A 115,343-nucleotide genomic window follows, 5' to 3' on the forward strand; every position below is an offset into this window, starting at 1 on the left:
AGGGCCTCCTGGCGGTCGGCGGTAGATGTCGCAATCCACACCGAACCCAGAAGGCCCTCACCTGTTCAAGCACCCAGCACGCGTGTCACCAACGTTCCGGGACAACACACCTAGAGCCCGTCCGACGGGCCGAGGGCGTCAAGGGCTGCCGCCGCGCCCGACGGTGTCGGATACCACGTTCGATCATGTCGATGACGTGTTGGCCTGCCTCGTGGGCCTGGGACGGGTGCAGGCCGCGGAGGGGGCTGTCGATCAGCCGGGCGGCGAGTCCGTGGACGTCCGACCAGGCGAGGAACTCGGCTCCTGGGCGCCGGTCCTCCGCGAGGAGCCCGGTGGCCACGAGACCGTCGCTTCCGGCCATGGGTACCCCCGGGACGGAGCAACGTCGCGTCCGCAGGGCTCCGCACTCGGGTTGGCTCAACAGTCACACGACGCGTCGGGCGGCCCCTGGGGACCACCGGTTCCGACCGGACCCAGCCCTTCGTCCGGGAGCCGGGGCGCTCGGACCCGCTCACCGTGGTCGGCTGCCGGGGGCCGGCGCGGTGTACCGTCCGGCCGGAGGAAGTTCGCGGATTTGCGGGCCAGTACGGCGGTGAGGTGTTCACGTGCGTCAGGCCGCAGCCGCGCCAGGGTGACCATGCCGGTGATGACGGCGTCGGCGACCTCGTCCTCGACGTCCGCCCAGGAATGGCTGTGTCCCTTACGGGGATTGGTGCCCCGGGCACCGATGACGGCCTGCGCGGCCTCTCCCACCTCCTCGGCGAGCTTGAGCACTTGCAGGGTCCACTGCTCCTCCGGCTGGAGCCCGTTCTCGGTGTCGAGCCGGCTGAACGCGTCGGCCAGCTGCCGGACCGTGTCCCAGCCACCGTCGGACGCGGCACGCGTGGGGCGCTCACCGGAGGAGGACGGCACCGCGGTCCTGCGCATGAGCGCGCGATCGCTGGAGAAACCGAGGCTCTCGTACAGGGGCCTGGACTCGTCACTGGCGTGCAACTCGAAGAGTGTGACGCCTTCTTGCTCCAGATCGCCCAGGAGTGCCGTCAGGGCGGCCTTGGCGTACCCGAGGCGCCGGTACCCGGGCCGGGTGGCCACCGCCTGGACGCGTGCGGCCAGCCCCTTCGGGTAACGGGGAGCGGGCAGCACGGGGCCGACCAGGGCCAGGGCACAGGCCACGAGCCCCGCGCCGGGCACGTCGACAACGTAGGCGCGGGCGTCGCCGCCGGGCTGAAGGCGTTCGGCCAACTGGTCCCGGCAGAGGCCGAGCCAGGCCGAGTCGAGCGGTTCGGAGAGGATCAGCTCCGATCGCAGGCGGGTGATGCCGTCGGCGTCGTCGGACGTGGCACGTCGGGCAGCGGTCATGGACCGGTCCTTCCTGTTCGGCCGAGGGGTGAGGCGACGAGGTGAGGGGGCAGTCGTGCGGTCGCCCGTGCGGTTTCGCACGGTCATGGGGGAGTGGCGTCCGCCGCGGGGCCCGGACGACCCGGTACGAGGGCACCGCTCGTGCTCACGCGCACCTTCTCGCCACCCCGCCCGTACGCTGCTGCGATTCCCACACCACTCACAATGCCCCTCGAAGAGCCTCGCCACCGGACCGCAGGAGCGGACCAGGTCGCCCGCGAGGGCGGGTGCCGGCTCCCGGCGGGCGAGGTGTCGGTTCAGCGGCCGGGCTCGTAAGCGAGCTGCTTGACCTCTCGCAGAGTGAGGGCCGTCTCCACGGAGCGGACTCCCTCCAGCGCGCCGATCCTGTCGCTGAGGTAGGTGTACAGGTCGGCGGTGCCGGGATGCAGCGTGGCGGCGACGACGTTCGCCTGGCCCGTGGTGGCCGCCGCGAAGCGCACCTCGGGGTGCGAGGCGAGGGCACGGCCCACGTCGGCGAGTGCGGCCGGGGCGACGGTGAGCCAGAGCATGGCGACGACCTCGTTGCCGAGGAGCTCGTGGTCGAACTGCACGTCCAGGTAGAGGACCCCGGTCGAGAGCAGGCTGTCCAGGCGCCGTCTGACCGCGGACTCCGACAGGCCGGTGCTTGCCTGCAGTTCGGTCAGGGAGGCCCGCCCGTCGCGGCTCAGGGCGGCGAGCAGTGCCTCGTCGGCCTCTTCCAGGAGTACGGGGGAGGCGGCCGGATCCACGGGCGGCGGGCTGAGGGCGGCCTGTTCGTCGGGGCTGAGAGCGTTGATCTTGTTGAGCCAGCCGTGCGGCCCGCCGTAGAAGTGGTGCAGCAGGCAGTGGGCGCTGACCGAGGTGACACGAGGTGTGCGCTGGAGGCGGCCCAGCAGGAGCTCGTCCCGTGCCTGCCGGGTGCGCGGCTTCATCGCGCACATCACTTCGGTACCACCCGAGATCACGCTGACGTAGGAGGTGTCCGGGCGCCGGGCGAGGGCGTTCGCCAGTTGTTCGGCGGCGTCCGGAGTGCACCGCAGGCGCAGGAGCCAGGTGCTGCGTCCGAGCCGGCTTTCGTCGGTGATGCCCAGCACCCGCAGGTGGACGGTGCTGCACAGCCGCCGGAAACGACGGGCGACGGTCTGGTCGGAGACACCCAGCACGTCCGCGATCCGGTTGAACGGCGCACGACCGTCGAGCTGCAGCGCCTGCAGCAGCTTGAGATCGAGTGGATCGAGAGCCTGGGACTGCACCGGACTCCTCCTGCTCTTCTTGCTCTTCTCGTCACTCGTCCTGCTGCTCTTCCTGGCTCGGGAGCCAGGCACAATGATCCGGCTCCGCAAGGCAGTGCACACCCGCGGCCGCTGCGGCGGCGGCGCTGTCGGACGGGAACCGTCGGGCACCGGATGGGTCCGGGTCCGGGAGAGCCCCGGACCCGGACCCCAGGGGGGCGCGCTCCCGTCCCCACGGACGGCGCCCCGCACCGGATCCGGCTGCTGTATGCCCCAGTGTCACCGGAACCGGTACGTGTGCGAGCGGTCGGCGGTCGTGCCGCCGCTTCAGCTTCGCCGACCTCGACGCGGCGAACTACCAGGTGGTCGCTGCCGGGTATCCGCCCGTCGCGGTGACGGTCACCGTGGACGGCCGGGGGCTGGACGGCGTCCACCTGGAACTGGCTCACCCGGAGAATGCGTAGGCGCCGTCGGAGCCGGTGGTCGTGACACCGACGACGTTGCCGGCCGCGTCCACCAGCGTGACCCGGGCATCGGCCAGGCTCTCGCGGTCCGCACCGGCCCGTACGACGCCCCGCAGCCGCGCACCCGACCACAGCGGCACCTTCAGCGCGGTGGCCCCCGGACCGGAGACCCGCACGGGGAGGGCGCCGGGCCGGAACCCCGGGGCGTTCGCCGTGAGGGTGACATCGCCCACCCGCAGCCCACCCAGGTCGAACCGACCGGCGGCGTCGGTCACACCGCCGGCCAGCACCTCGCCGCGTACGTCGGTGACCGTGACCAGGGCACCCTCCACTGCCACCTCGTCACCCGCCGACACCACGGTTCCGGCGACGTTGTCGCCGCCCGCCAGAACCAGGTCGTGCACCAGCGGCCGCTGGTCCAGCTCGACAGTGGTCACCCGCGGTCGAGGGCCGTCCGCCGCCGCGATCAGGACGTACGGCCCTGAGGCCGGGGCGGTCAGCTCGTAGCGGCCCTCGCTGTGGGCCAGGGTCCGGCCGACCTGGCGCCCGGCCGGTGAGACGAGGGCGAGGGTGGCACCGGCCATGCCGTTCCCGACGGCGTCACGGACTCGGCCGGTGACAACCACCCCGGAACCGCGCTGCCCGGGAACAGGTGAGGCCGGCTCCGGACGCGCACCTGCTGCGCCGTCACCGGCTACACCGGCACCGGCGGCCTCAGCCGCACCGGCTGCGTGGGCCGGAACCGGTTCAGGCGTGGGTACAGGCGCTGATCCCGCATCTTGGGCCGAGACCGAGGCCCGAGGGGCGCGCAGCAGCACCACCCCGACGACCGCGGCGAGCAGCGCGAGAGCGGAGGCCACGATCAGGCACAGCCGGAGGCCGTCGAGGAACGCAGACGAGAGGGCGCCCAGAGCGCGGCCCGTCTCCGCTCCCAGGTCCATCCGGGCGACCGCCCCCAGCCCGCCGGCGTCCACGGCCGCGGTGATCCGGTGGGCCGTCGCGCCGTCCACGCCCGCGTCGGCGAGATGGCCGGGCAGGGCGTCGGTGGTCCTGCTGGTCAGGAGCACACCCAGGACGGCCGGGCCGAGCGCGCCGCCGACCTGCCGGAAGGCGTTGTTGCCCGCCGCCGCCATACCGGCCAGGTGATGGGGGACGGCGGCGACGGCGGTGGCGGTCATCGGAGTGACGACCAGTCCCAGGCCGAGACCGAGCAGGACGAGGCGCCAGGTCAGCGCGCCGGCCGGGGTGTGTGCGTCGAGCGCGGTCAGGGAGATCAATGCGCCGGCGGTGAGCAGCAGACCGGTCGTGATCAGGAGGCGAGCCGACACCCGGCGCATCAACGGCCCCGCCACGACCCCGGTGATCAGACACACCGCCGTCACCGCCAGCAACCGGTACCCCGCGTGGAGGGTGTCGAGCCGCTGCACCATGCCGAAGTACAGGCTGAGGACGAAGAAGAAGCCGATCAGCCCCAGGAAGGTGATCATCGCGATCAGTGTGGTGGCGGTGAACGCCGGGCTGCGGAAGAGCGCCAGCTCCAGCATCGGGCCGGCACTGCGTCGCTCGGCCAGCAGGAAGGCGAGGGCACTGACGGCGGCCAGCGCCAGGGCGACGATCACGCGGGGCTCGGAGAAGCTGTCGGCGCCGCCCTCGATCACGCCGTAGACGAGCGCGGTGATCGCCGACGCGGCGGTGAGCTGGCCGGGCCAGTCGAGCCGGCGCGACCCGGGGGCCCGGGAGTCGGCCACCAGCGGCGCCGCGACCGCCAGGGTGAGGACGGCCACCGGTATGGTCGGCAGGTATATCCAGCGCCAGGCCGCATGATCGAGGATCACGCCGGCGATCAGGGGGCCGGCGGCCAGTGCCGTCATCAGGGCGGCGGCCCACAGGCCGACGAACTTGGCGCGCTGGTGCGGGTCGGGCACCGCGTGGCTGATCAGCGCAAGCGTCGTGGGCAGCAGCGCGGCAGCGCCCAGCCCGGCGAGCGCCTGCCCGGCCCACAGCACTTGGACCGAGTGCGCGCTCAGCGCGACGGCGGCTCCCGCGGCGGCGAACACCAGGCCCGCCTGGAAGACCTTCTTGCGGCCGTGTACGTCGCCGAAGACACCGGCGGTCAGGATGAGGGCGGCCATGGGCAGGACGAACGCGTCGGAGATCCACGAGAGCTGCGATGTCGACGCATGCAGGGCCTGCTGGATCGCGGGAAGACTCACCGAGACGCTGGTGACCGGCAGATAGGCGACGAACACCCCGACGCAGGCCATGACGAGCGTGGCTTCAGGACTCTGCCGTGGTCCGCTCGCCGTTGTTCCGACGTTCACACATCCTCCGTTCAGGTGGCGGCGGTCGCCGACACGTCGGCCACTTTCCGGCCGTTTCCGCCCGGAGGGCCAGCCAGAGCACGCCGAGCCGGGAAAACCGACATCCAGGCGGCAGAACCGAAGGATTTTCGACAGTGCCGGTGGGCCCAGGGGCAGTGAATTCGCCGACGCCGCTTGTCGACCGGGCAGGCCCGCCTTCGGCGGACGCCGCATGCCCCCTGCGCGTACGCTGAACACGCGGGGCGGCGTACGGCATATGGTGCGCATCCGCGGGTCGGCGCGGCACAGTGACCCGTCCGGGTCGGCTACGTCACCGCGGTCAGCGTCGCGAAGACCACGACGTTGCCCAGGTAGCCGGTGCCCTGGGTGTAACCACCACCGCACGTGATCAACCGGAGTTCCGGCCGGCCGGAACTGCCGTAGACCTTCTCGCTGGGGAACTCCTCACGGTCGTACAGCTCGACGGCGCGGACGGTGAACACCGCTGTCCTCCGGTCCACGCGGCTGACCTCGATGTTGTCGCCCTTGGAGAGGGCGCCGAGGTCGAAGAAGACACCGGGGTCGCCGATGGGTGTGTCCACGTGTCCGGTGGCGATGGCGGTTCCCGCCGCGCCGGGAACGGTGCCGTCGCCGTACCAGCCGACGACGCCGGGGTCGCCGGCTGGTGGGGCCCGTAGGGTTCCTGCCGCATCGAGACCCACCCGCGTCATCGGGGCGTCCACACCGATGGCCGCGATCCGGAGGCGCACCGGATCCGCGGGGGGCACGGGACGGACCGGGGAGCGGGTGGCGTCCGCGGAAGTCGACAGGGCTGCGGCCGCCGATGGCCGCGGCGGCTCCTCGGGACCCCCACCGATGAGCAGCGCCGCAGCCGCCGTCATGGCGCAGGCCAGAAGGAGCCCTGCGGGGATGAACCGCTCGCGAGAGACGCTGGCGCGGTGTCTGGGTGCCATCGCGGTGGAGCCTTGGCTTTCGGCAGCTGGTGTTGGGCGGCAGGTGGCCGGTGGCGGACGGTCAGGCCCGGTCGGCGTTCGGGCGGCGGAACATCCAGACCGCACCCCCGGCGGCGGCCGTGAGGAGCAGCCCGGCGCCCAGGGCGAGCCCCGTCCCCGTGTCCTCCGCCGGTCCGAAGCCGGCGTTGACCGAGCCGTTCGGAGGGCGGCCGGTGACCCGGTACGTCTCCGTCACCTTGGTCAGCGGCGGACACTTCAGGGTGACCGTGTCGCTGCCCGGCCTGGTGCCCTCCGGGACCTGGAACTGGCCGGTGAGTACGCCCTCCTCATCGCCTTCGAAGAGGTGGAACTCTCCCGCCACCTCGGACCAGCCCTTGCCGTAGTCCGCGTCGGGGTCGCAGGCGCTCGTACTAACCGTGACCGTGGAGCCCGGGGAGGCGTTCCACGGTTCGATGCTGACGTCCGAGTCGTCAGCGGCGGCAGCGGCCGGGATCTGGAGTCCGAGGGCGCCTAGAGCCAGGCCGATACCTGCACCCATGAGTGTGTAACGCATGCGAGTCCTCCAACGGGACAGCGTCCGGCCTGTGCGCGGCGCCTCTCCTGTGTTCCGCTCACGAGGCAACCGACAGTCCGTCAGCTCCGCAACCTGACGCCTCGCCAGATGTGTCGGCCAGTCAGGTGGTGTGGGTGTCCCCGTCGGCTCCCGTCCGCAGGTCACCGACGCGAAGATCGTCCATATCCGTCACCCGCCGTCTCGTCCCCATACCGGTGACGCCACCGCCGACCGCCCCCTCGGGGGTTGCCGCCGAAGTGGAAGACGTCGTGGAACCCGCGACGATGAGACGTGCTCCAGGAGGGTCAGCGCTCTTCGGGTGTCTCGTCGTCGTCATCGAGGATGTCGGGTGTTCCGTCGTCATCATCGAGGGCGTCGGGTGTCCCGCCGTCGTCATCGAGGGTGGACGGACCGAGGCGTACGCAGCACTCTCCGGGCTCGGGGGCCAGGACGGCCTGGACCCCGTTGACCTGCAAGCCCTGCAAGTAGCCCGAGAGGAACGCCTGGTTCATGCCGCACACCAGGTCGGGGGCCTTGGCGGCCTGCGGGTGGAAGGGGCAGTTGCGCAGCCGCAGCCGGGTGGGGGTTTCCCGGACCGGTTCGTAGCCGTACCGGTCCAGCAGCTGCTCACAGGTGGTCAGCCCGCGCTCGGGACCGAGGCGGCCGGGGCGGGTCTCCTCACGTGCGGCCTCGCCCAGTTGCCTGCCGCGTTGGCCGGCGGTCCGCATCGCCGCTTGGGCGACGCTTTCGTCGGCGCCCTCGGTCAGGACGGCGTCCAGGAGGAGGTCGGCCAGGAGTTCGTGGCGCCTGTCGGGGATGCTCACGGTGATCTGGGCGTCGGTGGGTTCGTACACCTTGGGCTGTCTGCCGACCGTGCGGACCCCGCCGGGCCTCCCGTACCGCGCGCGCAGCAGGCCGGCGTCGACGAGTTTGTCGAGGTGGAAGGCGGCCAGTTTGCGCGATATGCCGACGCTGGCGGCAGCTTCGTCCCGGGTGACGGCACGGCCGGCCCGCCGGATGAAGGCGAACATCTGCCGCCGCGAGCCCTCGCTCAGGACGCTGACGGAGTCGATGGCGTGGTCGGAGGCAGGGGTGCGGTCGGCCCGGTCGGTCTGGGCGGTCGGATCAGAAGCCACAGGACCACGGTAACCCCCACCCGCGTGGGCACAAGTGTTCTTCCGGCCCCGCTGTCCTGCACCACTTGACGGCCCCTGGCAATAAGACCAGGATTTGTTGGTGAAACCAGTGGAGGTTCGCGATGGCCGGTGAGTCACAGCTTCAGGCCAAGCGTCCGGTCAGCGCCGCGCTCGCCGGTCCGTACGGCCACCCGTTCCACCCGATCCTGGTGACCGTGCCGATCGGTGCCTGGGTGACGAGCCTGGTGTTCGACATCGCCTCGCACGTCGCCCACCGCCCCGGCTTTCTGACCCAGTCCTCGGAGTGGCTGATCGCCGTCGGCGTGATCGGCGCCCTGCTGGCGGCCACGGTCGGGTTCCTCGACCTGTTCGCGATCCCGTCCGGGACCCCGGCCTTCCGTACCGGCCTAATCCACATGACGCTGAACCTGCTGGCGACAGCCGCCTACGTGGTCAACTTCCTCTGGCGCTACGGCGATCACGCCGACGGCGGAAGCGTCGGCACGGGCCGGCTGGTCCTGTCCGCGGTCAGCGTGGCCGCCCTGGGCGTCTCGGGCTACCTGGGCGGCAAGCTGGCCTACCGCTACGGCGTGCGCGTCGCCGACGAGTCCACCCAGGCCGAGGGATACACGCACAGCCACAACCGGAACGGCACCCGCTCGACCGGGTGAACCGTCCGTACCGCGCACGTCCACCACGGCGGCCGGTGCCCTCCGGCTGCCTCACCCGTCCCCCTCGGAGGTCCCCATGGACATCGCCGCACTGATCACCTGGGTGGTCACCGCACTCGGTGGCTTCTACATGCTCGGCACCCGGATCCAACGCGGCGGTATCCGCCAGCAGCAAACCGGTACCAGCCGCCTTCCCGCCCCCGTCCTCTTCGGCCACTTCGCCCTGGCCGCGATCGGCCTGGTGGTGTGGATCATCTACCTCGTCGCCGACAAGGACGCCCTGGCCTGGACCTCGTTCGGTCTGCTGCTGCCGGTCGCCCTGCTGGGCTTCGTCATGCTCGCCCGCTGGATCCCCGTCTACCGCGACCGCACCACGCCCGGGGCCGCCGCGCCCGCCGCCGCGGGCCAGGGGGCCGAGGCGACCGTCCCCGCCGAACGGCACTTCCCGGTGCCGGTCGTGGTGGCCCACGGCCTGTTCGCCGTGGCCACCCTCCTCCTGGTGCTGTTGACCGCACTGGGCATCGGGGGCAGCTGACGTCACCGGGCGCCCGCCCGTGCGGCGCAGCGGCTTCGGCGCCGATGCCGCCAAGCGGCGAACCGACCGACCTCACCGGCCCGCGCGGAATCGGCCTCACCCGTCGTCTCCACGGCGGCTCAAGCTGAGTCAGAGCGGCCGATATGACCGGCGCCGGAGGTCGCTGCTGTGGCCGGGGTCAGGGCCGTGCGGGCGTACGGGCTGGGGCACGGACCGCTGCGGCGACCGCGGCGTCGTCGGCCTGACCGCGGGCTTCGAGGCCCGCGATGATCATTGTCCCGGGCAGGTGGTCGGCGGCGCCGTCGTCCTCGGGGGGCGGGCAGGTTCGCGGGCAGGATCAGGTGGTCCGTGTCCGTTGGTCGGGTCAGCGCGGCGGCTGGCGCGGAGGGGCAGTCGTCGGCGTGCAGGCTGCCGGCGGCCAGGCAGTGCACCACGCTCGATCCGGGCACGCAGTGTCGGAACCGCCTCGGCCGGCCACTCGAAAGGCCTCCGGCACACCGAGTTCCCGCTGCCGGGCACACACCCGGACGATGTCGAGCGCAGTTCCTGGTCCCCTTCGCACGAACAGCCGCAGGGGGCCGTGGTCTTCGGCGTCGGTGAACACCAGGCGGTGTAGTACTGCTCGCTACGGTCCCGCAGCGCGTCGCTCATGGCGAGCGACTCACCACGTGGCATGGCCATGCCGCAGTCGCATGGGGCCACCGGGTACGAGGGTGATCATCTACGGCCGCCGCAGCTTCGGGCAGTCGAGCCGGTTGGCGACCGGCTGCGGCACCTACGCGGCCAACCTGAACGACGAGCATGATTGATGTCTTGACAACAGTTGTCGCGACACTCACTCTGGAGGGGTGACATCTTCCACCAGCGGCCTGCGCGACCACCTCGGCTACTGGCTTCGCCGGCTCTCCGACGAAGTCCACGGCCGCTTCGAACGGGAACTCGCCGAACACGACGTGACCGTCTCCCAGTGGGCGGTCCTGATCACCCTGTACCGGGGCGACGCCACCACCACCCGTGAGGTGGCCCGGTACATGGGCATCGATGCCGGCGCGGTCTCCCGCCTGGTCGACCGCCTGGCCGCCAAGGGGCTGGCGGCCCGGGAACCGGACCCTGCCTCCCGTCGCACCGTGCGACTGACACTCACCGAGGCCGGCCGCGACCTGGCCCCCAAGCTGGCGGAGATCGCCGACCGCAACGACGCCTACTTCTTCGCCGCCATGGAACCGGATCGGCGCCGCCAGTTGGAGTCCTGGATACGCCACCTCGTCGGGGAAGCCCACCCGGAGCCCCCCGCACCACCCACCCCCTGAAAGGCACCACCGTGAGCACCACCCCCGCCACCGCGCGCTCGGTCACCAAGACCGTCACCATCGAGCGCCCCGCGGCCGACGTCTTCGCCTTCCTCGCCGACGCGTCCAACTGGCCCGCCTGGGCGATCGTCAACGTCAAGGCCATCGAGCCCACCGACGAGCCGGACTGGTGGCTGATGACCACCCCGCACGGCCCCGCCCGGCTCCGCATCCGCGGCGACGCCGAACTGGGCATCCTCGACCACGACTACGTAGAGGAGCAGGCGTCCTGGCAGGTCCCCGCCCGCGTCGTGGCCAACGGCACCGGATCCGAGTTCATGATGACCTTCTTCCAGCCGCCGGCCTTCACCGATGCCTTCTTCGACGAGCAGGTCGCCCTGGTCGACACCGAACTCGCCACCCTCAAGCGCATCCTGGAAACCGCCGCGTGAGCCTCCCCGACCCACGGCTCGCCGAGGCGGCCGAGCGGCTCACCGGGCAGCTCGCCCGCATCGGCACCGCCCAGCGCGCCGCCTGGGACCGTGACTACCTCCACAGCGACCTCGTTCACCTCGGTGTCCCCATCCCCGACCTGCGCCGCGCCGTCAACACCACGAGCCGAAGCCTGCCTTCGCTCACCCGGTCGGACCTCCTGACCCTGACCGATCTGCTCTGGACCGGCAACGTCTACGAACACCGGCAGGCAGCCGTTCTCCTCCTCACCCGCCACACAGCCCTCCTCGACCCCGCCGACCTCGTGACGGTGGAAGCGATGCTGCGGGGCGCCCGCACCTGGGCCCTGGTGGACACCCTCGCCATCCACGGCGCCGGTGCCCTCACCCTCCGGCACGGGGAAGCGGCCGGAACCGTCCTCGACCGCTGGGCCGGCGACCGAGACTTCTGGCTCCGCCGCTCAGCCCTCCTGGCCCTGCTCCCCGGCATCCGCGCCGACGCCGCCGACCTGGAGCGGTTGAGCCGATACGCCGACGCCATGCTGGACGAGAGCGAATTCTTCCTTCGCAAAGCCATCGGCTGGGTACTGCGTGAGACCGCCCGCCGCGACCATCGCTTCGTGACGGCATGGGTGGAGAGCCGCGTCGACCGCATCTCCGGCGTCACCCTGCGCGAAGCGGTCCGCCACCTCCACGCCGCCGACCGGACCCGTCTGCTCAACGCCCACCGCCGTACCCCCGGCGACTGACCTCTCTCCGAAGGTGATGTTCCGCCCTCCCGGGAGTGCGCTGCGCAGCATTGACTGGGAGGAACCGGCCCAGGACCACGAGCTGAAGGACTACGAGCCGAAGCGACGGCTTACTGACCTGTTGCCAAGAGCATGGCCGAGCGGCCATGGCCCGGCTCCGTGACGCTGGAGCGGTGAGGCACAGTTCGGGCGGCGTGTGAGTAGCGGTGGCGGTCGGTTCGCCGGTCGCCGATGAGCGTGCCCTGAATGCTCCGGCGCCGGGGCCGGTGGGGGCCGGGCGGTGACGCCGAGCCGCTCCACCTTGACGGAGGTCCACGGTCGTGGGCGGTGTTGCCGGTGCTGCGGCCCGCGCGCCCCCGGCGGCCGAGAGCGGGACGCGCGGTCCGCGTCGCTGTGTCACCTTGGCCCGGAGAGCAGGCGGCGCACGACCCGCGAGCACGGGAGGTGTCATGGGGATGGGTCCTCCCCGGCAGGGACGGCCGGAAAACGGGACGGCACCCGTACGGCAGCCGGGCCGCAGGCGGTTCCTCGGGGCCTGCGCCGGCCTTGGGCTCGCCTCGGTGACCGCCGCGGCATGCGACGCGGTCACCCCTCCACGCGAGCAGCACCGGGCGGCCGTCTCCCACCCACCCGACGCGGAACGGGACCGGCCGGGGACACCCGAATGGCGTATCACGTCCCGCGGGCCCGCCGCGGCCATCGTCGGTTACGCGGACCGGGTGAGCGTGAAACCCGGCGAGGAGTGCGGCCTGCACGTCTCGACGACCGCGTCCTCCTTCCGGGTCTCGGCCTTCCGCGTCGGCTGGTACGGCGGGGCCCAGGCCCGGCTCGTGTGGTCGTCGGAGCGCATACGCGGCCGCGTCCAACCGGAAGCCCGCTTCCTGCCGGGGACCCGCACCGTGCGCGCGGACTGGCCGCGCACGCTCACCCTCGGCACGGCCGGCTGGCCCGAAGGCGTGTATCTGCTGCGGCTGGAGGCGGACAGCGGCCACCAGCGCTACGTCCCACTGATCGTGCGCTCCACGCAGGGTGCGGGCCGAACGGTCCTCATGCACGCGCCGTCCACCTGGCAGGCCTACAACCGGTGGGGTGGCTACAGCCTCTACGCCGGTTCCTCCGGCGCGTACGCCGCCCGCTCCCTGGCCGTCAGCTTCGACCGGCCCTACGACGCCGACGGCGCGGAGAAGTTCATGGTGTACGAACGGGCGGCGGTGGTCCTGGCGGAACGGCTCGGCATACCCCTCGCCTACACCACCGGGACGGATGTGCACCGCGACCCCGAGATCCTGCACGGCGCGGCCGCGGTCGTCTGCCTGGGGCACGACGAGTACTGGACCCCGGAGCAGCGCCGGCACGTCACACAGGCCCGGGACGCCGGCACCAACGTACTCTTCCTCGGCGCCAACACCTGCTTCCGCCGGGTCCGCCTCGAGCCGGGTGGGACGCGACCGGACCGTACGGTGGTCTGCTACAAGTCCTCCGTCCGGGCGGACCCCTTCTACACCGCCCAACCCGCCCTGGTGACCACCGACTTCCGCCAGGCCCCGGCGCCGGACCCCGAGTCGTCACTCACCGGAGTGCTCTACGAGGGTTACCCGACGGACGCGCCGTACGTCGTCCACGCGGCGCACCACTGGCTGTACGAAGGAACGGGCGTACGCCCCGGCGACGGCTTCGACCACCTGGTCGGCGTCGAATACGACCGGGTCACCCCCACGTCACCCGTCCCCGAGCCGCTGGAGATCACCGCCCACTCTCCTCTCGTGTGCGACGGGTGTCACAGCCACAGCGACTCGGCCTACTACACGACTCCCAGCGGTGCAGGTGTGTTCGCCACCGGCACCATGCGCTGGGTGGAGGCCCTCATGGTCGGCACCCCCGACGGCGGCCGCCACCACGGGATGGATGCCCGCACCCGCGACTTCGTCACCCGCACGACGGAGAACGCCCTGCGCGCCTTCGCAGAGGGCCCCGCCGCCCGTCACCGCCCGGCCGTACGCCCGAACGCCGGCGAGGTGTACGGGGACCGGGCACGAGGCGGCCGACGGAGGGCCGCCTCCTGACCCCGTCCGCCGAACCTGCGCGGTCACCCGGACACTAGTGAGCCCAGGGCGGGGTGAGGGTGCTGCCGTCAGCCAGTTCGGCGGTGAGTCCGACACGGGTGGTGACCCACATGTGGGCGGGCTGGTCGGTGGTGTTGGCTACCGCCAGTCCGGAGCCTGCGGGCGCCACTGCCGCGTCACCTGCGCGGAGTTCGGCGCTCTCGCCGTCGATGGTGAGCCGAAGGCGACCGGAGAGGACGTAGAAGGTCTCCTCGTCGCTGATCGTGTGGGTCGGTCCCACCATCGCGGCCGGGATCTCGACACGCCAGGCGGCGAGGTCCCGGCTACCGGTGGCCGGACGGACGTAGGAAACGAAACGGCCACCGTGAATCTCGTGTACGACGGCCTCGTCACTGCGGATGAACGACATGCTTCAGCCCCTATCTAGACAAGTTACTTGTCTAGATAGACAAGCTGCTTGACGAGTTATAGTCAACCCCATGGACGACGCCCTGGCTTTCTCCGCACTCGTGCTGGCACTCTCCGGACAGCTGGTGCAGGAGATCCACACCAGCGTGTCCCGGCAGGGGTTCGAGGACCTGCGACCCGCGCACGGCTTCGCCTTCGTCCGCATCTCGGCCGGCGGCGCCACTACGGCCGACCTGGCCGAGCACCTGGGGGTGACCAAGCAGGCCGCCGCCCAGCTGGTCGAGGAGCTGGTCCGAAAGGGGTACGTGGAGCGGCATCCCCACCCGCACGACGCCCGTGCCCGCCTCCTGCAGCTGACCGAGGCCGGCTGGGCCGCCACGCGCGCCGCCGACCAGGCGGCACGGGCCGCCGTCGCACCGTGGCGAGACGTACTGGGCGAGGCACGCTTCAGCGAACTCGTGGCCGACCTGACACTCCTCGCACCGCCGGGACCGATCCGCCCGGCCTGGTGAACCGGCCCGCCGCGCCGGCAAGCGCGCGGTAACCACCGTCACTGCATCAGGTCAACTCCGCGTCACTGCCTCCACGCGTGCCGCAATCACTCGTAGAGTCGGGCCAGTTGGCAGGAAGGAAACGAGATGCCCCTTGACCTGACCGAGCTGGCGCGGGTCGGCCGTGTGCTGGAAGAGGCACACGGCCTGCTGAAGGGCGAACAGGAACGACTGGCGCAGCAGTACGGGCCGACACCGTACGGAGACAGCACCGCCGGCAGCCCCATGCAGACGCTGTCCGGAATCAGGGACCTGTCCACGGCCATGGCGAGGGCGCTCAAGCAGGTTGCCCTGGCTGCCGGCTTCTCCGTCCTCGGCATGGACCAGCGGGCCGACCACGCGCTCCGCCTGGCACGGATGCGGCCGGTGGCCTTCCCGTCCGGTGCGGACCGCATGTCCCGTCCGCTCGGTGAGGCCACCGTACGAGCGATGGAGCTGATTCGAGACCTCGGCTTCTTCCACGAGGACATCGCGATCGAGATCGACGTGGCCCTCGCCGCTCCGCAGGCGACGTACCCACCGGCCGACTGGGACGCATACGCACGGGAGCAACGCGCCCGGTCGGATGGACACTGAGCAACGGCGGGCCGGGGTGAGGGAGGAGACGGTTGCGCCGGGCGCGTCCGGCGGCGTCAGCCGTACATGGGGCGGCGTCTGATCCGCGCGACCCATCCCTGCCCGTCAGGCCCTGTCTCCCTGATCGGTCGACGCCTGGCCGCGGACCAGCAGGTCGATCACGCCCGTCAGATCCTCCTCGCCGCTGCCTTCGGCCAGTCGTCGGCTCATCAACTCGAAGTAGGGTTCGAGCAGTTCCGGGCTGACGCCCTGCTGTTCGGCGGTGGCGAGAAAGGTCGGGACACCGGCCACCTGCATGGCGAGGTTGGAGACGACGCCCTTGGTGTAGTCGCCGCTCCGCAGTTGGCCGGCGGTCTGGTGTACCGCCGGGGCCATCGCGACGAGCCAGTCGGCGAGCAGCGGGGCGAGCGACGCGGGGTCGACGTCCTCCCTGCGGATCAGGGCGAAGGCGTGGGCGGCCCCGGCGAACATGCCGTACATGGCGCTGAGCAGGGCCACGTCATGCAGGGCCGCGAAGCCCGCGTCCTCGCCGACGTAGGTGGTGCCGGCCGGGACGCCCAGCGTCGCCCGGTGCCGTTCGAACAGCTGCCGCGAGCCGCTGTAGAAAACGTAGCCGCCGGCCTCCGGCACACCGATCATCGGGGGTACGGCCATGATCCCGCCGTCCAGGTAGCGGGCGCCGCGCTCGCGGGCCCACTCGGCGCGGGCGCGGGCCTGGGCCGGGGTGCTGGTCGTCACGTTGACCAGGTCCCTGCCGGTCAGGTCGGTGCCGGCCAGCACCTCACCGACCGAGGCGTCGTCCAACAGGCACGTGACGATCAGACTGTTCGCCGCGACCGCCTCGGCGGCGCTGTCCGCGACCCTGACGCCGTCGGCGGCGAGCAACGCGGCTCGGGCCGGGCTGCGGTTCCAGACGGTGACCGGATGGCCGCCGGTGAGCCAGGCGCGGGCCAGCGCGGTGCCCATCGCACCGAGGCCGAGCAGCGTGACGGGAGTCTTCTCAACGGGGTTCTGTGTCATGCCGATTAGGCTGGTCGCAGGCCCGGAGTTGATCAAGTACGCACTTGGTGGTGGGTGGTTACCCCGGGGTGAGCGAGCACGTCGGAAGGGTGGGGGACATGACGACGCTGAACCGACCGGGCGCACCGGACGGACACGTCTGCGGGATCGACACCGCGATGGAGGTGATCGGCGGCAAGTGGAAGGTCCTGGTTCTCTGGGCGCTCCACCAACAGCCTTGCCGCCGCTTCGGCGAACTGCGCCGGCTGCTGCCGGGAATCACCGAGAAGGTGTTGGCTTCCCACCTTCGCGAGATGGAGGCGGACGGCGTCGTGCACCGCGTCTCCTACGACGAGGTGCCGCCCCGCGTCGAGTACTCGCTGACCGAGGACGGCAAGCGTCTCAACGACGCCCTCCAGCCGCTGGCCGCCTGGGGCCGTGAGCGGGCGGACGCCGGGGGAATGGAGGAATGGGCGGGTTAGGGTTTCGTGCGGGTGCTGGTCACGACCGCCGCGATGACGACGGCCTGCGAGACGAGGCGTTGGTCGCAACGGGCCCTGGCGGGAGACTGTGTGGTCCGGCGGCCGCTGCCTGAACGCGATCAGCTACCAGGCCGGTTCCGAGCGCGGAGGGGGCGGGCGATGCCACATGGAACGGAGTTCGGCCGCGCAGGAACCGCGCGCGACGGCAGCGCGGCACCTTGTGGTCGGTCACATCGACGCGCTCCACGCCGTCGGCGTGGCCGTGACAGCGCGATCACCCCGCTCGAAGGGCCAGGAGACGTCCTCAGCCAAGGCGCCGACACCTTCCCTCAGTCGATGCAGAACTCGTTGCCCTCGATGTCCAGCATCGGGATGCACGCGTCATTGCCGTCGTACAGCGTCTGCACATGTACCGCCCCGAGCGGGACCAGCCGTGCGCACTCGGCCTCGAGTGCGGCGAGGCGCTCCTCACCCACGAGTCCGGTGCCGACCCGCACGTCGAGGTGCACCCGGTTCTTGGCGGCCTTCCCTTCGGGGACGCGCTGGAAGTACAGCCGGGGGCCCACACCCGAGGGGTCGACGCAGGCGCACCACGCGTCCCGCTGCTCAGGCGGCTGCGAGCGCTTGAAGTCGTCCCACGTGGCAAACCCCTCGGGCGGTGGCGCTATGACGTACCCCAACACCTCGCACCAGAAGCGGGCGAGACGCTCGGGCTCCGCGCAGTCGAAGGTGACCTGGAACTTCCTGATCGACATCACCGGACCACCGTAGTGATCCGTGCTCCACAGGGAAAGCCTGTTCGGGGGTGAGGTGATCTTCCCGATGAGTCGACCTCCGGCTGCCGGCCGACAGGGCTGGTCACTCCGCGGGCGGCCGAAAGAAATCGCCCCGCGGCCCGGAGATATTCATTGACACGAATATTCTCTGTGGCGAATACTGCCTGCATGGACGCACTCCTCGCCGCACTGGCCGATCCGGCTCGCTGGCGGCTGGTGAGCCTGCTGGCCGAACGACCCCGCCCGGTCGGTGTTCTCGCTCAACTGGCCCAGGCCCGCCAGCCGCAGACGACCAAGCATCTGCAGACCCTTGAGCGCGCCGGCCTCGTGTCCTCCCAGCGCATCGGCCAGCGTCGTGTCTACGCCCTTCAGCCCGCAGCCCTGCGCGAGTTGGCGGCCGTACTCGGCCGGCTCGCCGACACCGCGGACCTGGGCAACGGCACGCGCGCGACGTACGACCGTCAGGGGCTCGCCCTGGACGCGGAGCGGCTCGCTGCCCAGGAAGCGGGGTGGGCGGACGGCCGTTCCTTCACCTTCCACCGCTCGCTGCCGGGGAGTCCCGGGCGGGTCTGGCGCCATCTGACCGAGCCCGCCCTGCTCGCCCGCTGGTGGACCCCCGACGACCTGCGCGTCTGCGAACTCGTCTTCGAGGCACGACCCGGCGGACGCATCGTCCAGGCGTACCGCGATGCCGAGGACGCCGAGGACTCGGACGTGGTCGTCGGACGCGCGCAGGGCGTCGTCGACGACCTGCGCCCCGGCGAGCACCTCGCCTACCGCCTGCTCCCACTGCTTCCCGACGGCCGTCCCGCGTTCACCGCGCACGTCCGCATGGATCTGCGGAGCGCGGGGACGGGCACGGGCCTCGACGTCCACTGGTCCATCACCGACAGCACCGTCGGCTCCGCGGACTTCGTCGCCGGTATCGAGACCGGATTCGGCCAGAGCCTGGACACACTCGCGGCCGTTCTCCGCGAGCACGCGCACGACACCGGCAGCATCGACACAAGGAGCACGGGATGACCCGGCAGAGCGGCGGTCGCCGCATCGTCACCAACATGGCCCTCTCCCTCGACGGCCACTACGCCGCCCCCGACAACCCGTTGGACATGAGCTGGGTGATGCCCTACGCCGTGACCGACGTCGCCCGCGACCACCTGACGAGCCTTCACCGGACGGCGACGACGGCCCTTCTCGGCCGCGTCAACGCCGAGGGCTTCCTCGGTTTCTGGCCCACCGTCATCGGCATGGAAGGTGCCGACCCGCGTGACGAGGCCTTCGCGAAGTGGCTCGTCGACACCGACAAGGTCGTCCTGTCCTCCACTCTGGACCAGGCACCCTGGGAGCGGACGACGATCGTCGACAAGCCCACCGCCGAAGTCGTCGCCGACCTCAAGGCCACCGAGGGCGGTGACGTCCTCGTCCTGTCCAGTGCGAGCGTCGTCAAAGCACTGCTGGCAGCCGACCAGATCGACCGGTTGGCCCTCACCGTCTTCCCGGTCTTCCTCGGCGGCGGACCGCGCCTCTTCGAGGACGGCCTGCCCGCCGGCACGTGGACGCTCGTCAGTCAGGCCGCGGGCGAGCACGGGACGTTGGCTCTCGTCTACGACCGGCTCCGCTGAGCCGGGGATCCGACAGACCGGTCCCCGGGGCCTTCCCGCAGCGGTGAAGCCCAGCAGGTGGAAAGGGAACGCACCGCGCACCGCCGGACGCCCACGGACGGGACTGCCACCAAGCGTGCGGGCGAACGCGGACGCGGCCAGGGGCCGGGCCCGGCGTACCCGGGACCCGGCCCCTCTACGGTGTCCGCGACGATCAGGGTCGGCCGGTGTCGACAGCGGACGTCTTGGCCTCGCGCGTGTCGCCGACGGCCTCCGCCGCGAGCCCCTTGGCGATCAGCTTCTCGTTGCCGGTGGCCCGGCCGGCTGCCCGGGCTGCCTTGCCGACTGCCTGCTCGACCTTGGCCCGAAGCTTCTCACTGGCGGACATGCTGTTCCCCTTCCTCGCTTGCCGGTGTCCCGTGCCGGCTGTCCGCATGACCGCTGACGGCGCCGGTAAACCAGGGCGAGAGCACTCCTGACCAGGCACGGCGCACATGCCCCTCATCCTGTGAAAGCAACTCAGGCTTTGTGTGCTTGCAGGGCCGAGTCAAGGGCATCCGGTGGCCAGGAGGTTGATAACGATGGTTCCCCTGCTTCTGGTTCTTCTGCTGGCTCTGATCCTCTTCGGCGCGGGTTTCGCACTGAAGGCGTTGTGGTGGGTCGCGGTCATCGTGCTGGTCGTGTGGCTGCTCGGCTTCGTCGTCCGCCCCGCGGGCAGCGGTGGCCGCAGGGGGCGTTGGTACCGCTGGTAGGTGAGGCTTGCCCTGAGCGTGAGGCCCGTGCCTCGCGTCCAGAGAGCAGTGGGGCCCGGCCGGGTACGGTCGGGCCCCACACGCATGAGACGCCCCCACACACATGAGAGGCCCCCCGCCCCTTGTGGCAGCAGAGTGCATGGGGTCGGTGCCGTGGCAGCCGGCCCACCGACAGGTCAGGCCGGTGTTCAGGCTTCGTCGCTGTCTGTGAGGTGGCCGTCGGTGAGCCGCCGGTAGTGCTGGTGCGGGGCCAACCGCCAGGTCTCGTCGGCAGTGGCCGCCTGCGTGATCCAATCGCGGAGGTGCGGGAGGGCATGCGCTCGGAGGACGGCGCGGGTGGCGTCACGGGCAGCGGCGTCCACCGGGTGGACGTCTACGCGGAAGCCGATCATGTCCGGGTGGATGCCGCGACCGTGGTTGCGGGGATCGGGCGCGATCCATGCTGCTCCCAGGACGATGGCCCCGCTGTCATGGCCCGTGAGGAACCGCAGGTCCGTGACGCGACACATGTGAGGGCCGAGGCACTCTTCCTTGTCGGTTGTGGTCAGGGGCCAGGCACGGTGCCGGGGCAGTCCTCGATTTCGGGCGGACACGGCAGACGGAATCGCAGGAGGCCGGCGGTCGGTTTGCGCTCCCGTGCTCTCGGCGGCCCTCGTCAGTCCAGGATCGTGGCCTTGCCACGGCGGCGAAGATCGGCCAGCCCGTTCACCATGGCCTCGATCTGCTCGGGGGAGTGTCCGACCCATGACGTGAGCTCCGACACGATGCGTATCGGCTCGCGGGTGCGATAGGAACGGGTGGGATTGCCGGGGAACTTCTTGTCGGTGACGTTGGGGTCGTCCTCCAGATCACCGGTTGGCTCCACTACGTAGATCCGCCCCGGTCCTTCGCCGACCGCGAGCTCGGCCCCCCAGGCGGCGGCATCCAGGGTCTCCGAAACGTAGACGTGGCGGGAGGTGCGTCCCGCCTCGTAGTTGGACGCGTAGCCGGGGGTCAACAGATCTCCCGGTACCAGGTCCGCCTTCGTACCGTGCAGGTAGGTACCCGCCTCGTACACCTGGAAGGGGACGGGGACGCTGGTCATGGGCTATTCCTTCGGCCTGGCTCTCGGGGCGACAGGGAACATGATGCGCACACGAACAGACCCGCGGCACCAGCACTGCGCGACACGACCGAGGCTGCCGTGGTCACGCGGGGGTGGGGGCACATGCCGCGAGCAGGGCCGGGCGTCCGGGATCACCTCGAAGCCTCACCCGACGGGGCATCGAAAGGGCTGGTGGCCGGCGGAAATCGTTCGACGGAGCCGGACGGGACGGCGATGATGCGCACTTGTGACGACGACGAAGCAGGACCGGATCCGGGCCGCCGCCCGCAACAACGCCGAGTGGTGCGCGTTGATGAGCCGGTCGCACGGCGTGACGGGGGAGTTCGGAGCGGAGGCCTGGGCTGTCCCGGCCCGGCCGCCGCTGTACTGTCCCGACGCGGTGACGCTGGTCCCGGGGGCCGATGCCGGCGCGTTGGCGGACCGGATCGACACCGCTGCCGCCGGTGCCTGTGTCAAGGACAGCTTCGCCGACCTCGATCTGACGGCGGCCGGGTTCAAGGTGCTCTTCGACGCGGAGTGGATCCACCGCCCCGCGGGCCCGCCGCCCGCCTCACCGGATCTCGCCTGGGACGTGGTCAGAGACGGGGACGCGTTGCGGGCCTGGGCCCTTGCCTGGGACGACGGGGACGGCAACGCCGACCTCTTCCGGCCCGAACTGCTCGATGACGCGGCCACGTCCGTGCTCGTCGGACGGTCCGCCGACGGACTGGTGGCCGTCGGGGCGGTGGCGAGCCGCAGCGACGACGTGGTGGGAATCTCCAACGTCTTCGCGGTGGAAGGAGGCGCTGACCGGGCCTGGCCGGTGGTGCTGGACGCGGTGCACCGGCTGTTCCCGACCCTGCCCGTGGTGGGTTACGAGCACGGCGCGGACCTGGCCGCCGCCGTCCGCCACGGCTTCGAGGCGGTCGGTCCGCTGCGGGTCTGGCTGCATGGGTAGGTGAGCCCTGGGCCGGCTCCTGGCCGTGGGTTCGTCGCCCACTGCCAGGGACGCGCCCCTGGCTCTCGCGGAGGTCGCGGACGGACGTCCACGGGGTGCTCTCCCTGCGCGAGGTGAGGGACGTACGCACACACGACACGGGGCCCGCAGGGAGGTGTCTCGGGCCAGGAGCACGGACCCGTGTACTACGCCGTCGGCTGCCGCGCGGCGACCGTGCCGGCGGACGAGGCCGACGCCTCCCGTGGCAGCGTCAGGAACGCCGTCAGCACCGCGCTCGCCGCGTACAGCAGGGCGAAGATCCACATGACGCCCTCCACCCCGAGGGGACCGAGGAAGAGCCCGACGACGGCCGGCCCCAGGAACGTGCTGACACCGGCGCCCAGGTTGAGGGCCGACATGGCCTGCCCCTTGTGCCGGGGCGCCATCGACGGCATGAGTGCCGACAGCGGCACATAGCCGGCGAGCGTCGCGCCGAAGAGGCTCACCAGCAGCAGCGCGAGCGGGTAGTCGTGGCCGGCGGCCACGGTCCCGTAGTACAGCAGCAGGGTCGTCACCGCGCAGCCCACGCCGCCGCACCAGGCGACGGTGCGCCGCCAGCCGATGCGGTCACCGACGACACCGAAGAGCAGGTTGAAGAAGATGTTGGTGGCGAACATCGCCGACAGCAGCCGCAGCCACTGGGCGAGCGAGAAGCCCAGCGTGTCGGTGAAGAACACCGGCAGGAAGACCAGGAAGCCGAACTGCGCAGCCGTGTTGATCGCCCGCACCACGGCACCGGCACCGATCCGCGGGTTGCGCCAGACGATGGCGAGGGAGCCGACCAGGGTCGCCACGGGACGTTCACCGGCCGGGGCGAGCCGGGAGCGGCCCACCGGTTCGCGTACCAGCAGCAGGGCGATGAGTCCGCCGGCGACCACCAGCGCCAGCGAGAGCCACAGGGTGCGGTAGGCGCCCATCCACGGCACCGTGAAGCTCGCGAGGAGCGAGCCCAGCGTGGGCAGTCCGCCGGTGAACGCGAACCAGAACCAGCCCACGGCCGAGCCCAGCCGGCGCGGCGGTGTCACGGCCGTCACCCAGACGAGGAAGCCGTACGCGAAGAGCGGATAGCCGAAGCCGCGCAACCCGTACGCCGTCAGGAGCAGGCCCATGCTGTGGGCGGGGATTGCGACCGCGAGGAAGAAGACCTGCAGCGCCGTCCAGACGCAGAGTCCGAGCAGCATGACGCGGCGCGGGCCCCAGAGGTCGGAGAGAGCGCCGGAGAACCACGCGGCGATGCTCGCCGTCACCCCGTACACGGTGAACAGCAGGGCCACCTGGCCGCGGGGGAATCCCTCGTCGCGGAGGTACGGCGACAGATATCCGGATTCGACGCCGTCACCGATCATGAATACGAGGACGCCGAGAAATCCCCAGGCAACTGTCCTGGGAATTCCGATGCGATCGAGGTTCAGCACGTCTCGTCACCTTTTCGGGGTTTCAGTGGAGCGGAATGCCACGAGTGGTGACGATGAAAAGAGCCGTGCCGGAGTCCGTCAATCCGCCGGCGGGAACACCTCGCGGGGCGCGGGAGCCGTCGCGTGAAGTCGTCCGTCGGACGGGGGGTGGGCGGGTGCGTCGGCGCTGCTCAGGGACGGGAATGGGGGGCGAGGCCGTGCCGTGTGCCGGGTGAAGTCCGCGTGATGTTCACGTGACGAGGGGGGCGGTCAGCCGGCCACCACCCGCACCGCCACGCCCTGCTCGCGCAGTCGGCGCACCTCCGTCGCCGGGGCCGCGTCGTCCACGAGGATCAGGTCGAAGTCGGTGAGCGGGGCCAGCGCGTACAGCCCCTGGTTGGCGAACTTGGTGTGGTCGATCAGCAGCACCCGGCGGGCCGCGGCCGCCATCATCGCGCGCTTGACCTGCACGGTTTCCGGCGACATGTGGTAGCAGCGGCCGGCGGTGACGGCCGTGGTGGACATGAACAGCACGTCCGCGCGGAACGCCTCCACGCCGGCCGCCGTGTGCGGGCCCATGAAGGCGTCGTACGCCGGGAAGTACGTGCCGCCGAGGGCGACCAGCGCCACTCCGGGTTCGCGGGCGAGGGCGGAGATGGCGGGCAGGGAGTTGGTGATGACGGTGACCGGGGTGTGCGCGGGCAGGTGCTGGGTGAGGGCGAGACAGGTGGTGGAGTCGTCGATCATGACGACCCGGCCCGGCGCCAGCTCCTCCGCGGCCGCCCCCGCCAGGCGCCGCTTGACCTGGGCCATCGCCCGCATGCGTTCGCCGACGCTGCCGTGGAACTGGGTGGAGGGCAGACAGCTCGCGCCGCTGCGCACCTTGCGCAGCCAGCCCTGCGCCTGCAGCGCGTCCAGGTCGCGGTGGATGGTCATGACACTGACGTCGAACTCCGCGGCCAGGTCGGCGGTCCGCACGAACCCCTTGCTGGTGACGAGCTCGCGCACCCGGCGTCGCCGGTCGTTCTGGGCGTCCACGCGGTCCATGACGTCGGCCTCCATGCGAACTCGCCGTGCGAAACGCACACGAACATAACATGGTGTTCGGCCACTCCACGGGCCCGGCAGCCGGTGGCACACGGTTCTCCGAGGGCGCTTCGACGACATCTCGCCGGTACTTCACACCGGTCACCGCCTCCGTCGCGGGAGATGCGCGAGGAGTAATTGACGGGGCTTCTCCCGCGGGTTTCCCTGAGAGCGTCGCCGGAGCAACAAAGGGACAACGAAGGGACAGGGAGTGCAGCCATGTCGGTACTGACCGTCGACGTCGGCACGTCCGTCATCAAATCCGTGGTGTTCGACGATCGGGGTCGGGAATTGGCGGTGTCCCGCATGGGCACCGAGGTGCTGCGGCCGTATCCCGGATGGGCCGAACAGGACATGGAGGCCGTGTGGAGCGCGGTCGTGTCCACGGTGCGCGGCGCGCTCGCCCAGCTGGCGGAGGCGTGTGATCCGGTGTGGCTGGTCGCGTTCACCGCGCAGGGCGACGGCTGTTGGCTGGTCGACGGCGAGGGCCGCCCGACCGGGCCCGCGGTCCTCTGGTCCGACGGGCGGGCCGGCGATCTGCTGGCACGCTGGCAGCAGGACGGCGTGCTGGAGGGGGCGTTCCGCCGCAACGGCTCGCTGACCTGCGCAGGCATGCCGAACGCGGTCCTCGCCTGGCTCACGCGGCACGACCCGGGGCGGCTGGAGCGCTCACGGACCGCCCTCACCGCTGCGGGCTGGCTGTTCCTCAAGTTCACCGGCGTCACCGCGATCGACCCCTCGGACGCCTCCGCCCCCTTCTTCGACCACGCCACCGGCGACTACGACCCGGCCGTGATCGACCAGTTCGGCATGGACTGGGCGCGGCCGCTGCTGCCCCGGGTCCTCGGCGAGAGGGAGCGGATCGCCGAGATCACACACCACGCGGCGGACGAGCTGGGGCTGCCGGCCGGTCTGCCGGTCGTCATGGCGCCGTACGACATCGCGGCCACCGCGCGCGGCGCGGGCGTCGTGGAGACCGGGCAGGCGTGCGCGATCCTCGGCACCACGCTGTGCACGGAGATCGTGCGCGACTCGGTGGACACCTCGGGTGAGCCGTGCGGCATCACCATCGCCTACGACGGTCCCGAGCGGCTGCTGCGCGCCTTCCCGACGCTGTCCGGTACGGAGGTGCTGGACTGGGCGTGCCGGACACTGGGCGTGGAGGGTCCGGCGGCGCTCGGCGACCTCGCGTTCTCGGCCGAGCCGGGTGCGCGGGGGCTGGCGTTCCTGCCGTACCTGTCGCCGGCCGGGGAGCGGGCGCCGTTCCTCGATCCACGGGCGCGCGGGGCTTTCTGGGGGCTGTCGCTCACGCACACGCCGGCCGATCTGGCCCGGGCGGTGTTCGAGGGGCTGTCGCTGGTGGTCCGGGACTGTCTGCACGCGTCGGGGACGCGGGTGCGCGAGCTGCGGCTGTGCGGGGGCGGCGCGGCCAGCGACCGCTGGTGCCGGCTGATCGCCGACGCCACCGGGGTGCCCACCGCCCGCAGCACCGACACCGAGCTGGGCGCCAAGGGCGCCTTCCTGACGGGCCTGGTGCTCACCGGCGCCGTACGCGACATGCGCGAGGCCGTCGACGGATGCGTGCGGATGGGGACGGCCTGGGAACCGGACCCCGGGCGCGCCGCCCTGTACGACGAGCTCTACCCGGCGCATCTGACCTGGCGGGAAGCGGCCCGCGGTCTCGGCTGGACACCCGCCGCCACGCACCGCGCCCCGGAGGCCACCCATGTCTGACGCCCTCTCCTCCGACGCCGTCCACATCGGCCTCGACCTGGGCACCCAGAGCGCCCGCGCGGTCGCCGTCGACGGCACCGGACGGGTCGTGGGCGCCGCGTCCCGCCCGCTCACCGGCCGCCGTGACGGGCCCCGCCACGAGCAGGACCCCGCGCAGTGGTGGTCCGCGCTGAGCACCGCCTGCCGCGCGGCCCTCGCCGGTGTGGAGGCGGGCCGGGTGCGAGGCGTGGCCGTGGACGCCACCTCCGGGACGGTCCTCCTCGCCGCCCCCGACGGCACCCCGCTGACCGCGGGTCTGATGTACGACGACGGGCGCGCCGCCGACTGCGCGGACCGTGTCAACGCGGTCGGCGCGCCGGTGTGGGAGCGGCTCGGCTACCGGAGCATGCAGCCGTCCTGGGCACTGCCGAAACTGCTGTGGCTGCTGGATCACGCCCGCCCGCCCGCCGGGGCCCGGCTGCTGCACCAGGCCGACCTGGTGACCTGGCGGCTGGCCGGCCGACAGGTGCCGAGCGACGCGAGCCACGCCCTGAAGACGGGGTACGACCTGCTCGCCGCGCGCTGGCCCGAGGAGGAGCTGTCCGCGCTGGGCGTCCCGGCGGGGCTGCTGCCCGATGTCGTACGCCCCGGCACGGTCCTCGGCGAGGTCTGCGCCGAGGCGGCCGCCGCCACCGGTATCCCGGCCGGCACGCCGATCGTCGCCGGGATGACCGACGGCTGCGCCGCGCAGATCGGCGCGGGCGCACTGGAGCCCGGCGCCTGGAACGCGGTACTGGGGACGACGCTCGTGCTCAAGGGCGTCAGCCCGCACCCGGTGCGCGATCCGGCCGGGGTGGTGTACTGCCACCGGGGACCGGAGGACACCTGGCTGCCCGGCGGTGCCTCCAGCAGCGGGGCCGGAGTGCTCACCCGCCGCTTCCCCGGCGCCGACCTGCCCGCGCTGACCGAGGAGGCCGCCGGCATGGTCTCGGTGGGGTCGAAGGTGTCGATGGGGTCGCCGGGGTCGGCAAGTTCGCCGGTCTCGACGGGTTCGACGGCCGTGACCTATCCGCTCGCCGGCGACGGCGGCGAACGCTTCCCGTTCCGTGCCCCCCAGGCCACCGCCTTCACGCTGGGCCAACCGGCGGGCAGGGCCGAGGAGTTCCACGCCTGTCTGCTCGGTGTGGCCTGCCTGGAGCGGCTGTGCTTCGACTACCTCGACCAGCTCGGCGCCCCCGTCTCCGGCCCGCTGCACCTGACCGGTGGCGGCGCCCGGAACCGGTACTGGTCCCAGCTGCGCGCCGACGTCCTCGGCCGCCCGGTGCTGCTGCCGGAACAGGCCGAGAGCGCCGTCGGCATGGCCGTCCTCGCGGCCACCGCGTCCGGGATCGCCCTGCGGGACGCGGCGGCGGCGATGGTGCGCGTCCGTGAGGAACTCGAACCCGACCCGGACCGGACGCGGCTGCTGCTGCCCGCCTACCTCGCCTTCGTCGACGAACTGGCCCGCCGGGGATGGCTGGAGAAGCAGGTGGCCGCCCACGCCCACGGAAAGGCCCGGACATGACCGACTTCGTCCTCGTACGGCACGGGGAGACCACATGGCACGCGGACAACCGCTACGCCGGCCGCACCGACGTACCGCTGACCGAACGCGGCCACAAGCAGGCGGCGGCGCTGGGCCGTTGGGCGGCCGGGCAGCGTCTGGACGCCGTACTGTGCTCACCGCTGTCGCGGGCCCGGCTCACCGCCGAGCCCGCGGCCGCCGCCCGCGGCCTGCCGCTGCGCGTGGACGACCGGCTGTACGAGGTGGACTTCGGCCGCGGCGACGGGCTGACCCGCGCCGAGATGGCCGAGCTCTTCCCCGACGAACTGGCCGCGTTCCTCACCGACCCGGTCGCCCACCACCTGCCCGGCGGCGAGGACCCGGCGGCGGCCGCCCGGCGGGGCATCGCCTGCCTGCGGGAGGTCGCCGGCGAACTTCCCGACGGACGCGTCCTGGTCGTCGCCCACTCCACCCTCGTACGCCTGATGCTGTGCGCGCTGCTCGGCATCCCGCTCGCCCGCTACCGGAGCGTGTTCCCCGCCCTGGAGAACGGCGCGCTGACCGAACTGCGGCTGCGCCAGGGACAGGCCGCGCTGCTGCGGCTCAACGTCCCCGCCCTGCCCACCGACCACCCCTGACCGACCGGAGTACCGCGTGACCACCACCGTCCTCGCCGCCGGCGACCACTTCGTCCTGCCCGAGCTCCTCGTACGCGAACTGCGCGCCGTCGTGCCCGACCCCGCCGTCCTCGACGTGCGCGAGCTGAAACTGCCCTGGCCGCACACGCCGTTCGGGAAGGTCGCCGAGGTCGACGAGGCGTCCGGAACCGAGGAGCAGATGATCGAGGCGCTGCGCGGCGCACGGATCTGTGTGACGCAGATGGCGCCGCTCACCGAGCGGATCCTGCGGGCCTGTCCGGACCTGGAGCTGTTCTGCGTCAGCCGTGGCGGTCCGGTCAACGCCGACCTGGAGGCGGCCACCCGGCACGGAGTACGGGTCTGCTACGCGCCGGGCCGCAACGCCGTCGCCACCGCCGAGCACACCCTGGCCCTGATCCTCGCGGCCGCCCGCCGGGTCGCCGACGTGCACACCGACCTCAAGCGGGCGGTCTGGCGCGGCGACTACTACGACTACGCGAACTGCGGCATCGAGATCGACGGTGCCACGGTGGGCCTGGTCGGCTTCGGCGCGATCGGCTCACGGGTGGCGCGGGTACTGGCGGCGATGGGCGCGACGGTGCTGGTGCACGACCCGTACGTCGATCCGCGGGCGGTGGACGGCGTCGCGGAACTGGTGCCGCTGGACGAACTCCTGCACCGCTCCCGCATCGTGTCCCTGCACGCGCGCGTGACGGACGAGACGCGCGGCATGATCGGCCACGAGCAGATCGCCGCGATGCCGCCCGGCTCGGTCCTGGTGAACTGCGCGCGGGGCGCGCTGGTGGACTACGACGCGGTGTGCGACGCGCTGGACTCCGGGCAGCTGGCCGGTGCGGGCTTCGACGTGTACCCGACCGAGCCGGTACCGGCGGGTGCCCGGCTGCTGGCCGCGCCCGGTGTCGTCCTCACGCCGCACATCGCGGGCGCCAGCCGGGAGGTCGCCCACAAGGCGGCCCGGATCGTCGCGGCGGAGGTGGGCCGCCACCTGCGCGGCGAGCCGCTCGCCCACTGCGCGAACCCGGCCGGGGGAGGGCGGTCCGGCACATGATCCCTGATGTGCCGGGTGCTCGACGTCAGTGGTGGAAGGCCAGGAGCTTGGCGATGCCGTTGCGCTGGATCTCGGACGTGCCGGTGAGGACGCGGAACATACGGATCTTGCGGAACAGGTACTCGACCTCGTTGCCCTGGGTCAGGCCCTCCTTGCCGTGGATCTGCACGGCCTCGTCGAGGATGCGGAAGGCGGACTCGGCGACGAACAGCTTGCACATGAACGCCTCCGCGTGCACCTCACGCCCCTCGTCCAGCGCCGCCAGCGCGGCGTACGTCATGGAGCGCGCGGCGTAGAGGTCGGTGGCCATGTCGGCGATCTTGTGCTGGATGGCCTGCAGCATGAGCAGGGGACGGCCGGAGACCTGGCGCGTGCGGGTGCGGTCCAGGGTCAGTTGGAGGGCGCGGCGGGTGGCGCCGAGCACGGTCGGACAGTGCAGCAGGCGGTTGGTGGTGACCCTGCCGAGCGCGATGCGCATGCCGTTGCCCTCCTCACCGAGGAGGTTGGCGGCGGGGACGTAGCAGTCCTCCAGGACGATGTCGCTTTCGATGTGCTCGCCCGACATCGGCGTCGCCCCGTCCTCGACCCGGCAGCCGGGGCTGTCCAGGTCCACGAGGAAGGCGGAGAACCGTGGCTTCTCTCCCTCCTCGTCACCGGTGCCGGCCATGCGGGCCACGACGATCGCGAAGTCGGCGAAGGGCCCGGCGGAGGAGAAGACCTTGTGTCCGGTCAACCGGTAGCCTCCGCCGTCGGCTACGGCGACGGTGCGCATGGAGCGGACGTCGGAGCCGGCGTCGGTCTCCGTGAGGGAGAAGCAGCACGCCCGCTCGCCCCTGAGCAGGGGCAGCAGGTAGGTGGCCAACTGGTGCCCGGTCGCGTGCCGGAGGATGTCGCCGGCGCGCAGCGGCCCGCCCATGTCACCGAGCACACTGTGGGCGAGGACCCGGCCGCTCGCTCCGACCTCCTCCTTCAGGGCGGCGAGCTGCGAGTAGGTGAGGTTCTGCCCGCCGTACTCCTCGGGCAGATGGATGCCGTAGAAACCGAGTTCGCGGCTGCGGCGCCAGATCGGTTCGAGGTCGGCGCGGGTGAGGCGGGTGGCCGGGGTGATGCCGTGCTCGCGTTCGTGGTCGGCGAGTTCGCCGTCGAGGTAGTCGCGCAGGCGGTCGACCAGTTCGGCGGTTCGGGTGTCGGCGTAGGTGGGGCGCAGCGAGAAGGTCACGGGTAACTCCGAGGAAAGGGGGGTCAGTTGACGCGGCGGTCGGTGTGTGCCCAGAACGGCTCGCGTACGGCCCTGCGGTCGAGCTTGCCGTTGCGGTTGTGGGGGAGCTCGGTCACGAAGTCGACGGAGCGGGGCTTCTTCAAGCGATCGAGGCGGTCCCCGCAGAAGGCGATCAGGTCCTCGGCGGTGACGGTCGTGTCCGGGTGACGCACCACGACCGCCTTCACCGCCTCGCCCCACCGCTCGTCGGGCACACCCACGACGCACGCCTCCCGTACGGCGGGGTGTTCGTAGAGGGCGGCCTCGACCTCGGTGCAGTAGATGTTGAAGCCGCCCGAGATGATCATGTCCTTCCTGCGGTCGACGAGGAACAGATAGCCGTCCTCCCGCATCCACGCGAGGTCCCCGGTGCGCACCCAGCCGTCACGGAAGGTCTCCGCGGACAGCCGGGGTTCCTTCCAGTACTCGCGCACACAGTCGGGCCCGCGCACGATGATCTCCCCGACCTCGCGGGGCCCCAGTTCCCGGCCCGCCTCGTCCACGACCCGTATCTCGGTGTCGTAGGCGGCGCGCCCGCAGGACTGGAGCAGCTCCGGGTCCTCCTTGACCGCGCGGGCGATCTCCTCGCTGCCGAGGGCCGCGACCACGCTGGTGGTCTCGCCGAGGCCGTAGCCCTGGGCGACGACCGGGCCGAAGAACTCCACCGCGTCCCGCAGGCGCTGGGGTGAGATGGGCGCGCCGCCGACGCGCACGCTCGTCAGTGAGGACAGGTCGTAGCGCTCGGCACCGGGGTGGACCAGGAGCATGTTCACCATGGCGGGCACCAGGAAGGTGGCGGTGATCCGCTCCTTCTCCACCGTTTCCAGGAAGCCCTCCGGGCTCCAGGAGGGCAGCACGTACGTCGTGGAGCCGCCGAACACCCCGGCCAGCAGGCCCATCCCGGTGGCGTGGGTGATGGGGCCGCAGGCAAGATAGCGGGTTCCGGGACGGGGGCGGGACTCGTCGGTCATCAGCAGCTTGCGCATGTTGGCCAGGCGGTTGCCGACCGTCTGCACCGCGGCCTTGAGCGTCCCGGTGGATCCGGAGGTGAAGTTCAGGACGCAGGGGTCCGTCTCGTCCACCTCGACACGGAACGGGCTCCCTGTGCCCTCGGCCAGCAGGGCGGCGTAGGCGACCTCCTCCGAGTCCGGTTCCGGGTGCGTGTCCAGGGGGACTGGCAGACAGCCGGTGCCGGCGGCGGTGATCGCGGCCCGGGCGTCCTCGCGGTGGGCCGCGTCGAACACCAGGGCTCTTACGGGGGCGTAGCGCAGGATGTGCTCGATCTCGCCGCGCCCGAGCCGGGCGTTGACGGGGGCCCGCGTCAATCCCGCCTTGTACAGGGCGAATTCGACCTCCACCAGCTCGCCGCGGTTCCACGCGAGCGAGGCCACGGCGTCACCGGGGCGCAGCCCGCGGGCGGACAGGGCGGAGGCCAGACGGTCCGTCGCGCGGTCGAGCTCGGTGAAGGTCCAGGAGCGGGCACCGCACACGAGCGCCGGGGCGTCGGGCCAGTAGCGGGCGCTGCGGGACAGGTAGGTACCGAGGTTCATGAAGACCTCTCTGAGGCGTATGTCGGGAGAGGAGGGAGGGCGGTACGGGCGGCTGCGTGATTGTTCGCCATAAAGCCGTACTGATTGATCGATGTCATACAGACTGTTCAGTAACTGGTCTCCTGTCAAGGTACTCCTACACTGGGCACGGACCGAGGCGCGAGGATCGAGGAGGGTTCATGGCCGAGGACAGACGGACGAGACGGTCACGGCGCGCCCTGGGGGCGGCATTGGTGGAACTGGTCCTGGAACGCGGCTTCACCGCGCTGACCGTGGAGGACGTCACCGAACGGGCGGACGTGGCCCGGGCCACCTTCTACGCACACTTCCGGGACAAGGAGGACCTGTTCGCCCGGGTGACGGCCGACTTGCTGGCCGAGCTGGGAGAACGGCTGGCCCCGGCCGTGGCCGACAGCGCGGTCGGTTTCACCGGCAAGCCGGTCCTCGAGATGCTGCGGCACGCGCGCGAGGAACGCGACCTGTACCGGATCGTGCTGCGCGGCGAGGGAGACGGTAAACCGCTGCAGATGTTCGTCGATGCCTGCGCGCAGGCCACCGCGGAGGAGTTCCGGGCCCGCGCGGAACGCAACGCCGTCAAGCCGCGCATCGACCCGGAGCTGCTCGCCCGGGTGTGGGTGGGCGAGCAGGTCGCGGTGCTGCGCTGGTGGGTCGAGCAGGACACCCCGTCCCTGCCCGCCGAGGAAGTCGTCCGCATGCTGCTCGACCTGGCCATGCGCGGCCGTTACTGGGCCAGCGGCTTCCAGCCGCCTGGCTGAGCGGCGGGGCGGCCCGCGCCCACGCCCGGGGCCGCGGCCGGTTGTCCGGGGCAGGGTCCGGCTGCCCCGGGTCCGTGTTCCGCTCGCCGCCGTCGAGTTCCGCGTCCGGGGTCGGGCCCCGCTCGGCCCGCCTGGCTGTGCCGACGCCTGCGGGCTCGGCCGCTATGTCTGCGCGCCCGGCCGTTCCGAGCCCGGGTCCGGCCGTTCCGTGTCCGGGCCCAGCCGTCGCGCGTCCCGGTCCGGTCGGATCGTGAGGAGCGCGACCAGCCCGCACACCAGCATCACCCCGCCGGAGAGCAGGAACGCGTGGGTGTAGCCGGCGTTTCGCGTCGGGGCCGAGTCCAGCAGGTATCCGGTCAGGTACGGGGCGATCAGCCCGGGCAGGGTGCCGGTCGCCGCGACGATGCCGAACACCGCGCCCCGCTGGAGGGGCGGGACGACGGCCGACGTGGTCATGTAATGCAGCGGGAAGACGATGGCGGAGCCCCCGAACGCCACGGTGAGCACGACGAGATGGGCACCCCGGGCGTCGACGTACGGCAGCGCGGTCATGGCCAGGGCCGCCACCGCCACCGCGGCCCCCTGCGGGACACCGCGCGACCATCGGTCCGACACGCCCCGGCGGCGCAACATGTCCAGCAGTAGCGGCACGGAGAGCAGCAGCACGAGGCTGAACGCCGAGACCGCGCTGATCAGCGTGGCCGCCGCGCCCGGCGTCATGCCGAGCTGCGTGCGCAGGTACACGGGCAGCCAGGCGTGGCTCAACGCCAGGGCCCAGGACCCGCCGAACGCCCCGGCGATGCTGCCCAGCACCGTGCCGTTCAGCAGCAGGCGCCGGTACGGCAACCGCTGCCCGTCCGCCGCCGCAGTCGCCGTCCGCGGCTCGCCGTACGGGCCGTCGCCCCCCACCCGCCACCACACCAGCGCCCACACCAGGCTCAGTACGGCCAGGGCCAGGAACGCGGACCGCCAGCCGAAGGCGCTGATCAGCACCGTCACGGCCGGCGCGGCCACCAGTGTGCCCAGCGCCGCGCCTGCGATCTGCAGCGCCGAGGGCAGACCCCGCCGGTCCGCCGGGAACCACTTGTACAGCGCGTGCATCGACATCGACGCAGCCGGCCCCTCGGCCGCCCCGAGCAGCACCCGCCCGGCGACCAGCGCCGGCACCGACGCCACGAACAACACGGGCAGTTGGGCCACCGCCCACACGACGGCCATGCCGAACAGCAGGGCATGGCTGGACATCCTGGCGGAGACGAAGCCGACGGCTAGCCCCGAGAGGCTGAACAGCAGCGAGAACGCGCTGGACACCATTCCGTACGTGCTGTTGCTGATGCCGAGCTCGTCCATGATCGGCACGGCCGCCAGCCCCAGAACGGACTTGTCGGCGTAGTTGACCAGCATGAACGTCACCACCATCGCGGCGATCAGCCATGCGTGCCGCCGGCCCGGCTGCCCGGCGCGCGGCGATGCCGCGGCGGCCTGACGAGGTGGCGCGGACGGGGATGGTTCGGCCATGGGGCACTCCTTGCGGCTAGGTAGGGAGAGGGAGGCGGCGCACGCGGTGCGAGGGCGGGCGTTCACGGGCCGATGTCCGCGGGCTCGGGCGGCGCCGGAAGAGGGCAGGCGGACGCCGTGCGCTGTCGTAGTTGTCGAACAGGTTGTACGTTAACGGTGCCTTCGTTCAAGACCCTTGCGCCAATGGAGTTGAGATGACCGCCACCGACGCCCACCTGAGCGACCTCCCGTGGACCCGCGGCTACACCGACCCCGGCTGGATCCGCCGCTTCACCTCGGCCGGCCGCGAGCTCTCCCCGAGCCGCCGTGTGTGGCGCGGACCCGGCCCCGCCCGGACGCTCCCCGGCGGACCCGTCGACCTGGCCGCGCTCGACCTCGGCCTCGGCGGCACGACGACCACCCTGTCCGACCTGTTCGCCACGGCCCAGACCGACGCCTTCCTCGTGCTGCACCGCGGTGCGGTCGTCCACGAGACGTACCTGCACGGCACCACACCCCACACCCCGCACTTCAACGCCTCGGCGGCCAAGTCCTACCTCGGCCTTCTCGCGGCGATGCTGGCGCACGAGGGGCTCCTGGACCGCTCGGCCCGGACGTACGCCTACGTCCCCGAACTCGCCGGGACCGCCTTCGGCGAGGCCCGTATCGAGGACCTGCTGCACATGGGTACCCAGGTCAGCTACGCCGGCCGGCCCTTCGACAAGGCCATCGAGGCCCAGCGCTACCACGCCGTCATAGCCTCCCGGCTGCGCCCGTCGGGCTACAGCGGCCCCGTCACCATCCGCGAACACCTCCTCACTGCCCGCGCCACCGGGGAACCGGGAATGGAGTTCCGCTACGAGAACGGCAACGTCGAAGCGCTCGCCGAAGTCCTGCGCCGCGTCACCGGCCTGACCACCTCCGCCCTGCTCGGCGAACTGATCTGGTCTCGGATCGGCGCGGAGGAGGACGCCTACTACATCCTCGACGACGACGGCGTCGAGGCCGCCTGCGGCGGCTTCAGTGCCACGGCCCGTGACGTGGCCCGCCTGGGGGAGGTGCTGCGCTGCGGCGGAGCGGCCGGCAGTCGTCAGATCGTGCCGGAGGAGGTCGTCGCGTCCATCACCGCCGTACCCGACGGCCATGCCCGCCGGGTACGCCTCCCCGGCGCACCGCCGACCGCACCGGCCACGTTGTCCTACCACGACCTGTGGTGGATCCTGAACGACCCGCACGGCTCCTACATGGCCAGCGGCATCCACGGCCAGCGGCTGCTCGTCTCGCCCGGACTCGACCTCGTCGTCGTCCACTTCGGCTCCCAGGTCGTCTCGCCGTCCGTGCCGGTCGCCCCGTTCGCCCAGGCGTTCCTGCGGATCGGCACCCACCTCGCCGGGCTCGGCTGACCCCGTCCGGGAGTTTCCTGTGAACCGGGCCGCACCCGTGGGGTTTTTGTCCGGCCCGTCCCCATGACGGCCGTCGGGATTCCCAGGAAGCTCCCAGGAACTCTCCGGGTCCGGTCAGGGAGGGCTGACAGCGTCGGCGACCAGATGTTCCGTAGGCCTCGATCCGACTTGGAGCCCTTGTCGTGGCGACATTCCTCTGCAGGCTGGGCCGGTTCTCCTTCCGGAGGCGCCGGCTGGTCGCGTTGCTGTGGGTGGTACTGCTGGTGGGGGCGGGGGTGCTCGCCGGGCGGGCCCCCGCTGCCCCGCCGAACGACTTCTCCATGCCCGGAACCGAGGCGCAACAGGCGTACGACCTGCTGGAGCGGGACTTCCCCGGGCTGAAAGCGGACGGAGCGACCGCCCGGGTCGTGTTCCGGGCCGAGGACGGCAAGGTCACCGATCCCGAGACCCGCAGGGCCATCGGTGAGACGGTCCGGGCCCTCGGCGACGATCCGCAGGTCGCCCGCGTCACCGACCCGTTCGCCACCCGGTCCGTGAGCAAGGACGGCTCCACCGCCTACACCCAGGTCTCCTACGAGGTGGCCTCCCCGAAGCTGGAGGAGAGCTCCCGTACCGCGTTGCGGGACACCGTGGAGCAGGCCGCCTCGCCGGAGCTGTCCGTCGAGGCGGGCGGTAATGCCGTCGAGGGCAGGTCCGCCGGTCACTCCTCGGAGGCGCTGGGCCTCGCGGTGGCCGCCGTGGTCCTCGTCCTCACCTTCGGCTCGCTGCTCGCGGCCGGTCTGCCGCTGCTAACCGCCGTCCTCGGCGTCGGCTGCGGCGCGCTGGTCATCCGGGTGCTGGCCGAACCACTCGGCCTCGGCTCCACGACGAGCAGCCTCGCCGTGATGATCGGACTGGCCGTGGGCATCGACTACGCCCTGTTCGTGGTCTCCCGCTACCGGGTCGAACTCGCGCGCGGACGCGGCCGCGAGGAGGCGGTCGGGCATGCGGTGGGCACCGCGGGCTCGGCGGTCGTGTTCGCCGGGCTCACCGTGGTCATCGCCCTCGCCGGACTCTCCGTGGTGGGCATCCCGCTGCTGACCCGGATGGGCCTGGCCGCGGCCGGGACGGTCGCCATCGCGGTGCTGATCGCCGTCACCCTGATCCCGGCCCTGCTCGGGCTGTGCGGACGCCGGATCGGGCCGGCCCGCCCCCGGCGGAAGGGCCGACGGCGGCCGGGCACGGGCGTGCGCTGGGCCCGGTTCGTCATCCGTCGCCCGGTCGCCGTACTCCTCGCCGGCACCGCGCTGCTCGGCGTGATCGCGATCCCGGCCGCATCCCTGGAGACGGGCCTGCCCGGCGACGACAGCAAGCCCGTCTCGACGACCCAGCGCCGGGCCTACGACATGATCGCCGAGGGCTTCGGCCCGGGCTTCAACGGCCCGCTCACCGTGGTCGTGCAGGCCGACGACGGCGGCAACGCCGAACAGGCCGCGAAGAGCGTCGCCGGACGGATCGACGGCCGTGCGGACGTCGCCGCCGTCGGGCAGCCCCGGCTGAGCGACTCCGGCGACACCGCCGTACTGAGCGTCGTACCGACCACGTCCCCGGGCAGCACCGAGACCGCCGGCCTCGTCCACGCGCTGCGCGAGCCGGCGCTCGCCCGGGACGGCGACGCCCGCGTGCTCGTCACCGGTACGACCGCGATGAACGTCGACGTCTCGCAGAAGTTGTCGGACGCGCTGATCCCGTACCTGGCCCTCGTGGTCGGTCTGGCGTTCGTGCTGCTCATCGCTGTCTTCCGCTCCCTGCTGGTCCCGCTCAAGGCCGCACTCGGCTTCCTGCTGTCGGTGCTGGCCGGGCTGGGCGCGGTGGTGGCGGTCTTCCAGTGGGGCCGGCTGGGATCCGTCCTCGGCGTCACGGAACCGGGGCCGGTGGTGTCGATCATGCCGATCTTCATGGTCGGCGTCGTCTTCGGCCTCGCCATGGACTACGAGGTGTTCCTGGTGACCCGGATACGCGAGGCGTACGTCCACGGGCAGTCGCCGAGGGACTCCGTGGTCAGCGGATTCGAGCACAGCGCACGCGTGGTGACCGCCGCCGCGGTGATCATGATCTCGGTGTTCGCCGCGTTCCTGGGCTCCGAGGAGCAGATCCTCAAGACCATCGGCTTCGGCCTCGCCGCCGCCGTCTTCTTCGACGCGTTCGTCGTCCGCATGACACTCGTCCCGGCCGTGCTGGCCCTCCTCGGCCGGCGGGCCTGGAGCCTGCCCCGCCGGCTGGACCGGCTCGTGCCCGACCTCGACGTGGAGGGAGAGCGGCTGGAGGGCTCGCGCCAGGCCACGGCCGGGGCGAGCGATGACGATCCCGTCGGTGCGCACGCGGCCCGTGTCTCCGGCACCTGAACACCGTCCCCGCTCGGAGGAGGCCGTCCATGTCCGCACCACTGCCCCGTCCCGCCCTTCCCGTGTGGCGTCACGCCCTCGGAGGCGCCCTCGCCGCCGTGGCCGCCCTCGTCACCATGGCCGCAGCGGCCTGGGCGTCCCTCACCGCCCTCGGCGCCGACGCCGTCGCACCGGTCTCCCGGCTGGTGCCGGCGCTGGTGAGCCTCGCCGTCGGAGGCGGCGTCACCCTTCAGTCGGCCGCCGAGTCCGCCGGGTCCGCCGGCGCGGGAGGGCTCGGCGGACCGTTCGGCGGGGGCGGCGGCCTGAGCCCCGGGCTGGCCGGAGAGGTGACGCTGACGCCCCTGACCCTGTCCTTCCTGGGCACGGCCGTCCTGGCGACCGGGTTCTTCCGGCCCCTGCGCCGTCGGGCACGCCCCGGCCCAGCGATGCTGTGGGCGCGGTGCGGCGGCGCCCTGGCGACCACGGCGGTGGCCCTCCCGGTGTGCGCCGTGCTGGCGCGGGGCACGGCCCGGCTGCCGGAACACCTGAGGGACCGCGTCGGCGAACGCGCCGGGTCCGGCCGGTTCGGCGGTGGAGGCGGCGGGCTCGTCTCGGGCCTGTCCACGGTGAGCTTCCGGACCGATGCCGTCACCACCGCCTTCCTCGGCTGCCTGGGCGTGGCCGCCGTCCTCGCGGTCGGCTGCCTGGCCGCCCGCCGTACGACACTGCCCCGCCCCCTCGCCCTGGGCGGGCCGCGGCGGAAGTGGAACGCCGTCCTGTCCGCGCTGACGGGGACCGCGACCGTGCTCTGCTGTGCCGTACTGGTCCTCGCCGTCCTCGCCGTCCTCGCCGGGGCCGCGGCGCCGACCGGCCGGGAACGGGCGGCCGAGGCCGCGGGCGCGCTGCTGCTCGCCGGCCCCAACCTGCTCGCCGTACTGCTCACCACCGGCACGGGCACCTCCTGGGAGGCCGGGCTGCGCCGTGAGCGGCCCGAGGGCGGCGGGATGGCGGGCATGCTCGGCGCGGGGCGGCAGGACGGCGCGGCGGGCCGGGACCGTTCCGTGGACCTCGGACACTGGACGGGCGCCGGCGTACCGCTGTGGGTGATCGGACTGCTGCTCACCCTGATCCTGCTGCTGCTCGCCGGATACGTCGCCGCCGCCCGCACCCCGGCCCGCACCCCGCGGGAGGACGCCGACCTCCTCCTGGACCGCCACGCCGACACCGCCCTGCGCATGGGCGCCGTGGCCGGCGCCGCGACGTTCGCGCTGCCCTGCCTCGCGCGCGGCTCCCTGCGGATCGGCGTCAGCCTCATGGGCCACGAGATGGGCGGCCTGCGTGCCGGCCTCGACACGAGCCCTCGGCTGTCCGCGCTCACCGCGTTCGTCGTGGCCGCCCTCGCCGCGTACGGCGGCAGCCGCCTGCACGGCCGACGGGCACGGCGCCGCGAACGCCCGACGGGAGAGCCCGGTACCGCGACCAGGCACCGCGCCCTCACGTCCGACTCGGCCTCCTGAAGGCCGTGTGATCCCCTGACAGGCCATGTGGTCTCCTGAGGAGAGCAGTGGGCAAGGCCCGTGAGAAAGAGCGGCATCGTGCCATCCGGGAAGGCGGCGAACCACGACCATGGCGGCACCGACACCCCCCTCGCGCACTGCGGGCCGCCCGGACCACCTGCTCGTCGTCGACGACGAGCCCACCGTCCGGGAGCTGCTGCGCACCGCCCTGCGCTACGCCGGGTTCGACGTCGACGCCGCCGCCACCGGCAGGGAAGCCCTCGACCTGGCAGCACGGCACACCCCCGACCTCGTCCTCCTCGACGTCATGCTCCCGGACATGAACGGCTTCGAGGTGATCCGCCGCCTGCGCGCCCAGCCCCGTTCACCGCTGCCCGGACGAGGCGGCGACGTGCCGGTCCTCTTCGTCACCGCGCGTGAGGACCGGCAGGACCGGCTGCACGGACTGCGCCTCGGCGGCGACGACTACGTCACCAAACCCTTCGACCTGGAGGAACTGATCGCCCGGATCCACGCCGTACTGCGCCGCACCCGGGGCGAGTCTCCGGCCCGCCTCACCGTCGGCGACCTGCATCTGGAACCCGACAGCCACCACGTCACCCGTGCCGGGCGGACCGTGCGGCTGTCCCCGACCGAGTTCCGCCTCCTGCACTTCCTGGTCGCCAACGCCGGACACACCATGTCGAAGAACCAGATCCTGGACAGCGTGTGGGAGTACGACTTCGGCGGCGACCCCAGCATCGTCGACACCTACATCAGCTACCTGCGCCGCAAGGTCGACACCGACGGGCCCAAACTCATCCACACCGTGCGCGGCGTCGGCTACGTCATCCGCGAGCCCCGGCCGTGACGCGCCTCCACCCGGCATCCCCCCGGGCGTGGCTCGGCCGGATGTCGCTGCGCACCCGTCTGCTGTGCCTGTCCGTCGCCCTGGTCGCCGTCGGCCTCCTCGGCACGGGACTGCTCGTCACCACGGCCCTGCGCGGCTATCTCCAGGACCGGGTGGACGACCGGCTCGCCCTGACCGGACAGATCGCCGCCCGGCTGGCACCGCCGTCCGGCCCCGGCACGCCGCCGAGCGTGCGCGCCCTCAGTGTGCTCGGCGACACCACCGTGACGTACGTGGACGACACCGGTGCCACCCGCAGGACCTTCGACGCCGGCACCGTGCCCCCGGGCGGCGGCCCCGACCTGCCCCGCCTCGACCGTGCCGCCGTCCTCGCCCACCAGGGGCGCCCCTTCTCCGTGCCGACCCACGACGGCGAGCACGACTGGCGGGTCATCGCCCTGACCCAGCCCTCCCAGGTCTTCCCCCCGGCCCCCTCCGCGCCCCGGGGGAGTGTCGTCGTGGCCACCTCGCTCGAAGAGGTCGACCGCACCGTCACGAAGACCCGGAACCTCTCCCTGACGGCAGGCGTGGGCCTGCTCGCGGTCCTGGGTGTCGCCGGCTGGTTCGCCGTCCGCTCCGGGCTGCGCCCCCTGACCCGGATCGAGGAGACGGCGACCGCGATCACCTCCGGCGACTACTCCCACCGCGTCCCCGAACTGGCCGCCCCGCACACGGAGGTAGGACGCCTGACCGCCTGCCTCAACGAGATGCTCGCCCGGATCGACACGGCCTTCCGGGCCCGCGCGGAGGCCGAGGCCAGGACCCGGCGCTTCTTCGCCGACGCCAGCCACGAGCTGCGGACACCGCTCGTCGGCATCAAGGGCTACACCGACCTGTACCGCATGGGTGCCATGCCCACCCGCGAGGACGTCGATCAGACGATGACCCGCATCGCAGAGGAATCCGAACGCCTCACCCGGCTCGTCGAGGAGATGTTCCTCCTCGCCCGCCTCGACGAGGACACCGAGGACACCGAGGGCGCGGGCACCGGTGGCACGCGGAGCGCCCGGGAACCCGCCTTCGCCCTCGACCTCGCCCCCATGGACCTGCGCACCCTCGCCGCCGACGCCCTCCACGACGTACACGCCCTGGACGCCACGCGCCCCGTGACCCTGACCGGACCCGGCGGCGGAAAGCCCGCCACCGCCCCCGCCCACGCCGACGAGGCCCGACTCCGACAGGTCGTGACCAACCTCATCGGCAACGCCGTCACCCACACCCCTCCCGGCACTCCCATCCGCATCGGCGTCGGCGCCGTCGGCCGCCACGCCGTCCTGGAGGTCGCCGACCAGGGGCCCGGCCTCACCGCCACCGAACGTGACCACGTCTTCGACCGCTTCTACCGCACCGACGACTCCCGCACCCGCGCCACCGGCGGCTCCGGCCTCGGCCTCGCCATCGCCCACGCCCTCGTCACCGCCCACGCCGGCCGCATCACCCTCGACACCGCGCCCGGCCAGGGCTGCACCTTCCGCGTCCTGCTGCCCCTGCCCGACCCGCGGCAGGACGCGGCCACCGACGCGACGCCGTGAGAGAGGCGCTCCGGAGCGACATGGCGTCCGACTCCCCGGCCGCCTCGCCGCGATGACCTCGCACGTGGAGCACGCGGCAGGCGGGCCGGCATCCGGTGGAACGGTGGGGGCGCCGAGCAGCCCCTTGCCTCGGTTCCGCGCTGCCTCGGGCCCGCACACGGGGCGGTCGTGCGATTCGGCCGGAGGCCGGGGGGGACTCGGTCGAGCATGATGGAGAGCATTGTGCGCGGTGGCGCCGCTGGTGCCGTCGGGACGACGGTACTGAACGCCGTGACCTACGCCGACATGGCGCTGCGGGGCCGGCCGTCGAGCCAGACCCCGGCCCGGACCGTCGACAAGATCGCTCGGGACGCCGGGCATCCGGTTCCCGGCGCGGGTGAGGTCCGGGACAACCGCTTGTCGGGACTGGGTGCGCTGTCCGGCATAGCCGTGGGCTGCGGCATCGGCATGGCCGTCTCCCTCACGCGCGGTGCGGGCGTTCGGCCGCCCTGGTGGTTGGGCGGGATGGTCACCGGCGCCCTGGCCATGGTGGCGACCGACCTTCCGATGGCACGACTGGGCGTGAGTGATCCGAAGAGCTGGTCGGCGAAGGACTGGGCGTCCGACGTGGTGCCGCATCTCTTCTACGGACTGACCACGTACGGGGTGCTGGCCGGATCCGACGGCCGACGATAGCCGCCGTCGGTTAGGGGTGCGCTCGGGAGCTGTCCGCAGCCGGGATCACGCGGCGTTGCGGTCGCCGAGCAGGGCGGCGACGGTCAGCGCGGCCCAGCCCAGGGCGGTGACGGCCGCACCGACACGACGGGTGCGGGTCGGGAGCGCGGAGCCGAAGAGAGCGGCGTCGGCCACGTCCGACGCGATGCGGACGACGGTTGCCGTGGTCAGGGCCGGTCCCTGCGGGGCGACGGCCATCGCCAGTCCGGTGGCGGCGTCCCGCAACGCCAGTGGACGCACCATCATCGCCGTGTGCGGCCCGACGTGTCCGTGCGGGTCCACCAGCCCACACGGGCGGGCCAGCAGACCTGGCCGGTACGCGGTCGCCATCCCGTAGGCGAACGTCGCCATCCCTAGAAGCCTCAGGCGTCCGGTTCGCATCTCCAGCACCTCCAAAGCCCCCCGAGTGGTGTCCCGGTCCGAGGCGGGTATCCCGCCTGAGGTCCCCCAGGCGTCCTGGCCCCCCGCCGATCCGGGTTCGCGGAGACCGTCGCCGTCTTTTGGCCCGGGCCGGCTCGCTCAGGCCGGTACGGACACGGCGCTCGTCCCCGGGGGCCGAGAGCCCGGGGAGTCAGTTGCCGCCGGTGAGCTCGCCGGTGAGTTTGCCGTGCAGGTCGGCGCTGGGGTCGTTGAGGCCGATGATCTCGACGGCCTTGCCCCGCTGGGCGTACTTGGACTCGATGGCGTCCAGGGCGGCGACCGAGGAGGCATCCCAGACGTGGGCGGCCGAGAGGTCGATGACGACCCTGTCGGGGTCACCGGCGTAGTCGAACCGGCCGACCAGGTCGTTGGAGGAGGCGAAGAACAGCTCGCCGGTCACGGAGTAGACGACCGTGGTCCCGTCGGGGTCGGTGACGGCGGTGACACGGGCGAGGTGGGCGACGCGCTTGGCGAAGACGACCATGGCCGCGATGCTGCCGACGACGACACCGATGGCGAGGTTGGAGGTGACGACCACGACGATGACGGTGATGACCATGACGGCGATTTCGCCGGTGGGCATCCGCTTGAGGGTCTTCGGGGCGACGGAGTGCCAGTCGAAGGTGCCGAAGGCGACCATCACCATCACGGCGACCAGGGCGGCCATGGGGATGTCGGAGACGACCGGACCGAAGACGACGCACAGCACCATCAGGAACGCGCCGGCCAGGAACGTCGACAGGCGGGTGCGGGCTCCGGAAACCTTCACGTTGATCATCGTCTGGCCGATCATGGCGCAGCCGCCCATACCGCCGAAGAAGCCGGTGACGATGTTGGCGATGCCCTGGCCGATGGACTCGCGGGTCTTCGAGGAGTGGGTGTCGGTGATGTCGTCGACGAGTCTCGCGGTCATCAGGGACTCCATCAGGCCGACCAGCGCCATGGCCAGCGCGTAGGGGGCGATGGTGGTGAGGGTGTCCACGGTGAAGGGCACATCCGGCAGGCCCGGCACGGGAGGGGAGGACGGCAGGGCGCCCTTGTCGCCCACGGTCGGTACCGCGAGGCCGGCCGCCACCGTGATCACGGTGAGGACGACGATGGAGACCAGCGGGGCGGGGACCACCTTGGTGACCTTCGGGAAGAACACCATCAGCGCCAGGCCGGCGACGATCAGGGGGTACACCGCCCAGGGCACGTCGTGCATCTCCGGGACCTGTGCCATGAAGATCATGATGGCGAGCGCGTTGACGAAACCGGTCATCACCGAGCGGGGCACGAACCGCATGAGCCTGGCCACACCCACCGCGCCGAGGATCACCTGGAACAGACCGGCCAGGATGACGGTGGCGACCAGGTAGGCCAGCCCGTGTTCCCGGTTCAGGGGACCGATGACGAGGGCGACGGCTCCGGTGGCCGCCGAGATCATGGCGGGGCGTCCGCCTACGACGGAGATCGTGACGGCCATGGTGAACGAGGCGAACAGCCCGATCGCCGGGTCGACGCCGGCGATGATCGAGAAGGAGATCGCCTCGGGGATGAGCGCGAGGGCGACGACGAGGCCGGCCAGGACCTCGGTGCGCCAGACCCTCGCATCGCCCAGCCAGTCGGGCCTGAGGCGATGAAGAAGCGCGACGGGAGTCACTGCGGTGGAGGACAAGGTGATTGCGTACCTGTCGTAGTCGGGCGCGCCCCACCCCGGTGCGGGCCGGGGCGCGAGGGGAGGCGCGGGGGGCCGGGACGGCGTCCCGCGGTCGGCCACGAGGGTGGGCCGGGAGACCGAGAGGCCGAGGGTGACGGGGCCGGGCCGCCGGACCGGTGGGCGGCCGCGCGGCTCACATCGGGAAGGGGAACTTCACGGCGGGCAGGCGGCGGCGATCGGCTTCAGGGGCTCGCGCACGCTTCTCTCCCGCAAGGATCAGGTCTTCGCCGGGGGGCGCCGTCGGCCCCGGACGGAACGGCAGCAGGGGAGCGGCCGAGCCGCCTCCACTCCACCGAACTCTACCCTAACGTTAGGGTAGAGGCGGGCGGGGCTTTCGCGGGGCGCGGAGCCCGCGGGGACGAGAAGAGCCAGGGGGCACGGGCGTGGACGGCAGGCACATGCAGATCGGCGAGGTCGCCGCGCGGACGGAGCTGTCCTTGCGGACCATCCGGCACTACGAGGAGGCCGGGCTGGTGATTCCCTCCGCTCGCTCGCAGGGCGGGTTCCGCTTGTACACCGAGGCCGACGTCGCCCGGCTGATGGTGATCCGGCGCATGAAACCACTCGGCTTCACGCTGGAACAGATGCGTGACCTGCTGGACGCCACCGACCGCCTCGACGCCGGCACCGGCCTCGACGCCGGCGTGCGCGGAGAGCTGCTGGACAGGGTGCGCGCATACGAACGAGCCGCCACCGAGCAGGTCGAGAGACTGCGCGCGCAACTGCATCGAGCCGAGGACTTCGCCGCCACCCTGCGCCGACGCCTCCCGGAGAAGGCCCACCTGCTCCAGGACGGTGACGAGGACGGGCACGTCCAGCGGATCGAGGGCCGGTGAGCGCGGGCGCCCGCAGGACAAGCCCGGCGTCGTGATCAGGAGGTCGTGATCAGGAGCGGGTGGCGGTGTCGGTGTCGGGATAGACGGGGAAGATCCGGTCGAGGCCGACGATGCGCAGCACGCGCAGGGTGTGGGACGGGACCGCGGCGAGTGCCAAGTCGGCCTGGGCGCCTTGGGCGTGGTTGTGTGCGGCGATCAGAGCGGTGATGCCGCTGGAGTCGCAGAATTCCATGCCGGCCAGGTCCAGGACGAGGCGCTGGCCCGGCTGGAGGGGCAGGACGGCGACCCGATCGCGTAGCTCGGTGGCGTTGCTGTAGTCCAGTTCGCCGGTGATCGCCAGAACGGGACCGGTCATGGCGTCTCGGGTGGTGATCTTCAATGGGCTCATTGGGGGGTTCTCGTCGTCGGGCAGGCGGGGACGTCGGCGGTGGCGCCGAGGGCGAGCAGGGCGGTGTCGTCGTCGAGACCGTCACCGAAGCTGTCCAACAGCCCGGTGAGGGCCTGGATGACGGCGTGCGGGGGTTCTCCGGCGTGACCGGTGGCGAAGGCGAGCAGACCCTCGTCTCCGTAGAGGCTGGTGCGGTCCTTGCCGGTCCGGGCTTCGGTGAGGCCGTCGGTGTAGAGCAGGAGGGTGTCGCCGCGGCCGAGGACGGTGCCGGCGGTGGTGAAGGGCGCCTCGGGCAGGATGCCGACGAGGAGGCCGCCGGGGGTGGGCAGGTACTCGGCCGTGCCGTCGGCGCGCAGGACGAGCACGGGTGGGTGGCCGCCCGAGGCGAGCTGGACGGTGACCCGCCCGGTCGCGGGGTCCGGTTCGAGCGTGCCGAAGACGGCGGTGCAGTAGCGCGGATCGCCGCTGCCGGCGTAGCGCTCGTGCAACACCCTGTTCAAGGTGGTCAGGGCCGAGACGGGGTCGGGGTCGTGCAGGGCGGCGGCGCGCAGGGTGTACCGCGTCAGCGAGGTGAGAGCGGCGGCCTGGGGGCCCTTGCCGCACACGTCGCCGAGGAAGAAGGCGAACCGTTTGCCGCCGACGGGGAAGACGTCGTAGAAGTCGCCGCCGAGCCGGTCCGGGGAGGCGGTGTGGTAGTGGGCGGCCATATCCACGCCCGGGACCCGCGGGAGGGTGTCGGGCAGCAGCGACTGCTGGAGCACGGCCAGGGCGTCCTGCAGCCGGGCCCGGTCGGCCTCCGCCTGCCTGCGCGCCTCTTCGGCCACCTGACGGCGGCGCAGGAGCTCCACTTCGTAGGCCCGGCGGTCCCGGGCGTCGAAGACGGTGGTGCGGATCAGCAGGGGCTCGCCCGTGCTGCCGTGCTTGACCACGGAGGAGACCAGGACCGGTATGCGGCCGCCGTCGGTCTGCTTGATCTCCAGGGCGATGCCACTGATCTCCCCCTGCATCCGCAGCATCGGCGCGAAATGCGTCTCGTGGTACAGCTTGCCGCCCACGGTCAGCAGGTCGGCGAACCGCATCCGGCCCACCACCGCCTTGCGATCCAGACCGAGCCAGCCCAGCAGCGTGGCGTTGATCTTCGCGATCGTGCCGTCCATCAGCGTGGACAGGTAACCACACGGCGCGGACTCGTAGAGGTCTTCGGCGCTGTCCTCCAGCAGCGTGGCGAACGCGGCGTCCGATGTCTTGTCGTCGGCGTCAGGCGGGTCGGGCTGCTGTTCGGTCCGGCACATCATCACAGGGCCGCGAGGAACTCTGTGATCGCCAGATTGGTGGCATCGGGCGCGGACAGGTGGGGGCAGTGCCCGGTGGCGTCGAGGGTGACCAGCGTCGAACCGGTGACCGCCTGGTGGACGAAGGCGCCGACCTCTCGCGGAGCGATGACGTCCTGCGTGCATTCCAGCACCAGCGTCGGGACCCCCACGGTCTTCAGGTCGTCCCGCGAGTCCGACAGGAAGGTGGTCCGCGCGAAGACACGCGCCATGTCCGGGTCGGTGGCGCAGAAGCTGTTCTTGAGTTCCTCGCCGAGTTCGGGCCGGTCGGCATTTCCCATGATCACCGGCGCCATCGCCGCCGACCAGCCGAGATAGTTCGCCTCCAGCGACTCGAGCAGCTCGTCGATGTCCTCGGCGCTGAAGCCGCCCCGGTAGCCGTCGCAGTCGACGTACCGCGGAGACGGCGCCACCATCACCAACGCGCCGATCCGCTCCGGTGCCCGGTCGGCGGCCAGCACGCCGATCATCGCGCTGACCGAATGCCCCACGAACACGGCGTCGCGCAGGTCAAGCGCTTCACACACCTCGACCACATCGGCGGCGTAACCGTCCAGGGAGGAGTACCGGTCCTCCGAGAAGGCGGACGCGTCGGAGCGGCCCGAGCCGACGTAGTCGAACAGCACGACCCGGTAGTCCCGGACCAGCGCAGGGAGCGTCAACCGCCACATGTTCTGGTCACAGCCGAACCCGTGGGCAAGCACTACCGTGCGTCCCTGGGGGTTGCCGGTCACGGTGACGTTGTTCCTGCGGATGATGTCCATCCGTCCAGTCTCTCAGGTCCCGACCGCTACTCCGGCTCCGCACCGGAACACCGCAGGTCCCGCCCGTCACGTCCACATACGGCACCCGGCCGGGGAGGGAACCACGGAGCGTCGGCCGCTCCGCACCAACCGTCACGACGGGGACCGGCCCCCAGGACACCAGGACCGGCCGGCCCCAGGACACCAGGACCGGCCGGCCCCAGGACATCAGGACCGGCCGGGCCACTGGACGTGTACCGGCCGGGCCGAGGGGCGGGAGCGGCGGTCAGGGCAGCCGGTAGTCCGTGTTCAGGGCCGCCCCCGCTTCCGGGTGCGTCTGGTCGTAACCGCGGGCGTCGCACTGGAGACCGCCCACGATGCAGTGGTCGACCACGGCCTTGAGTGTGCGTTCCTCCCAGGCGTTGAAGAAGTCGTAGTGGAAGGAGTAGCCGCGCCCGCTCGCCAGGTGTACCTGGGACATGTCGCCGTTGACCGGGAAGGCCATCTTGAACTCGATCATCGGCAGCGCGACCGGATGGTCGGCGGGGCACATGTTGTCGTTGGTTCCGGGCTTGACGACCGGGTAGGCCATGTGGCTCTTGTGGTCCGGCGTGTCGAGGTACTTGCCGTCCCAGCAACTGGGCGCCTGGAAACGGATGTTCAGTTGCACGTCGGCCCGGTCCGGGCAGCTCGTGGGGATGTCGGTGTTGAAGTAGCTGTCGCCGCACTCCCAGCCCTCGACGAAACCGCGGTGGTGGCGGAACTGGTCGGCGCTCTGCATCGGATCGCCCACCACGAACCGCAGACCCTTGGGGAAGGGCCGCACACTGGTGTAGTCGGTGACGCCGGCCTTGTAGTAGATCGTCTGGGGGCCGACCGGCAGGACCTTCCGGTCGCCCTTGTACAGCGAGGGCATCCAGTATCCCGAGGCGTCGGCGGGCGCCTTGCAGGTGGTGGCGCCGCCGTAGAGGGAGGCCGTGGTACTGCCCGCGTCGGTCGAGGTGTTGCCCATGAAGGTGTGGTCGTGGGACTGGCCGGGCCGGCCGGGGTAGACGATCGGGTCGTCCGCGGCGGTGTGCGTGACCGAGCAGTTGGCCTGGAACTCGTGGAAGTAGCGCGGTGGCGGAGTGTTCGTGGACGGTGTCACACCGGTCACCTGCGGCACGGCCGGTATGTAACCGTCGCCGTCCGGGTCGTCGCCGGACGCCTGGGCGGACACGGCCGTCGCGTGCCCCGTGTGTCCGGTGTGCGCGATCGCAGCGGCTGGGACCTCGCGGCTGTCGGCGGCGGCGGAGGCGAGGGTGCCGACGCCGAGGGCGCCGGAGAGGAGGGCGGTGCCGAGGAGGAGTGCGGGGAGTCGTCGCGGACTCGATCTCATGGGAGTCTCCTGCCCGTGGGGTGGGAAGAGGGCCCGCGTGCACGCGGTGCGCGTTACGCGGCTGGTGCGGTGCGGTGCGGTGCGGTGCGGTGCGGTGCGGTGCGGTGCCGTGCGGCGGTGACGAGAGGCGCCGCGGAGGGCCCCGTCGGCATCGTCGCCCGGGGCACGGCCGTCAGCTGTAGATCCCCAGTTCGTGGAGGGAGTAGCCCCAGCCCGTGCCGCGTGCCGTCAGCTGGAGGCGCACATAGCGGCCGGTGGCGGAGACGTCGAGGGTGTCGACGTCACCGTCGCCGGCGGTCGTGGAGTACACCGGGCGCCAGATGTTCGCGTCGTCGGACACCTGCACCTCGTAGGACTTGGCGTAGGCGGGGTCCCAGACGAGCTGCAGTCTGCGCAGGGCCTTGGTGGAGCCGAGGTCGACCTGGAACCACTGCGGGTCGCTCCAGTCGCTGGCCCAGCGGGTGTCGGCACGGCCGTCGACGGCGAGCGCCGGGGTGCAGGGGCAGTCGCCGTAGGACTGCTGGAAGGAGGAGGCGGTGGCGGGCCGGTTGAGCGCGAGGTCGGTCCCGTTCACCGGCGGGGCGACGACCTTGACGGACTCGGTCTCGATGCCGGCGTTGCCGTGCCCGTCCTCGGCCTGTACGTAGACCTTCCACACACCGAGTTTCCGGGGCGCGGTGACGGTGAAGGTCCCGTTCCCGGTCGAGCGCCACTGGGCCTCGACGAGCCGCTTGTCGCCGTTGGCGTAGTTGCCGCTGAGGAACACCTTGTACGTGACCGCGTCACCGTCCGGGTCACGGACGTCGGCGTGCACGGTGAACTCGCCGCCGGCCGGTGCGGAGGAGGCCGGGGACACGGTCATGCCGGTGATGACCGGGGGCGTGTTCCCCCCGGACGTCGAGCCGGTGTACGCCTTCTTGACGGCGTAGTACGACAGCCGCTTCAGCCCGTCGGGCACGAGGTTGAACCAGACGCCGCCGAAGTCGTGTTCGGTGCCGTAGTGGAACAAGGTGGCGCCCAGGGCCACCCCCGGGTGGCCGGTGACGCAGTTCCAGGCCCTGGTGTACCCGTCCGCCTTCTGTACGTCGGTCGGTTCGTCGGGAACGCCGTTGGCGTCGTCGGGCACCTCCCACTCGCCGGCCGGTCCGGTCTCGGTGATGATGTACGGCTTGGTGTAGCCCCCGTCGATCCAGTCCTGACGGACCTTGCACACGTTGCTGTACGAGTTCATCGCGTACAGGTCGAGATCGGGGGCGTTGCGCTTGTAGTACGGCCAGGCGCCGGTCCACGCGTCGGTGGAGGTGACGGGGTGGTCGGGGTCGATGCCGTGGATCCTCCTCGCGACGTCGTTGACGAAGCGGGTGTAGGCGTTGCGCTGCGCCTCCAGGTCCGCTCCGCTGTAGCAGTTCTGCAGTCCGAGGACCGACTCGTTGCCGACGTTCCACATCAGCGTCGCCGGATGGCTCTTGTAGGTGTCCACCCACTTGGCGCTCTCGGTGAGCATGGTGTTCTTGTAGGTGCTGTCGGTCACGTAGTCGACACAGCCCCCGGCGCCCGGTCCGCCACCGGGCTGGAGCCAGAAGCCGTTGATCACGCGGATCCCGTTGGACGCGGCGGCGTCCAGCAGTGCCTTGCTGGAGCCGTCGGTGCCCCAGGTACGGATCGTGTTGGCGCCCATGGCCCTGACGTCCGGCAGGTACCGGGGCGCGTCGGAGACCGCCGGGCCCCAGGTGACTCCCTTGACGGTGTACGGCTGACCGCCCACGGTCAGCCGCCAGTTGCCCTGACCGCCCTCGACCTTCACGGCGCCCGAGGCGGGCGGCGGAGTGCTGCCGCCGGTGGATCCGTAGACCTGGAACTCCCACAGGGAGTACCCGTATCCGCCGGACCGGGCCAGGCCCTGCATCCGGACGTAGCGGCCGGTCCCCGAGACGGTGAGGTCGTCGGTGTCGCCGTCGCCGCCGGTCACCTTCGTCACGGTGTGCCAGTCGCTGCCGTTGTCGGACGCCTGGATCTCGTAGTCCTTGCCGTAGGCCGACTCCCAGGTCAGGACCACGCGGCTGAGGTTCGACACCTGGCCCAGGTCGACCTGGAGCCACTGCTGGTCGCTCCACTGGCTGGCCCACCGGGTTCCGGTGACGTTGCCGTCCACGGCGGCGGCCGCCGCGTAACCGTCGCCCTCCTGCGAGGAGGCGGTGGCGGGCCTGCCCTGGGACAGGAGGGTGTCGGCGGCTTGCGCGCGTGGGGCGAGCGCGACGGTGAACGAGGACGCGAGGAGGGCGCCGAGGGCGATGAAAGGTATGGCGGCGCGGCGGCGGAGGGGGCCGGCGGTGACGCGGCGGGGGAGAGAGTCGGTGGCCGCGGGGCGGGGGAGAGGGGTGGTGGCAGCCGGTCTGGACAACGGGCGCTCCTGACGGGTCGGGTCGCCGGGGCGGGACGTGACGCTGGAGGGGCCGTACTCCTCGGTCCCGCCTCGACCGGTCGGCGGCGGTGTGGGGGTGCGTCGGCCACACTCCGAGGGAGCAGGCCGAGCACGTGCGCGTAGTACGGGAGTTGCGAGCTCCCTCGGGCGGCGAGCCGGGGCGTGGCGGTCCGGCCCCGGGCCGAGGGGAGGCGTTGCCGTTGCGTGCCGGGGGTTGACGCGGTGGGGAGAGCGGGCGCTCCTGGGAACCATGCCCGGCGGTGAGGGCGGGGTCAAGCGGTTGGAGCTACTTTCCTTTCGTCTTTACTTAAGTTGGCGCCGCTACTTCCGCTCTGCTCTCGGTGACGGAGAGCTGCGTCTTCCGCTGTCGACGACACCGTGAGCCGCATCGACGCCTGCGGGCGGCGCGCGGCGCAGACGAGCGGTGGGACGGTCGGGGCGACCGAGTCCGCCTACCCGGTCGCAAATCCGGAGGAAGCGCGGAGACCGAGGGAAGCCGTCGGGGCCGCGCCCGGGGTGGGCGCCCGTCACGGTGGTGGGCGACGGATCGACCGGCGTCGAGGTCGCCGCCCAACTGGCGGAGCGGGGCCGCCGGCCGACCCTTGGTGTGCGGCGGCGCGCTCGGCCGGTACCTGCACCCGCGAGTTCGGCGTGCGGCGGCCGGGCGTCCGACCAAGCCCGCGTGACCGTGCTCGCAGGACCCGACGCGAAGGTCACGGCGGTGACTCATGATGCCGTCCGCCTCAGTGGCGACAACTCGCTGCCCAGCCCCGTGACATCGGGACCGCCGGGTTGGCGTACCGGTCCGGCCGCCCGCAGCGGGCTGACCACGGACGCCTCCGGCCGGCTGCTCACCGACGAGACCCTGATGAGCGCGGACGACGCGCGCGTCGTCGCGGCCGGGGATGCGGCGGCGCCGTCGGACAGGCCGCTGCGGACGGCTTGCCGGACCGCGCGTCCGCTCGGAGACGGGCCGCCGACACCGTGCTGGCACACATCGCCGGCGGGCGACCCGCGGTCATCGACGTGGGGTACTTCGGCCAGTCCACCGCCCTGGGCCGGCGCGCTCCTTCGCGGTGGGCACTGGCCATGCGTGGTCGTCTCAGCGTGGCCCGTGGCTGCCGGAGCCCCCGCTGACCTTCGCCGGACGTGGCCGAGGACGTCGAACTCGCCGAGAGCGTGTGGATGGCGTTCATGCTCGTCCTGGAGACGCTGTCACCGACCGGGCGCGCCGTCTTCGTGTGGCGCGAGGTCTCCGACTTCGGTTACGACGACATCGCCGCCGCGGTCGACAAGAGGGCTGCCGCGGTACGGCGGATCGCGCATCGGGCCCGTCGGTACATCCACGCCCGGCGTCCCCGCTCCGTGGTCCCGGTGAGCGAGAGCCGGGCCGTGCTGGAGTCGTTCCGGCGAGCGCTGCAGGGACCTCCAAGGGCTGCTCGACGCGCTCGCGCCCGACCTCGTCGTCCTCAATGACGGCGGTGCACCAGCACGCCGCGCTGCGGCCGGTCATCGGCGCCGAAAGGTGATCCGCTTCCTGGCCGGCCTGCGGCCTCGGCAAGACGGACGCCGTCATCGCTGTCGACCCCACCATGGTCAACGGCCGCCCCGGGCTCCTCTTCCGGCCCGATGGCGAGATCGACGGCATCACGGCGGCCTGTGTGGGGAACGGCCGTATCACCCGTCTCTCTTACGTCCGCAATCCCCCAAAAAATCACCCGGGCCATCTCCGAACGGCGGCGACGCTTCCTTCACGGCCAGGCCGGGCGGTGGGGTACGGGCGCCGTCCGCGCCGTCCGCGCCGTCGGCCGTCGCCTCGCCAGGGGCGGGGACGACCTCCTGGGTGCGCCCGCGGCTCACCGGCCGGGATGCAGCAGGGCCAGCTGATCCTTGACCCAGGGGTCGAACACGGCCAGCCGGTGGGCGGCCGAGGGGTAGAAGGCTGCCAGCTGGTCGGCGATCCACGGATCCGTGGGCTGTCGGGCACCGCCGTGGTCACCGGCGCCGACCGTTGCGCTGACAGCCCCGTGATGGTCGCCCGCTCCGGGAGCAGCCGCGATCGCCGAGGTGCCGCCGCCCAGTACCACGCCTCCGGCGATCGCGGCACACACGCCCGCGCTCGCGACCCATCGCGTCACCTTCATGCTCGTCTCCTTCTTGCTCGGCCCGCCTGCGCGGTCAACCTGCGCGGTCAACCTGCGCGGTCAACCTGCGGCACAGGCCGTACAGCGTTTCCGGAAGCATCTGTTCCGGTTGGGGTGCCTACCCCCGCGCGTGCCTCGTACACTCCTGGCGCCGGGGTGAACGGTGCCGGGACAGTGACGAGCCCGGGCACGTTCGTCGGACAGGCGACGTGCATGTTGCCCCTCGTGTGCATGACCTCCGAATGCCGGGGTAGACGCGCGATCGTCAGCCTGAGGCACGCCGGTGGCGTGCAGTGATAGGGGAGGGAAGCATCATGGCGACAGTGGCTGCGGCGAAGACGGACACGATCATGGCCGGCCCATCGGAGGTCGCCGACCCCTCCCAGGTGGCGCCGAAGGACGCCCGGCAGCTGACGCGTCTGTTCTTCGACCGTCTTGCGGTACTGGAGGAGGGCACACCCGAGTACCAGTGCGCGCGGAACACGCTGATCGAGATGAACATGTCCCTGGTCCGCTACGCGGCCGGCCGGTTCCGCAGCCGTGGTCCGGAGGAGATGGAGGACATCGTCCAGGTCGGCATGATCGGCCTGATCAAGGCCATCGACCGGTTCGAGCTGTCGCGCGAGGTGGAGTTCACCTCCTTCGCCATCCCCTACATCGTCGGCGAGATCAAGCGTTTCTTCCGCGACACCACGTGGGCCGTCCACGTGCCGCGCCGCCTGCAGGAAGCCCGGGTCCAACTGGCCCGTGCCACCGAAGAGCTCCGCAGCCGGCTGGGCCGCACGCCCACGGTGAAGGAGCTGTCGGAGCTGATGAGCCTGTCCGAGGACGAGGTGATCGAAGCGCGCGTGGCCGCCAACGGCTACAACTCCTCCTCCCTGGACGCCGCGATCAACGCCGGCGATGACGGCGAGAGCGCCCTGCAGGACTTCATCGGCGTGGAGGACGGCGCCCTGGAGCTGGTGGAGGACTTCCATTCCCTGGCCCCGCTGATCGCGGGACTCGACGAGAGGGACCGGCAGATCATCCACATGCGGTTCGTGGAGGAACTCACCCAGGCCCAGATCGGCGAACGCCTCGGCGTGTCCCAGATGCACGTCTCCCGTCTGCTCACGCGCTGCCTGGCACGCCTGCGCGAAGGCCTGCTCACCACGAGCTGAGCGAGCTGCGAGAGAAGAGCTTCGGGAGAGAAGTCGCGAGAGTAGCCCGTCGGACGAAGCCCGCTGCGTCTCGCGGCGGGCTTCGCCAGGTCGCGGCGCGGGGCAGGGCGCGGGTCATTCGACTCGTGCCCGGGCCGACGGCCAACGACCTCGCCTGATGACCGGGGGAGCTCGCCGGGTGACCGCGGGCAGGGCAGCACCGGCGCGAACGGCCGCGAGGCAGGCGCTGTCAGCGCCCTCTGCCAGCATGCTGCCGTGACCGACACATGTGATGATCGCCCCACCGATGCCACCCTCGACTTGCTGCGCTCCGCATTTCCGCCGGAATGGCGCGAGCCTCCCCTCGGACAGGCGGCCGTCGCGGAGTGGGAGCGGGAGAACCGGGTGGCCCTCCCGGAGCCGTACCGCACCTTCGTCGCGGAGATCAGCAACGGCTCCAGCATCGGTCCCGCCGGCGACGGCGGTCTCCAGCCGCTCGGCTGGCTGCCCGAGTCGTGGCCCGACCTCGGTCCGCGGCAGCCAGGGGAGCCTTTTCCTCTGGAGGAGGCCTGGCTGTGGGAGGACGACGAGGATGTCGACCCCGAAGACCCAGGGATCGGCGCCGTGTTCACCAGAGGGTCCATCGTTCTTGGGTCCGAGGACGGGCAGTCCTTCTGGCTCCTGCTGACCACCGGCCCACGCCGCGGCGAGGTGTGGATGGTCGCCGACGTCGGAGCCGTCCCGGCGCGAGGCGACCAGGCATGGGGCTTCGAGGAGTGGGTCCGACGTTGGCACGGCGGCAGCGATTGGTGGGACTAGGAAGGCCACGGGGCGGGCCGCCTTGACCTGACCTGACCTGACCTGCCCCGTCCTGGTCGCCCCCGGGCCACTTCCGGGCGTGACGAGACCCGGTGCCGCCGACCGCCGGGAGGCGGTCGGCGGGCGACGTCGGTCACTCACGGTGAACGACAGTTCGCTCATGTGTGAGGTCGCACCCTCCAAGGAGCATCCCTGCTTATTAATGAGCCTGGCGGGAAGTCGGAGGTGCACAGCCCCGCCCCCGGTTACCGGCGGAGCGGGTCGATTTCCCCGGGTGAGGCAGTCAGCGTTCGCCCGTCACCTTAGGAGTGCCGTGACCGTTCGCATCGGAGTGGAAGAGGAATTCCACATCGTCGAGGTGGAGACGGGCCTGCTCGCGCCGCGAGCGGACACCATGCTGGAAAAGCTCCCCCAAGGCGCCTTCACGACCGAGTTGCAGCAGGCGACCGTCGAGTCGAACAGCGGTGTGCACGAGTCCCTCGCCGGCCTGTACGACGATGTCGTCCGGGCCAGACGCCGGCTCGACGCCGCGGCGAGCGCCCACGGACTGGCAGTGGTGGCCGCCGGCACCGTGCCGCTGGCCCGCACGCAGGACACCCGCCCGACCGACGGGAGCCGCTACCGCCACATGGTCGACGAATACCGCATGATCGCCGACGAGCAGCTGATCTGCGGCACTCACGTCCACGTCGACGTGCCCGACCGCGACCTGGCCGTGCGCCTCATGTGCGAGGTGTCCCCGTGGCTGCACGTCCTGCTGGCCCTGTCCGCCAGTTCCCCCTTCTGGCTGGGTGCCGACACCGGCTATGCCAGCTGGCGGACCATGGTGTGGCAGCGCTGGCCCACCGCGGGCCCGCCGGGGTGCTACGCCGACGCCGCCGACTACGACGCGGCCGTGCAGAGCCTGATCGACTCCGGTGTCATCAGCGACGCGGGGATGATCTACCACGACATCCGGCCGTCCGCCCACCAGAAGACCCTCGAACTGCGCATCTGCGACGCCTCCCCCCGGGCGGAGACGGTCGTCCTGATCGCCGGGCTCTACAGGGCGCTGGTGACCGAGGCCCGCGAGCGGCTGGAGACGACGGACGGGCCCGCCTGCCGAGGTCGGCACGAGTGGCTGCGCGCCGCCGCCTGGCGGGCCGCGCGGTCGGGTCTGGAAGGGGTCCTGGTCGATCCCGCGACCGGGCACGAGGCTCCGGCGGCCGATGTCGTCCGCGGCCTGCTCGCACGGGTACGCCCGGCGCTCGAGGCGGCCGGTGACTGGGACCCGGTCCGGAACCTCGCGGAGCGGGCGCTCGCCACCGGCAGCGCCGCCCACCGCATGCGCCGCGCCGCCGAAGCGGACGACCTGCTCGCCTGCACCGACCTCGCGATCGCGGAGACCCGCGGCGACGACCAGCCGCGCCGGCGGCCCCCCGCCCCCGCCCGGCACGTCGCCTCCCCCGCGCGCCCCGTCGCCCACCCCTCCGGCGCCGGCCGTTGAGGCGTTAGGCACGACCCCGGGCCCCGGCCCCCTGCCCGCAACCACGTTCCATACCCGCGTCACGAAGGAGAAGAACCGCCGTGTCCATCAGTTCCGGCCACATACCGGTGGGCGGCCCGCCGCACACCTCACCGCCGCGCACCTCGCGCGCCCCCTACGCGCGGCAGGGAGGTGGTTGCGGATGTGCGGCCTGAGCGGAGAGATGCGTTTCGACGGCACGCGGCCCGACCTCGCGGCCGTCGAGCGCATGAACGACCGGCTCGCCGCCCGCGGGCCCGACGGCGCGGGGATCTGGTCACGGAACGCCGTCGCGCTGGGGCACCGCCGTCTGAAGATCATCGACCTCTCCGAGCGCGCGGCCCAGCCTCTGACCGACACCGAGCAGGAGATCACCGGTGTCTTCAACGGGTGCATCTACAACTACAAGGAACTGCGCACGGAGCTGACGGCCCTGGGCCACCGGTTCCGGTCCACCTCCGACACCGAGGTGGTCCTCGCGGCGTACCGGCAGTGGGGCACCGCCTGTGTCGACCGCTTCCACGGCATGTTCGCCTTCGCCCTCGTCGAGCACCGGACCGGCCGTCTGGTCCTGGGCCGCGACCGGCTCGGCATCAAGCCCCTGTACCTGGCACAGACGCCCGGGCGGCTGCGCTTCGCCTCCTCGCTGCCCGCGCTGCTCGCGGCCGGCGACGTCGACACCTCGCTGGACCCGGCCGCCGTGCACCAGTACCTCAGCTGGCACGCGACCGTGGCCGCACCCCGGACCGTGCTGACAGGGGTGCGCAAGCTTCCCCCGGCCACCGTGCGGGTCGTCGAGCCGGACGGCACCCACCAGGAACACTGCTACTGGCAGCCGTCGTACACGCGCCGCCCCGAGCACGCCGGCATGGGCGCCGCGGAGTGGCGGGACGCGGTGCTGGAGGCGCTGCGCACCGCCGTACGACGACGGATGGTCGCCGACGTGCCGGTCGGCGTCCTGCTGTCCGGAGGGCTGGATTCCAGCCTGATCGTGGCCCTGCTGGCCGACGAGGGACAGCGCGACCTGGCGACGTTCAGCGTGGGCTTCGAGGCGGAGGCCGGTGACGAGGGCGACGAGTTCCGCTACTCCGACCTGGTGGCCAGGGAGTTCGCCACCGACCACCATCAACTGGTGGTTCCCTCGCGGCGCGTGTCGACGGCCCTGGACGCGGCGGTCGCCGCGATGAGCGAGCCCATGATGAGCCACGACGTGGTCGCCTTCCACCTGCTGTCCGAGGAGGTGTCCAAGAACGTCAAGGTGGTCCAGAGCGGGCAGGGCGCCGACGAGGTCTTCGCCGGTTACCGCTGGTACCCGGAACTGGCCGCCGCGGCCCGCGAGGACGAGCCGGACCGGTACGCCGAGACCTACTTCGACCGGCCGCACGCCGACCTCGCCGCGATGCTGCAACCGGACATGCTGCCGCAGGACGACGTCTCCGGCCGGTTCGTCCGGGAGCACATGGCGGTGCCGGGGGCCGAGACGGCACTCGATGCCGCCCTGCGCCTCGACACCCATGTCATGCTGGTGGACGACCCGGTCAAGCGGGTCGACAACATGACGATGGACTGGGGCCTGGAGGCCCGCGTGCCGTTCCTGGACCACGAACTCGTCGAGCTGGCGGCCGCGTGTCCGCCGGAACTGAAGCTGGCCGACGACGGAAAGGGCGTCCTGAAGGAGGCCGGCCGCAAACTGCTGCCCCGCGAGGTGGTCGACCGCCCCAAGGGCTATTTCCCGGTCCCGGCGATCACCCACATGGCCGGGCCCGTCCTGGACAGGGTGCGTGAGGCACTGGGCGCCCCCGAGGCGAAGCGGCGCGGACTCTTCCAGGACTCCTACGTCGCCGAACTCCTGGCGGCCCCCGACCGACACCGCACCAAGCGCGGAGCGAACGCACTGTGGCAAGTGGCTTTGCTGGAGATATGGCTGCAGACGCACGGAATCTGACCGGTGAGTCCCTCGCGGTACGGCCGCCCGACGCCGGCACGGCCGGTGCCGAGCGGCCGTCCACCGCCCACCTGCGGCGGACCGCACACCCACCCCCGCCGGCCCCGGACGGCCTTACCGCCGCCTTCGCCGCACCCGCCCGCGTCCCGCTGCCGAACGCCTCCGGACCCCGCGAGGCGACGACGCGGCTCATCGCGCACGGCTGCTGGTACCCGTCGGCGGACCCGTCCGGCACCCAGGTCGCCTTCATCTGCGACCGAGGCGGTGTGCCTCAGCTCTGGACGGGTCCCGTCGACGGCGAGGCCGTGCACCTGCTCGACGACGGACCGGACCCCGTGACGGAGGTGTCCTGGTCGCCCGACGGCCGCTGGATCGCGTACACCACGGCCCCCGGCGGCGGTGAGCACACCCGGGTGCTGTGTGTCCGCCCCGACGGCAGCGACCGGCACATCCTCGCCGGAGCCGAGCCGGGCAGCTCCGCCCACCTGGGCTGCTGGGCGCACGACGGGTCGGCGGTCGCGGTGACCGTCGCGGTCCCCACCGCCGTACCCGCCCCGGACGCCACGGCGGAGGCCGGTTCGTCCGGCCCCGCCCCGGCCGACGGTCTGCTGCCGGCCCCGTGGCAGGCCCGGACGGGCGACACGCAGCTCCTCGGCCCGGCACCCCGTACGGACGCCGGACCCGGACTGCCGTCACCCCTGCTCACCGTGGAGACGACGGTGATCGGCGCACCGGGCGGCAGGACCGCCCCGGCAGCCGGATTCGGCGACGGGCTGTCGGCGTACCTGATCGACCCCGACGGTGTCACCGCCCCCGCCCTGCTCGCCGTGGAGAAGGACGCGGCGACACTCCGCGTGTGCGACCTCAGCCGGGACGGAGCCCTCGCGCTGCTCCGCCGGGGACCCCGCGGCCGGCGTGAGGCCGTCGTCCTGCGCACCGCCGACCACGAGACGACCTGTGTGATGCCGGTGGCCGACGGCGACCCGTGGATCGGCGGCTTCTCACCCCGCGCCGACACCCTCTGGCTGCGCAGCAACGCCCACCGGGAGTTCGCGGTGCTCCTGGCCGCGGCGCTCGACCCGGATGGGCGTCCGTGCGGCTGGTCGGTCGGCGCCTCGCGTGAGGGCAGCGACCTGGAACTGCTGCGGTGCGCCCGGGACGGCGGTTCCGCCGTGCTCGCCTGGAACGTCCGGGGCGTGAGCGAGGTGGAGGTCCTGGACACGAGCGCGTCCGGCCGGCCGGGGACAGACGCAGGCGTGTCCGGTGGTCCGGGGGCACGGGTCGGCGTGTCCGGTGGTCCCGGGGCAGACGCAGGCGTGTCCGGTGGTCCCGGGGCAGGGATCGGCGTGTCCCGCGGCACGGGGGCAGGCGTCGGTGCCTCCGGCCGGCCGACGGCAGACACCGGTGCGTCCGGTCCGCTCGAACGGGACCGGGACGGGTCCGGCCGGCTCGAACGGTACCGGGACTCGTCCGATCGGCCCAGGCGGGACCACGACGCGTCCGCTCGGTCCGAACAGAACAGGGACTCGTCCGCTCGGCTCGATCGGGATGGGGACGCGTCCGCTCGGTCCGAACAGAACAGGGACTCGTCCGCTCGGCTCGAACGGGACCGGGACGCGTCCGCTCGGTCCGGGGCGGACACGGGCCCGTCCCGGTCCGTGTCCCTGCCGCACGAGGTGGTCACCCGCATCGCGGGAGCCGGCCCCCGGCTGCTGCTGGCTCTGTCCGGGTCCCGCCGTCGCCCCGGCATCTGGTGGTTGCCCGACGGCGCGACCCCGGTGCGCACCCTGTGGTCGTCCCGCGACGAGGACGCGGTTCCCCCGGGCCGTCCGCCCGTGCGACCGGTCCTCCTGCGTCCCACCGCCCGGGACGGCCTGCCGCTGAACGGCTGGTACTACCGCGCGCCGGGCCGCGGCCCCGGCGAACCGGCGCCCTGCGTCATCCATCTGCACGGCGGCCCCGAAGACCAGGAACGCCCCGTCCTCAACCCGCTGTACCACGAGATCCTCGGGCGCGGACTGGACGTCTTCGCCCCCGACGTCCGCGGGTCCTCCGGATACGGCAGGTCGTTCGTCGACGCGGACCTGGGGCGGGGACGGTTCGCCGCGATCGACGACGTGGCGGACTGTGCCGCCCACGCGGTGCTGGCCGGCCCGGCCGATCCGGCCCGGCTGGCGGTGATGGGCCGCTCGTACGGCGGCTACCTCACGTTCGCCTCCCTGGTCTGGCACCCGGACCTCTTCCGTACCGGAATCGCGGTGTGCGGCATGTCGGACCTCGCGACGTTCTTCGAGGGCACCGAACCCTGGATCGCCCAGTCGGCGGCCCACAAGTACGGTCACCCCGAACGCGACCGTGAACTGCTGAGGGCGCTGTCGCCGATGAGCCGCATCGACGCGCTGCGGGCACCGGTGCTCGCCGTGCACGGGGAGCACGACACCAATGTGCCGCCGGGGGAGTCGGAGCAGTTCGTACGGGCGGCGCGCGAACGCGGGGTGACTGCCGAACTGCTCACCCTGCTCGACGAGGGACACGAGTTCCTCCGTGCCGACAACCGCCGGCTCTTCCGCCGTGCCGCCGCCGACTGGTTGCAACGGCACCTGACCACCTGACCGTGAGGGGACGTGCGTCCGGCCGGGGCTCCCGGGCACCCGCGCGTCAGGGCCGGCCGCGGGGTACTCGCGGAAGGTCCGGGTACGGCGCCGCACGCCTACGCGCGTGGCCGCCGGCCCGGGGCGGGCAGGACAGCCCTGCCACGGAGCGAGGAGTGTGCGATGACCGGGGAAGGAACACCGTCCCGCGGACGACGGGGCGGGCGGCTGCGCGAGACGGCCGCCGAGGTGTTCGGCTGGAAGGAGCTGCGTCCCGAGCAGCTCACCGCCATGGAGTGGGTGCTGGAGGGGCGGGACTGCCTCGTCGTCATGCCCACCGGATCGGGCAAGTCCGCCGTGTACCAGGTTCCCGGCCTGCTGCTGTCCGGGCCGGTCGTCGTCGTGTCACCGCTGCTGGCGCTGCAGCGGGACCAGATCGCCGGACTGCCCGGCGGCGACCGCGGCCCGGGCGCCGTCGCCGTGAACTCCGACCTCGGCGCCGCCGAGACCGAGGACGTCTGGGCGGCGGTGGGCGAGGGGTCGGTGCGCTATGTCTACCTGTCCCCGGAACAACTGGCCAAGGACGAGGTCGTACAGCGGCTGACCGAGGCGCACCCGGCCCTGTTCGTGGTGGACGAGGCGCAGTGCGTGTCCTCGTGGGGCCATGATTTCCGGCCCGACTACCTGCGCCTGGCCCAGGCGGTACAACGGCTGGGCCGACCGCCCGTCCTCGCGCTCACGGCGACCGCCGCGCCGCCGGTACGGCAGGACATCGTCGAACGGCTCGGCATGGACCGGCCGCGGCAGCTCGTCACCGGATTCGACCGTCCCAACATCAGGCTGGAGGTGCGCCGCCACCTCGACGACGACGAGCGCCGCTCCCGCGTCCTGGAGGACGCCGCAGCCGCTCCCAAGCCCGGGATCGTCTACGCGGCGACGCGCAAGGACAGCGAGTCCTACGCCGCGGAACTGGCCTCCCTCGGTCTTGCCGCCGGCGCCTACCACGCGGGCCTGCGCGCCGCCGAACGCCGGCGGATCCACGACGCGTTCCTCTGCGGCGACCTGGATGTCGTGGTGGCGACCTCGGCCTTCGGCATGGGCATCGACAAGGAGAACGTGCGGTTCGTGCTGCACGCGTCGCTGCCCGGCTCCCTGGACGCCTACTACCAGGAGACAGGACGCTGCGGCCGCGACGGACGGCCCGCCCTCGCCGTACTGCACTACCGCACCGAGGACACGGGGTTGCAGGCGTACTTCAGCAGCCGCACGCCTCGCCCGGAGACCGTGGACGCGGTGGTACGGGCGGTCCACGCCCACCGCGACGCCCCACCGGACATCGCTGCGCTACGACGGGACACCGGCATGTCGCGCGCCAGGGTCACCACGGCCGTGAACCTGCTGGAGGAAGCCGGTGCCCTGGTCACGGACGCGTCGGGCGCCATCCGTCCGGTCCGGGGCACGGCACCGTCGCGCGCGGTCCGACGCGCCGTGGACACCGCCGAGGCACACAAGCGCATGGACCGCTCGAGAGTGGACATGGCGCGGGCGTACGCCGAGACCACGGGCTGTCGACGGCGCTTCCTCCTGGGCTACTTCGGTGAGGAGTACGAGGCGCCCTGCGGCAACTGCGACATGTGCGACGAGCAGGAGAACGGCGACAGCGACACGACGAGCGCCGAGCGGCATCCGGACGCCGACGCCTACCCGCCCGGAGCCCTGGTGCAGCACGACGAGTGGGGCCGCGGCACCGTGTTGAGCGAGGAGGGGGACCGCATCACCGTACTCTTCGAGGAAGTCGGCTACCGCACACTCTCCTTGGACGCCCTGGCCGCGCGGGACGATCTGCTCACCGTGGTGAACGGCCCGGACGCGAGCCGGACAGAGCCCTGAGCCGGCGGCACTTCCGGTGGTGCCGGGCCGACACCGGCTGGCCGGCAGCCCGCCCGTGGGGGAGCTGCCCGGGCGCGGGAGAGCGCGTGGCCGGGCCGGGGCTCCGGGCCGGCACGGGTCGTCACCCAAGGGCGGTGGTCCGAACCGTGCGCGCAGCCGCCCGCAGTGCCCGATCACCGCTCGCGCGAGCACGGGACAGGATCGTCGTAGCGGCGTCCTCGCCCTGGGCCGACCCAGCTGCTGCGCTGACGAACCCAGGGCCACGACATCACCCAAGGCGATAGATGCTGCATGGCGGGGGTGCGTGAGACGCCACACGAGGGGAACCATGCATGCGCGACGCGCATATGCCCCTCATTCCACGGAAGTAACTCATGTTTTGTGTGCTTGTAGGGCCGAAGTAAGGGCATCAGGAGTCCAGGAGGTTGATAACAATGGTTCCCCTGCTTCTGGTTCTTCTGCTGGCTCTGATCCTCTTCGGCGCGGGCTTCGCCCTGAAGGCGCTGTGGTGGATCGCGGTGATCGTGCTCGTCGTGTGGCTGCTGGGCTTCGTCGTCCGTTCCGCGGATGGCGCAGGTCGCAAGGGCCGCTGGTACCGCTGGTAGACGAAGGCGCCCAGCGCGAGGAGCGCGTTTCACACGCGCAGGACGAGTGGGGCCCGGCCGGACACGGCCGGGCCCCACTCGTGTGCGAGGAGGCGCTCTCCGGAAACGGTTGGGAGGGATCGGGCTTATCGGACGCATCGCAGGGTACGTGAGTGATGCACCGGTCCCGCAGACCCAGCAGTGGAACCCTGCTCCTCCTGTCTGCGGGGCCGGTGTCGTACGTTGCCCCACACGCCGAACCTCTCGCCCGTTGCCCGCAGCCGTCCGGCGCAGCCGACACGAGCGTTGCCGGGCGGACCGCGTCGCCTACTTGTCCCGGGGCCTGTTGAGCCCTGCCGTCCGCATGAGGGAACCGCCGCCCGTGCAGGTTGCGGACGACTCCGTACGGCAGTGATGTGGGCGGCGGCTCGGCCGGTACACCCACGCCGTGAGGAGAGTTGGTCAACTTCCGCGTGTGCAAGCGGCTTTGACCACGCATCATAGGAATGACCCGGCCGTGACGGGCAACCAGAAGGGAACCGAAGGAGCGAAACAGCCGACCGCGACAGTTTGGGAGATATCGATGTCGTCCCACAGCAGAATAGGCATGCACAACACGAGCCGGACGAGCGGGCTGGCGATAGCGGGACTGGTCTGCGGCATCGTCGGAATCTTCATCCTTCCGATCGTGCTGGGGCCGTTGGCGATTATTTTCGGCGCCGTGGCACTGCGTCAGACCGGCTCGGTGATGGCGAAGTGGGACATCGGCCTGGGAGTGGTCGACCTCGTTCTCATGATCGTGATGTTCGCCATTGCCGCCGGCAACGGCGGCAGCTTCACCTGGCACGTCGGCTGACCCGCGCCGGCGCAACCCGTTGACGGCGTCCGCACGCCAACGCTGGTGCACCGAGCGGCCCGCGCCGCCCACCGGCTCCGCTGCCGGGGGCGGCGCCAGCATGTGCGCGGCGAACTGCGCCACAGCAACGCAGCGCCCTCGGCGCCCGGTACACGCGGGTGCTGCCGCTGAAGCCAGTGCCGCGAGCAGCAAATGCAGGCCTTTCCGAACTGTGCGCGGCTCAGAGGTGGCCGAGGTACCGGAAGGCGCGCTTTCCGATCGGCGGCGGGCCTGGGCATTCCTCCGCGGCTTCGCTGGTGTTCGGGTCGATCCGTTGACCGAGGACGCCGGCACGCCTGGCGGGGAACTGGCGTGCGCGGAGACAATTCCCGGCTGCTCGCTGCCGACCCGCGCCGCACGAGTTCCACACGCTCGCCGGCCCGAACCGGCCCGGCCACCAACCAGGGCCCCGAATTCACTCGTCACGCACGCGCGGTGACTCCCATTCGGCCTCTTCGATCTGCTCAATGGTCAGGCCCGGAAGCGACGGCCGTACAGGAGACTTCGCTCAGGCGCCGTTCTCCGACAATTGTGGCGACCACTCAAGGGCGTGTCCGGCGGGGAGTGCGGGGCGCAGGGCGCCAAGAAGGGCGCTGATGCAGATGTCCCGGAGCTGGGTGCGGGTACAGGTCTCGCGGGCGAGCCAGTCGACGCAGAGGACTTGGACGAAGACCAGCCAGCTCTTCAGTACGGCGGACACCACCTCGCGGGATGCGTCGTCCGCGAGGGGGAGCACGGCCAGGAGCCGTGTGCGCAGTGCGTCCAGTTCGTTCGTCATGATCGACTGAATGACGGGGTCACCAGCGAGGACCCGGTTCGCGGCCAGGACGGCGTTGCGGTTGGCCACGAAGTAGTCGAGGTGGACGTCCATGCCCTGAACGAGCTGCTCGATCAGGGAGTCGGCCGGGTCGAGCCGGGTCTCGGCGAGCAGTCGGTCCGCCGCCTGTTGGTAGACGGCCGCGAAGAGGGCGTGCTTGCTGGGGAAGTGGCGGTAGAGCAGGGCTCGGGAGATCCCGGCCTCCTGGGCGACCTCCTCCATCAGTACGTCGGCGTACGGGCGGGCGGCGAAGAGCCGCGCGCCGACCGCAAGCAGCTGGGCGCGGCGGTCCGCGGGGTCGAGTCGCTGACGAGGAGGCACGCATGCAGGTTACTTGACATGTGTCTACTGGCGCGCCCAGCCTGGTAGACGCATGCCAACTAAGGTGCTGTCCGGACGGCTTGGGGGGATCATGGCAAGGGCTCTGCGGGTGCTCGCGCTGGTGACGGGGTGGGCCTGTGTGGCCATCGGCGTGTTCCATGTGGTCCTCGGCAACGCGGCGATCCCGGGCGCGGGTTCCGCCGGGACGACGGTCGACAGCTGGGGCCGGTTCATGGGGGCCGGTTTCGCCGGCTACGGGCTGGCCTGGCTGTGGACCGCCCGACAGAGGCCTGTCCCGGCTCAGGCGGTACGGTGGCTGGCCGGCGTCTTTTTGCTGGGTCTGGTCGGTCGACTGCTCTCGCTCGCTGTGCACGGATGGCCGCAGTGGTTCCAGACCGTGCTTGCGGTGATCGAGCTCGGTCTGCCGCTGGTGTTCTTCTGGCTGGCCGGCGCGGACGAGCGAACCGAGCGCACCGGGATGCGGACGGCGCCCGCCGGGCGATGAGTGCGTCCCCGAGCGAAGACGGCGTCGCGCGGCAGTGGCGCCGGGTGGCCGGGCCCACCTGCGGAGCGGGTCTGCGCAATCTCCGGTCGAGGCTCGACAACGAGGCATGTCGTCGACATCGGCCGCCCTCGCGGTGGCGGGGCCTCGCTCGCCGGCAGGCACGATGCGCAGTCGTCCTGCACCATGGGCGACATGCCGGACGTTCGCGATCCGTGGCGCCACACCGGTCCGGCCACCACCTCCCGGCGGGTCACCCGAGGCGACCCGCCGGCCCCGCCTTCCACCGTCCTTGAGGTGCGACCGTCCGGCAAGGAAGCGACCCGCACCACCCAAGAGCGGGCCCAACCCGGACCACCGCACAGGCCGCGCTTGCCGCGGCCGGCACCAGCCGCGGAACGCTCGTCACCGGGGCCCGACGCACGGCGCGGGCACCGAGCACGGCTCCGGACGGCGTCCGCCCTTTGCGCCGGCGTTGACTGGAAGGAGGGTGGACGGCGGAAACCCTGAGGTGGCGGCAGGCCCGCCGAAAGGGACGCCCAGGTGGACCCGAAGGGATGAAGCCCGAGCGAACCGCCCTCGCCGTCACCGTGCGGTCCCTCACACTGCCGGAGGCGTATTCACCTCCGCGCTCTCCAGCGCGGCCCGCCGACGGCGCGACGCGTCCGCGGCGCCGGCCCGGCTCAGGGAAGTGCGCGGTGACGGAGGGGGAAGGGTGGCGCAGCGGCGCACTAGGTTCGGGGACCGGGCCCGTTACTGGTTCGACAGCACACTGGCTCGCGGTGCCTCCGTTCTCGTCGGCTGGATGGCGCTGCTGTGCCTGGCCGTCGTCGTCCCGGCCAGTGCGGTCCTGGTGTGGACCGAGCCCGACGCGCCGGCGTCCCTGGTGGGCCGCCTGGCGCAGGTGTGGCGCCTCACCGGGGAGACCCTGCGGCTGGGCGGTGCGACGGGTACGCCGCTGCGGGTGACGATGTCGGTGCTGCTCGCGCTGGTCGCCCTGCTGTACGTCTCGACGCTCGTGGGCCTGATCACGACGGCGCTGACGGAGCGGCTCACCGCGTTGCGACGAGGCCGTTCCACCGTGCTGGAAAGGGGGCACGCCGTGGTCCTCGGGTGGTCGGAGCAGATCTTCACGGTGGTGAGCGAACTGGTGGCCGCCAACGCCAACCAACGGCGCGCCGCGGTGGCCGTGTTGGCCGACCGGGACAAGAGCACCATGGAGGAGGCCCTGAGCACGAAGGTGGGTCCGGTCCGCCGTACGCGGCTGATCTGCCGCAGCGGCCCCACCACCGACCCGTCCGTGCTCGGCCTGGCCGGCCCGGCCACGGCCGGTGTCGTGCTCGTCCTGCCCCAGGACGAGCCCGACGCCGACGCCGAGGTGGTCAAGACGCTGCTGGCACTCAGGGCAGCCCTGGCCGGGGAGGAGCCCCGCCCGCCCGTCATCGCCGCCGTCCGGGACGACCGGTACCGCCTGGCCGCCCACCTCGCCGCGGGCCCGGGCGGCGTCGTGCTGGAGAGCGACACCATCACCGCCCGGCTGATCGTCCAGGCCGCCCGCCACCCCGGCCTCTCCCTCGTCCACCAGGAACTGCTCGACTTCGCGGGCGACGAGTTCTACCTGGCCAACCAGCCGGCCCTGGCCGGCCGCCCGTTCGGCGACGCTCTGCTGTGCTACCCGACGTCCAGCGTCGTCGGGATCATGCGAGGAGGCACCCCTCTGCTCAACCCGCCACCGCAGACCCCCCTCGCTCCCGGTGACCTGCTCGTCGTCATCTCCCGTGACGACGACTCGGCCTGGGCATCCGACTGCGCGGGGTTGGTCGAGCAAGCGGCGATGGCGTCCGGTCCGGCCACGCCGGTGCGACCGGAGCGGGTGCTCCTGCTGGGCTGGAACCGCCGAGCCCCGCTCGTGGTCGAGCAGTTGCACCGCCGCGCCCGCCCCGGATCAGCCGTCGACGTGGTGGCGAACGGCGATGAAGCGACCATCCGGCAGGTGAGCGAGGCGGACACGGACAGCGGCACAGACCTGACCCTGACACTGCACCACGGTGACATCACCCGTCTCGAGACCCTGCGGCGTCTGGACGTTCACCTCTATGACAGCGTCATCGTGCTCGGCCAGGACCCCGCTCCAGGACAACCGCCGGACGACCCCGACAACCGCACGCTCGTCACCCTTCTGCTCCTGCGCCAACTGGAGGAAGCGACCGGACGCGAACTGCCGGTCGTCACCGAACTGATCGACGACCGAAACCGGGCCCTGGCCCCCATCGGTCCCGGAGCCGACGTGATCGTCAGCGGCAAGCTCATCGGCCTGCTCATGACGCAGATCTCCCAGAACCGGTATTTGGCGGCCGTGTTCGAGGAACTGTTCTCCGCCCACGGCATGGGGGTTCGCATGCGGCCGGCCCCCGACTATGTGCTGCCAGGGCGTGAGACGTCCTTCGCCACGGTCGTGGCCGCGGCACGCCTCCGCGGCGAATGCGCCATTGGCTACCGAAGCCATGAGGACTCGTCGACCAGCCCGCGCTACGGCGTGCGGATCAACCCACCCAAAGCCGAGCGGCGCCGCTGGACGGTCGAGGACGAGGTGATCGTCGTCGGCAGGGACTGACGGCAGGGGGCGCGAGGCGTGGACGGTGTCACCTGGTCACCTGTCGGCGCGCACCGCCGAACGCACGGCGGCTCAGGGGATGTCGGAGACGGGAGACCCCACCTGCCGACTGTCGGTCCTCAGTGCTGCCGCAGTACTGCCGCTGCACCGGAACCGGCTGGATGGGCCGACGCGGTCCGGGGCACAATGCGCCCATGGATCATGCGACCGCGCGCCAGTTCGTCGACTCCTGGGTGACGGCGTGGAACGCGCACCAACTGGACGCCGTGTTGTCGCACTTCGCCGAGGACGTCTCGTTCCGGTCCCCGGTGGCCGCGCAACTGATCGGTGGCGACGGGGTCATCCGGGGCAAGGACGCACTGCGCGCCTACTGGGCGGAGGGCCTACGGCGGATCCCCGACCTGCGGTTCGAGGTACTGGGCACGTACATCGGGGTGAACTGCCTGGTCATCAACTACCGGAACCAGAAGGGCGGCCTGGTCAACGAGGTGCTGATCTTCGACGGTCCGCTGATCGTCGAGGGATACGGCACCTACCTTGGCGAGGACACCAACCCGGCCGGAGCCAGCTGACCTCGCGATCACCGTTGGCTTCGGAGGCGCACGCCGCCACCGGGACATGACGCGGCCGCTCCCGCAGCGGGCGAAGCACTGGCCGGGCATCAGGGGCTCAGCAATGCGCCCACCCACCAGCCGTGCGGTGTGCCATCGTTGGCGATGCCGCGACTGCGCGGTGTCCCCTCGACGATGAAGCCGAATTTCTCGGCGACGGCACGCGAGCCGGTGTTCCCGACCATGGCCCACCACTCGATGCGGTGCACGTCGAGCGTGGCCCAGCCCCAGTCGCACAGGGCACGAGCGGCCTCCACCGAGTACCCGCGTCCGCGCTGCTCCCTGACCGCCCAGTAACCGAGCTCCCAGACGCCGCGGCTGATGAGGGTCAGGCAGTACGAGCCGACCAGGGCGCCGGTGTCCTTGCGGAACGCGCCGAGGGTGTAGTCCCTGTCCTCGGCCCACTGAGCGGGTAGCTTCTCGCCGACGAGCTTCTCCGCGTCCGCACGCCGGTACGGCACCGGCACCGGGGTGTAGAACCGGATGTCCCCGTCCTGACAGGCGTCGTACACCGCATCCACGTCGGCAGGTTCGAAAGCCCGAAGCACCAGACGGCCGGTCTCAAGGGTCACCGGGTCCATCGCCGCAGTATGACCACCACCGACAAGCGACGACCAGCGAATATCCGGCCGCCCACCGCACGCCACCACACCCGGGCCGTCAACAGTCGTCACCATCCCGCGGACCGACTGCCCCCGGGACAGGGCTACACCCACAGTCGATCGCGGACCGTGACGTGTTCGCGGAACTCCGCGCCGGGGCACCCGGCGGCGGTCACCGCGTCGACTGGGCCGCGCCGGTGCGCGCATCGCCTCCCCGCGCCCTGAGCGGCACGCCCGCTTCGGTGAGGACGCGATGCACGAAGCCGTACGACCGACCATGGGCCTCGGCTATGGAACGGATCGTTCCCCCCTCGTTGTACTCCTTGGTGAAGGCCTCGGCCAGCTCCTTGCGTGCGCTACCTGTGATCCACTTTCCCTTGTGCACGGTGATCTCCTCTCGCATCGTCGAGCTGTGATCACCGGTTGCCCGGTTCGACACGCTCCATGCGATCGGCAGGTGCGCACCGCACACCCAGAGCTCGCACCCGCAGCACCTGGCGCCCACCTCCCAGCCGGATCAGGCAGCTGGGCCGTGCCGGCTGCCCACGTGGCCCGGTGGCGATGAGCCCTCCGCGTCCCTCCGTACGGTCAGGCTGCGACGGACGGCGGGGTACCGGCCCGAGAAGGACGTGCCCGGCCGGTCGAAGACGCGCCGCGAGGCCCGCCCCACTCAGGAGGCGAGCCTCGTTCACGCCGCCGGGAGGCGGCTCAACACTGACGCAGGCCCGGAGCTGGGTCGACAGACGTGTGCACGTCCACGGCCGGCACGTTGCCCCACTGTCCGTTGTCGAGCTTGGTCCAGTACCAGATGTTGTTGCCGCCGCCATGGGGGTCACCGGGGCCCCAGCACGCGAACCAGCTGAACGACGTGTTCAACGGCCCCCGCACCGCCGAACCGTAGGACCGGTGCTCATAGCCCTTGGCACCCACGCGGTTGCCGCACCACAACTTGCCGTCGGAGCGGACCCCGCACTCGGCAGCGGCCTGACCGGCGGGACCGGCGGGCTTCGCCGATGCCGGACCGGCGACGGTGAGCAGCCCTGTGGCCAGCGCGGCGGTGGCCAGGGCGACGGAAAGCTTCCTGCGTACGATCACGAGTCCTCCTCGAGAACACTGCCTGGGATCTGCCTGGGGAAGGCCGGCGGAGAGAGTCACTGGTGCGTGTAGGCCCATTGCGCCCGTGCCGGGTGGAGCGGAGTTGTGCGGCACGAACGCTGCGCCGACCCCGGCCCACGAGCACCGCTCGCGTCCCGGGACCTGCGACGCAGCCGCCGGCCCTTCGAGACTGAGCCGTGCCGCCATCGGCTGTCGAGGACCCTCCTGTTGCCCACTCCAGTAGGACCCGGGAAACCCCCGGGGAAACCGCTGAACTGCTGCTCGACGCGACGGGCTGCTCCTCCCAAGTCAGGCTGCCGGGCGGCCTGCCGGCTCCGTCCGTGACCGCCTGCGACCCGGTCGGGCTCCGCAACCGACCGCGACTGCGGTGACTCGGTCAACCCAGGGCAGCGCACGCAGCAGATGGCGCGGGGTGATGCCACGCATCCGCGGTGTCGTCTTGCCGGTCGCAGTGTGGTCGGATTCTTCGGCGTCTCGGCGTCGCCCCGGACGATGCACGCCGTTGCCGCATGGTGAAGTGACGCACCCCGGCCCCTCCGGTACCGAGCGGGACAAGCACTGAGCCATACGAGATCCGCACCCCGCAGAGGACGCCTCACCAGCGTCGTCTGCGGGGTGCGGGGTGCGGGGTGCCGGGCGCGGGGTGCAACGGACCGCGTGGTGTCCCTGTGATCGCGGGACTTGTCCATCCGGCCGGCCGCGGATCGGGGTCGGGTACCGGAGCGGTCAGCATCGGCTCCGGCAATGTCCACGTCACGCGGACTCCCGTCCGGACGGCGGCCGGCAGCCTCGTCTCCGTACCCGACATGGCCGGGCCTGCTCGACGAGCGGCTGCCCCCGATTCGACCCGACCCTGAGGAGGAACTACGACAGGAGCCCCGCAGCGCCTCCGCGGCGGCAGCGACGGTGTATCTACGTGATTGCGCTGGGGCCGGAGAGCGGATGGTACGTAGTGGTGCGCGTGCGGAACGCGGCCGGAGTCGGGTCACGCGCTGGACGCCGGCCCTTCCGTTCCGTAGCGGAGGCCGTCGAGGAGCAGGTCGAGGAGGCGGCCGGCCCGTTCGCGCTGATCGGGGGCGCTGGTGATCAACGCGACGCCGGCCAGACTGAAGCCGACGTCGAGGGGGTCGACGTCCGGGCGCAGCAGGCCGGCGTCGGCGCCGGCGTACAGCAGGGTCCCGAGCGCGGTGCCGAGCCTGTCGAGGGTCTCGGCGAAGGGGTCCGCACCGGATGCGACCGCGGCCCGGAGGGCGTCCGCCATGCCCTGCTTGGCAGCCACGTAGTCGATGAAGTCGTCCATCCACAGGCGGATCGCCCGGTCGGGCGGGTTGTCGGCGAGCCGCTTCGCGGCGCTGTCGCAGACACGGGCCAGCTCGTTGCGGTAGGCCGCCTCGATGAGCGCCTCGCGCGTGGGGAAGTGGCGGTAGAGCGTGGCCGAGCCGACGCCCGCGGCCTTGGCGATCGTGTCGATCGCGACGTCCGGGCCCTTCTCCGAGAAGGCGCGCACGGCCGCTTCGAGGATGCGCTCGCGGTTGCGGCGGGCATCGGCGCGCAACACGCTCGGCTTGGTGGTCAAGGGTGCTCCCTTCGTCGGAGGACCAGTCTAGCTGGACAACCGGGGAGTTCCCCACTTACGGTTGCGGCTAACCGGGGAACTCCCCGGTTACGAGGTGTCGCCCCGTTGTGTCCCTGAGCAAGGAAGACCCGCATGACCTCCCCGAAAACGGTTCTGATCACTGGTACGTCCTCCGGCATCGGCATGGCCGCCGCCATCGGCACCGCCCGGGCGGGCTGGACGACCATCGCCACCATGCGCGACACGGGCAAGGCCGAGGCCCTGATCGAGGCCGCCGCCGAGGCGGGTGTGGCGGACCGGATCCAGGTCAAGCGCCTGGACGTGACCGACGCCGCTCGCATCACCGCCTGCCTGGACGAGGTCGTCGCCGAGCACGGCCGCCTGGACGCGCTGGTCAACAACGCCGGTGCCGCCCAGGTCGGCACCATCGAGCAGAGCAGTGTCGACGACGTCCGCGCGGCCATGGAGGTCAACTTCTTCGGTGTGGTGGCGGTGACCCGGGCCGCCCTGCCGCACCTGCGTGCGTCGAAGGGCCGGTTGATCACCGTCACCAGCGTCGGTGGCGTCGTCGGTCAGCCCTTCAACGAGGCCTACTGCGCTGCCAAGTTCGCCGTCGAGGGCTTCATGCAGTCCCTCGCGCCGGTCGCCGCCACCGTCGGCGTCGACGTCACCGTGGTCGAGCCGGGAGCGGTGGCGAGCGAGTTCGTCGCCAATCTCGGCCTGGACGTCCCGGCGCTGCTCGCCGCCGCCGGGCCCTACGGCCCGGCACTCGAGGCCTACATCACCCGCACCCAGCAGTCGTTCGCCCATGCCCAGACCCCGGCGGAGGCAGCCGCCCCGATCGTCGACGCACTGACGGCCGCCCACCCGCCCTTCCGTGTCCAAACCTCGCCATGGGCCCGCGACTTCGTCGCCACCACCCTCGCCGACCTCGACGGCTCCGCCGTCCAGACCCTCACCGGAACCTGGGTGCGCTGACCGCCCCGCCCCACGCCCCCGCGGGCGCACTGCCGACCCCGGGCACGACAACCCGCACAACATCCCCCTTCGTCGGCGCCACACCGCCGCCGCGTCCCCGTTCGTCGGCGCCACACCGCCGCCGCGCCCCGCCTCACCGCGATCGGCGCCCGGCCGGTCACTCCGGGGCGCAGGCCGCGGCGCACCGGACGCCCAACCAACCAGTCACACACGCGGGACGACCCGCAACAGCAAGGAAGATCACCATGGAACTCCGCACCCTCGGCAGCCAGGGCCTGACCGTCTCCGTCGAAGGACTCGGCTGCATGGGCATGAGCGCCTTCTACGGCAACACCGACGAGGCCGAGTCCCTCGCCACCATCCACCGTGGTCTGGAACTGGGCGTGACCCTGCTGGACACCGCCGAGAGCTACGGTCCCTTCATCAATGAGCAGCTCCTCGGCAAGGCTCTCGCCGGCCGCCGCGAGCAGGCCGTCGTCGCCACAAAAACGGGCATCGAGTTCACCGACGAGGGCACACTCGTCGGCCAGAACGGACGTCCCGCGTACGTCCGGCGCTCCTTGGACCGCTCCCTGCGCCACCTGAACACCGACCACGTCGACCTCTACTACCTGCACCGGGTCGACCCGCAGGTGCCGATCGAGGAGACAGTCGGTGCCATGGGCGAGCTCGTGGCCGCCGGCAAGGTCCGCTACATCGGCCTGTCCGAAGCCGCTCCGCAGACCATCCGCCGCGCCCACTCCGTCCACCCGATCACGGCGGTCCAGACCGAGTACTCGCTCTTCGAGCGCGGCATCGAAGACGACGGGGTCATGGCCACCCTGCACGAGCTCGGGATCGGCCTGGTCGCCTACTCGCCGCTCGGACGCGGGTTCCTGTCCGGTGCGATCACCAGCCCGGACGACTTCGCCGCCGACGACTTCCGCCGCACCGACCCGCGCTTCCAGGGCGAGAACTTCGCCCGCAACCTGGCGGTGGTCGACCAGGTACGCCGCATCGCCGCCGCCAAGCAGATCTCGCCCTCCCAGCTGGCTCTCGCCTGGGTGCTGCGTCAGGGCGCGGTCGCCATCCCCGGCACCAAGCGCCGCCGCTACCTGGAGGAGAACGTCGCGGCCGCCACCGTGACGATCACCGACGAGGACGTGGCAGCCATCGAAGCCGTCGCCCCGCGCGGCATCGTCTCCGGCGACCGTTACGCCCCCGAGCTGATGCGGAACCTCAACGGCTGACCCCCGGGGCGTCAGAGCACAGCAGCCCACCGGCCCCGGCTTCGGCGGGGCAGCACCGCGGCCGAAGTCCTGGCCCGCCTCGACCTCACCGGAAGGCCCGCCGTCATGACCGGCGGCGGCTTCGGACCGGGCTGGAGACCACGCGCGTCGTGCGGGGCACCGACACGACCGGCGTCGTAGCCGTCCGTCGTCCGCTGGCGGCCGGGAGAGTCCTCGGATCCGGTGGCGGAGCAGGCGGGGCGGCTGTGGTGGCGAAGGGCCTGCCGGACGGTGTCGTTGCGTGGTCCGGTTCACTGCTCGTCGCCTCGTGTCGCCAACGACTGAGGGCCGTGTCAGCCTGGGGAGGGGGGCGTTCTCTCTTTCGTGTCCCGAGTGCAGAGGGCAGGAGCGCCGTTCATGACGAGACTGACCGATGACCTGCGGACTCTGAGCCGTGAGGCCTACATCTACCTGTATCCGCTGGTGACGATGGACGTCACGCGTGAACAATGTGTGAGCGTGCCGGCGGGCTTCAAGCCCGGGCTGGGGCCGCCCAACCAGTTCCACCACATCCGTGAGTTCCCGTCCGCGGACTTTCGTCTTGTCGTCCGCCCGAACTTCGACACCCTGTATTCGACCGCCTGGCTGGACCTGACCCGTGGACCGGTCGACGTGTCCGTACAGGACACCGAGGACAGGTACTTCCTGCTGCCGATGCTCGACATGTGGACGGACGTGTTCGCCGCGCCGGGCAAGCGTACGACGGGTACCGGCACCCAGCGCTACACCGTTGTGGCGCCGGGTGACCAGGTCGGAGACGCGCAGGACGCCACCGTCATCCAAGCGCCGACGCCGTATGTATGGGTCATCGGCCGGACGCAGACCAACGGTCCCGACGACTACAAGTCCGTCAACGCGATCCAGGAGGGCTACACGATCACTCCGCGCATGCCGGCGCCCGACGACGCCGAGCAGCGCACCGAAGCCGTGTCCGAGGAGCCGCTCTCCTTCATAAACGGGCTCGGCGCCGTCGAGTTCTTCCGCCGCGGCGCCGAGTTGCTCCGCGTGCATCCCCCGCACGCCACGGACTTCTCGGTCCTGGCCCGTATCGCCGGTCTCGGTCTCGTCCCCGGGCGTCCCTTCACGGACGGCGACTTCACTCCGGAGCAACTGGATGAGATCCAGACGGGGGTCGACGAGGCCCAACAGCAGATGCTCGCCGCCCGCACCTCGTTGGGGCGGCAGGTCAACGGCTGGTCGGTCGTCACGGAAAACATCGGGGTCTACGGCAACGACTACTTCCAGCGCGCCGTCGTCAGCATGGTCGGGTTGGGCGCCAACCAGCCCGAAGACGCCGTCTATCCGGTTCTCGGTGTCGATGCCGACGCGGAGCCGCTGGTGGGCGAGCGCGACTACGTCCTGCACTTCGACGCGGATGCGCTGCCTCCGGTCTCCGCCTTCTGGTCCGTCACCATGTACGACGCGGCCGGCTTCCAGGCACCCAACGAGCTGGATCGCTTCGCGCTCGGCGACCGCGACCGGCTGAGCTACAACGGCGACGGCTCCCTCGACATCCTGATCAGTCACGCCCGTCCCGGCCCCGAACGCGAAGCCAACTGGCTTCCCGCACCTACCGGCCCGCTGGGCGTCACTTTGCGCCTGTACGCACCCCGCCCGGAGGTCCTCAGCGGGCGCTGGTCACCACCCGCTGTACGAAGGGGCTGACGCCGACGCACCGCCGGTCGTTCCGGCCGGGACCAGGAACGGCGCAGATCACGGAGAGCGGCAGCAGTGGTGCGAGGGCACCCGCCGCGGAGGAGCAGATGAGTCGAGACGCGCCCAAGGAGGCCGCGGCCACTGCCAACACCGGCAGCCGCGCCCGCGACCACCTGGCCAACGAACGGACCTACCTCGCCTGGTTGCGCACGGGCATCAGCATGGCCGCCCTCGGCGTAGCCGTGGCCAAGTTCGCGCCACACCGCGGAATCCATGCCGTCGCCGCCGGTGCGATCATGCTTTTTGCCGGACTCCTCATCAGCGGATACGGCACGATCCGCTACCGATCGGTGGGCCGTCAGCTCGACGTCGGGCTCTACGCACCGGCCCGGCTCGGCCTGATCACCGCCAGCACGGTCATCACGTTGATCGCGATCATCGCCGTACTGATCCTGGTCTGACCGGCCGGCCGCACCCCCGGTCACCCCCCCGCCCGAACCCTGCGCGCCGCTCCGGCGGCCGGTGCGCCAACTCGGGCGAACCGTCCTCATCCGGCTCGCTCGCCGGAACCGGCCGCAGTTCCGGCAGGGGTACGGGGGTGCTCGGCACCGGCTCCGGCAGCGTCCCCGCTGACCGGCGAGGGACACAAGAGCCGGAGTGTCCCTGCCGGAACGGGCGTGGGCTAACTGGTCCAGCTGTGGGCCACGTCGACGACGATCCGGTCGGGCAGCTGGGTCACGCGGAACGGCAGTCGGGCGCGTGTGCCGACAGCCACCTGCGTCTGTCCTTCGAAGGTGCCGCCGAACCGGGTGTCCCGGAAGGTGCTGTACCCGCTGATGTCGACGCCGGGCAGAGCCTTGCCCACCTGGCCCGGGTAGGTCGGCGCGCCGGCGTCCAGGTCGTAGCTCCACGCGTCGACGCGGATGTCGAGGATCGCCCCGCCGGACACGGGTATGTACCGGCCCGAGGGATCCGCGTGGAACCGGTCCACGTACTGGACGTGGTAGCCGATCCGGTCGCCGCCGCCGGGCACGTCGAACACGATGCGGTCGTAGCACTCGTGCTGTCCGGTCCTGACGTCCGTGAGGTGATCGGCCCCCGCGGTGGCAGCGCTCTTGGCGCCGCTGCCCCAGCCCGTCGGGCAGGCCGCCACCGGGCGGGGTGCCTGTGCCGGGGCCGCGCCCGCGGTGCTCGCCGCCGTTCCCAACGTGACGCCCGTGAGCATGAGCACCGCCACTGCCGCTGTGATACGTCTCATCCTGTCCCCCTTGGTCGTGTGACTCTGATGTTGGGTGAGACGGGCGGCCGCATCGGAAGGTTGTACGCGAGACAGGGGCAAACAGGAAATCTCGCCGACCGTGACATGATCTCGGGGACGCTCGCGAGCGCGGTGCGGCGGCCGCCGTCTTGGTGCCGACGACCATCAGGACGCTGCCGGCCGTGGTGAGCGACGCGGAGCCGGACGCGGGCACCTGCCGTCCGCAGGACAGCCGACAGACGGGTCCTGGCGTGCCACCCGTTCCCGGGCCACGATCACGGGACGGACTCCGCAGCCGATCAGGGGGAGACGTGCGACCAGCGATGAGACTGTGCTGCCAATGGTGACGGCGGAGGCCCTGTTGCAGGCTCCACGCACGCAACAGGGCCGAACCAGAGGTGTGCCGTTCAGGGGCAGTCCACTGTCAGTGCGGCCTCGGCACATCGGTACAGCCGTTGGCCACCGGGAACGACCAAGGGCTGGTCGGAGACACGTTCGGACGTCCACGGTGACAGGTGCTGCCCCCGATCCCGATCCTGCGGGGGTGGTTCGCAAGCGCGAGCGAGTGCGGTTGTGTCACGCGGAGGGGGCTGCCCGCAGGAGCATGTCCCGGGGGCCTGCGCCCGTCTTGTTGAGGCAGGAGTGATTGCCGGGATGCCGGGCGAGCTTGAGACCCAGGCACGTGCCGAGGGCGAGCTGGCCGTAGTAGTTGGGGTGCAGGGACTCCTGCCTCTGGCCCTGACCGGCTCCGGACGTCACGAAGCGGACCCATTCGCTGGTGCGGCCTGACGGCTGTTCGCTGGGGCCGGCGTGGACGGTCGTCCCGGAGCAGACCTCCCGTCCGTCGAAGGCGTGGGACAAGTCCAGGAATTCCGCACCGGCTGTGCGGGCCGCGGCGGCGAGGGAGGTGCTGATCTCCGGTACGAGAGTGTCATGGGCCCAGGTGAGGTCCTTGTCGAAGAAGGGGCAGCCGCCCTGGTTCAGCCGGTCGTACTTCTCTCCCCGGTAGCGGACCCGCGCGCCGTCGGGCAGCGGTGAGGGGTAGGACTGCAGAATCAGGCGGTAGCTGCCCTTCGGGTGGCCTGCTCGTTCCATGGCGGTGGTGACGTCGCCGAGCGCCTTGACTGCCGCGGTGCGCATCGCGGGCAGCCGGTCGTGCACCTGCGGCGCCAGAGTCGGAGCGCAGGGGGCGGCTCCGATCGGCTTGACGAAGTTCTTGGCGCAGGTGGTGATCACGTCCTCGAAGCCGAGGTCGTTGCCGCCGACGGAGACGACGACCGCCCGGACGGAATGGCCGGCCACGGCGTTCCCGAGTTGCTGAGCCTGGGACGGCTCGCTCTTGAAGGGGCTCCCGCCGTGCTCCGGCAGCAGAATGGCGGTGGACGTCGCCCCCGAACAGGCGAAGTTGACCCGACGGCCCCCGATGGGGGAGGAGTCGACTTCGGCACTGTCGGAGCGGTTGCAGCGGTCGTCGAAGGACTTGCCGTACACCCGGTGCGGATCGGTCTCTTGCGTGGCGGGGTCGAAGGCCCGATCGGTGCGCGAGTAGCCGTCGGCACTGTCGTTGCTGTTACCCGCCCAGCGGCCCGCCTCGCCGGAGATGAAGCTGTCGCCCAGCGACACCACCCACGGCGTTTCCGCGGCCTTGTCCGGTGTGTGTGCGGCACTGGCGGGAGCGACGCCTGCCATGCACAGGACGGTTGCCGCAGCGGCGGTCACGGCCGCGAGGCCCCGTCGATGCCAAAAAGGATTCATGCCCCGTAAATCACCGATAAAGGGAGAAAGTTACTCTTTCCGGGCCCGGTGCCCTCCAAAGAGTGCAGTGCCCCGCCCTCCCGGCTCCGGAACGACACATGACGCCACCGGAGGGCATGATGGCTCGGTTCGCCGGGACCGCCCCCCAGTGCCGGTCGGCCGGCCATGCGTCATTGAGGAGGGGAACGTTGGACATCGAGCCGGATGCCGTGCCGGGACCGTTCTCGTCTCCCGGCCTCGAGCGCAATCCTCCCAGGGACCCTCGGGGCCGGTCAGGTGCGCACCGTATCCCTGCTCGAAGTCCGCGACGGCGTCTTCCCGCTCCGAGCGCCCGCCCACCATGGACGCGGCGCCCTCGATGACGACGTCCACACCGGTGAGGGCGCTCGTGCCGGTGGTCGGAGCACAGTGACACGTGGCCGAGCCGGTGAAGACGATGCCCCCGCCGCAGCACAAGGTCCGAAGCGTCCTCGGCGAACTCGTCGACACCGGCACCGAGACCGGCTTGCAGGTTGCCGTTCACCAGCAGGGAGTCCGACATCACGCGTCAAGCGCCAGGGCGGTCAATGGAGGTGGCACTCCCACGGCTCGAGGTCTGGCTCGCCGGGCGGCAGCTGCCCAGTGCAGTATCGAAGGCCAGGGCGGCTTTCAGCCCCACGCCGCAGTGGGCGACGGACTCTGAGCTTGCCTTCTTGCCGCGAGGCCGGGACGCGCCCTGCGGCAGTGCCACCGCCCCAGTACGTCGCCGTGCGGGCCTGGCACGAGACGCGCGCGACTCGGCCGCTGGGGCAGCAGCCTCCGGCAGAACCGGCCCACCAGGGTGTGCGAGGAGCCCCGGGTAACGCACCTGGAGAACTTGGCATACCGACCAACGCACGTGAGTCCCCAGCGTGTTCTTCGACTGTGTGCGATCAGGTTGCCGGCCTTTCTGGCGCTCCCGGCCAAGTGCCTGGCGCTCCACGCCAAGGCGGCCAACCGGTGCGTCCGGCGACGATGGTTCACGGCAACAGCACTTCGGAACCGACTTGGGGGAATCCGTGCGCACATCGCACACGCTGCCCGTGGCAGCGGCCTTCCTGACCGCCACGTTGGCGCTGGCATCGGCGGCTCCGGCCGAGGCCGCAAGTACACTGCGTCACAAGAACTACCGCTCCGGCTACTGCCTGGGCATGCACTCCAGTCGAAGCACCGTCAATCTGATGGACTGCGGCAGTTCACGCACCGTCTGGAGGCCGTACGCGGCGACCAAGGTCGGCGGCGTGAAGTACGTCAAGCTCAAGAACCCCCACAACGGCAAGTGCCTCGGCGTCAGCCACGGTTCCGTCGCCGGCGGTGCGGCGCTCGCGTGGGGCAACTGCACCGGCACGAGCGACCACTCGCAGCTGTGGCGGTCGAAGTACGTCCGATCCGGCGTCTACCTCATCGTCAACGCCAAGTCGAAGAAGTGCGTCGGCACCCGGGGAAGTTCGACGGCGAAGATGACCCCGGTGATCCAGGGCCGCTGCACCTCGGCGACGGGCAGTACCCAGCTCTGGAAGAAGCTGAGCGGCTGAGCCCGTCCGCTCGACAGCGGTGGTCCGGCGCCCGGGACGCCCTCGTCTCCGAGCCGCCGCCGTCTTGAGACGGCAGGGCCGCGTCGGCCCGCTCGCCGCCAGAGATGCGGGGGCTGCGCGGCAGCCGATCGCTGCGCCAGTGCCGGGACCGCGAACCTCCACCGGGTTGCCGGCTGCTGTCGGCGTACACCAGAAGGTCGTACGCCGACAGCTGGGTGAGTAAGAGGAGGGGCGGGTCCTTTCGGTCGCGGTACGGTCCTGCCATGTCCCGATCAGTCGATGATGGCCTCTCCCGCCGCCCCGTCACCGCGGATGACCTTGACCTTGCCGTGCAGCTTGCTGTGGCGGTGCTCCGTGAGGCGCCCCCGGATGCTTGGGAAGGCAAGGCCGGTTCGCTGGAATGGGACTGCTGGGAAACTGTCGAGCACCTCAGCGACGACCTCTTCGCCTACGCTGCGCAACTGGGCCCCAAAGCGCCGCCCTTGGACGGCGAAGTGCCCTTCGTGTGGGAGAGCCGACGGCCCGGCGGCCCGGCGAACGCCATTCACGCGAACCGTGAAGCCGGACCCGCCGGCCTGCTGCAGGTCCTGGAAGCGAGTGGCGCGCTGCTGGTCGCCATGGTGCGCACCAAGCCCCCGGAGACCCGCGCTCACCACGTCTTCGGCGTCTCGGATCCCGAGGGTTTCGCCGCGATGGGGATCGTGGAGACCCTGGTGCACACGCACGACTTGACGCAAGGGCTTGGTCTGGCATGGAGCCCGCCTGCCGATCTGTGCTCCCGGGTGCTCTCCCGGCTGTTTCCGGACGCGCCCTCGTCCACGGATGGCTGGACCACCCTCTTGTGGGCCACGGGACGCGCCGAACTACCCGGCCACCCGTGTCTCACCACATGGCGCTGGGACGGCACACCCCGGGCATAGGCTCGGATGTTTCCACCGCAGGCGCACGTGGACGGCCGGCAGGTGCCCGCTGCGGTCCTGCACATGCACCGCCAATGAGGCCCGCCCGCAGTTCGGCCCGCTCGTCGGCCTCCAGGCGCGTCCAGGGCCCGGGTGCAGTCGTCGCGCGTCCAACGCGGCGCTTGATCGGGCGCGTTCCGCCGGAGACGGCCCGGTGGCCCGAGTCGGGCCTACGTCACGCGGATGCCGACGATGCAGGTGTCGTCGTCCGTGTCCGACCTGCTGTAGGTCAGCAGACGGTCGAGCCGCTGGTCCAGGGTCTTCGGCGCGGTGCGGACCGTGGTCAGCAGGTGCGTCAGGGACTCCTCCACCGAACGGTCCCGGCGCTCGATGAGCCCGTCGGTGTACATCAGCAGCATGTCCTCCGGCGTGAACTGCAGCTCGGCCTCCTCGTAGACGGCTTCCGGCACCGCGCCCAGCAGCAGGCCCTTGACCAACGGCAGCGGGGCCGCCTCCCGTCCACGGACCAGCACGGGCGGGAGGTGGCCCGCCCGTGCCCAGCGCAGGCTGCGACGATCCGGGTCGTACAGGGCGCACACCGCGGTGGCGGTGACCCCTCCGGTCAGATGGTGCGCCACGATGTTCAGCCAGGACAGCAGCTGGCCCGGCCCGGCGCCCGTCACGGCCAGGCCACGCAACGCGTTGCGCAGAACGACCATGCTGGTGGCGGCCTCTATGCCGTGGCCCGCGACGTCGCCCACACACAGCAGCACCCGCCCGGACGGCAGCACCACGGCGTCGTACCAGTCACCGCCGACCAGATGCTCGGTCTCCGCCGGCCGGTAGCGCACCACGACCTCCAGGCCGGGCACCGTCAGGGGGGCGTGCGCGGGAGGCATGATGGCGTGCTGCAACTGCAGCGTCAGACGGTTGCGCTCGGTCGCCTGCTGCTCGGTGTGGGCCAGCTGGTCCCGGGTGGCGGCCAGCGCCACCTCCGTCCAGTGCTGGGCGGAGATGTCCTGGTAGGCGCCCCGCACGACGAAGAGCCGGCCGTCCGCGTCGAGGGCCGGCTCGGCGACCACGCGGATGTGCCGGGTCACGCCGTCGGGGCGTTGCAGCCGGAAGGCCGCGGAGGCCGGCCGACGGCGGTGCATCAACGTCCGCAGGAACCGGCCGAGGGCCACCGCGTCGTCCCGGTGCGCGTGCGCGGGCAGCTCCTCCAGCGGTACGGGCGTGCTCGACGGGGACCGGCCGTAGAGGTCGAACAACTGGTCGTTCCAGGTGATCTCACCCGTGAGCAGGTTCTCCTCGAAGCCGCCGATACGGCCCAGACGCTGGGCGTGCTGGAGCAGGCTCGCCAGCCGTGCCGTCTCGTCCTCGATACGCCAGATCAGCAGCACGCTGCCGCCGTGCCGGCTGATGCTGATGTCCGCGACCGCCGACAGCGGCACCTGGTCGACGAGCGCGGTCAGACGCATCCGACGGCCCCGGAACGGCTCGCCGGTGGCGTAGACCCGCTCGACCCGCTGGAACAGCTCGCTCTTCCCGGCGGCCATGGGGTACGCCTCGAGCAGCAGAGCTCCGCTGACCACCGCGCGCGGCCGGCCGGCCGGGTCCAGGAAACGGTTGTTGACGTGCTGGATACGGAAGTCCACCAGTTGGCCGGAGCCGTCGATGTGCGGCACCAGCACCAGGGCGGGGTCGTGCAGCCCATCGGCCAGGTCCATCAGCTCGGCGGCGTCCGGCAGGATCCGCGGGTCCTGGCCGACGGGCGGGCGCGTGTACGTCTCCAGGGTGTGCGCGCACAGCTCGGCCAGGGCCTCCACCTGCCGGACGATCTGCGGCGGCTGCGGCTCCAGCGGCCCGGGCCAGACGATCTCCAGGACGCCGTGGATGCGGCCCCCCGTGCCGGCGGGTACCGCGACCCGGCCACCCGCCGGATACATGTGCCGGCCGATGGTGGGCAGCCCGGTGTCGGCGAGCGACTCGAACCACTGGCCGGTGCGTTCGGTCAGTCCCCGGCGCGCCACGGTCGCCACCTCCGGGGGCACGTATCGCCACCGGACGGCCTCGGCGGGGGAGAAGCCGGCGCTTCCGCTGAGGGTGAGCGAGCCGTCCGCGTCCGCGCTCCACACGGCCACGGCGACCGCGCCGAGCGGGCGCAGGGCGTGCTCCAGCAGAGCGTTGGCGACGTCCTGGGTGTCGTTCGCGGCCAGCGCGCCGCTCTCCGCCGCCCGCAGTCGCAGGGCGGTGGCCTGGCGCGCGGGCGTCTCGACGGCGGTGCTCAGGAAGGTGTCCGCGATCTCCGACACCCGGTCGCGGGCGGCCTGGTTGATGACCTCCACCGCGAACTCCAGTGGTGTCACCTTGGCCTGCGCGGTCAGCTCCGACAGCTGCCGGGCGGCTTGCGCCGGTCCACAGCCCAGCCGCTCGACCAGGATGCCCTTGGCCAGCTCGATCAGCGCCCGGCCCTCCGCCTCCGCATGAGCGGTACGGACCTCGCGGCGCAGCCTTTCCACCGTGGCGGCCAGCCTGCCGACCGGGGAGGTGGGGGAGGCGCCCGCGAGATCCTGCGGCGCGTTGTCCGGCTCGGCGCCGCCCGGTTCGGGCGGCTGCTCGGGCGTCTTCACGATGTGCACGCTCCTCGGCTGAACGACGCTCGGAGGCGGGTCGTGCCGCACCGGGCTACGCCCGCCCCGTGGGCGGGGGGTACCGGCGCGCTCACGAGGACAGCCAGCGTCGGACGCAGGCGATGAGGTCGCGGGTGTCGACGGGCTTGGTGACGTAGTCGCTGGCGCCGGAGGACAGGGACTTCTCCCGGTCGCCGGGCATCGCCTTGGCGGTGACGGCGATGATCGGCAGCTCGGCGTACTGCGGCAGCTTGCGGATCTCGGCGGTGGCGGTGTAACCGTCCATTTCCGGCATCATCACGTCCATCAGCACCAGCGAGATGTCGGGGTTGCCGAGCAGCGCGTCGATGCCCTTGCGCCCGTTCTCCGCGTGCAGCACCCGGAAGCCGTACATCTCCAGGATCCCGCTGAGTGCGAACAGGTTGCGTGCGTCGTCGTCGACCACCAGGACCGTACGGCCCCGGAAGCTGTCGTCCACGGGCGGCGCGAGATCCTGCGGGTCCTCGACCCGGACCAGGGAGAGCACATCCCCGGGTGCCTCGGCGGCCAGGTGCAGGGCGATGCGTTCGCGCAGCTCGTCAAGGCTGGACAGGAACTCCAGGGACCCGTCGTCGCGGTGGGAGCGCAGCGCTTCGTCCCGGGCCACCTCCGTCCGGTGGCTGCTGTGGATGAGCACCGGTACGCTCGCCAGCCCCGAATCCCCTTCGAGCGCCTGCAGGAACCGGCCCGCCTCGCCCCCGGGCATGTCCAGGTCCAGTACGACGCAGTGGCAGGACTCGGTGGCCAGCGCGCCCGCTGCCTCCTGCGCTCCGACGGCGGTGATGACGTCCACCGCCGGCAGCGGGGAGCCCTCGTCGGGGCTGTGCCGGGCCACGTCCGCGACCACGCTCTCGGCGACCAGGGTCAGCAGCCCGCGCGGCCGTTCCTCCACCACCAGGAGCCGGCGCGGCCGCGGCTCGGGAACCGCCGGCTGCGGCGAAGCGGTGGTCTGGGCGGCGGTGGCGGCCGACGCGAGCTCGGCCGGTGCCTTCGGGCTGTTCGGGGCGGGCCGACCGGTGTCGAGCAACTCTTCGAAGTCCGGCCGGGCCACCGGCAGGTACAGGGTGAAGGTGCTGCCCCGGCCGGGAGTGCTGTTCACCGCCACGGCACCGCCGAGCAGGTGCGCGATCTCCCGGGTGATGGACAGTCCGAGGCCGGTTCCGCCGTACTTGCGGCTCGTGGTGCCGTCCGCCTGCTGGAACGCCCCGAAGATCGACTCCAGGTGCTGCTCCGGAATGCCGATGCCGGTGTCGCGCACCCGGAACGCCACGACGGCACCGCCGCGCACGACGTCCTGCGGCACCTCTCCGTCGGTGGCGGGCTCGATGGCCAACTCGACGCTGCCCTGCTCGGTGAACTTCACCGCGTTGGACAGCAGGTTGCGCAGCACCTGCCGCAGCCGGGAGTCATCGGTGAGCAGGTCGGCGGGCGACCCCGCAGCGGTGGTGACCGTGAACTCCAGCCCCTTCTGGGTCGTCATGGGCCGGAAGGTCGCCTCGACGTACTCGATGAGCTGCCGCAGCGGCACCCGCTCGGGAGTGACGTCCATTTTGCCCGCCTCGACCTTCGACAGGTCCAGGATGTCGTTGATCAGCTGCAGCAGGTCACTGCCTGCCGAGTGGATGATTCCCGCGTACTCGACCTGCTTGGGGGTGAGGTTGCGCGAGGGGTTCTGGGCGAGCAGCTGGGCGAGGATGAGCAGGCTGTTGAGGGGGGTGCGCAGCTCGTGGCTCATGTTGGCCAGGAACTCCGACTTGTACTTCGAGGCCAGCGACAACTGCTGGGCACGAGCCTCGAGTTCCTGCCGGGCCTGCTCGATCTGCAGGTTCTTCGCCTCGATGTCGCGGTTCTGCGTCGCCAGCAGCGACGCCTTGTCCTCCAGCTCGGCGTTGGAACGCTGCAGCTCGTCCTGCTGGGACTGCAACTCGGCTGAACGCGCCTGCAGTTCGGCGGTCAGCCGCTGCGACTCCTCCAGCAGCTCGTCGGTGCGGGCGTTGGCCACGATCGTGTTGACGTTGACGCCGAGCGTCTCGCGGAGCTGTTCCAGGAAGTCCCGGTGGATGGGCGTGAATGCGGCGACCGACGCCAGCTCGATGACGCCGAGGACCTGGTCCTCGAAGAGGATCGGCAGCAGGATCAGCGCGGTCGGCACCGCCTGGCCGAGCCCGGAGGAGATGGTCACGTAGCCCTGCGGCAGCTCGTCCACGGTGATGGTACGGCGGCTGCGCGCGGCCTGGCCGACCAGCGAGCGGCCGAAGGAGAACCGGGTGGGCCGCTCGTCGTCGTCGGGCCTGCCGTAGGAACCGACGAGCCGCAGTTCCGGGCCGCGGTCACCGTCCTCGGCGAGGTAGAAGGCGCCGTACTGGGCGGACACCAGCGGCGTCAGCTCGTCCATGATCAGCTCAGCCACCACGGGCAGGTCCCGGTGGCCCTGCATGAGGCCGGCGATGCGCGCCAGGTTGGTCTTGAGCCAGTCCTGTTCCTGGTTGGCCCGGGTGGTCTCGCGCAGCGACTCCACCATGGAGTTGATGTTGTCCTTGAGCTCGGCGACCTCGCCGGAGGCCTCCACCGTGATCGAGCGGGTCAGATCGCCCTCGGCCACGGCGCTGGCCACGGCGCCGATGGCCCGGACCTGCCGGGTCAGGTTGCCGGCCAGCTCGTTGACGTTCTCCGTGAGCCGCTTCCAGGTGCCCGAGACGCCCTCCACCTCGGCCTGGCCGCCGAGGCGTCCTTCGGTGCCGACTTCGCGGGCGACGCGGGTGACCTCGTCGGCGAAGGCGGAGAGCTGGTCGACCATCGTGTTGATGGTGGTCTTCAGCTCCAGGATCTCGCCGCGTGCGTCCACGTCGATCTTCTTCGACAGGTCGCCCTTGGCCACGGCGGTCGTCACCAGAGCGATGTTGCGAACCTGACCGGTCAGGTTGTTCGCCATGGAGTTGACGTTGTCGGTGAGGTCCTTCCACGTGCCGGCCACGTTCGGCACGTGGGCCTGGCCGCCGAGGCGTCCCTCGGTGCCGACTTCGCGGGCGACGCGGGTGACCTCGTCGGCGAACGCGGACAGGGTGTCCACCATCGTGTTGATCACGTCGGCCAGTGCGGCGACCTCGCCCTCGGCCTGGACCCGGATCTTGCGGGACAGGTCGCCCCGTGCGACGGCGGTGGCGACCTGCGCGATGGAGCGCACCTGGCCGGTCAGGTTCGACGCCATCACGTTCACGTTGTCGGTGAGGGCCTTCCAGGTGCCCGAGACGCCCTTGACGTCTGCCTGGCCGCCGAGGCGTCCTTCGGTGCCGACTTCGCGGGCGACGCGGGTGACTTCGTCGGCGAAGGCGGAGAGCTGGTCGACCATCGTGTTGATGGTGTTCTTGAGTTCGAGGATCTCGCCGCGGGCGTCGACGGTGATCTTCTGGGACAGGTCGCCCTTGGCCACTGCCGTCGCCACCTGGGCGACGTTGCGGACCTGGGCGGTGAGGTTGCCCGCCATGAAGTTGACCGAGTCGGTGAGATCCCGCCAGGTGCCCTTGACGCCCTTGACGTCTGCCTGGCCGCCGAGGCGTCCTTCGGTGCCGACTTCGCGGGCGACGCGGGTGACTTCGTCGGCGAAGGCGGAGAGCTGGTCGACCATCGTGTTGATGGTGTTCTTGAGTTCGAGGATCTCGCCGCGGGCGTCGACGGTGATCTTCTGGGACAGGTCGCCCTTGGCCACGGCGGTGGTGACCTGGGCGACGTTGCGGACCTGGGCGGTGAGGTTGCCCGCCATGAAGTTCACCGAGTCGGTGAGGTCCCGCCACACCCCTGCCACACCGGGCACCTTGGCCTGGCCGCCGAGGCGTCCTTCGGTGCCGACTTCGCGGGCGACGCGGGTGACCTCGTCGGCGAAGGCGGACAGCTGGTCCACCATCGTGTTGACGGTTTCCTTCAGCTGCAGGATCTCGCCGCGGGCGGGCACGTCGATCTTCTGGGACAGGTCGCCCTTGGCCACGGCAGTGGCCACCTGGGCGATGTCACGGACCTGGGTGGTCAGGTTCCCGGCCATGGCGTTGACCGAGTCGGTCAGGTCGGCCCAGGTCCCGGAGACCCCCGGCACCTCCGCCTGCCCGCCGAGCGTCCCTTCGGTGCCGACTTCCCGGGCCACGCGCGTGACCTCGGAGGTGAACACGGACAGCTGGTCGACCATGCCGTTGAACACACTCGCGATGTCGCCCATGAGACCGTCGGCGTCCTCGGGCAGACGTGTCCCGAAATCGCCGTCCCGCACGGCCGTGAGCCCCGCCAGGAGTTGTCTGAGCTCCCTGTTGCCCGGCGCGGCGTCGATCAGCTCGGTCTTGTCGCTGTTCATGCGCACTCTCGTCCCGCTCCCCTGGAGCCCTCGGCAGTGAGGACTCGAACTCCCCGGCGGGCCGCGGAGGGCCCGTAAACGCTCTGCATTCCCTCACATCACGGCCACAGGCGAGGAGAAAATACGCCGCAGGCTAACCCAGTCGGCACCCGCCGATCAAAGCCTCCCGGCCGCTGTGTACCGGGAAGACGTCCGCTGTGAAGAGCCGTGCATGATGCCGGGAGTGTGGGGTAATCGGATGGGTTTGCCCGCCGTCCTCTCCGTGTCCCCTCTGTCGTCCTGCTGGGGAGGAGGTCCGGCCGAGCGGCGGCATCCGCACGCTGTTCGTACGCCTGATGCGCGTGTACAGAGGCGGAGGCTGCCGTCGTGCGTGGGCGAGTGTCCGCCGGGTGGGCACTGGTGTCACGGCCGGGTGGGTTGCACCCCGGGGCGGGGGGCGCGGCGCAGGCGGGGGTGGGGGTGGAGATCGAGGTACAGACCGGCGGTGGCCTGGCCGGGGTGGGTGGGCAGGGGGAGCATGTCGCTGGTGCCGTGGCCGCCCAGGCCGTGGTTGCCGCGCCCGGGGCGGCCCTGGGTGAGCGTGGCGTGGAGGTGGTCGAGGAGGTCGTGCCGGCTGTCGTGGAGATCGTCGGTGCCGGTGATGATGTTCAGGAACGACTCGTGCAGGCACAGGTCCTGTCGGTCGCGGTGACTGAGGGTCTGGGCGGTGCGGAAGTAGGAGTCGCGGCCGTCGTGAATGCGGTAGAAGGCGCTGACGAGGACGAGGAGTCGTTCGTAGGCGTGGCGGTAGGCGCTCTGATAGAAGCGCTGGGCGTCTTCTTCGGTGATGTCGCCGGCGAGGACGCTGGTCAGACTGGCGGCGGTGAGGGTGGCGCTGTACATGGCGAGGTGGACGCCGGTGGACAGCAGGGGGTCGAGGAAGCACGCGGCGTCGCCGGTCAGGAAGTAGCCGGGGCCGCCGAAGGCGCGGCTGGTGTAGGAGTAGTCCCTCTCCACCTTCAGACCGGTGGCCATACACGCCTGGTCCAGGACGGCGTCAAGCAGTGGCTGCTGGGCGATGGCCCGGTGGTAGACGGCGTCGGTGGAGCCGAAGGCGCGGCGGTCGCTGTTGAAGGAGTCCTTGTCGGTGACGAGACCGACGCTGAGGGTCCGGTCGTGCAGGGGAATGGCCCACAGCCAGCCGTGCCGGGGCAGGGAGAACACACCGATGGCCCCGGCCGGGCCGGGCAGGGGCTCGGCGTGGCGCCAGTAGCCCCAGGCGGCCACGTTGCGGAACACGTCGTGAACGCGCCGACTCCGCAGGTGGCGGACGGCGAGAATCCCGGCCCGTCCTGAGGCGTCGACGAGGTGGTCGAACGCGATGCGGCCCTGACGGCCGTCCTGGTCCGACCACAAGCCGGCGGTGGGGCGGCCGTCATCGAAGGCGATGCCGCGGACGGTGACGCCTTCGCGGACCTCGGCGCCCTGACGGCGTGCGTGGTCCAGCTGAAGGTGGTCGAACTCGCTGCGGATGACCTGGAAGCTGTAGGGAGCCGGCCTGCCGGGCTCGTCGAAGCCGAGGGACCACTCCTGGCCGCCCCAGCCGTAGAACGCACCGGTCTTGCGGAGGAAGCCATGCGCCTCTACGACCTCCCGCGCGCCCAGAGCGTCCAGCAGCGGAAGGAGGGAGGGCAGGAGAGATTCTCCGACGTGGTAGCGGGGGAAGCGCTCGCGTTCGAGGAGCACCACCTCGACCCCCTGGGCGTGCCAGGAGCGCGGCGGCCGTCGAACCCGCCGGTCCTCCGCCGATGACCAGGACACCGGTGCGCTCCCTCACGGATGTTCCCTTCGGCCGGCCCTCTCCCCCTTCGATTACTGTAAGTGACATACTCGTCACCATGAAGAGCGAGAAGTGGACATCCGCCCCCGTCCCTTCACCACTGGTCAGCGGTGCTCACGCGGTACGGGTGGGCGTGGAGGAGGAGTACCTCGTGGTGGACCCGGTCTCCCGGCAACTCAGCGCCCGGGCCGACAAGGTCGTCACCGAAGCTGCCACCGAACTCGGTCCGAGGGTCACCACCGAACTGACGCGCTATCAAGTCGAGATCCGGACCCACCCGCACACCAGTCTCTCGGCCCTCGGCGAGGACGTGCGCCACAGCCGTGACGCCGTTGCGCGTGCGGCCGCCCGCCTGGGGCTGCGCGTGATCTCCAGCGGGACTCCCGTCCTGGGCCAGCACACCCCTCCGCCGCTGACCGCGGGACAACGCTACGCGCAGAGCCTGGCCACCTTCCGTGCCCTGGACCACGAGCAGACCGTGTGCGCGTGTCACATCCACGTGGAAGTCCCCGAGCAGGCCACCGCGCTCGCCGTCAGCAACCACCTGCGTCCCTGGCTGCCCGCACTGATCGCCCTGAGCGGCAACTCGCCCTACTGGGACGGTCAGGACACCGGCTACGACAGCTGGCGCACCCTGACCTGGGGACGCTGGCCCGTGGCCGGGCCCCCGCCCTACTTCGACTCTCCCGCCCACTACGAGGACCTCGTCGGCCGGCTCATCACCAGCCGCACCCTCCTGGACCGCGGCGGCGTCTACTGGGACATTCGGCCCTCCCACCACGTGCCGACCCTGGAGGTCCGTGTCGCCGACGCGACCCCCACCGTCGACGACACCCTCCTCTTGGCCGCCGCCGTCAAGGGCCTCACCGCCGCCGCCCTCATCGCCGTACGCGAGGGACAACGCGGGCGGAGGCCGGAGGCGGAGCTGCTACGGGCCGCCTGCTGGCGCGCCGCCCGCGACGGCGTGAGGGGCCAGAGCATCGACCTGTCCTCCGGCCGACTCCAGCCCGCCGCCCGCTCCCTCGACCAGCTCTGGAACACCGCCCTGCCCGCCCTGACCGCCGACGACATGCGCACCGTCGACACAGCACGCCAACGCCTCCCCGGACAAGGCAACGGAGCCGACCGCCAACGGGCCGCCTACCGCAACCGCCAAAGCCACCTCGATGTCGTCGACCACCTCATCCGGCAGACCACCGCGTGAATGTCGTGTCCTGGCGGTGCTCCACTCGCACGACAACCCGGCCGTCGAGCGTCAGGGTGCGAAGCGCGGGCTGGAGGTCTCCCGTCATTCGCGGCGCTCCCAGCCATGACGACGCCGGTTTCCACCACCAACCGCGGCTGCCCCAGCGTGAGTTCAGCTGCTCCTGTGGGCGGGTGGGCCAGGGAGCCGGTGACGTTCGCTCGGACGACGCTCAGACAGCTCTCTGGGAGGCGGCTGCGTCGGGGTGCAGGTCATCGAGTGTGAGTTGGTGCGCCGGAGGATCGGGAAGAACGACCTGGCGGGTGAGGCGGAGGTCGGGGCCGACGTGGAGCAGTTCACCGGGCTCCATCTCCCGCCAGTGGGGGTTGTCGTCCATGCGCTCACTGGCGACGACGACGGCGCGGTGCCGGGCAAGGTGCGATGAGTGGATGCGCATGCGACCTTGGGCGCCGCTGTGGTCGAGATGCCGACTGCCGTGCTCGCCGCCGGCCCGGCGTTCGAGGACGTACAGGTCGTGGGTGTCCGGGTAGCGCAGCGCCCACAGCTCCTCGGGGGTGATGAGGATCAGGTTCAGGGCGTAGACGGGCAGATTGCCGGCGATCCAGTGGGCGGCGTGCCGAATGCCCTCCGTGACGTCACCGCCGTGCCGGAGGGTCTCCCGGGTGATCAGGGCGAAGAACCGCTCGGAGTCGGTGTCACCCTTCACGAGCGACCGGTCCTCGCCCAGGTGGTCGTCGAGCTCGTCCAAACCCTCGATGACTCCGTTGTGGGCGAAGAGCCGTCCGTCCTGCTCGAAGGGATGGGTGTTGCGGACCTCCAGACTGCCGGTGGAGGCGAAGCGCACGTGAGCGATGAAGGTTGCCGATTCGACCTGGCGGGCTTCCTCGGCGAAGGCGCGGTCGTGGTAGGCGGCGATGGGGGCCTTGCCGATGCGCGGGGTGCCGTCGGCGGTGAAGTAGCCGAGGCCGGTGCCGTCGGGTTCTCGGTGGCTCTGCCGGCTGAGGCTGTCGGGAGCGTCCAGGAGCCAGAAGGTGGCGTGGGTGCGGTGCGGGGCGCTGCTGAGGCCGAAAAGACGGCACACGGCATTCCTCCAGGGGGGTGGCCGACCTGCCGGCGGTCCGGACTCTGTCGTCAGTGGCTACCGAGGTGAGTGGGGCTTGTTGGTCGAAAATAGGCAGGTTGCTGTGGACGAGGTGAGGGCTGTGCCGGGGTACGCGGGCAGAATCATCCACCCGGACGCCCCGCGCCGCGTGGCGGCGAGCAGCGTCGGCGGCGCATGGGGTACTCCCCGGCGTCACACTGACCGGCCGTCACCTCGCTGACCCACGCTGCCGTTTCGGGAGTGGCGCGAGGGATGTCATGAGGATGTGGCGGGGATCGCCGACTTCCTTTGTGGCACGGCGCACCGGGACCAGCGCCAGGCCGATGCCGATGCCGATACCCATGCCCATGGGAATGGGAATGAGGAAGAGGGTGACGTGCATGCTCATGATCGTCGGGACGGTGCACCCGCAGGAGTGTGACGTCGTTGAGCACCAGGCCCATGGTGCCGTGGTCCGCCAGGGACGCGGCGATCTTCCGGATCAGGTCCGGCAGATCGATGCTTGGTGCCGGCTTCCCCTCTCTGACGCCGTAGCCGTCTCACCTCCGGACGGCGACCGAGCCGGGACTCCCTGCGGAGGTGAGCGATGGGGTGGTTCGACGACTGGGCCATGCGATGTCGTCGACGGCGAGAAACGGCTCGTCTGCCAGGGTCGCGGGCGTTGCCCCGGTGAACGCCACGACGTCCCGGTGCAGGTGGGACTGGTCGGCGTAACCGGTCTCGGCCGCGACGTGGGCCGCGCCTTCACCTGCGACCAGGCGGTGGGCGGCGTGGTCGAAGCGGACCAGCCTCACGGCGCGTTTGGGCGGTAGGCCGAGCTGCGACCGGAATCGGGACCAGAGGCGCTTACGGCTCCATCCGACCTCGGCCGCGAGTGCGTCGACCCGGGTCAGGCCGTGGCTGCCGACGATCCGGCGCCAGACCCAGGCCACCTCCGGGTCCACCGGCGGCCCCGCCTCATGCCGACGGGCGAGCAGTGCGTCTGTCAACGCGAAGCGATCCTGCCAGGACGAGACATCGCCGAGTCGCTCGCGGATCCGGGACGCCTCCCGGCCCCACAGGTCGCCGAGTGAGACGACGACGCCGTCGAGGTCGGCGGGGGAGGCGCCCAGAATCGCGCGTGCGATCATCGGGGACAGGCGCACTTGCACGCACTCGACGTTCTCTCCTCGCGCCCGGACCGCGCCTCCGCACCCGAGCCCGGGACCGGCGACGAGGCTTCCCCGCTGCCGCTGCCCTGGGGCACAGTCAAGGACGGGCGAGCCGGCGCCGAACTCCAGGAGCAGCGTCACGGCCGGGTGCGGGACCATCCGAAGCGCGTCCAGTTCACGGACACGGAATCCGGCCATGGTGAGACCGGCCACCCGACTGGACTGCTGTGGGCATGCGACGTCCCACGCAGCTGCACCGTGCATGAAGGTTCGCACGCTCCCATGCTAGGTGAGCCGGCCCTCCGGTTGAGCGGAACATTTGTCCAATCCGTCGACCGGCACCAGCGGCGACAGTGGGCTCATGACTGTTTCCGACGGCGGACCGCAGATGAACGGCGGCGCCGAGACCACCGAGAGCTCACCCCCGTCGCTGGACGACGGCGGCGTCTACGTGTGCCAGGACGGCCCCCGTGACGCCCCCGCACTCCTGCTCATCCACGGGTCCGCATCCTCGACCCGCTCCTGGGACCCGCTGGTTCCGCTGCTGACCGGGTCCCACCGCGTCATCCGGATCGACCTGCTGGGGCACGGCCGGTCGGCCAAACCGGCCGACCGCAGCTACGCGGTCCCGGACCAGGCGCGTCGGGCCGGAGCGGTACTGGACCGGCTCGGCGTCGCGCACGCCGTGGTCATCGGTCATTCCAGCGGCGGCGTCGTCGCCACCGCCCTCGCCGAACAGCGACCCGACCTGGTGACCGCGCTCGCCCTCATCAACACCGGTCCCAGCCTGGACGCCTGCATCGTCTCGGAGTCCACGGCCATGGGCCTCTCACAGTGGCCGCCGGAGGACGAACAGCTCCGGAAACTCGCCGGCACGGGTTTCAGCCGCCCGGGATACCAGATACCGGAAGAGCTCCTGGACGACGTGCGCGGTATGACCCACCACTCTCTCACCACGTCCATATGGGCCACCCGTTCGTATGTGGAGCAGCGGACGCTGCCGGGTCGGCTGACGGTCCTGGGCAAGCCGCTCCTGGTGATCTTCGGCGAGGACGACCGTAGATGGCGAGCCTCATCCGCCGCCGATTACCGCGCCGTTCCGGGGGCCGTGGTCGAGTTGCTGCCCGGGCTCGGGCACTCGCCCCTGCTGGAGGATCCGCCACGGACCGCCACCTCCCTGCTGGGCTTCACCGCGATCCACACCGGATGGACCGAATGAGGAGAAGGGGTGCCATGCGGATTCTCGTCTCCGGCGCCGGCATCGCCGGTCCGGTACTGGCCTACTGGCTCACCCGGCACGGGTTCCGCGTCACCGTCGTCGAGCGCGCGCCCGCTCTGCGCAAGTCCGGTGGCCACGCGGTCGACCTGTTCCGGCCGGCGGTGAACATCTCCGAGAAGATGGGCGTGCTCCCGTACGTCGAGGAGCGGGCCACCGGCACGACCCGGCTGACCGTCCACCGGGAGGGCTCACGGCGTCCCGTCCGGGCGGACCTCTCGAAGATTTTCAGCGGTGCCTCCGACCGGCACGTCGAGATCATGCGAGACGACCTGAGCGAGATCTACTACAACGCCACACGCGACGACGTCGAGTACGTCTTCGGCGACTCCATCACCGCTGTCGCGCCCGACGGCGAGGTGCGGTTCGAGAACGCCGCGCCGCGCCGCTTCGACCTCGTCGTCGGCGCAGACGGGCTGCACTCCAACGTACGCCGACTCGTCTTCGACGAGGAGCCCCGCTTCAGCGACTTCATCGGGGCCTACCTCGGGGTGCTGACCCTGCCGAACGTCTCCGACCTCGACGGCGAACTCGTCATGCACGTCGGCGTGGGCCGCACCGCCGGCATGTACGGCGCGCGGCACCTCCCTGACGCGCGGGCCTTGTTCCTGTTCCGGGGCGAGCGCGAACTCGACCACCCCCGCGACGTGCCCCGGCAGAAGGAGTTGCTGCGCAAGGCCTTCGCCGGCATGCACGCACACGTGGACCGCTGGCTGGACGAACTCGACCGCACCCCGGCGTTCTACTTCGACTCGATCACCCAGCTCCGTATGGACACCTGGTCGAGGGGGAGGGGGACGCTCGTCGGTGACGCGGGCTACTGCTCCGGTCCGGCCGTCGGCGGCAGCACCACCCTGGCCGTCGTCGGCGCGTACGTCCTCGCCGGAGAGCTGGCACGGGCGGGCGGCGACCACGAGCGTGCCTTCCCCGCCTACGAACGTGTGATGGCGGAACCCGTGCGCGGCAGCCGCGCGGTCGCTCTGAGCGCGGCGAGAACGCTGATTCCCACGTCCCGCCTCGGTGTGTGGGGTCTGGGCCAGGGCGCTCGCCTGATCTCCGCCCTGCCCACCCGCCCCAGCCGCGCCCTCGTCCGCCTCACCACCAAGAGCGCACGCCTCTACAACTCCATGACCCTCGACGACTACTAGCCGTCGACCACCGCGTCGAGAGGCGGGGCGGCCTCGCGCGGGGCCCCGGAGACGGCCGCGGGACGCTGTGAGCAGTCCGCCGGCTGTCTCGGCGCCCCTCAGCCGGCTCGGGACTTCCCCGCGCAGACCATGCTTTCCAGCAGCTCGACGGTCCGGCGGGCGGCGGGATGCCGCGCGATCGACTTCTTCACCGCGAGACCGAGATACCGGACCGGGGTGGGCGACACCAGGGCGACCGTCGTCAGGTGCTCCGGGAGCTCGCCGATACCGAGCGCGGGCACCACGGTCAGCCCGATGCCCGTTGCCACGAAGGACATCGCGGTCCGGTAGTCGTGCGTTTCCACCACGAACCCCGGGGCGAACCCGGCTTGCGCGCAGGCGTTGAGAAGGACCTGGCGGCACACCCCGTCGCGGGGTTCGTTGTCCACCCAGGGCCGCTCGGCGAGGTCCGCCAGCGGCACCTCCGGCACCTCGGCGAGCGGGTCGTCGACGCGGACGACGGCGAGGTAGGGGTCCTCGGCGAGCCTGTGCACATCAACCGATCCGGGGCGCTCGACACCCGTCTCCTCCACGAAGATGTCGATGTCCGGGTCACCCGGCGTGAACTCGGTGAGCAGCAGGTCCAGTCGGAGGTCCGGGAACTCGGCACGCAGCGCGGCAACGGTCGGCGCCAGCCACGCCGCGCCGGCCGAGCCGAAGTAGCCGATCGAAAGGCTGCCTACCCGGCCGCTGCGCAGATCGCCGACCACCCGCTCGACCCGGCTGAACGCCTCGAACAACGTGTCGGCCTCGGCGGCCAGGACCCGGCCGGCCGCGGTGGGCTCGATGCCGCGACCGGATCGTTCGAACAACTGCAGCCCGGTCTCCCGTTGCAGTGTGGCGAGCTGCTGACTCACCGCGGACGGTGTGTAGCCGAGCGCGGAGGCGCTCGCGCGGATCGAACCCGTCGCGACGACCGCCCGCAGGACGCGGAGCCGTGGGATGTCCAGCATGCTGCGAAGATACAGCTCTGCTTAACAGAAGTACAGAACTCGTCGCTTGTGCTGTACAGAAGGACGGGATGATGATGCATGAGTGACCGATCTCCTTGAGACCACCCGCCCCGCCGGCACCAGCAGAACAGACATGGGCAAGATCGCGGCCGCTGCCGGGCTCGCGGTCATGCTGTGGGCCTCGGCATTCGTCGCCATCCGCGGTGTCGGGAACGCGCTGTCCCCTGCGCCGTTGGCGCTGCTCCGCCTGGGCGTCGCGGCGATCTCGCTCACAGTGATCGCGGTGGCCAAACGGGCGGTCCGCGTCCGCCTGTCCCGCAAGGCGCTCCTGCTGATCGCGGCGTACGCCGTCCTGTGGCTCGCCGGCTACACCGTTGCTCTCAACGCGGGGGAACGGCACGTCGATGCCGGTACCGCGGCGTTGCTGGTGAACCTCGCGCCACTGCTCGTCGCGATCGCTGCCGGGAAGTTTCTCGGTGAAGGCTTCTCACGACCTCTCATCGTCGGTTCGCTCGTCGCGTTGGGCGGAACCGCGCTCATCGCGACCGGGGCCACCGCGCAGCGCGACTGGGCAGGCGTGCTGCTGTGCCTGCTGGCCGCCGCGCTCTACGCCGCGGGCGTCATGATCCAGAAGGTCACGTTGCGCCACGTCGACGGACTCACCGCGATCTGGCTCGGCTGCGTCGTCGCCACCGTGGTCCTGCTGCCCTGGACGCCGCAACTGGTCGGCGAAGTGCGGGTGGCGTCCACCGGAGCGGTGCTCGGCGCCGTCTATCTGGGCGTGTTCCCCACAGCAATCGGCTTCACCGCGTGGGCCTACGCGCTGCGCCGCATGGACGCCGGTCGGCTCTCCGCGGTGACCTACGCCGTTCCGGCCGTGTCGGTGCTGTTGTCGTGGCTGCTGCTCGCCGAGATCCCGACGGCATACGGGCTGGTCGGCGGCGTGCTCTGCCTGACCGGTGTCGCCATCTCCCGTCGGCGGTGAGTCGCCGGCGGCCGCCGCCAGCGGGGCTTCCGGAGGTCCCCGAGCAGCACCGGTGTGGGTTTCGGGCTTCCATGGCCGAACCCCGCGGCCGACGACCACTCGATGGCCACTCGATGGCCGATCGGCCGCCAATCCCGGACAGGCCGACGGAAGCGCTCACTCTCGGGGCTGACGAAGTGCCCAGGCGAGGTCGCTCGGCGTCGGCTCGGTTCGCCAACGCGCTCGTAGGACTCCGTCGTCGTCGGGCATGACAGCCGTGCACAGAGCCACATTCTCACTTCCACCCGCATCCACGGACAGGAGCGCGGCCGCACGAGCCCGGGACATCCGGGCGGTCAGTTCCGGGAACTGCTCTTTTTCGGCGATGGCGCTGCTGATGGTGCCGTCGTCGTCCTGCCACACGCCCTCGATGAGCCCATCAGCGGGCAAGGCTCTCAGGACGGCGTCGGTGTCGGTGGACAGGGACGGCCAGACGGTGAGACGGGCCCGGGGAGCCAGTCCCAAGCGAACGGGGCCGATGGTGTCGCTGGTGAGGTGGTGCCATCGTGAGCCACCTTCCACATACGACTCTTCCAGCAGGCCGGCACGGCCGGCGGCGACTGCCGTGTGCAGGCCGGCCCAGAAGTCGTCGTCGCCGGGCCGCTGGACGCCCTGCTCTTCCTCCTCCCCGAAGGCGTACGGGGAGGCGTCCACGCGTTCCGGGAACAGTCCGAGCTCCCGCGTGCCGGCCAGCGCTTCCTCACAAGGCCGGCTGCTGCTGATGTAGAGATACTGGTCCCATCCCACATGGACCGCGAACGCGCCTCCCACCTCCAGCCGGCACCAGGCGCCGTTGTCGCGCAGCATGGCGCGCACCAACCGCAGCCCGACTTCGAGCGTCACCTCCGCCCCATCGTGAAAACCGGCAAGGCCGCCCGGGAAAAGTCCATCCAACCCGAAGCCCTCCACAGGAGGCTCCACGCCGAAATGCGCGAAGGACGGGATCCGTGGTTCGCGTACGGCCAGGTGATCGACGCCGGTGTCCTCGGCGAAGGCCGCGACCGCTTGAAGATACGACGCCTCGACCTCGCCGTGATCGCTGACGACGTCCTCACCGCCTGTGTAGTACCCGTGTTCGTCACGGTCGGCGGGGTCGTACTTCGTGACCTGGTAGACGTAAGGGAGCTGATGGACGCGGGGGAGCTGCACCGCACCATCATCCAGCACGCGCGTGTCGACCCGTGGGGGTCGCGATGCACGCGGACCGGACCACCGCCTGAGCTCTGCGGCGCGAGCTGTCCTGACATCCCGCCCGCTACCTGAGCACCGGCATGGGCCCGTTGCTGGGGGCGGAGTTCACAGCGTGCACCGGCGGGGACATGGACGCCTTCAAAAGCGCGGGCCGACTCGCCGGAGTCGCCGGTCCGGCACCTGCCACCTATCCGCCCAGATCGCCGCCCGCTTCTGCCCAACCTCGAAGACCTTCTGCGACCGCAAAGGAGCCGAGCGGCAAGAGCCACAAACAAGCGATCCTCGCCCTCGCTCGGCGACGACTCGACGTCCCATGGGCCCCCATACGCGATCAGCGGACCTTCGAGGCTCAACCTCCCCGGCGGGGTCTTGCCGCGGCCTGACCCTCAGACTGGGAAGAGCGGCTCGTAGGGGTGTCCCTCCGGCGTGAAGATCAAAACGAAGTCTTCCCCCAGCCGAGTGGCTACTTCCCTCAAGCGAGCCAGGACCTCGGCCTGGCCCGGCAGGTCGATGCCAAGGGCTGCGGCAGCGCGGTCCCTCCGGGGCACGAGGTCCGGTATGTCCTCCAGATACTCGGCCTCAAGCTCGCGACTCTCCTCGTCCGTGAACGCCTGGCAGTCGCGCCACCACGGGACGACCAGCAGAAGCCGCACCAGCTCGTGCAGGCCGATGGCGACCAGAGCCGCACCTCCTTCGGAGTCGGCATAGAGGATGGGGCGTTCCTCGCCGCCTTCACCGCAGAAGAAGTACGTGCCCCCGGCACCGTCGCCGGCGAACCCCTCAAGCGCGGCGCCCGAGGCGAGGTGCACTTCCTCGACATGATCGCCTCTGTCCAGGTCGAAGTCACCGGGCCAAGCGAGAAAACGGGCCCTGCCCCGGGCGCGCGTGGTGCGGAGCCTCTCACGCTTTGCGCTCGAACCGGTGCATATACGGCAGCAGGACGCAGTTGGTACGGGGAACGTACGGTATTCGTGCGGTCGTGAGGTTACTCTGATGGACAGGAGGTGTCCGATGCCGCAGGGTGAGCTGTTCAACGCGGTCGATGCACTGCTTGCGTCGCGTGCTCCGTTGCCGCCGCCGGCCGAGCGCAGGCGTCTGCGCAGGGCCCACGGTCTGACGATCGACGAGGTCGCCACCGCCCTGCAGGTGCGCCGGGCGACGGTCAGTGCCTGGGAATCCGGGAAGACCGAGCCCCGCCCACCGGAGCGGGACGCGTACGCCCGTCTGCTGGAGGGGCTCGCGAAGCTTTACCCCGCCCCGGCCGACACGCCCGTCAGTGACGAGGACGCGGCGGCGCCCGAGGCGAACACCGACCCGGCGGCCGCGACGCGGGAAGCGCCGACTCCTGCTCCGGCCCCCGCCGCCTCTGCTCCCACCCCCGCCCGTGCCCCGGCCGCTGCGTCCCGCCCGGAGGGCGGTACCAAGAGCAGGTCGACGTCGCATCCCCCCGGTGTTAAGAAGGCGGCGCAGGAGCAGGCCACCGGCGCGAAGAAAGCGGTGGCGGCGAAGGAGCGGACCACCCCCGCGCCGGCCGCCGACCCGCGGTTCGAGAACGGCCCGTTGGCCGTCGTCGACGTCGACGCGGAGGGGCGGGTGGCGGCGTACTGCACCGGCGGGCTGGTGCTGGACGTGCCGGCCAAGTCCCTCGCGTCCCTCGTGGAGTGGACGCTGAAGGAGGCCAGGCTGGGGCAGCCGAAGCTGTCCGGCCCGGGCAAGGACGCTGATCCGCTGCTCGTGCTGACCGAGGCCGCCCTGGAGCGTTACGGCCTTCCTGCCGCGCTCACGGACGAGGAGCGGCTTGCCGGGCGGGTCCCGGAGAGCCACAAGGTCGTCAAGCAGCTGGCCCGGGCGGGCTGGAAGCTGACCAAACGCGGGTTCGGGCCATGGGTGCGGATCTACCGCCCTGCGACCGGGTCGGAGCGGGCGTGCGTGCAGTTGTGCATCCCGTCCTGGCACGCGCTGGACTCCCGCTACTGGGGAAACGCCGCCGCGCTCCCGCCCGCGGACCTGGCCCGTGTGCTGGGTGCGTACGCGTCGCGGGTGATGACGCCGCGCGGTTCCGCGGCCGTGACCGGTCTGGAACTGATGACCGCGCTGCACCCGCCGACGCGCGCTTCCGCACCGGACGCGGACGGCCGGCGGCACTCCGAGCACAATCCCGGCAGCCTGGGCAAGGAGCCTGTCGACCCGGCGCCGTGCGAGGTCCCGGACGGCCACCCTCTGCTCAAGGACCTGCCACGATTCCACCTCCGCGGCCCCGGCGAGAAGTTGGTGGAGGAGGCGTACGACTGGGCGCGGCCGATGACCGATGCCGAGTGCGCTCTGCCGCACCTGGTGGGCATCGACGTCAACCTCGCCTTCGCCGCCGGCGCCAACGGCCTGACCGTCGGCCTCGGCGCGCCCACCCGCGTGGAGGACCCGGTGTTCGACCCGAAGCTCCCGGGGAGCTGGCTGGTGGACCTTTCCCACGTGGACCTCTCGCGGGTGAAGGCCGGCAAGGAGTGGGTGGAGCTGGACGCCGGCCTGCTGCCCAGCCCGTTCACCCCGAAGGGCGACCGTCCCCAGGGTCCTGCCTGGTACGCCACGCCTACCGTCGCGTACGCGGTGGAGCTGGGCTACGAGGTGCGGCCGGTCGAGGCGTACGTCCGTCACGACAACGGCCGTTACCTGGACGGCTGGTACCAGCGGCTGCGCGACGCCTACCTCGCCACGATGGCCGACCTCGGCGTGCACGCGGACATGGCACCGGCCGACTTCCTGACGGCGATGGACGGCTACAGGGAACGCGACCCGCAACTGGCGATCGTCGTCTCGGCGATCAAGGCCACGGTCAAGGGCGGCATCGGCAAGCTCCGCGAACGCCCGCGCGGTGAGGGTTGGCGGCCCGGGGAGCCGTGGCGGGCCCTGTCCCGCCCGACCTGGCGGCCGGACATCCGCGCGGCGGTCATCGCCCGCACGCGTATCAACCTCCACCGCAAGATCCTCAGGCACGCGGCGTTCACCGGCCAGTACCCGATCGCGATCCTTTCCGACTGCGTCGTCTACGCTGCAGCCGGGCCCTCGCCGCTGGACTTCCTGCCCTACCCGGACGGCAAGCCGCTGCCCGGCGGCTTCAGACTCGGCGTCAACCCGGGCCTGGTCAAACACGAAGGCACCCAGAGCGTGCTGTGGGGCGAGGAGGTCCGCGACCGGTTCGACACGCCCGACCTCAACCTCGCCCGGTACATCAAGGACGGCACCGTCACCGACGCCGACAGCGGAGAGTAGGAGAGGGCGATGAGCCTGTTCGGGGACGGCCTGGACGCGGCGGTGCAGAAGGCGTTCACCCGCCCGGTGCCCAAGAGCGCGCCCGCGCAGATGCGCTACCTGGTCAAGCAGCTCAAGGGCACGAAGGGGGTCGCCCAGCTGCTGCGCATCTCCCAGCGCACCGTCGAACGCTACGTGAAGAACCAGATCAAGAGGCCCCGCCCGGACCTCGCCGTGCGCCTGGAGCGCGAAGTGACGAAGCGGTGGCAGCCGCAGATCCGCGCCAGGGCTCGGCAGCAGGCGGCGACGACCGGTGGCATCGTCATCGACACCCGCGCCCGGCTCGGCTACACCGCACCGATCGGCACCACCGACGAGGACCGCATCCGGCACCTGACCGTCGCCCTTCCCCCGCAGTACGCCGCCCGCCTCTTCGACGCCCGGGAGGCCGGCGCCGCCGACCGCCAGCTGCAGCAGATCACCGCCGAAGGGCTCCGCGAGGTGTACTTCCAGGACGGTGGCCGCCGCGCCGGCCAGCTGGAGGAAGTCCGCTTCACCGACATCGAGCACGTGGAGTTCGACCTGTAGGGGCGCGGCCGGACATCCCGCGGCCCGGACGAACGTGACGTGGGTCTTCAGCCGGCGGGTGAGCGCTGGATCTTGGCTGTCAGGTCGCGAGCGGGGTGCGGGTCGAGAGCCGCAGGGCCCAGGCGATGCAGGCGAAGGAAGCGGTGCACGTCAGGGCGCGGATGAGGTTCCACCTGACCCAGGCGGTCTCGAAGGCTGCCCGGACCGCGGCGGGATCGGCGATGCGGTCCGGGGTGCCGGCCGCCGCGAGCCGGTCGTTGAGCGGGACGCTGACCGCACCGGTGATCACCAGCATGGCCAGCTGGAAGACGGCCGCCGCACCGATCCACAGCAGCAGCGTACGGTTGCCGTCCCGCAGCGCCAGCGCACCCGCGACGCCGATCAGGACCATGGCGCCCAGGAAGGACAGCATGAACCAGCCGTTGAGAATCGCCACGTTGATCCGCTGCATGACCTCTATGAAGGTCCGGTCGTCGGTACGGGCCAACCCCGGCATCACCGAGCAGGAGTAGGCGTAGAACAGGCCGGCGCCGAGTCCGGTGGTGAGTGTCGCCCCGAACAGGACGACCGTACGAAGAGCAGACATCTCCAACAACCCCCGTTTTCCGTGGTGTTCCCCAGTCAACCCGCTGCTCGGCACCACGGGCCATCGTCGAAGCGCTCACTCTCATACGTGATCGTCCAGCAGGCCATACGCTTCCCCGCATGGACGCACTCGGCGCACTTCTGACCGGTCCCCGCGCCCGCGGGGCCTTTCTGCTCCGCTCGGTATTCGACCCGCCCTGGGCCGTCCGCATCCAGGACGAGGCACCGCTGACCGTTCTGATCATGGCTCGCGGCGAGGGCTGGATCGTGCCCGACCGCGGATCGACCGTGCGTCTGCGCCCCGGGGACCTGGCGATCGTGCGCGGGCCGGAGCCGTACCAGGTCGCGGATCACCCCGCGCGGGAGCCGCAGGTGGTGATCCACCCCGGTCAGGTGTCGACCGACCCCGCCGGTGGCGAACTGTGCGAGGAACTTCACCAGGGTGTCCGTATGTGGGGGGAGCGTCCCGACGCCGATCACGTTCTGATCAGCGGCACCTACCAGCTGCCCGGCGAGGTCACCGAACGGCTGCTGCGCACCCTGCCGACCGTGGTGCTGCTGACCGCCGAGGAATGGCGCTCACCCCTGCTGCCCCTGTTGCAGGCGGAACTGGACCGGGACGAGCCCGGGCAGCAGGTGGTCCTCGACCGGCTGCTCGACCTCCTGCTGATCAGCGCCCTGCGGACGTGGCTGTCCCGGTCCACCGTCGAGGCGCCCGCCTGGTACCGGGCGCACGGCGACGCGGTGGTGGGACCCGCGTTGGAGTTGCTGCACTCCGACCCGAGCAGGCCCTGGACGGTCGCCCATCTCGCCGCCGAGGTCGGCGCCTCGCGGGCTGCGCTCGCCCGCCGCTTCACCGAGTTGGTCGGAGAGCCGCCGATGGCTTACCTCACCGGCTGGCGGCTCGCTCTCGCCGCAGACCTGCTGACCGAGCCCGACGCCACTCTCGCCTCGGTCGCCCGGCAGGTCGGCTACAGCAGTGCCTTCGCGCTCAGCGCGGCCTTCAAGCGGGTCCGCGGTGTCAGCCCCGCCGACCACCGCGTCCTGGTCCGTACCGAGCCGACCCCCTGACCCCCGCGCTGCCTGGCAGCCCGCAGCCCGTTGGCCGCCCCCCGGGTCGGTCAGCCGGGCCGGGCGAAGCGGGGTGGGGTGCCTCCGCATGCGTCCGGGTGATGGCCGACCGCAGCGCCCGGCGCAGGGACGGACCTTGGGCAGGTCTGCGTAAGGGCTGTCCCGCAAGTGATCTTCGAGGGCTTACGAGCCAGTCGGAGCGATGTCCGGGGCATCCTGCGATGGTCTATGCCAGATCGGCGGCCTTCCCGGCGCTTCAGACCAGGTTGTGAGACATCATGCCTGTCATGAGCATTGGCATAACACCCGCCATCCCCGCCGGTAGCCTCTCCGCTTCCGCGCAGCCCTCGATTCCGTCGCATGACAGTGAGTTGCTCTTGCGGGCTTGGGAGGCGGACGATGCTCCCATCCTGCGGCGTGCCTTCCAGGACCCTTCAATCCGGCGCTGGCACACGCACCACGTGACTTCACTAGCGGAAGCCCGGGACTGGATCACCGCCTCGCACCGGTCCTGGCAGCAAGAGCAGGCTGTCCAGTGGGCTATTAGTTGGTCTGAAGGCGAGGTCGTCGGCCGGGTGTCTCTGCGTTGGATGGACCTTCTCCATGGCCTCGCTGAGTGTGCTTACTGGGTCCTGCCAAACGCCCGTGGCACCGGTGTAGCCCCGCGAGCCCTCGCCGCATTGGCCGCCTGGACGCTTGACGAGGCTGGCTTTCACCGCCTTGAACTCGCTCATTCAGTCGACAATGAAGCCTCCTGCCGGGTGGCGACCAAATCTGGCTTCGCGTTGGAGGGCACTCGGCGCAGCGCACATCTGCAGTTGGATGGCTGGCACGACATGCACCTCCACGCTCGTGTCCAGGGCGATGCTTGAGCTGCTACTGGGTGAAGGCATGGTTGTGCAGGCGGGCGACACCCAGCATCGCGTGGTGGGCCCCGTCTCCTTTCAAGCGGCAGTCACGGAGAATCTTCCAGGTCTTCATGCGGGCGAAGGCGTGCTCGACGCGGGCTCGTACTCTGTGGTGGGAGGCATTGTGCTCCTCTTTCCAGGTGGGAGGTTCGGCCTGGCCGCGCTCGCGGCGATGCGGGATGATCAGGCCGGTGCCGCGGTATCCGCCGTCTGCGATGACGGTGGCCTTGCCAACTGTGCCTTTTGCTCCCGATAGTTCCCACGCCTTGCAGTCATTCCGGTTCCCGGGCAAGGGGCGGCCGGCAATGACGACCAGTCGAGTGTCGGCATCGATGACGGTTTGATGGTTGGTGGAGTAGCGGTAGTTCTTCGCCTGCTCGGCGACCGTGTGGTCGCGAGTGGGGACCAAGGTGCCGTCCGCGATCAGGACAGTCTCCTTGCGAAACCGCTTGCGCTGACGCGGGGCGAGTAACGGCCCGAGATGGTCGATGATGCGGTCCGCAGCCGACTTGGACACCCCGAACAGTGGGGCGAGCTGGCGTAACGTCAGGTTCGTCCGCCAGTACGCGGTGACCAGCAGGACCCGGTCCTGCAGCGGCAGGCTCCACGGTCGGCCCTTGCGGGCCGGATCCGCGCCTTCGCGCCGCAGTGCGGAGACCAACTTGCCGAACTGCCGGGGGCTCAGCCCGGTGAATGGGGTTATCCAGGACGGCTCGGACGACGTGATCACACCAGGCACAGCGAGATCATCCCACTGGGATCAGCACTTGCGGGACAGCCCTTAGGCGGAGTCATTAACCGGCAATGTGGTGAGCAAACAGCGCCTTCGCATACGGGTGTTTACCAAGCTCCATTAAGTTGTTCCGCTCTCCCGTGGCAGGCCGTCCATCGCCTTACCGAAATAGCGACTTATTCCCTGTGGAAGACGTGTTGCTCTCCACGGTCTCAGGCGGCGGTCGACGCGCATCGCGACCGGCGGTCTGCTCGGCGGCGGAGTTGGACCGCGACTTGCCCGCTCCCCGGTCAGTGCGGTGCCGCCCCACGATGGTGGTGAGGGCCGCCGGTACCGGCGACCAGTCGGGCCCGGACCCGCCCTGATCACCCGGCGCGAGACCGAGCGCGGCTCTGGCCTGAGGAGTAGTCGCTGGGCCATCGAGCGCGCGTTCGTCCACCTGCACCACTGCCACCGGCAGCCCCCGGCCGGCCACGTCGGTCGTAATGTCCCCCGCCCCTGCCCCCGCCCCTGCCCCCGCCCCTGCCCTGCCCTGGCCCGGCCGCCCCGACATGAGCCGTTGAAGGGGTGTCCCTTCGAGCCCCGCATCGGTTCCTTTCCCGAGCGGGACGGACGTCCACTGCAAGCTGCCGGGAGTGTTTCCGGTGGCCAGAAACAGTGCTCACCCGCGATGTCGCGGGATTCGGACCTGTCGACAAGGGGCACCGACCGATAAGTCCCTGCGTGTTGTCCGCCGCACCCGAAGGGAGGATTATGGAACGGGTTTTCGACAGTGAGAACTTCTCAGGGCAGGAGGCTCTGGCCGCCTGGACGGAGATGGCTCACAGGGAAATCATGCCGAAAACCTTTCGTGCTGTTGACAGCTGCGTGTTCCACGGTTGGTTCGATGAGATGGCTCTGGGACCGGTGCGGGTTTCCTCGGTGGCCTACTCCTCGATAACCACCTCCCGGACACCCAAGTCGATCCGCGTGTCCGATCCCGAGAGTCTGCAGCTCGTCCTGCCCCGCTCCGGTCCTCATTTCATCGAGCAGAATGGACGCGGCGTTCTCATCGGCCCCGGCGAGATGGTGCTGTTGAGCAGTTCCCGGCCGTTCGAGTCGTACGCCATAGGCGAGGCGACACTCATGCAGTTCCCGATCGCTCTGCTGCCCGCGGGTGGTCGTCATGTGGACCGGCTGGTCGCCTGCCGGTTCCCCGGCGACAGGGGGGTCGGTCAGTTGCTGGTCGACTACCTCACCCGCGTGACGTCCAGTCCCGCGCAGTACACGCCCGCGGACATGCCCCGGCTGGGAACGATCGGTCTCGACCTGGCCGCCGCCGTCCTCGGCCACCATCTGGAACGCGAGAACGAGATCCCGGCCGACAGCCGTCAACGCGTGCTCTACGCCCGCGTCACCTCGTTCATCGCACATCACCTGGGCGACTCCAGGCTCACCGTCGACGCTGTGGCGGCGGCCCACCACATCTCGGTCCGCTCACTGCATCGGCTTTTTCAAGCCCACGGCGCGAGCGTCCGCGCCTCCATACGCGAACAGCGCCTGGAACGCTGCCGTCGAGATCTGGGCGATCCGGTGCAACGTCACATTCCCATCAGGGCCATCGCCGCTCGCTGGGGTTATCCCCGCCCAGCCGATTTCACTCGTGCCTTCCGTTCTGCCTACGGCATCACGCCTGTCGACTATCGACACCAGACCCTGCAGTGCCCACGTGCAGGGAAAACCGCACACGAATGATCTTATCTGCCCGTCGGGGTGCAGGCGCAGGGTCGTGGTCGCGGCACGGGCGGGCCAACCGGGTCCGGGCCGGTGCCGGTGAGGGAGACGGTGCCGAGGACGGGCACGGTGGGAGGGCACATCGCTACGGCGGCTGCGGCCGAGTCGGCGGGTGGACGGCCGATGCGGTTGGCGCTGCTGACGTAAAGGACGGGGTGGTCGGCGAGGACGGGCAGCAAGGGTGCCCGACGGGCGCCGAAGAGCAGCGTCCAGCCGTTCCGGGTAGCGGTGACAGCCAGACGCGCTGCCGCTGTGGAGGGATCAGCCGCGGGCGCCAAAGGTGGGCTCGGCGGGTCTGGACGAGGAGATGACGGCGGGGGGCGGACGGCTTCGGCTCCGTCGAGCCACTGCGCGAAGGAGGGGCCGGGTAGGGGAGGCCGCCCATGTAGTGGGCGATGTCGGCGTAGTAAGCGTAGTCGCCGGTTCCGACGGTGTACGACCTGCTCAACCGGCTTCCTGGACACCTGGAAACCTGACACGTGGACACGTGAAAAACCTGAATCTGACGCGTTCATCGACGGCGTCGGCGTCACCAAGTTGGTGGATCTTCGGGCGCGCGGCAACCTTTCCGGTCGCCCGGACCACTCAGTGTTGCCCGGCCAGGTGGTCCGGGCAGACGCAATGCCTGAAAGTGAGCACAGACATGTCCCCTCGCCCACCCACGTCGACCGACTCAACCGTCGCGGCGAGACGAAAAGCGGCACATCGTGGCCGACGGCTGACCGCGCGGCGGAGTGTCTGGGCGGCCGTCGTCATGGCTGTCGTGAGCGGCGCCGTCGTCGTGGTCAACAGCGCATCGGCCCAACCCGTGGATCCGAAGACGTGGTACGTGCTGGTCAACCACAACAGCGGCAAGGTGCTGGACGGCCGTGCCGCCGCCACGAACGACGGGGCGGCGGTGGTGCAGAGGAACCGTCACGGCGGAGCCAACCAGCAGTGGCGGTTCATCGACGCCGGTGACGGCTACTACCGGCTGCAGAACCGGAACTCCGGCAAGGTACTGGACGACTACCACTGGTCGAAGAGCAACGACTCCGACCTCGTCCAGTGGAGCGACCGGAAAGGCTCCAACCAGGAGTTCAAGCTGGCGAAGTCACCGGACGGTTACGTACGTCTGATCAACCGCTTCAGCGGCAAGGCCGTCGAGGTCCACAACGCCTCCAAGGCCGACGGTGAACACGTCGTCCAGGACCGCGACAGGGGCGGCGCCGAGCAGCAGTGGAAACTCGTCCCGGCCGGGAGCACGGGAAACGCCGGCACGCCCCCCGCGACGGGTGGCGGCCCGGCGAAGCGCTTCATGGGCAGTAGCACGGTGCTCATCGGCGGCTCGATGTCCGACGCCTCGGCGAACGCCGCGCCGTTCGACGCGCGGTACGCCTATGTGCACAGCCGGCCCGCGCCCTCGTCGGCCTACTACTCCGCATCGCGTTGCCAGGACGGGTGGTCGAACTGGTGGGGGTGCTGGAACGGCAGCACCACGGCGCCCGGCACCTACGTGACCTGGCGGGACAGCGAGGTGGCCAAGGCGACGTACAAGGGCCGCCCGCGTCCGCAGAAGATGCTCTGGACGTGGTACTCGTTGCGCGACCTCGGGGATCTGGCAGGTCAGGGTGACGGTCCGGGCGAGGTCCAGGCCATCGACCGGGTGGACCTGCTCACCCGCTACATGGACGACTACCGTTTCTTCCTCCAGAAGATCGGCACGTCGCACGACATGATCGACCTCGAACCCGACTTCTGGGGGTACGTCCGGTCGCTCGGCAATCCGCACAAGGTTGCCGCACAGGTCACGGCCGCGAATCCGAGGGACTGCGGATCCCAGGAGAACAGCGCCGCCGGACTCTCCCGCTGCCTGACATCGATGGCGCACAAGTACGCGCCGCACACCGCCGTGGGGCTCCACCTCACCTGCTGGGACTGGCAGAACAACACCCAGGCATGCGTCAAGGACTACGTGAGCCTCGGGGCGAAGAGCGCCGACTTCCTGGTCAGCGACGTGTCGGACCGCGACGCGGGCTGGTACGCCCAGCCGGCCCACGGCGGCCGTGACACCTTCTGGACCGGTCAGAGGGCCGCCGACTCGATGCGGTTCTACAAGACGATGGCCGAGTCCGTCGGCAAGCCGGTCGTCCTGTGGCAGATCCCCGTGGGCAACATGGCGCAGAACAACACCCTCAACCATTACAAGGACGACAAGGTGGACTGGCTCTTCGCCCACATGGACCAGGTGGCGAAGGCTCATGTCGCGGGCCTGATGTTCGGTCCGGGGCAGCAGGAACAGACCTCGGCCGAGACCGACGGCGGAAACCTGATCAGCAAGACCATCGCGTACCACAACTCGGGTGGTACTGCGCTGAAGTAGGCGATGAGACGCCGCACCGGAGAGGTGCCCCGGCCGACGCACGGCCGGGGCACATCAGGGCGGTGAGCACCCCCGAAGGAGACCCGGTCTCGCTCACACCGGTCCGCCCCAGCACCAGCAGGGTGTCGGTCCCGGTTCGGCGAGATCCTGGCCGGCCGGGTCGGCTGAGGCGTCACGGGCGGTACGGGTGCCCACGCCGACGTACTCCAGCACCCGGCGGCACAGCAGCTCATCGTCGGCGAGCGTCACCTTGAGATCCGGGCTCCGGGCAGTCGGGGGCTCGTGCATGCCGGTGTCCACGGCGAACAGCGTGCGGTGGCTTCGGAGAGGGCCCCACGGGTGCATGCTGCAGCGATCGAGAAGCTCTCGCTCAGGTGCGAGGCCGGAGGGAAGGAGGGCCGGTAGCACCTCGTCCGACCGAAGAGGCCGCCTTCCGTCGAGTCTCAGCCGTTCGTGGCCCTGGTGAGGGCTCGGCGAACTCGTCGTGACTCAGGTGCGACCGGCCACGGATGCCGACCTTGAGGAACCGGCGCTCCACCCGACCGTCGACACGTTCGTGCGACAAATTCGCTACCCGGCGGCAGGAGCGCCGTGGTACACAACCGACGTGCGAAACATCTTGGAGTTCTCCGAGGTCCTGCGGCTGATCGAAGACCGCTCGGCCGCGTTCCGCGCCGCGATCGCGTCCGCCCCCGACCTTGACGTCCAGGTCCCGACCTGCCCCGACTGGACGCTGCGCGAACTGGCGCAACACCTCGGCGACGGCCGCCGCCGCCAGGCCGCCATCGTCGCCGCGGGCCCGGGCGCTGAGCCCCCGGCGAGGACGGACCCGAAGGGCGCCCCGACCGCGCCCCGCGACCGCGGAGCCCTGGACGCCTGGCTCGCCGAGTCGACCGAGCTCATGCTCGACGCGATGCGCCAGGCCGGCCCGGACCGTGGCTGCTGGACCTGGTGGGGCCGCTCGCAGGCCCCGGAGACCAGCGGAGCCGTGGCCCGGCACCAGATCCAGGAGATCGCCGTCCACACCTACGACGCCCAGCTCACCCAGGGGGCCGCACAACCGCTGCCGGCGGACATTGCGGTCGAGGGTGTCGACGAGTTCCTGACGACCGTTTCGGCGACGACCGTCCCCTGGCCGTTCAAGCCGGCGGTCATCGACCTGCACACGACCGAGGGCCGCTCCTGGCGCCTGACCCTCAACGCCGACGGCGTCCGCTGCGACGACCTCGCGGCCGACGCGGAGCCGGGCGACATGGCGATACGGGGCACAGCGAGCGAACTGGTCCTCTACTTCTACGAGCGCATCCCGCTCGAAGGCCTGGAGACCATCGGCGACACCAAGCCGATGGAGCAGCTCGCGGACTGGGACCCGAACGCGTAAAGCGCGCACTCATGACGTGTCCGTCGGTCAAACGCGCTCCTTCCGACGGACACCAGGTCCGAGGCTCACCTGAGGAAACAGCCCGCAGACAGGCCGGGTGCCTCCGGTGGCTTCCCCGTGGTTCCAGCGCTCCGCGAGTCACCCCCCCGCGAACCGGTGCCGAACACCGCGGATCCGGACACATCCTCCGGCGCGGGAGGCGGCCTGCGGAAACGCTGCCGCAGCGCATCCGGACCTTGCCGCGACAGCCAGGCGGATGGCGGAGGTGAGCGGCGCGCTCGGACAGCTCATGGGACACCGCCGGGCCACATCCGCACGGCCCCGGCCCCGGCCTCGCCTCCGCCCGCTTGCTCCCCGCTCCGATCCCCGGCGTCCTCGACCCCTCACCCAACTCGGCCTCTGACGCACGTGACTTCGGATGAACGGACCGGCGGGGTTGCGATTCCCTTTCCTGGAAGGCCCGCTGGCCCGTTTCCAGGACGTCGTCCTCAGCGAAGCCCAAGACCGCCGCCCACCCGACGAAACCTCCCCTGCCCTTGACCAGTTCGGGTGCTGTGCGGCGTGATCCGCCGGCGGCGGAGTGGCCCGGGTTCCGCGCCGCACCGGGGCAGGGTCTGGGACGCCCCCTTCAGCACCGTTCGGCGCGGGCCACGGCGCCCGCCGCAAGTCCGAGGTCCGCAGCCAGTTGTCGTACCGTCGGCAGTTGCTCGCCCTCGGCTCATCAGCGTGACTGCTCATGATCACCAGGTGCACACGCCCGCCACCGCCTGAGCGAGAATTCTTGCAGCCCTTGCTGAGGGACCGGACATCCTCGGCGGGGTGGGCGGTGATGCGGACATCGGCAGGTGATCGACGCGGTCGCGTGAACGGACCGCACCGGAGCCTCGTGGATGGATCCGCCCGAGCGGTTCGGAGTCTCTTCGGACATCCGCAATTCCTTGGGGTTCCGGCCGCTGTCGCGGGATCGCGGCTTGCCGGAGGGTCACGTGCGCGGGTTTGCGAGAGGCGTTCAACACCTGCGGTGGGCCCCAGTAAGGGGTGGGGCTTTCACGGCAGGGAACGGGTCAGCCACACCAGTTCGCCACTGTCTTCGGTCGAGACGTGGTCGCGCTGGAACCCAAGCTTCTCGAGAACGCGGAACGACGGCAGGTTCCACGGGCGTACCGTCGACCAGAGCCGTTTGCGTCCCGTCGCGGTCGCCGCGTCGAGCACCGCGGTCGCCGCCTCGGTGGCAAAGCCCTGCCCGTGCACGCGCTGGAACAACTCGTAGGCGATCTCCGGCTCGTCGACAGAAGCCCGACCCACGGTGAGCCCGCAATACCCGATGAAGTCGCCCACATCGCGGCGGATCACCGGAAGCAGAGCAATCCCTGTCCGTGCCGCCACGGCGCGCTGATCCTCGATCATCCGTCGGTTCGCCTCGATCGAGGGCATACCACCCCCGCGTTCGGCGACGAGCGCGCGATGGGCGTCGATGTCGGACTCGGTCCACTGGCGCAACATCAGGCGGGCGGTGCCGAGTTGGAGAGGCATCGGCGCATACGGCATGGCAGCACTCTATCGC

98 protein-coding genes and 3 pseudogenes are annotated in these 115,343 nt (G+C 71.2%); 56 read left to right on the plus strand and 45 right to left on the minus strand.

What is annotated here, in order from left to right:
* Positions 1-417 precede the first annotated feature (417 nt).
* The 6 genes from ACZ7N4_RS22795 to ACZ7N4_RS22820 form a co-directional block, all read right to left on the minus strand.
* Entirely contained in the window at positions 418-1,359 is a 942-nt protein-coding gene (locus tag ACZ7N4_RS22795) for a GNAT family N-acetyltransferase (RefSeq protein ID WP_471360519.1), read from the minus strand.
* 296 nt (positions 1,360-1,655) lie between these two features.
* The gene (locus ACZ7N4_RS22800; RefSeq protein WP_471360522.1) at positions 1,656-2,630 is read right to left on the minus strand and encodes an Lrp/AsnC family transcriptional regulator; all 975 of its coding nucleotides are present in this window, start codon (positions 2,628-2,630) and stop codon (positions 1,656-1,658) included.
* A gap of 424 nt (positions 2,631-3,054) precedes the next feature.
* Complete coding sequence (locus ACZ7N4_RS22805) at positions 3,055-5,394, minus strand: MFS transporter (RefSeq protein ID WP_471360525.1); 2,340 nt, start codon at positions 5,392-5,394, stop codon at positions 3,055-3,057.
* A 305-nt stretch (positions 5,395-5,699) separates the two neighbouring features.
* Complete coding sequence (locus ACZ7N4_RS22810; protein ID WP_471360529.1) at positions 5,700-6,347, minus strand: class F sortase; 648 nt, start codon at positions 6,345-6,347, stop codon at positions 5,700-5,702.
* 61 nt (positions 6,348-6,408) lie between these two features.
* Complete coding sequence (locus tag ACZ7N4_RS22815; protein ID WP_471360532.1) at positions 6,409-6,900, minus strand: sortase; 492 nt, start codon at positions 6,898-6,900, stop codon at positions 6,409-6,411.
* Positions 6,901-7,205: 305 nt separating this feature from the next.
* A complete protein-coding gene (locus ACZ7N4_RS22820) occupies positions 7,206-8,036 on the minus strand; it encodes a helix-turn-helix transcriptional regulator (RefSeq protein WP_471360535.1) in 831 nt (276 codons plus the stop codon).
* A gap of 122 nt (positions 8,037-8,158) precedes the next feature.
* On the opposite strand from ACZ7N4_RS22820, the gene ACZ7N4_RS22825 reads away from it, so the two are divergent.
* The 6 genes from ACZ7N4_RS22825 to ACZ7N4_RS22850 all read left to right on the plus strand — a co-directional run bounded on the left by ACZ7N4_RS22825 (position 8,159) and on the right by ACZ7N4_RS22850 (position 13,795).
* A complete protein-coding gene (locus ACZ7N4_RS22825) occupies positions 8,159-8,707 on the plus strand; it encodes a DUF2231 domain-containing protein (RefSeq protein ID WP_471360537.1) in 549 nt (182 codons plus the stop codon).
* Between the two features lie 76 nt (positions 8,708-8,783).
* Entirely contained in the window at positions 8,784-9,242 is a 459-nt protein-coding gene (locus ACZ7N4_RS22830; RefSeq protein ID WP_471360540.1) for a hypothetical protein, read from the plus strand.
* Positions 9,243-10,090: 848 nt separating this feature from the next.
* Positions 10,091-10,552, plus strand: a complete 462-nt coding sequence (locus tag ACZ7N4_RS22835) for a MarR family winged helix-turn-helix transcriptional regulator (protein ID WP_471360543.1) — start codon at positions 10,091-10,093, stop codon at positions 10,550-10,552.
* A gap of 11 nt (positions 10,553-10,563) precedes the next feature.
* Positions 10,564-10,983, plus strand: a complete 420-nt coding sequence (locus ACZ7N4_RS22840) for a hypothetical protein (RefSeq protein WP_471360545.1) — start codon at positions 10,564-10,566, stop codon at positions 10,981-10,983.
* Entirely contained in the window at positions 10,980-11,732 is a 753-nt protein-coding gene (locus ACZ7N4_RS22845) for a DNA alkylation repair protein (RefSeq protein ID WP_471360547.1), read from the plus strand. The genes ACZ7N4_RS22840 and ACZ7N4_RS22845 overlap by 4 nt, the downstream gene beginning before the upstream one ends.
* Before the next feature lie 449 nt (positions 11,733-12,181).
* Positions 12,182-13,795: a N,N-dimethylformamidase beta subunit family domain-containing protein gene (locus tag ACZ7N4_RS22850; protein WP_471360550.1), complete on the plus strand. Its 1,614-nt coding sequence runs from the start codon at positions 12,182-12,184 to the stop codon at positions 13,793-13,795.
* 34 nt (positions 13,796-13,829) lie between these two features.
* Here ACZ7N4_RS22850 and ACZ7N4_RS22855 read toward each other — a convergent pair whose 3' ends face one another.
* Positions 13,830-14,204, minus strand: a complete 375-nt coding sequence (locus ACZ7N4_RS22855) for a cupin domain-containing protein (RefSeq protein WP_471360553.1) — start codon at positions 14,202-14,204, stop codon at positions 13,830-13,832.
* A gap of 70 nt (positions 14,205-14,274) precedes the next feature.
* Here ACZ7N4_RS22855 and ACZ7N4_RS22860 point away from each other — a divergent pair, with 70 nt between their 5' ends.
* Entirely contained in the window at positions 14,275-14,715 is a 441-nt protein-coding gene (locus ACZ7N4_RS22860; RefSeq protein ID WP_471360556.1) for a MarR family winged helix-turn-helix transcriptional regulator, read from the plus strand.
* Positions 14,716-14,841: 126 nt separating this feature from the next.
* Positions 14,842-15,330 (plus strand): hypothetical protein, encoded by a 489-nt coding sequence (locus ACZ7N4_RS22865; RefSeq protein ID WP_471360559.1) that lies wholly within the window; start codon positions 14,842-14,844, stop codon positions 15,328-15,330.
* Between the two features lie 105 nt (positions 15,331-15,435).
* Here the strand turns inward: ACZ7N4_RS22865 and ACZ7N4_RS22870 are convergent, their stop codons facing one another.
* Entirely contained in the window at positions 15,436-16,350 is a 915-nt protein-coding gene (locus ACZ7N4_RS22870) for an NAD(P)-dependent oxidoreductase (RefSeq protein WP_471360562.1), read from the minus strand.
* A 98-nt stretch (positions 16,351-16,448) separates the two neighbouring features.
* Here ACZ7N4_RS22870 and ACZ7N4_RS22875 point away from each other — a divergent pair, with 98 nt between their 5' ends.
* Positions 16,449-16,811 carry a winged helix-turn-helix transcriptional regulator gene (locus ACZ7N4_RS22875; protein WP_471360565.1) on the plus strand — a complete coding sequence of 121 codons (363 nt, stop codon included), beginning with the start codon at positions 16,449-16,451 and terminating at the stop codon, positions 16,809-16,811.
* Between the two features lie 329 nt (positions 16,812-17,140).
* Here ACZ7N4_RS22875 and ACZ7N4_RS22880 read toward each other — a convergent pair whose 3' ends face one another.
* Entirely contained in the window at positions 17,141-17,569 is a 429-nt protein-coding gene (locus ACZ7N4_RS22880) for a VOC family protein (protein WP_471360568.1), read from the minus strand.
* Between the two features lie 186 nt (positions 17,570-17,755).
* Between ACZ7N4_RS22880 and ACZ7N4_RS22885 the strand changes: the two genes are divergently transcribed.
* Positions 17,756-18,610, plus strand: a complete 855-nt coding sequence (locus ACZ7N4_RS22885) for a metalloregulator ArsR/SmtB family transcription factor (RefSeq protein ID WP_471360570.1) — start codon at positions 17,756-17,758, stop codon at positions 18,608-18,610.
* Entirely contained in the window at positions 18,607-19,209 is a 603-nt protein-coding gene (locus ACZ7N4_RS22890; RefSeq protein WP_471360573.1) for a dihydrofolate reductase family protein, read from the plus strand. The genes ACZ7N4_RS22885 and ACZ7N4_RS22890 overlap by 4 nt, the downstream gene beginning before the upstream one ends.
* 193 nt (positions 19,210-19,402) lie before the next feature.
* Here ACZ7N4_RS22890 and ACZ7N4_RS22895 read toward each other — a convergent pair whose 3' ends face one another.
* A complete protein-coding gene (locus ACZ7N4_RS22895) occupies positions 19,403-19,576 on the minus strand; it encodes a CsbD family protein (protein ID WP_471360575.1) in 174 nt (57 codons plus the stop codon).
* Between the two features lie 193 nt (positions 19,577-19,769).
* Here ACZ7N4_RS22895 and ACZ7N4_RS22900 point away from each other — a divergent pair, with 193 nt between their 5' ends.
* Positions 19,770-19,940, plus strand: a complete 171-nt coding sequence (locus tag ACZ7N4_RS22900) for a hydrophobic protein (RefSeq protein WP_471360577.1) — start codon at positions 19,770-19,772, stop codon at positions 19,938-19,940.
* A 188-nt stretch (positions 19,941-20,128) separates the two neighbouring features.
* Here ACZ7N4_RS22900 and ACZ7N4_RS22905 read toward each other — a convergent pair whose 3' ends face one another.
* Positions 20,129-20,449, minus strand: a complete 321-nt coding sequence (locus ACZ7N4_RS22905) for a hypothetical protein (RefSeq protein WP_471360579.1) — start codon at positions 20,447-20,449, stop codon at positions 20,129-20,131.
* A 146-nt stretch (positions 20,450-20,595) separates the two neighbouring features.
* Entirely contained in the window at positions 20,596-21,024 is a 429-nt protein-coding gene (gene arr / locus ACZ7N4_RS22910; protein ID WP_471360581.1) for an NAD(+)--rifampin ADP-ribosyltransferase, read from the minus strand.
* Positions 21,025-21,271: 247 nt separating this feature from the next.
* Between arr and ACZ7N4_RS22915 the strand changes: the two genes are divergently transcribed.
* Positions 21,272-21,982, plus strand: coding sequence for a hypothetical protein (locus tag ACZ7N4_RS22915; protein WP_471360584.1), 711 nt, complete (start codon positions 21,272-21,274; stop codon positions 21,980-21,982).
* Positions 21,983-22,167: 185 nt separating this feature from the next.
* Here ACZ7N4_RS22915 and ACZ7N4_RS22920 read toward each other — a convergent pair whose 3' ends face one another.
* Both ACZ7N4_RS22920 and ACZ7N4_RS22925 read right to left on the minus strand, forming a co-directional pair.
* Entirely contained in the window at positions 22,168-23,436 is a 1,269-nt protein-coding gene (locus ACZ7N4_RS22920) for an MFS transporter (protein WP_471360586.1), read from the minus strand.
* Between the two features lie 249 nt (positions 23,437-23,685).
* On the minus strand, positions 23,686-24,462 hold the full coding sequence (locus tag ACZ7N4_RS22925; protein WP_471360588.1) for a DeoR/GlpR family DNA-binding transcription regulator: 777 nt from the start codon (positions 24,460-24,462) through the stop codon (positions 23,686-23,688).
* A gap of 258 nt (positions 24,463-24,720) precedes the next feature.
* On the opposite strand from ACZ7N4_RS22925, the gene ACZ7N4_RS22930 reads away from it, so the two are divergent.
* From ACZ7N4_RS22930 to ACZ7N4_RS22945, 4 genes are read left to right on the plus strand one after another with little or no spacing between them, the layout of a single operon-like run.
* On the plus strand, positions 24,721-26,235 hold the full coding sequence (locus ACZ7N4_RS22930; RefSeq protein WP_471360591.1) for an FGGY family carbohydrate kinase: 1,515 nt from the start codon (positions 24,721-24,723) through the stop codon (positions 26,233-26,235).
* Positions 26,228-27,778, plus strand: coding sequence for an FGGY-family carbohydrate kinase (locus tag ACZ7N4_RS22935; protein WP_471360594.1), 1,551 nt, complete (start codon positions 26,228-26,230; stop codon positions 27,776-27,778). The genes ACZ7N4_RS22930 and ACZ7N4_RS22935 overlap by 8 nt, the downstream gene beginning before the upstream one ends.
* Positions 27,775-28,395: a histidine phosphatase family protein gene (locus ACZ7N4_RS22940; protein ID WP_471360596.1), complete on the plus strand. Its 621-nt coding sequence runs from the start codon at positions 27,775-27,777 to the stop codon at positions 28,393-28,395. Before ACZ7N4_RS22935 ends, ACZ7N4_RS22940 begins: the two co-directional genes overlap by 4 nt.
* Positions 28,396-28,411: 16 nt before the next feature.
* Positions 28,412-29,464, plus strand: a complete 1,053-nt coding sequence (locus ACZ7N4_RS22945; RefSeq protein ID WP_471360599.1) for a 2-hydroxyacid dehydrogenase — start codon at positions 28,412-28,414, stop codon at positions 29,462-29,464.
* A 25-nt stretch (positions 29,465-29,489) separates the two neighbouring features.
* Here the strand turns inward: ACZ7N4_RS22945 and ACZ7N4_RS22950 are convergent, their stop codons facing one another.
* Positions 29,490-30,683 (minus strand): acyl-CoA dehydrogenase family protein, encoded by a 1,194-nt coding sequence (locus ACZ7N4_RS22950; protein ID WP_471360602.1) that lies wholly within the window; start codon positions 30,681-30,683, stop codon positions 29,490-29,492.
* Positions 30,684-30,706: 23 nt separating this feature from the next.
* A complete protein-coding gene (locus ACZ7N4_RS22955) occupies positions 30,707-32,272 on the minus strand; it encodes a class I adenylate-forming enzyme family protein (protein WP_471360604.1) in 1,566 nt (521 codons plus the stop codon).
* A gap of 179 nt (positions 32,273-32,451) precedes the next feature.
* Between ACZ7N4_RS22955 and ACZ7N4_RS22960 the strand changes: the two genes are divergently transcribed.
* A complete protein-coding gene (locus ACZ7N4_RS22960) occupies positions 32,452-33,048 on the plus strand; it encodes a TetR/AcrR family transcriptional regulator (protein ID WP_471360607.1) in 597 nt (198 codons plus the stop codon).
* Positions 33,049-33,210: 162 nt separating this feature from the next.
* Here ACZ7N4_RS22960 and ACZ7N4_RS22965 read toward each other — a convergent pair whose 3' ends face one another.
* A complete protein-coding gene (locus ACZ7N4_RS22965; RefSeq protein ID WP_471360610.1) occupies positions 33,211-34,566 on the minus strand; it encodes an MFS transporter in 1,356 nt (451 codons plus the stop codon).
* Positions 34,567-34,760: 194 nt separating this feature from the next.
* Between ACZ7N4_RS22965 and ACZ7N4_RS22970 the strand changes: the two genes are divergently transcribed.
* The 6 genes from ACZ7N4_RS22970 to ACZ7N4_RS22995 all read left to right on the plus strand — a co-directional run bounded on the left by ACZ7N4_RS22970 (position 34,761) and on the right by ACZ7N4_RS22995 (position 42,924).
* Complete coding sequence (locus ACZ7N4_RS22970; RefSeq protein ID WP_471360613.1) at positions 34,761-35,948, plus strand: serine hydrolase domain-containing protein; 1,188 nt, start codon at positions 34,761-34,763, stop codon at positions 35,946-35,948.
* Positions 35,949-36,130: 182 nt separating this feature from the next.
* The gene (locus ACZ7N4_RS22975) at positions 36,131-38,332 is read left to right on the plus strand and encodes an MMPL family transporter (protein ID WP_471360616.1); all 2,202 of its coding nucleotides are present in this window, start codon (positions 36,131-36,133) and stop codon (positions 38,330-38,332) included.
* A 29-nt stretch (positions 38,333-38,361) separates the two neighbouring features.
* The gene (locus ACZ7N4_RS22980) at positions 38,362-39,828 is read left to right on the plus strand and encodes a streptophobe family protein (protein ID WP_471360619.1); all 1,467 of its coding nucleotides are present in this window, start codon (positions 38,362-38,364) and stop codon (positions 39,826-39,828) included.
* A gap of 109 nt (positions 39,829-39,937) precedes the next feature.
* On the plus strand, positions 39,938-40,678 hold the full coding sequence (locus tag ACZ7N4_RS22985) for a response regulator transcription factor (RefSeq protein ID WP_471360622.1): 741 nt from the start codon (positions 39,938-39,940) through the stop codon (positions 40,676-40,678).
* A gap of 41 nt (positions 40,679-40,719) precedes the next feature.
* Complete coding sequence (locus ACZ7N4_RS22990; RefSeq protein WP_471360625.1) at positions 40,720-42,249, plus strand: sensor histidine kinase; 1,530 nt, start codon at positions 40,720-40,722, stop codon at positions 42,247-42,249.
* A gap of 207 nt (positions 42,250-42,456) precedes the next feature.
* The gene (locus ACZ7N4_RS22995) at positions 42,457-42,924 is read left to right on the plus strand and encodes a hypothetical protein (protein WP_471360627.1); all 468 of its coding nucleotides are present in this window, start codon (positions 42,457-42,459) and stop codon (positions 42,922-42,924) included.
* Positions 42,925-42,969: 45 nt separating this feature from the next.
* On the opposite strand, the gene ACZ7N4_RS23000 is transcribed toward ACZ7N4_RS22995, so the two are convergent.
* Positions 42,970-43,314 (minus strand): hypothetical protein, encoded by a 345-nt coding sequence (locus ACZ7N4_RS23000; protein ID WP_471360629.1) that lies wholly within the window; start codon positions 43,312-43,314, stop codon positions 42,970-42,972.
* A gap of 220 nt (positions 43,315-43,534) precedes the next feature.
* On the minus strand, positions 43,535-45,040 hold the full coding sequence (locus ACZ7N4_RS23005; protein ID WP_471360632.1) for a SulP family inorganic anion transporter: 1,506 nt from the start codon (positions 45,038-45,040) through the stop codon (positions 43,535-43,537).
* A 425-nt stretch (positions 45,041-45,465) separates the two neighbouring features.
* Between ACZ7N4_RS23005 and ACZ7N4_RS23010 the strand changes: the two genes are divergently transcribed.
* Positions 45,466-45,918 carry a MerR family transcriptional regulator gene (locus ACZ7N4_RS23010; RefSeq protein ID WP_471360634.1) on the plus strand — a complete coding sequence of 151 codons (453 nt, stop codon included), beginning with the start codon at positions 45,466-45,468 and terminating at the stop codon, positions 45,916-45,918.
* 49 nt (positions 45,919-45,967) lie between these two features.
* Here ACZ7N4_RS23010 and ACZ7N4_RS23015 read toward each other — a convergent pair whose 3' ends face one another.
* From ACZ7N4_RS23015 to ACZ7N4_RS23035, 5 genes are all read right to left on the minus strand, one after another.
* Positions 45,968-46,306, minus strand: coding sequence for an STAS domain-containing protein (locus tag ACZ7N4_RS23015; protein WP_471360637.1), 339 nt, complete (start codon positions 46,304-46,306; stop codon positions 45,968-45,970).
* Positions 46,303-47,598 carry a PP2C family protein-serine/threonine phosphatase gene (locus ACZ7N4_RS23020; RefSeq protein ID WP_471360640.1) on the minus strand — a complete coding sequence of 432 codons (1,296 nt, stop codon included), beginning with the start codon at positions 47,596-47,598 and terminating at the stop codon, positions 46,303-46,305. The genes ACZ7N4_RS23015 and ACZ7N4_RS23020 overlap by 4 nt, the downstream gene beginning before the upstream one ends.
* A 2-nt stretch (positions 47,599-47,600) precedes the next feature.
* The gene (locus ACZ7N4_RS23025) at positions 47,601-48,401 is read right to left on the minus strand and encodes an alpha/beta fold hydrolase (RefSeq protein ID WP_471360643.1); all 801 of its coding nucleotides are present in this window, start codon (positions 48,399-48,401) and stop codon (positions 47,601-47,603) included.
* A 265-nt stretch (positions 48,402-48,666) separates the two neighbouring features.
* On the minus strand, positions 48,667-49,758 hold the full coding sequence (locus ACZ7N4_RS23030) for a DUF1996 domain-containing protein (RefSeq protein ID WP_471360645.1): 1,092 nt from the start codon (positions 49,756-49,758) through the stop codon (positions 48,667-48,669).
* Positions 49,759-49,930: 172 nt separating this feature from the next.
* Positions 49,931-52,060: a discoidin domain-containing protein gene (locus ACZ7N4_RS23035; protein WP_471360983.1), complete on the minus strand. Its 2,130-nt coding sequence runs from the start codon at positions 52,058-52,060 to the stop codon at positions 49,931-49,933.
* 655 nt (positions 52,061-52,715) lie between these two features.
* Between ACZ7N4_RS23035 and ACZ7N4_RS23040 the strand changes: the two are divergent.
* A pseudogene (locus ACZ7N4_RS23040) lies at positions 52,716-53,042 on the plus strand (FAD-dependent oxidoreductase); the annotation flags it as partial.
* Between the two features lie 247 nt (positions 53,043-53,289).
* Positions 53,290-53,892: pseudogene (locus tag ACZ7N4_RS23045) on the plus strand (sigma factor-like helix-turn-helix DNA-binding protein); the annotation flags it as partial.
* A 144-nt stretch (positions 53,893-54,036) separates the two neighbouring features.
* Here ACZ7N4_RS23045 and ACZ7N4_RS23050 read toward each other — a convergent pair.
* A complete protein-coding gene (locus ACZ7N4_RS23050) occupies positions 54,037-54,324 on the minus strand; it encodes a hypothetical protein (RefSeq protein WP_471360648.1) in 288 nt (95 codons plus the stop codon).
* A gap of 314 nt (positions 54,325-54,638) precedes the next feature.
* On the opposite strand from ACZ7N4_RS23050, the gene ACZ7N4_RS23055 reads away from it, so the two are divergent.
* The 8 genes from ACZ7N4_RS23055 to ACZ7N4_RS23090 all read left to right on the plus strand — a co-directional run bounded on the left by ACZ7N4_RS23055 (position 54,639) and on the right by ACZ7N4_RS23090 (position 65,652).
* On the plus strand, positions 54,639-55,484 hold the full coding sequence (locus ACZ7N4_RS23055; RefSeq protein WP_471360651.1) for an RNA polymerase sigma factor SigF: 846 nt from the start codon (positions 54,639-54,641) through the stop codon (positions 55,482-55,484).
* A 255-nt stretch (positions 55,485-55,739) separates the two neighbouring features.
* The gene (locus tag ACZ7N4_RS23060) at positions 55,740-56,282 is read left to right on the plus strand and encodes an SMI1/KNR4 family protein (protein WP_471360654.1); all 543 of its coding nucleotides are present in this window, start codon (positions 55,740-55,742) and stop codon (positions 56,280-56,282) included.
* A 313-nt stretch (positions 56,283-56,595) separates the two neighbouring features.
* Positions 56,596-57,768, plus strand: coding sequence for a carboxylate-amine ligase (locus tag ACZ7N4_RS23065; RefSeq protein WP_471360656.1), 1,173 nt, complete (start codon positions 56,596-56,598; stop codon positions 57,766-57,768).
* Positions 57,769-57,949: 181 nt separating this feature from the next.
* Complete coding sequence (locus ACZ7N4_RS23070) at positions 57,950-59,731, plus strand: N-acetylglutaminylglutamine amidotransferase (RefSeq protein ID WP_471360659.1); 1,782 nt, start codon at positions 57,950-57,952, stop codon at positions 59,729-59,731.
* The gene (locus ACZ7N4_RS23075; RefSeq protein WP_471360660.1) at positions 59,707-62,343 is read left to right on the plus strand and encodes a S9 family peptidase; all 2,637 of its coding nucleotides are present in this window, start codon (positions 59,707-59,709) and stop codon (positions 62,341-62,343) included. The genes ACZ7N4_RS23070 and ACZ7N4_RS23075 overlap by 25 nt, the downstream gene beginning before the upstream one ends.
* A gap of 162 nt (positions 62,344-62,505) precedes the next feature.
* A complete protein-coding gene (locus tag ACZ7N4_RS23080) occupies positions 62,506-64,212 on the plus strand; it encodes a RecQ family ATP-dependent DNA helicase (RefSeq protein ID WP_471360663.1) in 1,707 nt (568 codons plus the stop codon).
* Between the two features lie 434 nt (positions 64,213-64,646).
* Complete coding sequence (locus tag ACZ7N4_RS23085; RefSeq protein WP_146464684.1) at positions 64,647-64,817, plus strand: DUF5670 family protein; 171 nt, start codon at positions 64,647-64,649, stop codon at positions 64,815-64,817.
* 562 nt (positions 64,818-65,379) lie between these two features.
* Complete coding sequence (locus ACZ7N4_RS23090; protein WP_471360986.1) at positions 65,380-65,652, plus strand: DUF4190 domain-containing protein; 273 nt, start codon at positions 65,380-65,382, stop codon at positions 65,650-65,652.
* 547 nt (positions 65,653-66,199) lie between these two features.
* Here the strand turns inward: ACZ7N4_RS23090 and ACZ7N4_RS23095 are convergent.
* A complete protein-coding gene (locus ACZ7N4_RS23095; protein WP_471360666.1) occupies positions 66,200-66,829 on the minus strand; it encodes a TetR/AcrR family transcriptional regulator in 630 nt (209 codons plus the stop codon).
* Between the two features lie 91 nt (positions 66,830-66,920).
* Here ACZ7N4_RS23095 and ACZ7N4_RS23100 point away from each other — a divergent pair, with 91 nt between their 5' ends.
* From ACZ7N4_RS23100 to ACZ7N4_RS23110, 3 genes are all read left to right on the plus strand, one after another.
* Positions 66,921-67,334 (plus strand): DUF4345 domain-containing protein, encoded by a 414-nt coding sequence (locus ACZ7N4_RS23100; protein WP_471360669.1) that lies wholly within the window; start codon positions 66,921-66,923, stop codon positions 67,332-67,334.
* Between the two features lie 712 nt (positions 67,335-68,046).
* Positions 68,047-69,945, plus strand: coding sequence for a CASTOR/POLLUX-related putative ion channel (locus ACZ7N4_RS23105; RefSeq protein WP_471360672.1), 1,899 nt, complete (start codon positions 68,047-68,049; stop codon positions 69,943-69,945).
* Between the two features lie 194 nt (positions 69,946-70,139).
* Positions 70,140-70,517 carry a nuclear transport factor 2 family protein gene (locus tag ACZ7N4_RS23110; RefSeq protein WP_471360674.1) on the plus strand — a complete coding sequence of 126 codons (378 nt, stop codon included), beginning with the start codon at positions 70,140-70,142 and terminating at the stop codon, positions 70,515-70,517.
* 89 nt (positions 70,518-70,606) lie between these two features.
* Here the strand turns inward: ACZ7N4_RS23110 and ACZ7N4_RS23115 are convergent, their stop codons facing one another.
* From ACZ7N4_RS23115 to ACZ7N4_RS23130, 4 genes are all read right to left on the minus strand, one after another.
* Positions 70,607-71,137, minus strand: coding sequence for a GNAT family N-acetyltransferase (locus ACZ7N4_RS23115; RefSeq protein ID WP_471360677.1), 531 nt, complete (start codon positions 71,135-71,137; stop codon positions 70,607-70,609).
* Positions 71,138-71,330: 193 nt separating this feature from the next.
* Positions 71,331-71,561 carry a helix-turn-helix domain-containing protein gene (locus tag ACZ7N4_RS23120; protein ID WP_471360680.1) on the minus strand — a complete coding sequence of 77 codons (231 nt, stop codon included), beginning with the start codon at positions 71,559-71,561 and terminating at the stop codon, positions 71,331-71,333.
* 305 nt (positions 71,562-71,866) lie between these two features.
* The gene (locus ACZ7N4_RS23125; protein WP_471360681.1) at positions 71,867-72,253 is read right to left on the minus strand and encodes a hypothetical protein; all 387 of its coding nucleotides are present in this window, start codon (positions 72,251-72,253) and stop codon (positions 71,867-71,869) included.
* A 1,006-nt stretch (positions 72,254-73,259) separates the two neighbouring features.
* The gene (locus ACZ7N4_RS23130) at positions 73,260-73,850 is read right to left on the minus strand and encodes a TetR/AcrR family transcriptional regulator (protein ID WP_471360684.1); all 591 of its coding nucleotides are present in this window, start codon (positions 73,848-73,850) and stop codon (positions 73,260-73,262) included.
* A 132-nt stretch (positions 73,851-73,982) separates the two neighbouring features.
* On the opposite strand from ACZ7N4_RS23130, the gene ACZ7N4_RS23135 reads away from it, so the two are divergent.
* From ACZ7N4_RS23135 to ACZ7N4_RS23150, 4 genes are all read left to right on the plus strand, one after another.
* Positions 73,983-74,828, plus strand: a complete 846-nt coding sequence (locus ACZ7N4_RS23135; protein ID WP_471360687.1) for an SDR family oxidoreductase — start codon at positions 73,983-73,985, stop codon at positions 74,826-74,828.
* Positions 74,829-75,073: 245 nt separating this feature from the next.
* The gene (locus tag ACZ7N4_RS23140) at positions 75,074-76,057 is read left to right on the plus strand and encodes an aldo/keto reductase (protein ID WP_471360690.1); all 984 of its coding nucleotides are present in this window, start codon (positions 75,074-75,076) and stop codon (positions 76,055-76,057) included.
* A 396-nt stretch (positions 76,058-76,453) separates the two neighbouring features.
* On the plus strand, positions 76,454-77,761 hold the full coding sequence (locus tag ACZ7N4_RS23145) for a DUF1254 domain-containing protein (protein ID WP_471360692.1): 1,308 nt from the start codon (positions 76,454-76,456) through the stop codon (positions 77,759-77,761).
* A gap of 98 nt (positions 77,762-77,859) precedes the next feature.
* A complete protein-coding gene (locus tag ACZ7N4_RS23150; protein WP_471360695.1) occupies positions 77,860-78,213 on the plus strand; it encodes a YidH family protein in 354 nt (117 codons plus the stop codon).
* A 221-nt stretch (positions 78,214-78,434) separates the two neighbouring features.
* Here the strand turns inward: ACZ7N4_RS23150 and ACZ7N4_RS23155 are convergent, their stop codons facing one another.
* Together ACZ7N4_RS23155 and ACZ7N4_RS23160 are read right to left on the minus strand one after the other, a co-directional pair.
* Positions 78,435-79,010 (minus strand): AMIN-like domain-containing (lipo)protein, encoded by a 576-nt coding sequence (locus ACZ7N4_RS23155; protein WP_471360697.1) that lies wholly within the window; start codon positions 79,008-79,010, stop codon positions 78,435-78,437.
* Positions 79,011-79,586: 576 nt separating this feature from the next.
* A complete protein-coding gene (locus ACZ7N4_RS23160) occupies positions 79,587-80,699 on the minus strand; it encodes an SGNH/GDSL hydrolase family protein (RefSeq protein ID WP_471360699.1) in 1,113 nt (370 codons plus the stop codon).
* 1,103 nt (positions 80,700-81,802) lie between these two features.
* Here ACZ7N4_RS23160 and ACZ7N4_RS23165 point away from each other — a divergent pair.
* The gene (locus ACZ7N4_RS23165; protein WP_471360702.1) at positions 81,803-82,318 is read left to right on the plus strand and encodes an RICIN domain-containing protein; all 516 of its coding nucleotides are present in this window, start codon (positions 81,803-81,805) and stop codon (positions 82,316-82,318) included.
* Between the two features lie 263 nt (positions 82,319-82,581).
* Positions 82,582-83,238 carry a hypothetical protein gene (locus ACZ7N4_RS23170; protein WP_471360704.1) on the plus strand — a complete coding sequence of 219 codons (657 nt, stop codon included), beginning with the start codon at positions 82,582-82,584 and terminating at the stop codon, positions 83,236-83,238.
* A gap of 209 nt (positions 83,239-83,447) precedes the next feature.
* Here the strand turns inward: ACZ7N4_RS23170 and ACZ7N4_RS23175 are convergent, their stop codons facing one another.
* The 3 genes from ACZ7N4_RS23175 to ACZ7N4_RS23185 form a co-directional block, all read right to left on the minus strand.
* Positions 83,448-85,847, minus strand: coding sequence for a SpoIIE family protein phosphatase (locus ACZ7N4_RS23175; RefSeq protein WP_471360707.1), 2,400 nt, complete (start codon positions 85,845-85,847; stop codon positions 83,448-83,450).
* A 91-nt stretch (positions 85,848-85,938) separates the two neighbouring features.
* Positions 85,939-90,225, minus strand: coding sequence for a HAMP domain-containing protein (locus ACZ7N4_RS23180; protein WP_471360709.1), 4,287 nt, complete (start codon positions 90,223-90,225; stop codon positions 85,939-85,941).
* Positions 90,226-90,627: 402 nt separating this feature from the next.
* On the minus strand, positions 90,628-92,025 hold the full coding sequence (locus tag ACZ7N4_RS23185) for an NAD(P)/FAD-dependent oxidoreductase (RefSeq protein ID WP_471360712.1): 1,398 nt from the start codon (positions 92,023-92,025) through the stop codon (positions 90,628-90,630).
* A 77-nt stretch (positions 92,026-92,102) separates the two neighbouring features.
* On the opposite strand from ACZ7N4_RS23185, the gene ACZ7N4_RS23190 reads away from it, so the two are divergent.
* The gene (locus tag ACZ7N4_RS23190) at positions 92,103-93,248 is read left to right on the plus strand and encodes a carboxylate-amine ligase (RefSeq protein ID WP_471360714.1); all 1,146 of its coding nucleotides are present in this window, start codon (positions 92,103-92,105) and stop codon (positions 93,246-93,248) included.
* Positions 93,249-93,459: 211 nt separating this feature from the next.
* Here ACZ7N4_RS23190 and ACZ7N4_RS23195 read toward each other — a convergent pair whose 3' ends face one another.
* From ACZ7N4_RS23195 to ACZ7N4_RS23205, 3 genes are all read right to left on the minus strand, one after another.
* Complete coding sequence (locus ACZ7N4_RS23195; RefSeq protein ID WP_471360716.1) at positions 93,460-94,329, minus strand: class II glutamine amidotransferase; 870 nt, start codon at positions 94,327-94,329, stop codon at positions 93,460-93,462.
* A 229-nt stretch (positions 94,330-94,558) separates the two neighbouring features.
* Positions 94,559-94,732: a hypothetical protein gene (locus ACZ7N4_RS23200; RefSeq protein WP_471360719.1), complete on the minus strand. Its 174-nt coding sequence runs from the start codon at positions 94,730-94,732 to the stop codon at positions 94,559-94,561.
* Between the two features lie 157 nt (positions 94,733-94,889).
* A complete protein-coding gene (locus ACZ7N4_RS23205; RefSeq protein ID WP_471360721.1) occupies positions 94,890-95,777 on the minus strand; it encodes an AraC family transcriptional regulator in 888 nt (295 codons plus the stop codon).
* 85 nt (positions 95,778-95,862) lie between these two features.
* Here ACZ7N4_RS23205 and ACZ7N4_RS23210 point away from each other — a divergent pair, with 85 nt between their 5' ends.
* Both ACZ7N4_RS23210 and ACZ7N4_RS23215 read left to right on the plus strand, forming a co-directional pair.
* On the plus strand, positions 95,863-96,720 hold the full coding sequence (locus ACZ7N4_RS23210; RefSeq protein WP_471360723.1) for an alpha/beta fold hydrolase: 858 nt from the start codon (positions 95,863-95,865) through the stop codon (positions 96,718-96,720).
* Positions 96,721-96,734: 14 nt separating this feature from the next.
* The gene (locus tag ACZ7N4_RS23215; RefSeq protein ID WP_471360726.1) at positions 96,735-97,925 is read left to right on the plus strand and encodes an FAD-dependent monooxygenase; all 1,191 of its coding nucleotides are present in this window, start codon (positions 96,735-96,737) and stop codon (positions 97,923-97,925) included.
* Between the two features lie 98 nt (positions 97,926-98,023).
* On the opposite strand, the gene ACZ7N4_RS23220 is transcribed toward ACZ7N4_RS23215, so the two are convergent.
* Positions 98,024-98,917 (minus strand): LysR family transcriptional regulator, encoded by an 894-nt coding sequence (locus ACZ7N4_RS23220; RefSeq protein WP_471360728.1) that lies wholly within the window; start codon positions 98,915-98,917, stop codon positions 98,024-98,026.
* Between the two features lie 82 nt (positions 98,918-98,999).
* On the opposite strand from ACZ7N4_RS23220, the gene ACZ7N4_RS23225 reads away from it, so the two are divergent.
* Positions 99,000-99,902, plus strand: coding sequence for a DMT family transporter (locus ACZ7N4_RS23225; RefSeq protein WP_471360731.1), 903 nt, complete (start codon positions 99,000-99,002; stop codon positions 99,900-99,902).
* A gap of 156 nt (positions 99,903-100,058) precedes the next feature.
* On the opposite strand, the gene ACZ7N4_RS23230 is transcribed toward ACZ7N4_RS23225, so the two are convergent.
* Positions 100,059-101,090: an RNA-binding protein gene (locus ACZ7N4_RS23230; protein WP_471360732.1), complete on the minus strand. Its 1,032-nt coding sequence runs from the start codon at positions 101,088-101,090 to the stop codon at positions 100,059-100,061.
* A gap of 119 nt (positions 101,091-101,209) precedes the next feature.
* Between ACZ7N4_RS23230 and ACZ7N4_RS23235 the strand changes: the two are divergent.
* A pseudogene (locus tag ACZ7N4_RS23235) lies at positions 101,210-101,315 on the plus strand (IS110 family transposase); the annotation flags it as partial.
* A gap of 203 nt (positions 101,316-101,518) precedes the next feature.
* Here the strand turns inward: ACZ7N4_RS23235 and ACZ7N4_RS23240 are convergent.
* Entirely contained in the window at positions 101,519-101,941 is a 423-nt protein-coding gene (locus tag ACZ7N4_RS23240; RefSeq protein WP_471360735.1) for a hypothetical protein, read from the minus strand.
* Between the two features lie 202 nt (positions 101,942-102,143).
* Here ACZ7N4_RS23240 and tap point away from each other — a divergent pair, with 202 nt between their 5' ends.
* Positions 102,144-104,399 (plus strand): telomere-associated protein Tap, encoded by a 2,256-nt coding sequence (gene tap / locus ACZ7N4_RS23245; protein WP_471360738.1) that lies wholly within the window; start codon positions 102,144-102,146, stop codon positions 104,397-104,399.
* 9 nt (positions 104,400-104,408) lie between these two features.
* Positions 104,409-104,966, plus strand: a complete 558-nt coding sequence (gene tpg / locus ACZ7N4_RS23250) for a telomere-protecting terminal protein Tpg (RefSeq protein WP_471360741.1) — start codon at positions 104,409-104,411, stop codon at positions 104,964-104,966.
* Between the two features lie 79 nt (positions 104,967-105,045).
* Here tpg and ACZ7N4_RS23255 read toward each other — a convergent pair whose 3' ends face one another.
* Positions 105,046-105,552 carry an anthrone oxygenase family protein gene (locus ACZ7N4_RS23255; protein ID WP_471360744.1) on the minus strand — a complete coding sequence of 169 codons (507 nt, stop codon included), beginning with the start codon at positions 105,550-105,552 and terminating at the stop codon, positions 105,046-105,048.
* 119 nt (positions 105,553-105,671) lie between these two features.
* Here ACZ7N4_RS23255 and ACZ7N4_RS23260 point away from each other — a divergent pair, with 119 nt between their 5' ends.
* Together ACZ7N4_RS23260 and ACZ7N4_RS23265 are read left to right on the plus strand one after the other, a co-directional pair.
* Positions 105,672-106,622: an AraC family transcriptional regulator gene (locus tag ACZ7N4_RS23260; RefSeq protein ID WP_471360747.1), complete on the plus strand. Its 951-nt coding sequence runs from the start codon at positions 105,672-105,674 to the stop codon at positions 106,620-106,622.
* Between the two features lie 287 nt (positions 106,623-106,909).
* Positions 106,910-107,494, plus strand: coding sequence for a GNAT family N-acetyltransferase (locus ACZ7N4_RS23265; RefSeq protein ID WP_471360750.1), 585 nt, complete (start codon positions 106,910-106,912; stop codon positions 107,492-107,494).
* A gap of 4 nt (positions 107,495-107,498) precedes the next feature.
* Here ACZ7N4_RS23265 and ACZ7N4_RS23270 read toward each other — a convergent pair whose 3' ends face one another.
* A complete protein-coding gene (locus ACZ7N4_RS23270) occupies positions 107,499-108,269 on the minus strand; it encodes a transposase (RefSeq protein ID WP_471360752.1) in 771 nt (256 codons plus the stop codon).
* Between the two features lie 747 nt (positions 108,270-109,016).
* On the opposite strand from ACZ7N4_RS23270, the gene ACZ7N4_RS23275 reads away from it, so the two are divergent.
* Positions 109,017-109,997 carry a helix-turn-helix domain-containing protein gene (locus tag ACZ7N4_RS23275; protein WP_471360754.1) on the plus strand — a complete coding sequence of 327 codons (981 nt, stop codon included), beginning with the start codon at positions 109,017-109,019 and terminating at the stop codon, positions 109,995-109,997.
* A 793-nt stretch (positions 109,998-110,790) separates the two neighbouring features.
* The gene (locus tag ACZ7N4_RS23280) at positions 110,791-112,398 is read left to right on the plus strand and encodes an RICIN domain-containing protein (RefSeq protein WP_471360756.1); all 1,608 of its coding nucleotides are present in this window, start codon (positions 110,791-110,793) and stop codon (positions 112,396-112,398) included.
* Positions 112,399-112,491: 93 nt separating this feature from the next.
* Here ACZ7N4_RS23280 and ACZ7N4_RS23285 read toward each other — a convergent pair whose 3' ends face one another.
* A complete protein-coding gene (locus ACZ7N4_RS23285; RefSeq protein WP_471360759.1) occupies positions 112,492-112,698 on the minus strand; it encodes a hypothetical protein in 207 nt (68 codons plus the stop codon).
* 307 nt (positions 112,699-113,005) lie between these two features.
* Between ACZ7N4_RS23285 and ACZ7N4_RS23290 the strand changes: the two genes are divergently transcribed.
* Positions 113,006-113,779, plus strand: coding sequence for a maleylpyruvate isomerase family mycothiol-dependent enzyme (locus ACZ7N4_RS23290; protein WP_471360761.1), 774 nt, complete (start codon positions 113,006-113,008; stop codon positions 113,777-113,779).
* Positions 113,780-114,826: 1,047 nt separating this feature from the next.
* Here the strand turns inward: ACZ7N4_RS23290 and ACZ7N4_RS23295 are convergent.
* Positions 114,827-115,327, minus strand: coding sequence for a GNAT family N-acetyltransferase (locus ACZ7N4_RS23295; RefSeq protein ID WP_471360763.1), 501 nt, complete (start codon positions 115,325-115,327; stop codon positions 114,827-114,829).
* Positions 115,328-115,343 lie beyond the last annotated feature (16 nt).

Source organism: Streptomyces sp. NPDC107654, assembly GCF_055639035.1.

Coding starts and splice junctions, on each gene's coding strand:
- ACZ7N4_RS22825 (WP_471360537.1), top strand. CDS start 8,159: ATGGCCGGTGAGTCACAGCTTCAGGCCAAGCGTCCGGTCAGCGCCGCG.
- ACZ7N4_RS23180 (WP_471360709.1), bottom strand. CDS start 90,225: ATGAACAGCGACAAGACCGAGCTGATCGACGCCGCGCCGGGCAACAGG.
- ACZ7N4_RS23220 (WP_471360728.1), bottom strand. CDS start 98,917: ATGCTGGACATCCCACGGCTCCGCGTCCTGCGGGCGGTCGTCGCGACG.
- ACZ7N4_RS23280 (WP_471360756.1), top strand. CDS start 110,791: ATGGCTGTCGTGAGCGGCGCCGTCGTCGTGGTCAACAGCGCATCGGCC.
- ACZ7N4_RS23260 (WP_471360747.1), top strand. CDS start 105,672: ATGGACGCACTCGGCGCACTTCTGACCGGTCCCCGCGCCCGCGGGGCC.
- ACZ7N4_RS23150 (WP_471360695.1), top strand. CDS start 77,860: ATGAGTCGAGACGCGCCCAAGGAGGCCGCGGCCACTGCCAACACCGGC.
- ACZ7N4_RS23215 (WP_471360726.1), top strand. CDS start 96,735: ATGCGGATTCTCGTCTCCGGCGCCGGCATCGCCGGTCCGGTACTGGCC.
- ACZ7N4_RS23295 (WP_471360763.1), bottom strand. CDS start 115,327: ATGCCGTATGCGCCGATGCCTCTCCAACTCGGCACCGCCCGCCTGATG.
- ACZ7N4_RS22850 (WP_471360550.1), top strand. CDS start 12,182: ATGGGGATGGGTCCTCCCCGGCAGGGACGGCCGGAAAACGGGACGGCA.
- ACZ7N4_RS23170 (WP_471360704.1), top strand. CDS start 82,582: ATGTCCCGATCAGTCGATGATGGCCTCTCCCGCCGCCCCGTCACCGCG.
- ACZ7N4_RS23160 (WP_471360699.1), bottom strand. CDS start 80,699: ATGGCAGGCGTCGCTCCCGCCAGTGCCGCACACACACCGGACAAGGCC.
- ACZ7N4_RS22985 (WP_471360622.1), top strand. CDS start 39,938: ATGGCGGCACCGACACCCCCCTCGCGCACTGCGGGCCGCCCGGACCAC.
- ACZ7N4_RS22980 (WP_471360619.1), top strand. CDS start 38,362: ATGTCCGCACCACTGCCCCGTCCCGCCCTTCCCGTGTGGCGTCACGCC.
- ACZ7N4_RS23050 (WP_471360648.1), bottom strand. CDS start 54,324: ATGAAGGTGACGCGATGGGTCGCGAGCGCGGGCGTGTGTGCCGCGATC.
- ACZ7N4_RS23085 (WP_146464684.1), top strand. CDS start 64,647: ATGGTTCCCCTGCTTCTGGTTCTTCTGCTGGCTCTGATCCTCTTCGGC.
- ACZ7N4_RS22815 (WP_471360532.1), bottom strand. CDS start 6,900: ATGCGTTACACACTCATGGGTGCAGGTATCGGCCTGGCTCTAGGCGCC.
- ACZ7N4_RS23155 (WP_471360697.1), bottom strand. CDS start 79,010: ATGAGACGTATCACAGCGGCAGTGGCGGTGCTCATGCTCACGGGCGTC.
- ACZ7N4_RS22940 (WP_471360596.1), top strand. CDS start 27,775: ATGACCGACTTCGTCCTCGTACGGCACGGGGAGACCACATGGCACGCG.
- ACZ7N4_RS22810 (WP_471360529.1), bottom strand. CDS start 6,347: ATGGCACCCAGACACCGCGCCAGCGTCTCTCGCGAGCGGTTCATCCCC.
- ACZ7N4_RS23055 (WP_471360651.1), top strand. CDS start 54,639: ATGGCGACAGTGGCTGCGGCGAAGACGGACACGATCATGGCCGGCCCA.
- ACZ7N4_RS23110 (WP_471360674.1), top strand. CDS start 70,140: ATGGATCATGCGACCGCGCGCCAGTTCGTCGACTCCTGGGTGACGGCG.
- ACZ7N4_RS22935 (WP_471360594.1), top strand. CDS start 26,228: ATGTCTGACGCCCTCTCCTCCGACGCCGTCCACATCGGCCTCGACCTG.
- ACZ7N4_RS22855 (WP_471360553.1), bottom strand. CDS start 14,204: ATGTCGTTCATCCGCAGTGACGAGGCCGTCGTACACGAGATTCACGGT.
- ACZ7N4_RS23210 (WP_471360723.1), top strand. CDS start 95,863: ATGACTGTTTCCGACGGCGGACCGCAGATGAACGGCGGCGCCGAGACC.
- ACZ7N4_RS23120 (WP_471360680.1), bottom strand. CDS start 71,561: ATGCGAGAGGAGATCACCGTGCACAAGGGAAAGTGGATCACAGGTAGC.
- ACZ7N4_RS22900 (WP_471360577.1), top strand. CDS start 19,770: ATGGTTCCCCTGCTTCTGGTTCTTCTGCTGGCTCTGATCCTCTTCGGC.
- tap (WP_471360738.1), top strand. CDS start 102,144: ATGCCGCAGGGTGAGCTGTTCAACGCGGTCGATGCACTGCTTGCGTCG.
- ACZ7N4_RS22895 (WP_471360575.1), bottom strand. CDS start 19,576: ATGTCCGCCAGTGAGAAGCTTCGGGCCAAGGTCGAGCAGGCAGTCGGC.
- ACZ7N4_RS23255 (WP_471360744.1), bottom strand. CDS start 105,552: ATGTCTGCTCTTCGTACGGTCGTCCTGTTCGGGGCGACACTCACCACC.
- ACZ7N4_RS22960 (WP_471360607.1), top strand. CDS start 32,452: ATGGCCGAGGACAGACGGACGAGACGGTCACGGCGCGCCCTGGGGGCG.
- ACZ7N4_RS22905 (WP_471360579.1), bottom strand. CDS start 20,449: ATGTGTCGCGTCACGGACCTGCGGTTCCTCACGGGCCATGACAGCGGG.
- ACZ7N4_RS23030 (WP_471360645.1), bottom strand. CDS start 49,758: ATGAGATCGAGTCCGCGACGACTCCCCGCACTCCTCCTCGGCACCGCC.
- ACZ7N4_RS22865 (WP_471360559.1), top strand. CDS start 14,842: ATGCCCCTTGACCTGACCGAGCTGGCGCGGGTCGGCCGTGTGCTGGAA.
- ACZ7N4_RS22830 (WP_471360540.1), top strand. CDS start 8,784: ATGGACATCGCCGCACTGATCACCTGGGTGGTCACCGCACTCGGTGGC.
- ACZ7N4_RS23135 (WP_471360687.1), top strand. CDS start 73,983: ATGACCTCCCCGAAAACGGTTCTGATCACTGGTACGTCCTCCGGCATC.
- ACZ7N4_RS23200 (WP_471360719.1), bottom strand. CDS start 94,732: ATGCACGTCACCCTCTTCCTCATTCCCATTCCCATGGGCATGGGTATC.
- ACZ7N4_RS22990 (WP_471360625.1), top strand. CDS start 40,720: ATGTCGCTGCGCACCCGTCTGCTGTGCCTGTCCGTCGCCCTGGTCGCC.
- ACZ7N4_RS22995 (WP_471360627.1), top strand. CDS start 42,457: ATGATGGAGAGCATTGTGCGCGGTGGCGCCGCTGGTGCCGTCGGGACG.
- tpg (WP_471360741.1), top strand. CDS start 104,409: ATGAGCCTGTTCGGGGACGGCCTGGACGCGGCGGTGCAGAAGGCGTTC.
- ACZ7N4_RS22925 (WP_471360588.1), bottom strand. CDS start 24,462: ATGGACCGCGTGGACGCCCAGAACGACCGGCGACGCCGGGTGCGCGAG.
- ACZ7N4_RS23190 (WP_471360714.1), top strand. CDS start 92,103: ATGAAGAGCGAGAAGTGGACATCCGCCCCCGTCCCTTCACCACTGGTC.
- ACZ7N4_RS22930 (WP_471360591.1), top strand. CDS start 24,721: ATGTCGGTACTGACCGTCGACGTCGGCACGTCCGTCATCAAATCCGTG.
- ACZ7N4_RS22955 (WP_471360604.1), bottom strand. CDS start 32,272: ATGAACCTCGGTACCTACCTGTCCCGCAGCGCCCGCTACTGGCCCGAC.
- ACZ7N4_RS23015 (WP_471360637.1), bottom strand. CDS start 46,306: ATGAGCCCATTGAAGATCACCACCCGAGACGCCATGACCGGTCCCGTT.
- ACZ7N4_RS23025 (WP_471360643.1), bottom strand. CDS start 48,401: ATGGACATCATCCGCAGGAACAACGTCACCGTGACCGGCAACCCCCAG.
- ACZ7N4_RS23000 (WP_471360629.1), bottom strand. CDS start 43,314: ATGGCGACGTTCGCCTACGGGATGGCGACCGCGTACCGGCCAGGTCTG.
- ACZ7N4_RS23100 (WP_471360669.1), top strand. CDS start 66,921: ATGGCAAGGGCTCTGCGGGTGCTCGCGCTGGTGACGGGGTGGGCCTGT.
- ACZ7N4_RS22970 (WP_471360613.1), top strand. CDS start 34,761: ATGACCGCCACCGACGCCCACCTGAGCGACCTCCCGTGGACCCGCGGC.
- ACZ7N4_RS23140 (WP_471360690.1), top strand. CDS start 75,074: ATGGAACTCCGCACCCTCGGCAGCCAGGGCCTGACCGTCTCCGTCGAA.
- ACZ7N4_RS22965 (WP_471360610.1), bottom strand. CDS start 34,566: ATGGCCGAACCATCCCCGTCCGCGCCACCTCGTCAGGCCGCCGCGGCA.
- ACZ7N4_RS22860 (WP_471360556.1), top strand. CDS start 14,275: ATGGACGACGCCCTGGCTTTCTCCGCACTCGTGCTGGCACTCTCCGGA.
- ACZ7N4_RS23145 (WP_471360692.1), top strand. CDS start 76,454: ATGACGAGACTGACCGATGACCTGCGGACTCTGAGCCGTGAGGCCTAC.
- ACZ7N4_RS23080 (WP_471360663.1), top strand. CDS start 62,506: ATGACCGGGGAAGGAACACCGTCCCGCGGACGACGGGGCGGGCGGCTG.
- ACZ7N4_RS23115 (WP_471360677.1), bottom strand. CDS start 71,137: ATGGACCCGGTGACCCTTGAGACCGGCCGTCTGGTGCTTCGGGCTTTC.
- ACZ7N4_RS22885 (WP_471360570.1), top strand. CDS start 17,756: ATGGACGCACTCCTCGCCGCACTGGCCGATCCGGCTCGCTGGCGGCTG.
- ACZ7N4_RS22795 (WP_471360519.1), bottom strand. CDS start 1,359: ATGACCGCTGCCCGACGTGCCACGTCCGACGACGCCGACGGCATCACC.
- ACZ7N4_RS23070 (WP_471360659.1), top strand. CDS start 57,950: ATGTGCGGCCTGAGCGGAGAGATGCGTTTCGACGGCACGCGGCCCGAC.
- arr (WP_471360581.1), bottom strand. CDS start 21,024: ATGACCAGCGTCCCCGTCCCCTTCCAGGTGTACGAGGCGGGTACCTAC.
- ACZ7N4_RS23265 (WP_471360750.1), top strand. CDS start 106,910: ATGAGCATTGGCATAACACCCGCCATCCCCGCCGGTAGCCTCTCCGCT.
- ACZ7N4_RS22890 (WP_471360573.1), top strand. CDS start 18,607: ATGACCCGGCAGAGCGGCGGTCGCCGCATCGTCACCAACATGGCCCTC.
- ACZ7N4_RS23020 (WP_471360640.1), bottom strand. CDS start 47,598: ATGTGCCGGACCGAACAGCAGCCCGACCCGCCTGACGCCGACGACAAG.
- ACZ7N4_RS22870 (WP_471360562.1), bottom strand. CDS start 16,350: ATGACACAGAACCCCGTTGAGAAGACTCCCGTCACGCTGCTCGGCCTC.
- ACZ7N4_RS23090 (WP_471360986.1), top strand. CDS start 65,380: ATGTCGTCCCACAGCAGAATAGGCATGCACAACACGAGCCGGACGAGC.
- ACZ7N4_RS23075 (WP_471360660.1), top strand. CDS start 59,707: ATGGCTGCAGACGCACGGAATCTGACCGGTGAGTCCCTCGCGGTACGG.
- ACZ7N4_RS22875 (WP_471360565.1), top strand. CDS start 16,449: ATGACGACGCTGAACCGACCGGGCGCACCGGACGGACACGTCTGCGGG.
- ACZ7N4_RS23275 (WP_471360754.1), top strand. CDS start 109,017: ATGGAACGGGTTTTCGACAGTGAGAACTTCTCAGGGCAGGAGGCTCTG.